General features: G+C 69.5%; 105 protein-coding genes, 1 other RNA gene and 1 riboswitch (2 of these 107 running past the window's edge). Of the genes, 57 read left to right on the top strand and 49 right to left on the bottom strand.

Translation table 11 applies throughout. The annotated features are described in order from the left end of the window. The 3 genes in view from ABTV91_RS17075 to ABTV91_RS17065 are tightly spaced (each overlapping or abutting the next) and all read right to left on the bottom strand, a layout consistent with a single transcriptional unit that may run on beyond the window. Positions 1-504, bottom strand: the 5' portion of a protein-coding gene (locus ABTV91_RS17075; protein ID WP_433852501.1) for a metal-dependent hydrolase. Its footprint begins 39 nt before the window's first position; 504 of the gene's 543 nt are visible here — the first part of the coding sequence; the start codon lies at positions 502-504; its stop codon lies off the left edge, out of view. After that, a complete protein-coding gene (locus tag ABTV91_RS17070) occupies positions 504-878 on the bottom strand; it encodes a YraN family protein (protein ID WP_433852500.1) in 375 nt (124 codons plus the stop codon). The genes ABTV91_RS17075 and ABTV91_RS17070 overlap by 1 nt, the downstream gene beginning before the upstream one ends. After that, a complete protein-coding gene (locus ABTV91_RS17065) occupies positions 868-2,595 on the bottom strand; it encodes a penicillin-binding protein activator (RefSeq protein WP_433852499.1) in 1,728 nt (575 codons plus the stop codon). Before ABTV91_RS17065 ends, ABTV91_RS17070 begins: the two co-directional genes overlap by 11 nt. 81 nt (positions 2,596-2,676) lie before the next feature. On the opposite strand from ABTV91_RS17065, the gene rsmI reads away from it, so the two are divergent. The 3 genes from rsmI to ABTV91_RS17050 all read left to right on the top strand — a co-directional run bounded on the left by rsmI (position 2,677) and on the right by ABTV91_RS17050 (position 5,190). Continuing rightward, on the top strand, positions 2,677-3,501 hold the full coding sequence (gene rsmI / locus ABTV91_RS17060; RefSeq protein ID WP_433852498.1) for a 16S rRNA (cytidine(1402)-2'-O)-methyltransferase: 825 nt from the start codon (positions 2,677-2,679) through the stop codon (positions 3,499-3,501). Positions 3,502-3,681: 180 nt separating this feature from the next. After that, positions 3,682-4,033: RNase P RNA component class A (gene rnpB / locus ABTV91_RS17055), an RNA gene on the top strand. A gap of 200 nt (positions 4,034-4,233) precedes the next feature. Next, positions 4,234-5,190, top strand: a complete 957-nt coding sequence (locus ABTV91_RS17050; RefSeq protein WP_433852497.1) for an IS1595 family transposase — start codon at positions 4,234-4,236, stop codon at positions 5,188-5,190. Positions 5,191-5,590: 400 nt separating this feature from the next. On the opposite strand, the gene ABTV91_RS17045 is transcribed toward ABTV91_RS17050, so the two are convergent. After that, entirely contained in the window at positions 5,591-6,349 is a 759-nt protein-coding gene (locus tag ABTV91_RS17045) for an NRDE family protein (RefSeq protein ID WP_433852496.1), read from the bottom strand. 332 nt (positions 6,350-6,681) lie between these two features. Between ABTV91_RS17045 and mraZ the strand changes: the two genes are divergently transcribed. The 14 genes from mraZ (at position 6,682) to lpxC (ending at position 23,072) form a co-directional block, all read left to right on the top strand. Then, on the top strand, positions 6,682-7,128 hold the full coding sequence (gene mraZ, locus ABTV91_RS17040; RefSeq protein ID WP_433852495.1) for a division/cell wall cluster transcriptional repressor MraZ: 447 nt from the start codon (positions 6,682-6,684) through the stop codon (positions 7,126-7,128). A 14-nt stretch (positions 7,129-7,142) separates the two neighbouring features. Continuing rightward, on the top strand, positions 7,143-8,225 hold the full coding sequence (gene rsmH, locus ABTV91_RS17035) for a 16S rRNA (cytosine(1402)-N(4))-methyltransferase RsmH (RefSeq protein ID WP_433854216.1): 1,083 nt from the start codon (positions 7,143-7,145) through the stop codon (positions 8,223-8,225). Then, positions 8,222-8,485 (top strand): cell division protein FtsL, encoded by a 264-nt coding sequence (gene ftsL / locus ABTV91_RS17030; RefSeq protein ID WP_054667605.1) that lies wholly within the window; start codon positions 8,222-8,224, stop codon positions 8,483-8,485. The genes rsmH and ftsL overlap by 4 nt, the downstream gene beginning before the upstream one ends. Continuing rightward, positions 8,482-10,341, top strand: coding sequence for a peptidoglycan D,D-transpeptidase FtsI family protein (locus tag ABTV91_RS17025; RefSeq protein WP_433852494.1), 1,860 nt, complete (start codon positions 8,482-8,484; stop codon positions 10,339-10,341). The genes ftsL and ABTV91_RS17025 overlap by 4 nt, the downstream gene beginning before the upstream one ends. A gap of 8 nt (positions 10,342-10,349) precedes the next feature. Beyond that, the gene (locus ABTV91_RS17020; protein ID WP_433854215.1) at positions 10,350-11,840 is read left to right on the top strand and encodes a UDP-N-acetylmuramoyl-L-alanyl-D-glutamate--2,6-diaminopimelate ligase; all 1,491 of its coding nucleotides are present in this window, start codon (positions 10,350-10,352) and stop codon (positions 11,838-11,840) included. Continuing rightward, positions 11,837-13,219: a UDP-N-acetylmuramoyl-tripeptide--D-alanyl-D-alanine ligase gene (locus ABTV91_RS17015; RefSeq protein WP_433852493.1), complete on the top strand. Its 1,383-nt coding sequence runs from the start codon at positions 11,837-11,839 to the stop codon at positions 13,217-13,219. Before ABTV91_RS17020 ends, ABTV91_RS17015 begins: the two co-directional genes overlap by 4 nt. After that, positions 13,209-14,294 carry a phospho-N-acetylmuramoyl-pentapeptide-transferase gene (gene mraY / locus ABTV91_RS17010; RefSeq protein ID WP_433852492.1) on the top strand — a complete coding sequence of 362 codons (1,086 nt, stop codon included), beginning with the start codon at positions 13,209-13,211 and terminating at the stop codon, positions 14,292-14,294. Before ABTV91_RS17015 ends, mraY begins: the two co-directional genes overlap by 11 nt. Then, positions 14,294-15,601: a putative lipid II flippase FtsW gene (gene ftsW / locus ABTV91_RS17005; RefSeq protein WP_433852491.1), complete on the top strand. Its 1,308-nt coding sequence runs from the start codon at positions 14,294-14,296 to the stop codon at positions 15,599-15,601. The genes mraY and ftsW overlap by 1 nt, the downstream gene beginning before the upstream one ends. Further along, positions 15,601-16,857 carry an undecaprenyldiphospho-muramoylpentapeptide beta-N-acetylglucosaminyltransferase gene (gene murG / locus ABTV91_RS17000; RefSeq protein ID WP_433852490.1) on the top strand — a complete coding sequence of 419 codons (1,257 nt, stop codon included), beginning with the start codon at positions 15,601-15,603 and terminating at the stop codon, positions 16,855-16,857. The genes ftsW and murG overlap by 1 nt, the downstream gene beginning before the upstream one ends. Beyond that, positions 16,854-18,290: a UDP-N-acetylmuramate--L-alanine ligase gene (murC, locus tag ABTV91_RS16995; RefSeq protein WP_433852489.1), complete on the top strand. Its 1,437-nt coding sequence runs from the start codon at positions 16,854-16,856 to the stop codon at positions 18,288-18,290. The genes murG and murC overlap by 4 nt, the downstream gene beginning before the upstream one ends. A 100-nt stretch (positions 18,291-18,390) precedes the next feature. Next, on the top strand, positions 18,391-19,119 hold the full coding sequence (locus tag ABTV91_RS16990; RefSeq protein WP_433852488.1) for a cell division protein FtsQ/DivIB: 729 nt from the start codon (positions 18,391-18,393) through the stop codon (positions 19,117-19,119). Further along, complete coding sequence (gene ftsA, locus ABTV91_RS16985; protein ID WP_054667596.1) at positions 19,116-20,351, top strand: cell division protein FtsA; 1,236 nt, start codon at positions 19,116-19,118, stop codon at positions 20,349-20,351. Before ABTV91_RS16990 ends, ftsA begins: the two co-directional genes overlap by 4 nt. A gap of 177 nt (positions 20,352-20,528) precedes the next feature. Further along, a complete protein-coding gene (gene ftsZ, locus ABTV91_RS16980; protein ID WP_433852487.1) occupies positions 20,529-21,758 on the top strand; it encodes a cell division protein FtsZ in 1,230 nt (409 codons plus the stop codon). A 402-nt stretch (positions 21,759-22,160) separates the two neighbouring features. Continuing rightward, a complete protein-coding gene (gene lpxC / locus ABTV91_RS16975; protein ID WP_433852486.1) occupies positions 22,161-23,072 on the top strand; it encodes a UDP-3-O-acyl-N-acetylglucosamine deacetylase in 912 nt (303 codons plus the stop codon). 180 nt (positions 23,073-23,252) lie between these two features. Here lpxC and ABTV91_RS16970 read toward each other — a convergent pair whose 3' ends face one another. After that, positions 23,253-23,690: a DciA family protein gene (locus ABTV91_RS16970; RefSeq protein ID WP_433852485.1), complete on the bottom strand. Its 438-nt coding sequence runs from the start codon at positions 23,688-23,690 to the stop codon at positions 23,253-23,255. 12 nt (positions 23,691-23,702) lie between these two features. Between ABTV91_RS16970 and ABTV91_RS16965 the strand changes: the two genes are divergently transcribed. From ABTV91_RS16965 to ABTV91_RS16955, 3 genes are all read left to right on the top strand, one after another. Beyond that, a complete protein-coding gene (locus tag ABTV91_RS16965) occupies positions 23,703-24,653 on the top strand; it encodes a M23 family metallopeptidase (RefSeq protein ID WP_433852484.1) in 951 nt (316 codons plus the stop codon). 156 nt (positions 24,654-24,809) lie between these two features. Further along, positions 24,810-27,521, top strand: coding sequence for a preprotein translocase subunit SecA (secA, locus tag ABTV91_RS16960; protein ID WP_433852483.1), 2,712 nt, complete (start codon positions 24,810-24,812; stop codon positions 27,519-27,521). Positions 27,522-28,099: 578 nt separating this feature from the next. Continuing rightward, positions 28,100-29,053 (top strand): Nudix family hydrolase, encoded by a 954-nt coding sequence (locus ABTV91_RS16955; RefSeq protein WP_433852482.1) that lies wholly within the window; start codon positions 28,100-28,102, stop codon positions 29,051-29,053. Here ABTV91_RS16955 and ABTV91_RS16950 read toward each other — a convergent pair. Next, entirely contained in the window at positions 29,043-29,621 is a 579-nt protein-coding gene (locus ABTV91_RS16950; protein ID WP_433852481.1) for a DUF4124 domain-containing protein, read from the bottom strand. The two genes, ABTV91_RS16955 and ABTV91_RS16950, sit on opposite strands and share 11 nt — an antisense overlap. A gap of 139 nt (positions 29,622-29,760) precedes the next feature. Beyond that, complete coding sequence (metF, locus tag ABTV91_RS16945; RefSeq protein WP_433852480.1) at positions 29,761-30,591, bottom strand: methylenetetrahydrofolate reductase [NAD(P)H]; 831 nt, start codon at positions 30,589-30,591, stop codon at positions 29,761-29,763. Between the two features lie 321 nt (positions 30,592-30,912). On the opposite strand from metF, the gene ABTV91_RS16940 reads away from it, so the two are divergent. From ABTV91_RS16940 to vapC, 3 genes are all read left to right on the top strand, one after another. After that, positions 30,913-31,467 (top strand): DUF3228 family protein, encoded by a 555-nt coding sequence (locus ABTV91_RS16940; protein ID WP_433852479.1) that lies wholly within the window; start codon positions 30,913-30,915, stop codon positions 31,465-31,467. 68 nt (positions 31,468-31,535) lie between these two features. Then, complete coding sequence (locus ABTV91_RS16935; RefSeq protein WP_433852478.1) at positions 31,536-31,739, top strand: type II toxin-antitoxin system VapB family antitoxin; 204 nt, start codon at positions 31,536-31,538, stop codon at positions 31,737-31,739. After that, positions 31,726-32,127: a type II toxin-antitoxin system VapC family toxin gene (vapC, locus tag ABTV91_RS16930; RefSeq protein ID WP_433852477.1), complete on the top strand. Its 402-nt coding sequence runs from the start codon at positions 31,726-31,728 to the stop codon at positions 32,125-32,127. Before ABTV91_RS16935 ends, vapC begins: the two co-directional genes overlap by 14 nt. Positions 32,128-32,171: 44 nt before the next feature. Here vapC and ABTV91_RS16925 read toward each other — a convergent pair whose 3' ends face one another. From ABTV91_RS16925 to ahcY, 3 genes are all read right to left on the bottom strand, one after another. Continuing rightward, complete coding sequence (locus ABTV91_RS16925; protein WP_433852476.1) at positions 32,172-32,636, bottom strand: GNAT family N-acetyltransferase; 465 nt, start codon at positions 32,634-32,636, stop codon at positions 32,172-32,174. A gap of 52 nt (positions 32,637-32,688) precedes the next feature. After that, positions 32,689-33,516 carry an alpha/beta hydrolase gene (locus ABTV91_RS16920; protein ID WP_433852475.1) on the bottom strand — a complete coding sequence of 276 codons (828 nt, stop codon included), beginning with the start codon at positions 33,514-33,516 and terminating at the stop codon, positions 32,689-32,691. A gap of 151 nt (positions 33,517-33,667) precedes the next feature. Next, positions 33,668-35,113 (bottom strand): adenosylhomocysteinase, encoded by a 1,446-nt coding sequence (gene ahcY / locus ABTV91_RS16915; protein ID WP_433852474.1) that lies wholly within the window; start codon positions 35,111-35,113, stop codon positions 33,668-33,670. A gap of 33 nt (positions 35,114-35,146) precedes the next feature. After that, positions 35,147-35,252: riboswitch (S-adenosyl-L-homocysteine riboswitch) on the bottom strand. A gap of 109 nt (positions 35,253-35,361) precedes the next feature. On the opposite strand from ahcY, the gene ABTV91_RS16910 reads away from it, so the two are divergent. The 3 genes from ABTV91_RS16910 (at position 35,362) to ABTV91_RS16900 (ending at position 43,674) form a co-directional block, all read left to right on the top strand. Further along, the gene (locus tag ABTV91_RS16910; RefSeq protein ID WP_433852473.1) at positions 35,362-37,863 is read left to right on the top strand and encodes a S9 family peptidase; all 2,502 of its coding nucleotides are present in this window, start codon (positions 35,362-35,364) and stop codon (positions 37,861-37,863) included. A 177-nt stretch (positions 37,864-38,040) separates the two neighbouring features. Continuing rightward, positions 38,041-40,752 carry a phosphoenolpyruvate carboxylase gene (gene ppc / locus ABTV91_RS16905; protein WP_433852472.1) on the top strand — a complete coding sequence of 904 codons (2,712 nt, stop codon included), beginning with the start codon at positions 38,041-38,043 and terminating at the stop codon, positions 40,750-40,752. Between the two features lie 30 nt (positions 40,753-40,782). Further along, the gene (locus ABTV91_RS16900; protein ID WP_433852471.1) at positions 40,783-43,674 is read left to right on the top strand and encodes a protein kinase domain-containing protein; all 2,892 of its coding nucleotides are present in this window, start codon (positions 40,783-40,785) and stop codon (positions 43,672-43,674) included. A gap of 43 nt (positions 43,675-43,717) precedes the next feature. Here the strand turns inward: ABTV91_RS16900 and ABTV91_RS16895 are convergent, their stop codons facing one another. Next, the gene (locus ABTV91_RS16895; protein ID WP_433852470.1) at positions 43,718-44,224 is read right to left on the bottom strand and encodes an acyl-CoA thioesterase; all 507 of its coding nucleotides are present in this window, start codon (positions 44,222-44,224) and stop codon (positions 43,718-43,720) included. Positions 44,225-44,441: 217 nt separating this feature from the next. Further along, positions 44,442-45,677, bottom strand: coding sequence for a methionine adenosyltransferase (gene metK / locus ABTV91_RS16890; RefSeq protein ID WP_433852469.1), 1,236 nt, complete (start codon positions 45,675-45,677; stop codon positions 44,442-44,444). Positions 45,678-45,908: 231 nt separating this feature from the next. Here metK and ABTV91_RS16885 point away from each other — a divergent pair, with 231 nt between their 5' ends. From ABTV91_RS16885 to ABTV91_RS16850, 8 genes are all read left to right on the top strand, one after another. Further along, entirely contained in the window at positions 45,909-47,618 is a 1,710-nt protein-coding gene (locus tag ABTV91_RS16885; RefSeq protein ID WP_433852468.1) for a lysophospholipid acyltransferase family protein, read from the top strand. Continuing rightward, a complete protein-coding gene (locus ABTV91_RS16880) occupies positions 47,615-48,418 on the top strand; it encodes a UDP-2,3-diacylglucosamine diphosphatase (protein ID WP_433852467.1) in 804 nt (267 codons plus the stop codon). Before ABTV91_RS16885 ends, ABTV91_RS16880 begins: the two co-directional genes overlap by 4 nt. 73 nt (positions 48,419-48,491) lie before the next feature. Continuing rightward, positions 48,492-49,871: a TolC family protein gene (locus ABTV91_RS16875; RefSeq protein ID WP_433852466.1), complete on the top strand. Its 1,380-nt coding sequence runs from the start codon at positions 48,492-48,494 to the stop codon at positions 49,869-49,871. Further along, a complete protein-coding gene (locus ABTV91_RS16870; RefSeq protein ID WP_433852465.1) occupies positions 49,868-50,878 on the top strand; it encodes an HlyD family secretion protein in 1,011 nt (336 codons plus the stop codon). Before ABTV91_RS16875 ends, ABTV91_RS16870 begins: the two co-directional genes overlap by 4 nt. Next, positions 50,863-52,047 (top strand): ABC transporter permease, encoded by a 1,185-nt coding sequence (locus tag ABTV91_RS16865; RefSeq protein WP_433852464.1) that lies wholly within the window; start codon positions 50,863-50,865, stop codon positions 52,045-52,047. The genes ABTV91_RS16870 and ABTV91_RS16865 overlap by 16 nt, the downstream gene beginning before the upstream one ends. Then, the gene (locus ABTV91_RS16860) at positions 52,044-53,153 is read left to right on the top strand and encodes an ABC transporter permease (RefSeq protein ID WP_433852463.1); all 1,110 of its coding nucleotides are present in this window, start codon (positions 52,044-52,046) and stop codon (positions 53,151-53,153) included. Before ABTV91_RS16865 ends, ABTV91_RS16860 begins: the two co-directional genes overlap by 4 nt. Positions 53,154-53,377: 224 nt before the next feature. After that, the gene (locus ABTV91_RS16855; protein ID WP_433852462.1) at positions 53,378-54,439 is read left to right on the top strand and encodes a metal-dependent hydrolase; all 1,062 of its coding nucleotides are present in this window, start codon (positions 53,378-53,380) and stop codon (positions 54,437-54,439) included. A 147-nt stretch (positions 54,440-54,586) separates the two neighbouring features. Beyond that, entirely contained in the window at positions 54,587-55,186 is a 600-nt protein-coding gene (locus tag ABTV91_RS16850) for a nitroreductase family protein (protein ID WP_433852461.1), read from the top strand. A 330-nt stretch (positions 55,187-55,516) separates the two neighbouring features. On the opposite strand, the gene dusB is transcribed toward ABTV91_RS16850, so the two are convergent. The 3 genes from dusB to ABTV91_RS16835 all read right to left on the bottom strand — a co-directional run bounded on the left by dusB (position 55,517) and on the right by ABTV91_RS16835 (position 58,952). Continuing rightward, complete coding sequence (gene dusB, locus ABTV91_RS16845) at positions 55,517-56,506, bottom strand: tRNA dihydrouridine synthase DusB (RefSeq protein WP_433852460.1); 990 nt, start codon at positions 56,504-56,506, stop codon at positions 55,517-55,519. Between the two features lie 135 nt (positions 56,507-56,641). Further along, positions 56,642-57,595 carry a ribokinase gene (locus ABTV91_RS16840; RefSeq protein WP_433852459.1) on the bottom strand — a complete coding sequence of 318 codons (954 nt, stop codon included), beginning with the start codon at positions 57,593-57,595 and terminating at the stop codon, positions 56,642-56,644. Positions 57,596-57,653: 58 nt separating this feature from the next. After that, complete coding sequence (locus ABTV91_RS16835) at positions 57,654-58,952, bottom strand: NupC/NupG family nucleoside CNT transporter (RefSeq protein ID WP_433852458.1); 1,299 nt, start codon at positions 58,950-58,952, stop codon at positions 57,654-57,656. A 202-nt stretch (positions 58,953-59,154) separates the two neighbouring features. On the opposite strand from ABTV91_RS16835, the gene ABTV91_RS16830 reads away from it, so the two are divergent. The 4 genes from ABTV91_RS16830 to ABTV91_RS16815 all read left to right on the top strand — a co-directional run bounded on the left by ABTV91_RS16830 (position 59,155) and on the right by ABTV91_RS16815 (position 63,809). Then, positions 59,155-60,126 (top strand): potassium channel beta subunit family protein, encoded by a 972-nt coding sequence (locus ABTV91_RS16830; RefSeq protein ID WP_433852457.1) that lies wholly within the window; start codon positions 59,155-59,157, stop codon positions 60,124-60,126. Between the two features lie 138 nt (positions 60,127-60,264). After that, the gene (gene hemP / locus ABTV91_RS16825; protein ID WP_433852456.1) at positions 60,265-60,462 is read left to right on the top strand and encodes a hemin uptake protein HemP; all 198 of its coding nucleotides are present in this window, start codon (positions 60,265-60,267) and stop codon (positions 60,460-60,462) included. Positions 60,463-60,607: 145 nt separating this feature from the next. Further along, positions 60,608-62,791 (top strand): TonB-dependent hemoglobin/transferrin/lactoferrin family receptor, encoded by a 2,184-nt coding sequence (locus ABTV91_RS16820; protein WP_433852455.1) that lies wholly within the window; start codon positions 60,608-60,610, stop codon positions 62,789-62,791. Positions 62,792-62,867: 76 nt separating this feature from the next. After that, positions 62,868-63,809 (top strand): DUF6607 family protein, encoded by a 942-nt coding sequence (locus ABTV91_RS16815; protein ID WP_433852454.1) that lies wholly within the window; start codon positions 62,868-62,870, stop codon positions 63,807-63,809. 148 nt (positions 63,810-63,957) lie between these two features. On the opposite strand, the gene ABTV91_RS16810 is transcribed toward ABTV91_RS16815, so the two are convergent. Continuing rightward, positions 63,958-64,311 (bottom strand): DMT family protein, encoded by a 354-nt coding sequence (locus ABTV91_RS16810; RefSeq protein WP_433852453.1) that lies wholly within the window; start codon positions 64,309-64,311, stop codon positions 63,958-63,960. A gap of 138 nt (positions 64,312-64,449) precedes the next feature. Here ABTV91_RS16810 and ABTV91_RS16805 point away from each other — a divergent pair, with 138 nt between their 5' ends. The 11 genes from ABTV91_RS16805 to ABTV91_RS16755 all read left to right on the top strand — a co-directional run bounded on the left by ABTV91_RS16805 (position 64,450) and on the right by ABTV91_RS16755 (position 73,120). Further along, complete coding sequence (locus ABTV91_RS16805) at positions 64,450-65,163, top strand: response regulator transcription factor (RefSeq protein ID WP_057505422.1); 714 nt, start codon at positions 64,450-64,452, stop codon at positions 65,161-65,163. A gap of 95 nt (positions 65,164-65,258) precedes the next feature. After that, positions 65,259-66,578: a sensor histidine kinase gene (locus ABTV91_RS16800; protein WP_433852452.1), complete on the top strand. Its 1,320-nt coding sequence runs from the start codon at positions 65,259-65,261 to the stop codon at positions 66,576-66,578. A 223-nt stretch (positions 66,579-66,801) separates the two neighbouring features. Beyond that, positions 66,802-67,182, top strand: coding sequence for a diacylglycerol kinase (locus ABTV91_RS16795; RefSeq protein ID WP_433852451.1), 381 nt, complete (start codon positions 66,802-66,804; stop codon positions 67,180-67,182). Positions 67,183-67,234: 52 nt separating this feature from the next. After that, complete coding sequence (locus ABTV91_RS16790; protein WP_433852450.1) at positions 67,235-67,984, top strand: TerC family protein; 750 nt, start codon at positions 67,235-67,237, stop codon at positions 67,982-67,984. A 132-nt stretch (positions 67,985-68,116) separates the two neighbouring features. Further along, complete coding sequence (locus ABTV91_RS16785) at positions 68,117-68,746, top strand: LemA family protein (RefSeq protein WP_433852449.1); 630 nt, start codon at positions 68,117-68,119, stop codon at positions 68,744-68,746. Between the two features lie 4 nt (positions 68,747-68,750). Beyond that, positions 68,751-69,635, top strand: a complete 885-nt coding sequence (locus ABTV91_RS16780) for a TPM domain-containing protein (protein WP_433852448.1) — start codon at positions 68,751-68,753, stop codon at positions 69,633-69,635. Beyond that, complete coding sequence (locus ABTV91_RS16775; RefSeq protein WP_433852447.1) at positions 69,635-70,126, top strand: TPM domain-containing protein; 492 nt, start codon at positions 69,635-69,637, stop codon at positions 70,124-70,126. The genes ABTV91_RS16780 and ABTV91_RS16775 overlap by 1 nt, the downstream gene beginning before the upstream one ends. A gap of 64 nt (positions 70,127-70,190) precedes the next feature. After that, positions 70,191-71,096: a prolipoprotein diacylglyceryl transferase gene (lgt, locus tag ABTV91_RS16770; RefSeq protein ID WP_433852446.1), complete on the top strand. Its 906-nt coding sequence runs from the start codon at positions 70,191-70,193 to the stop codon at positions 71,094-71,096. A 28-nt stretch (positions 71,097-71,124) separates the two neighbouring features. Continuing rightward, positions 71,125-71,919, top strand: a complete 795-nt coding sequence (locus tag ABTV91_RS16765; protein WP_433852445.1) for a thymidylate synthase — start codon at positions 71,125-71,127, stop codon at positions 71,917-71,919. Positions 71,920-72,008: 89 nt separating this feature from the next. Beyond that, a complete protein-coding gene (locus tag ABTV91_RS16760) occupies positions 72,009-72,563 on the top strand; it encodes a dihydrofolate reductase (RefSeq protein ID WP_433852444.1) in 555 nt (184 codons plus the stop codon). Positions 72,564-72,736: 173 nt separating this feature from the next. Further along, the gene (locus ABTV91_RS16755) at positions 72,737-73,120 is read left to right on the top strand and encodes a VOC family protein (protein ID WP_433852443.1); all 384 of its coding nucleotides are present in this window, start codon (positions 72,737-72,739) and stop codon (positions 73,118-73,120) included. 4 nt (positions 73,121-73,124) lie between these two features. Here ABTV91_RS16755 and ABTV91_RS16750 read toward each other — a convergent pair whose 3' ends face one another. From ABTV91_RS16750 to ABTV91_RS16710, 9 genes are all read right to left on the bottom strand, one after another. Further along, complete coding sequence (locus tag ABTV91_RS16750; protein WP_433852442.1) at positions 73,125-74,147, bottom strand: symmetrical bis(5'-nucleosyl)-tetraphosphatase; 1,023 nt, start codon at positions 74,145-74,147, stop codon at positions 73,125-73,127. Then, a complete protein-coding gene (gene apaG / locus ABTV91_RS16745) occupies positions 74,147-74,530 on the bottom strand; it encodes a Co2+/Mg2+ efflux protein ApaG (protein WP_153193194.1) in 384 nt (127 codons plus the stop codon). The genes ABTV91_RS16750 and apaG overlap by 1 nt, the downstream gene beginning before the upstream one ends. Positions 74,531-74,566: 36 nt before the next feature. Next, positions 74,567-75,379 (bottom strand): 16S rRNA (adenine(1518)-N(6)/adenine(1519)-N(6))-dimethyltransferase RsmA, encoded by an 813-nt coding sequence (rsmA, locus tag ABTV91_RS16740; RefSeq protein ID WP_433852441.1) that lies wholly within the window; start codon positions 75,377-75,379, stop codon positions 74,567-74,569. Positions 75,380-75,527: 148 nt separating this feature from the next. Further along, the gene (gene pdxA, locus ABTV91_RS16735; protein ID WP_433852440.1) at positions 75,528-76,514 is read right to left on the bottom strand and encodes a 4-hydroxythreonine-4-phosphate dehydrogenase PdxA; all 987 of its coding nucleotides are present in this window, start codon (positions 76,512-76,514) and stop codon (positions 75,528-75,530) included. A gap of 4 nt (positions 76,515-76,518) precedes the next feature. Continuing rightward, a complete protein-coding gene (locus ABTV91_RS16730; RefSeq protein ID WP_433852439.1) occupies positions 76,519-77,871 on the bottom strand; it encodes a peptidylprolyl isomerase in 1,353 nt (450 codons plus the stop codon). Continuing rightward, on the bottom strand, positions 77,868-80,243 hold the full coding sequence (gene lptD / locus ABTV91_RS16725) for an LPS-assembly protein LptD (protein WP_433854214.1): 2,376 nt from the start codon (positions 80,241-80,243) through the stop codon (positions 77,868-77,870). The genes ABTV91_RS16730 and lptD overlap by 4 nt, the downstream gene beginning before the upstream one ends. Positions 80,244-80,402: 159 nt before the next feature. Then, positions 80,403-81,320: a histone deacetylase family protein gene (locus ABTV91_RS16720; protein WP_433852438.1), complete on the bottom strand. Its 918-nt coding sequence runs from the start codon at positions 81,318-81,320 to the stop codon at positions 80,403-80,405. A 130-nt stretch (positions 81,321-81,450) separates the two neighbouring features. Further along, on the bottom strand, positions 81,451-82,005 hold the full coding sequence (locus ABTV91_RS16715) for a cob(I)yrinic acid a,c-diamide adenosyltransferase (RefSeq protein ID WP_433852437.1): 555 nt from the start codon (positions 82,003-82,005) through the stop codon (positions 81,451-81,453). Between the two features lie 13 nt (positions 82,006-82,018). Next, the gene (locus ABTV91_RS16710; RefSeq protein WP_433852436.1) at positions 82,019-82,600 is read right to left on the bottom strand and encodes a hypothetical protein; all 582 of its coding nucleotides are present in this window, start codon (positions 82,598-82,600) and stop codon (positions 82,019-82,021) included. Between the two features lie 117 nt (positions 82,601-82,717). On the opposite strand from ABTV91_RS16710, the gene ubiH reads away from it, so the two are divergent. Further along, the gene (ubiH, locus tag ABTV91_RS16705; RefSeq protein ID WP_433852435.1) at positions 82,718-83,929 is read left to right on the top strand and encodes a 2-octaprenyl-6-methoxyphenyl hydroxylase; all 1,212 of its coding nucleotides are present in this window, start codon (positions 82,718-82,720) and stop codon (positions 83,927-83,929) included. Continuing rightward, entirely contained in the window at positions 83,926-85,104 is a 1,179-nt protein-coding gene (locus ABTV91_RS16700; protein WP_433852434.1) for a UbiH/UbiF family hydroxylase, read from the top strand. The genes ubiH and ABTV91_RS16700 overlap by 4 nt, the downstream gene beginning before the upstream one ends. 359 nt (positions 85,105-85,463) lie before the next feature. Here the strand turns inward: ABTV91_RS16700 and ABTV91_RS16695 are convergent, their stop codons facing one another. The 7 genes from ABTV91_RS16695 to ABTV91_RS16665 form a co-directional block, all read right to left on the bottom strand. Beyond that, positions 85,464-85,868, bottom strand: coding sequence for an EF-hand domain-containing protein (locus ABTV91_RS16695; protein WP_433852433.1), 405 nt, complete (start codon positions 85,866-85,868; stop codon positions 85,464-85,466). A 51-nt stretch (positions 85,869-85,919) separates the two neighbouring features. Beyond that, entirely contained in the window at positions 85,920-86,234 is a 315-nt protein-coding gene (locus ABTV91_RS16690; protein ID WP_433852432.1) for a hypothetical protein, read from the bottom strand. A gap of 125 nt (positions 86,235-86,359) precedes the next feature. Continuing rightward, positions 86,360-87,082, bottom strand: a complete 723-nt coding sequence (locus tag ABTV91_RS16685; protein WP_433852431.1) for a hypothetical protein — start codon at positions 87,080-87,082, stop codon at positions 86,360-86,362. Positions 87,083-87,163: 81 nt separating this feature from the next. Further along, positions 87,164-88,078, bottom strand: coding sequence for an SMP-30/gluconolactonase/LRE family protein (locus ABTV91_RS16680; RefSeq protein WP_433852430.1), 915 nt, complete (start codon positions 88,076-88,078; stop codon positions 87,164-87,166). Between the two features lie 147 nt (positions 88,079-88,225). Next, complete coding sequence (gene rlmM / locus ABTV91_RS16675; protein ID WP_433852429.1) at positions 88,226-89,275, bottom strand: 23S rRNA (cytidine(2498)-2'-O)-methyltransferase RlmM; 1,050 nt, start codon at positions 89,273-89,275, stop codon at positions 88,226-88,228. Between the two features lie 252 nt (positions 89,276-89,527). Next, a complete protein-coding gene (locus ABTV91_RS16670) occupies positions 89,528-90,088 on the bottom strand; it encodes a nucleoside deaminase (protein ID WP_433852428.1) in 561 nt (186 codons plus the stop codon). A 174-nt stretch (positions 90,089-90,262) separates the two neighbouring features. Next, a complete protein-coding gene (locus tag ABTV91_RS16665) occupies positions 90,263-92,014 on the bottom strand; it encodes a glutamine--tRNA ligase/YqeY domain fusion protein (RefSeq protein WP_433852427.1) in 1,752 nt (583 codons plus the stop codon). Positions 92,015-92,111: 97 nt separating this feature from the next. Between ABTV91_RS16665 and ABTV91_RS16660 the strand changes: the two genes are divergently transcribed. From ABTV91_RS16660 to ABTV91_RS16645, 4 genes are read left to right on the top strand one after another with little or no spacing between them, the layout of a single operon-like run. After that, positions 92,112-92,780, top strand: a complete 669-nt coding sequence (locus ABTV91_RS16660) for a glutathione S-transferase (RefSeq protein WP_433852426.1) — start codon at positions 92,112-92,114, stop codon at positions 92,778-92,780. Between the two features lie 26 nt (positions 92,781-92,806). After that, the gene (locus tag ABTV91_RS16655) at positions 92,807-93,073 is read left to right on the top strand and encodes a DUF2007 domain-containing protein (protein ID WP_433852425.1); all 267 of its coding nucleotides are present in this window, start codon (positions 92,807-92,809) and stop codon (positions 93,071-93,073) included. Between the two features lie 31 nt (positions 93,074-93,104). Further along, positions 93,105-93,755 carry a peptide-methionine (S)-S-oxide reductase MsrA gene (gene msrA / locus ABTV91_RS16650; RefSeq protein ID WP_433854213.1) on the top strand — a complete coding sequence of 217 codons (651 nt, stop codon included), beginning with the start codon at positions 93,105-93,107 and terminating at the stop codon, positions 93,753-93,755. Between the two features lies 1 nt (position 93,756). Continuing rightward, positions 93,757-94,269, top strand: a complete 513-nt coding sequence (locus ABTV91_RS16645; RefSeq protein WP_433852424.1) for a flavodoxin family protein — start codon at positions 93,757-93,759, stop codon at positions 94,267-94,269. Between the two features lie 372 nt (positions 94,270-94,641). On the opposite strand, the gene ABTV91_RS16640 is transcribed toward ABTV91_RS16645, so the two are convergent. From ABTV91_RS16640 to ahpC, 5 genes are all read right to left on the bottom strand, one after another. Then, complete coding sequence (locus ABTV91_RS16640; protein ID WP_433852423.1) at positions 94,642-95,601, bottom strand: transaldolase; 960 nt, start codon at positions 95,599-95,601, stop codon at positions 94,642-94,644. 35 nt (positions 95,602-95,636) lie between these two features. Continuing rightward, positions 95,637-96,062, bottom strand: a complete 426-nt coding sequence (gene rnk / locus ABTV91_RS16635; protein ID WP_433852422.1) for a nucleoside diphosphate kinase regulator — start codon at positions 96,060-96,062, stop codon at positions 95,637-95,639. A 195-nt stretch (positions 96,063-96,257) separates the two neighbouring features. Next, complete coding sequence (locus tag ABTV91_RS16630; protein ID WP_433852421.1) at positions 96,258-97,163, bottom strand: LysR substrate-binding domain-containing protein; 906 nt, start codon at positions 97,161-97,163, stop codon at positions 96,258-96,260. Positions 97,164-97,465: 302 nt separating this feature from the next. Next, positions 97,466-99,058: an alkyl hydroperoxide reductase subunit F gene (gene ahpF / locus ABTV91_RS16625; protein WP_433852420.1), complete on the bottom strand. Its 1,593-nt coding sequence runs from the start codon at positions 99,056-99,058 to the stop codon at positions 97,466-97,468. A 292-nt stretch (positions 99,059-99,350) separates the two neighbouring features. Beyond that, entirely contained in the window at positions 99,351-99,914 is a 564-nt protein-coding gene (gene ahpC, locus ABTV91_RS16620; RefSeq protein ID WP_153192478.1) for an alkyl hydroperoxide reductase subunit C, read from the bottom strand. 304 nt (positions 99,915-100,218) lie between these two features. Between ahpC and prmC the strand changes: the two genes are divergently transcribed. Beyond that, a complete protein-coding gene (prmC, locus tag ABTV91_RS16615; protein ID WP_433852419.1) occupies positions 100,219-101,067 on the top strand; it encodes a peptide chain release factor N(5)-glutamine methyltransferase in 849 nt (282 codons plus the stop codon). A 251-nt stretch (positions 101,068-101,318) separates the two neighbouring features. After that, positions 101,319-101,540 (top strand): SymE family type I addiction module toxin, encoded by a 222-nt coding sequence (locus tag ABTV91_RS16610; protein WP_433852418.1) that lies wholly within the window; start codon positions 101,319-101,321, stop codon positions 101,538-101,540. Positions 101,541-101,658: 118 nt separating this feature from the next. On the opposite strand, the gene ABTV91_RS16605 is transcribed toward ABTV91_RS16610, so the two are convergent. The 12 genes from ABTV91_RS16605 to ABTV91_RS16550 all read right to left on the bottom strand — a co-directional run. Further along, a complete protein-coding gene (locus ABTV91_RS16605; protein ID WP_433852417.1) occupies positions 101,659-102,471 on the bottom strand; it encodes a DUF4062 domain-containing protein in 813 nt (270 codons plus the stop codon). Positions 102,472-102,553: 82 nt separating this feature from the next. Beyond that, positions 102,554-103,732, bottom strand: a complete 1,179-nt coding sequence (locus ABTV91_RS16600) for a hypothetical protein (protein WP_433852416.1) — start codon at positions 103,730-103,732, stop codon at positions 102,554-102,556. 69 nt (positions 103,733-103,801) lie between these two features. After that, on the bottom strand, positions 103,802-104,428 hold the full coding sequence (locus tag ABTV91_RS16595; RefSeq protein ID WP_433852415.1) for a hypothetical protein: 627 nt from the start codon (positions 104,426-104,428) through the stop codon (positions 103,802-103,804). Positions 104,429-104,816: 388 nt separating this feature from the next. Beyond that, complete coding sequence (locus ABTV91_RS16590; protein WP_433852414.1) at positions 104,817-105,206, bottom strand: hypothetical protein; 390 nt, start codon at positions 105,204-105,206, stop codon at positions 104,817-104,819. Further along, positions 105,199-105,483, bottom strand: coding sequence for a hypothetical protein (locus ABTV91_RS16585; RefSeq protein WP_433852413.1), 285 nt, complete (start codon positions 105,481-105,483; stop codon positions 105,199-105,201). The genes ABTV91_RS16590 and ABTV91_RS16585 overlap by 8 nt, the downstream gene beginning before the upstream one ends. A 75-nt stretch (positions 105,484-105,558) precedes the next feature. Beyond that, entirely contained in the window at positions 105,559-105,828 is a 270-nt protein-coding gene (locus ABTV91_RS16580; protein ID WP_433852412.1) for a hypothetical protein, read from the bottom strand. Positions 105,829-105,860: 32 nt separating this feature from the next. Then, positions 105,861-106,223, bottom strand: coding sequence for a hypothetical protein (locus ABTV91_RS16575; RefSeq protein WP_433852411.1), 363 nt, complete (start codon positions 106,221-106,223; stop codon positions 105,861-105,863). A gap of 665 nt (positions 106,224-106,888) precedes the next feature. Beyond that, entirely contained in the window at positions 106,889-108,238 is a 1,350-nt protein-coding gene (gene gdhA / locus ABTV91_RS16570) for an NADP-specific glutamate dehydrogenase (protein ID WP_433852410.1), read from the bottom strand. A 75-nt stretch (positions 108,239-108,313) separates the two neighbouring features. Continuing rightward, entirely contained in the window at positions 108,314-109,375 is a 1,062-nt protein-coding gene (leuB, locus tag ABTV91_RS16565; protein ID WP_433852409.1) for a 3-isopropylmalate dehydrogenase, read from the bottom strand. 171 nt (positions 109,376-109,546) lie between these two features. After that, complete coding sequence (leuD, locus tag ABTV91_RS16560) at positions 109,547-110,125, bottom strand: 3-isopropylmalate dehydratase small subunit (protein WP_433852408.1); 579 nt, start codon at positions 110,123-110,125, stop codon at positions 109,547-109,549. Further along, a complete protein-coding gene (gene leuC / locus ABTV91_RS16555; RefSeq protein WP_433852407.1) occupies positions 110,125-111,543 on the bottom strand; it encodes a 3-isopropylmalate dehydratase large subunit in 1,419 nt (472 codons plus the stop codon). Before leuC ends, leuD begins: the two co-directional genes overlap by 1 nt. Before the next feature lie 38 nt (positions 111,544-111,581). Next, a protein-coding gene (locus ABTV91_RS16550; RefSeq protein ID WP_433852406.1) for a 2-isopropylmalate synthase crosses the window boundary here: on the bottom strand, positions 111,582-111,953 show its final stretch. The gene runs 1,182 nt beyond the window's last position; only the last 372 of its 1,554 coding nucleotides appear in the window; its start codon lies beyond the right edge, outside the window; its stop codon occupies positions 111,582-111,584.

The raw sequence follows: 111,953 nt of genomic DNA, 5'->3' as shown, positions 1-111,953 counted from the left end.
CAGGCGCCAGCCCAGCACGGCCAGTGCCAGCGGCAGCCACACCCAGCGCAGTTCGGACAGCACGGTCTGCAGGCCGCGCGCGCTGAAGAAGGCGTTGGCGAAGGGCGAAACGCGGATGGGCCGCCACGGCGCGAACAGGCGCGTGTCGCTCCACGGCCACCACAGCGCCACGCCGAGGCCGCCGGAAGTCAGCGCGTCGAGCAGCGGATGCGAAAGCGCGCAGGCGAAGACGAAGGCCGCGGCCTGCGCCCGTCCCGCATGCAGCGGCCGGTACAGCAGCAGGGCCAGCGCAGCCAGCACGCCGGCGAACAGCAGCGAGTGGCTGGCGCCGCGGTGGCCGAAGGCATCGGCGTAGGGCACGTTCAGGGCGAAGGCCAGCACGTCGGCGTCGGGCAGCATCGCGGCGGCGATGCCGGCGCCGAGCAGGCGCGTGGACACGCGGCCGCGTTCGCTGGCGCACCACAGGGCCAGCGGGACGGCGGCGTGGGTGAAGACGCTGGGCATCAGCAGTCGTCGGCGCGGAAGGCGTCGCGCAGCCAGTGCAGCCGCGGCGGCTCGCCGCTGGCCTCGACCACGTCGAAGCGGCAGGGCGCCTGCGCGTGGGCGGGGTGCGCCGACAGATAGAGCTGCGCGGCCAGCAGCAGTCGGCGGCGCTTGCCGGCATCGACCGAGGCGGCGCCGCCGCCGAATACGCTGCTGCGGCGGTAACGCACTTCCACGAAAACCAGGCTGGCTGCGGCCGGGTCGAACATCACCAGGTCCAGTTCGCCGCCGCGGTAGCGGACGTTGCCGGCCAGCCAGCGCAGGCCGGCGTCTTCCAGATGGCGGCGCGCGGCGGCTTCCACCGCCGCGCCGCGTGCGGCCTTGTCAGCGGCCATCACCGATCGGCACCGGCTGGCCACCGCTGAAGGTGGACCATGCCGGCGTGCGCAGTACGTTGCCGAAGCCGTCCAGGTGCAGCGTGCCGGTGGCGCCGGCCAGGCCGCCCTGGGTGCTGTTGGCCAGCTTTTCCAGGTAGGCGGTGATCTTCCAGGCGTCGAAGCCGAACGCGAACAGGCGTGCGGCGCCGCCGCGCGCGGTCGGCAGGGTCGAGGCCAGTTCGCTGGCCGCGGGCAGCCCCGCCGCGCCGCGCACGGTCCAGGCCTCGCTCGGGAAGGCGATGCCGTCCAGCGCCATGTCCTCGCCGGCCTTGCCGGTGCCGGACACCAGCTGCGAGGTGCCCACGCGCGTGGCGCCGCCGATGCCCGCCAGCGCCAGCTGCGGTGCCAGCGCACGCGCCTGCGAGCCCTTGACCGCCAGGAACACCGCATCGACCGCGCCGGCCTGGCGCAGGCGTGCGCTCACGTCGCCCGGGGCGTCGCCGACGCTGAGGCTGGCGGCGACCTTGCCGCCGCGCTCGGCGAAGCGCTCGCGGAAGGCGGCGGTGGCGCGGCGGCCGGTGTCGTCGTTGCTGCCGATCACCAGTACGTTGCCGCGCTCGCGCGCCAGCAGGTACTCGGCGGCCATGATGCCGTCGTCTTCCGGCGCCAGCGAGAAGCCGGCGCTGCCGGCCGGCGGGGTGTCCTTGCCGCGGTTGAGCGCGAGCAGCGGCACCTGCAGCGGCTCGCGGCCGAACAGCGCATCGACCTCGTCGCGGCCCAGCGGGCCGACCACGAAATCGGCGCCGCCGGCCACGGCCTTGTCGTAGGCGGCGATGGCGCCGGCCGGGGTGCCGCGGGTGTCGATGAAGTCGACCTGCGGACGGCGGCGGTACTCGGCGTAATAACCGGCGAGCAGGCCGTCGCGCACCGGCGCGGCGGCGGTGGCGAGGGTGCCGGACAAGGGCAGCAGCACCGCCATCTTCACCGGCGGCCGGTAGCCGTCCGCCTCGGCCGGCGGACGCTTGCCGGTATCCAGCTGCCAGGCGGCGTCGCGGTCGAACGGGCGCGGCAGCGGCAGGCCGCGGCCGATCAGGGCGCGGCCTGCGTGGTTGTAGAGCGGGTCGCCGGCCGGCAGCGCGGCGCTGCGGCTGGCGAGGGCGGCATCGTCCAGCCCGGCCAGCAGGCGGGTGATGGCGCGCTGGTTGTCGGTGCGGGCGCTGCCGGACAGCAGCACGCCGGCGCGGGCGCGGGCGCCGGCCGCGGCGAAGGCATCGCCGCCGGCTTCCAGCGCCTGGCCGCGGGCCAGGTGCCAGCGCGCCTGCTGCGCGGCGGGCAGCAGGTCCGGTTGCAGCGTGCCCTGCGCCTGCAGCACGGCCGCCGGCTGCTTGTCGGCCAGCGCCAGTTCCGCGGCCAGCAGCGCATGGCGCTGGCGGCTGGCGCCGGCCAGCTGGCGCACCTGCACCTGCGGCAGCAGCATGCGCGCGCGCGCATCGTCGCCGGCCTCGTGCCAGGCGAAGGCGGCATCGGCCAGCAACTGCGACCTGGTCGCGCCGCGCACCAGCGCGGCTTCGGCTTCCAGCTGCTGCGCGGCTTCGCGCGGCTTGCCCTGTTCGAGCAGGGCGATGGCGGCCTGCTGTCCGGGCGAAGCGGTCGGCGCCACGCCGGTGGTGGCGCAGCCGGCGAACAGCAGGAACGACAGGGACAGGACGGTGATCCGTGCGGCGGGCTTGTTCATTCGGGATCCGTTCAACGGCATGCGGCGGCGCCGGGTGGGGGACACGGTAGGATTCTAACCTTGCCCATGGAAAAGCCGATGATGCCCGCTGCCCCCGCCACCCTGTACGTCGTCGCCACGCCGATCGGCAACCTGTCCGACCTGAGCCCGCGCGCGCAGGAGGTGCTGCGCTCGGTGGCGGCGATCTGCGCCGAGGACACGCGCCATACCGGCCAGCTGCTGTCGCACTTCGGCATCAGCAGGCCGCTGGTGGCGCTGCACGACCACAACGAGGAGGCGATGGCCGAACGCGTGGTGTCGCGCCTGCTCGGCGGCGAATCGATGGCGGTGGTCAGCGATGCCGGCACGCCGCTGGTCAGCGACCCGGGCTTCCGCCTGGTGCGCGCCGCGCGCGCGGCCGGGGTGAAGGTGAGCCCGGTGCCCGGCGCCTGCGCCGCGATCGCCGCGCTGAGCGTGGCCGGCCTGCCCAGCGACCGTTTCGTATTCGAGGGCTTCCTGCCGGCCAAGGCCGCCGCGCGTCGCGAACGCCTGCAGCGGCTGGCCGGCGAGACCGGCACGCTGGTGTTCTACGAATCCTCGCACCGCATCGCCGACTCGCTGGCGGACATGGCCGCCGCGTTCGGCGACGACCGCCCGGCGGTGGTCGCGCGCGAACTGACCAAACTGTTCGAAACCGTGCTCGACGGAACCCTGGCGCAGTTGCGCGCGGCGGTCGATGCCGACGACAACCAGCGCAAGGGCGAGTTCGTGGTGATGGTGCAGGGCGCCGCCGACGATGAGGACGCCAAGGTCGCCGAAGGCCGCCGACTGTACGCCCGGCTCAACGAACACCTGCCGCCGTCCACCGCCGCCAAGCTCGCGGCCGAGCTGAGCGGCGCGCCGCGCAAGGCGCTGTACGGCGGTTGAGGCCAGGCCATGAATCGGGTGGGAGCGCGGCATGGGCGCAGATGAAGCGCCGCCTTCTGCCCGGGGGTGAGGCACCAGCCGCGGCGACAGGCGACGCGCACGCCGGAACCTGAAGCCTGTCCGGCGAACTTTCGCGGTAATGCCCGCAGCGCCGGCGCCAGCACGTACAATGCGCGCGGCGGAGTCGGCCGGACAGTCGCGTCGTTCCTTCGGGAGCGCCGAGGAAAGTCCGGGCTCCACAGGGCAAGGTGCCAGGTAACGCCTGGGCGGCGCGAGCCGACGGAAAGTGCAACAGAAAGATACCGCCTACGTCTCTTTCGGGAGGCCGGTAAGGGTGAAATGGTGCGGTAAGAGCGCACCGCGAGTCCGGCAACGGACCGGCACGGCAAACCCCACCTGGAGCAAGACCAAATAGGGACCTAATGGCGTGGCCCGCGTCGGGTCCGGGTAGGTTGCTCGAGCGCCACGGCGACGTGGCGCCTAGAAGAATGACTGTCCACGACAGAACCCGGCTTACAGGCCGGCTCCGCCGCTTTTCCCGCCCGGCGGGCGGGAAAAGCCCCAGTGTTTTGTACCGCGGAGGCGGTACAAAACATTGGGCCCCAGGCCCTTTGCCTTCCAGAACCCCGCGCCTGTCGGCGCGCCCCCTTTACTAAACCTGATTAGCGTCGAATCTCAGCCAGTGATCCGACCGGGGCTTACATCGGTAGGCCTCTGAGCGAGGGTGGTGTCATGGCGATGAATCGAGTGCAGTTCCAGTCGGGGTTGTCCTTGCCCCGCTTCCTACAGCGTTACGGGAGCGAGGCGCAGTGTATCCAAGCCTTGGTGCAGGCGCGTTGGCCGCAGGGATTTGTCTGTCCCCGTTGCCAGCACGCCGGCGCCAGCCGCTTCCAGCGCGGCGTCCAATGGCTGTGGCAGTGCCCGAAGTGCCGGGCGCAGACCAGCCTGACGGCCGGCACGTTGCTGGCCGGCACCAAGCTGCCACTGCGCACCTGGTGGCTGGCTATCTACCTGATTTGCCAAGCTAAAAATGGCGTATCAGCCTTGGAACTGATGCGTTGCCTGGGCGTGTGCTATCGCACCGCCTGGCGGATGAAGCACAAGCTGATGGCCGCCATGGCCCAAGGCGAAGCCGGTCGCCAGCTCCGTGAGCTGGTCCAGTTCGATGATGCCTATCTGGGTGGGGAGCATCCGCGTGGCCGCGGTGCCGGGCAATGGACCAACAAAGTGCCCTTCATCGCCGCAGTCGAGCTGCATCAGGGTCGCCCCCGGCATGTGCGCTTCGACCTGGTCGGCAGTTTCTGCCGCCAGGCGGTGCATCGCTGGGCGCAGCAGGCGCTGTGCCCGGGGACCCATGTGGTCAGCGATGGATTGAGTGCCTTCACCGCAGTGCAATGGGCCGGGATGAGCCATGAGCCTATTGTCGTGGGGACCGGGCGGCGATCGGTGCAGCAGCCACGGCTGCTCTGGATCAATACCGTGCTGGGCAATCTCAAGACGGCCCTGAGCGGTACTCACCATGCAGTGAAATTTGGCAAGTACGCACTGCGCTACCTGCGCGCCCACCAGTACCGCTTCAACCGGCGTTTTGACCTGGCCGGCATGACGGGTCAATTGGCCCAGGCCTTGGTCCGCGCTCAGCCGCTCTCCGAACCACGGATCCGAGAGCCGGCTGAGATTCGACGCTAATCAGGTTTACTAAAGGGGGCTGTTCTCCAGAGGGATGGCTTGGCTCGCTTCGCGTCGCGCTTTGGGGAAGGCCTGCATGGGCTTCCGGGTCGGCCGTTTTCGCGGGTCGGATGTCCTTGCCTTCCATGGCCCTGCGCCTGTCGGTGTGCGCCCTTTGCTAAAAGGGCTCTGCTCCAGAGGGATGGCTTGGCTCGCTTCGCATCGCGCATTGGGGGAGGCCTGCATGGGCGTCCGGGTCGGTCGTTTTCGCGGGTCGGATGTCTTTGCCTTCCATGCCCCTGCGCCTGTCGGCGCGCGTCCTTTGCTAAAAGGGCTCTGCTCCAGAGGGATGGCTTGGCTCGCTTCGCATCGCGCGTTGGGGGAGGCCTGCACGGGCTTCCAGGTCGGCCGTTTCTGCGGGTCAGATATCTATGCGGGTGTGGCCCAGGAAGACGCCCTGCGGGCCGAAACGGCGTTCGGCGATGAAGCCGCGCCCGTCGTGGCCGATCGCCACCAGGGTGCTGGCGCGGGTGCCGTAATCCTCGCCGCGGATGAAGGCGGCCGACAGGTGGCGTTCCAGCGGCAGCGCGATGCCGGTCGCCGGCAGGTCGGCGTCGGCCGGCCGCCATTCGTCGGCCAGGGCCGTCCACAGGTCGTCCAGCGGCGGATCGTCCTGCGCCAGCCAGTCTTCCAGGGCGGCCATCAGCCGGCGCGTCTTCGGCCAGGGCGCGTCGAGGGCACCGTTGGACATGCCGTGCATGCCCGGTGCCAGTGTTTGCCGGGCAAAGGGGCGATTGCCCAGGTAATGGCAGCCGTCGGCATCGGCCAGCAGCAGGTTGAACGGCGCGTAGTCGGCGGCGCCGGCCGCCAGCCGTTCGATCCGGTCCGCCGCGGTGGCCCCGGCGCCAGCCAGGTAGTCCGCGACCAGGGCCCCGCGCGAGGGCCCGCCGCTGGCGGCGGTCGGGTCGCGCACGTTGGTGATCACCGCGGCACGGCCGTTGCCGTCGATCCCCATCCAGGTGCCGCCCGAACGCAGGTCGCGGCCGGCGATCACGCCGTCCTGCGGCGGCGGCCAGCGGTCCAGCGCGGCGGTGGGGCGGGCATGGAACTCGTCGCGGTTTCCCGCCATGAACAGGCGCCAGCGGGGGTGGGACTTCCAGGCAAGAGCGACCAGGCACATGCCCGCCAGTGTGCCGCGTTGCGCGGACGCCGGCCATCGGTGCCTGAATGGCGGTCGCGCCGGGCTGGCGTTTTCACACGCCCTCTACACGACTGAATTTCATTGAAATCTCAAAATTTGAGACGAAACAGCAACTTGTGGATAAAGCTTGAACAAGTCTCTAAAGATCAGTGCAAGCCATTGATGTGAATGACGATTTTGCCCGCGAAAAGTTGTTGACAACCCTTCGCCCGCTGCTAAGGTGGTCATCCGAGGGAAAACCGGGTTTTTTGTGGTTTTCCGTGGTTCAATGACCGCCCAGGCGACATCAGGCACTGACAGGTAGAGACGGCGTGTTTCAAGGCGAGACGGCCATCACGGTTGACGACAAGGGACGCATGGCGGTGCCCACCGCCTACCGCGACCTGGTCGCGCGTGCGAGCGGCAACCGCCTGGTGCTGACCTACAACCCGTTCGAGGCCGGTTGCCTGTGGCTGTACGCCGAGAAGGAATGGGAGCGGGTGCGCGACGACGTGATGGCCAAGCCCAACACCCAGCGCGTGGTGCGCACCCTGCAGCAGAAACTTGTCGGCTCGGCCGCCCATCTGGAACTGGATGGCAATGGCCGCATCAGCCTGCCGTCCAGCCACCGCAACGCGGTCGGCATCGAGAAGAAGGCGGTGCTGATGGGCATGGGCGACAAGTTCGAACTATGGAGCGAGCAAGCGCATCGCGCACTGATCCAGCAGACGCTGTCTGACGAGGATCTGGGCGATGGGCTGCTCGATCTGAAGTTGTGAGCCGGGGTGCCCGGGTGCGCGGTCAAGCGCAGGCCGGTCACCCTCCGGTGTCGCAGCCGCCGGCGGCCCACCTGCCGGTGCTGTACACCCAGGTCCTGCAGGGCCTGAGGGTGATCGAGGACGGTACCTATCTGGACGGCACGTTCGGCCGTGGCGGCCACGCCGGCGGCGTGCTGCGCCAGCTCGGCCCGGAAGGGCGCCTGCTCGTCATGGACAAGGACCCGGAAGCCATCGCCGTGGCCCAGCGCGATTTCGCGCCGGACCCGCGCGTGGCGATCTACCGCGGCAGCTTCGCCGACCTGCTGGCCTGGGGCGAAACCGCCGCCGGCCTGGACGGCGTGCTGTTCGACCTGGGCGTGTCCTCGCCGCAGCTGGACGTGGCCGAGCGCGGTTTCAGCTTCGGCAAGGACGGCCCGCTGGACATGCGCATGGACCCGGACTCGGGCGAAAGCGCTGCCCAGTGGCTCAACCGCGCCGAGGAGCGCGAGATCGCCGACGTGCTGTGGACCTACGGCGAGGAGCGCCAGAGCCGCCGCATCGCCCGTGCCATCGTTGCCCGCCGCGCCAGCCAGCCGTTCGCGCGCACCGCCGAACTGGCCGAGCTGATCGCCTCGGTGATGCCGCGCGGCAAGGACAAGATCCACCCGGCCACGCGCAGCTTCCAGGCCATCCGCATCCACATCAACCGCGAGCTGGCCGACCTCGAGGCCGGGCTGGACGCGGCGATGGCGCGGCTCAAGCCGGGCGGCCGGCTGGCGGTGATCAGCTTCCATTCGCTGGAAGACCGCATCGTCAAGCAGTTCATGAACCGCCACGCCAAGGCGCCGCCGGCCAACCGCCGCCTGCCCGAGGCGGTCGCGTTCGTGCCGACGCTGGACCTGGTCGGCGGCGCCATCAAGGCCGAGGACGACGAACTGGCGGTCAACCCGCGTTCGCGCAGCGCGGTGCTGCGGGTGGCAGAGAAGCGGCCGGGACCGGGGACCGGGGACCGGGGACCCGGGAGAGCGGTGCATGCAAGCGGGGACGTACCGGCGAGCGATCTTCGGGTCCCGGGTCCCGGGTCCCCGGTCCCGGCCTCCCAAGGAAGCGCCCCATGAGCCGCCTGCTGCTGGTCGTGCTGCTGGCCTGCACCATCGCCTCGGCGATCGGCGTGGTGTTCATGCGCCACCGCCATCGCCAGCTGTTCGTCGAGCTGTCGCGGCTGGAACACGCGCGCGACGAGCTCAACATCGAGTTCGGCCGGCTGCAGCTGGAACAGGCCACGCTGGCGCAGGCCACGCGCGTGGACCAGGAAGCGCGCGGCCGCCTGGGCATGAAGTTCCCGGAAGCCGGCGACATCGTGGTGGTGAGGCCATGAACGCGCCCCGCCGCAACCGCAACCGCAGCCAGTTCAACCTGCGCAACCGCATGCTGATGGTCGGCGCGGGCCTGGGCCTGTGCGCGGTGACCCTGGTCGGCCGTGCCGCCTACGTGCAGCTGGTCAACAGCGATTTCTACCAGCGCCAGGGCGAGGCGCGCTATCTGCGCGAAGTGCCCATCGCCACCTCACGCGGCATGATCACCGACCGCAACGGCGAACCGGTGGCGGTGTCCACGCCGGTGGCCTCGATCTGGGTCAACCCGCAGGAACTGCTGCGCGCGCCGGGCCGCATTCCCGAACTGGCGCAGGCGCTGTCGCTGCCGGTGGACGAGCTGACCGCCAAGCTCACCCAGAAGGCCGACAAGGAATTCATGTACCTGCGCCGCCGGATGAACCCGGACGTGGCCGAGCAGATCGTCGCGCTCAAGATCCCCGGCGTGTTCGCGCAGCGTGAGTTCCGCCGCTATTACCCGCAGGGCGAGGCGATGGCCCACGTGCTGGGCTTCACCAACATCGACGACCACGGCCAGGAAGGCCTGGAGCTGGCCTTCGACGAATGGCTGCGCGGCAAGCCCGGCGCCAAGAAGGTGATCCGCGACCGCAAGGGCGCGATCGTGGAGAGCATCGACCTGGTGCGTCCGGCCGAACCCGGCAAGGACCTGACCCTGAGCATCGACCGCCGCATCCAGTTCCTGGCCATGCGCGAGCTGCGCAACGCGGTGGTCGAGAACAAGGCCGCCGGCGGTTCGGTGGTGATCATGGACGTGGCCACCGGCGAGATCCTGGCCATGGCCAACCTGCCGACCTACAACCCGAACGCGATCAGCGGCGCCACCCCGGACACGCGCCGCAACCGCGCCGTGACCGACCTGGTCGAGCCGGGTTCGACGATGAAGCCGCTGACCATCGCCACCGCGCTGCAGAACCACGTGGTCACCCCGGACACCATCATCGACACCAATCCGGGCTACCTGACGCTGGGCCGCTACACCATCCGCGACGTGCCGCGGAACAACGGCGTGCTCAACGTCACCGGCGTGATCACCCGCAGCTCCAACATCGGCGCGGCCAAGATCGTGGCGCGCCTGCCGGACCAGACCTTCTACGATTCGGTGCGCGCCTTCGGCTACGGCGTGGCGCCGCACAGCGGCTTCCCGGGCGAATCGGTGGGCGTGGTGCCGTCGCCGGGCAGCCCGGGCTGGTACGGCACCACCAAGACCACGATGTCCTACGGCTACGGCCTGGCGGTGACGCCGCTGCAGATCGCGCAGGCGTACTCGGCGCTGGCCAACGGCGGCCGCGTGATCCAGCCGACCTTCGTCAAGGGCCAGCACAACGAAGCGCGCCAGGTGATCGACCCGGAGGTCGCGCGTGAAGTGGTGCGCATGATGGAGACGGTGGTGACCCAGGGCGGCGCCAAGCAGGCGGCGATCCTGGGCTACCACGTCGCCGGCAAGACCGGCACGGCGCGCAAGAACGGCCCCAGCGGCTACGAGCGCGGCCACTACAACCTGCTGTTCGCCGGCGTGGTGCCGGCCACCAACCCGCGCTTCGCCGCGGTGATCGTGGTCAACGACCCGCGCGGCGCGCTGCAGTACGGCGGCCTGGTGTCGGCGCCGGTGTTCCACCACGTGATGGAGGGCACCCTGCGCCTGATGGACGTGCCGCCGGACGACATCCAGTCGTGGCTGGCGGCGCAGGCCGCCGGCAAGGTCGGCGGCAACCCGGTCAACAACCCGGCGGTGCTGCCGGTGCCGCAGGACGCGGCCGAACCCAATATCGACGCCGAATTCGATGCCGCCATGCCGACCGCCATCGCGCCACAGCCGGCCGCGCCGGAGGTGCGCCAGTGAACCGCACGATGAAGCTGTCGCAGCTGCTGCCGGACCTGGCGCTGGCGCACGATCCGCAGATCGGCGGGCTGGTGCTGGATTCGCGCCAGGTGCGCGCCGGCGACGCCTTCGTCGCCATCGCCGGTTTCGGCGCGCATGGGCTGGGCTTCGTCGCGCAGGCGAAAGCCGCCGGCGCCAGCGCCATCCTGTTCGATCCGCCGGCACCCGAGCAGCTGCCGGCACCGGCCGACGCCATCGCCGTGCCCGGGCTGCGCCAGCGCATGGGCGCGATGGCCGACCAGTTCCACGGCCATCCCTCGCGCGCGATGACGATGGTCGGCGTGACCGGCACCAACGGCAAGACCTCGACCGTGCAGCTGCTGGCCCAGGCCTGGCACCTGCTGGGCATCCGCAGCGGCAGCATCGGCACGCTCGGCGTCGGCCTGTACGGCGACGTGGTGCCGACCGGCTTCACCACGCCGCTGGTACTGCAGATGCATGAAGTGCTCGCGCAGCTGCGCGATGCGGGCGCGCAGGCGGTGGCGATGGAAGTCAGCTCGCACGCGCTGGACCAGGGCCGCGTCGATGCCGTGCACTACGACGTGGCGGTGTTCACCAATCTCACCCGCGATCATCTCGATTACCACGGCGACATGGCCAGCTACGGCGCGGCCAAGGCGCGCCTGTTCCACCGCGACGGCCTGAAGGCGGCGGTGGTCAACCTGGACGATGCCTTCGGCCGCGAGCTGATCGGCACCCTGGCCGCGGGCGTGCAGGCCATCGGCCTGAGCTCTGCCGGCCAGGCCGACGCCACCGTGCGCGCCGAGGCCCTGGTGCTGGACGGACAGGGCATCGGCTTCGAGCTGGTGATCGGCGCCGAGCGCCATGCGCTGCGCTCGCCGCTGCTGGGCCGCTTCAATGTCGACAACCTGCTGGCCGTGGCTGGCGCGCTGCATGCGCTGGGCCAGCCGGCGGCGACCATCGCCGGGGTGCTGGGCCGGCTGCAGCCGATCCGCGGCCGCATGAACCGCCTGGGCGGGCACGGCGAGCCGACCGTGGTCATCGATTACGCGCATACGCCCGACGCGCTGGAGCAGGCGCTGCGCAGCCTGCACGGCCACCTCGACGGCCGCCTGCTGTGCGTGTTCGGCTGCGGCGGCGAGCGCGATACCGGCAAGCGCCCGCAGATGGCGGCCATCGCCGAGAAACATGCCGACGTGGTGTTCGTCACCGACGACAACCCGCGCGGCGAGGATGGCGACACGATCGTCGCCGACATCATGGCCGGCTTCGCCGCGCCGGCGCGGGTGAACGTGCAGCGCGACCGCGCGCGCGCCATCGGCGCGGCCGTCGCCCAGGCCGGCCCCGGCGACATCGTGCTGGTCGCCGGCAAGGGCCATGAGCCCTATCAGGAGATCGCAGGCATCAAGCATCCGTTCGACGACACCGAGGTCGCCTCGCGAGCGCTGGCCAGCCGGCAGGCAGGCGCGCGGGCCGTGGCAAACGGAGGATCGGCATGAAGCGCACCCCGCTGTCGCTGATCGCGCACTGGGCCGGCGGCGAGCTGCATGGCGAGGATGCGAGCATCGATGCCATCGGCAACGACACCCGCACGCTGGCGCCGGGCAGCCTGTACGTGGCCCTGCGCGGCGAGCGCTTCGACGGCCACGACTTCGCCGCCGGCGCCGTGGAGAACGGCGCCAGCGCGCTGCTGGTCGAGCGCCTGCTGCCGCTGGACGTGCCGCAGGTGGTGGTCGCCGACGCCGAGCGGGCGCTGGCGAAGATCGCCACCGCGATGCAGCAGGGCCGCGCCACGCGCGTGTTCGCCATCACCGGCAGCAACGGCAAGACCAGCGTCAAGACGCTGCTGCTGGCGATCCTGCAGCACGTGGCGATGGTCGAGGGCCGCCAGGTCTACGCCACGCCCGGCAACCGCAACAACGAGATCGGCATGCCGCTGGCGGTGATCGACGCGCCGGAAGACGCCGACTTCGCCATCTACGAGATGGGCACCGGCAAGCCGGGCGACATCGCCTACCTCACCGCCATCGCCGCGCCGGACGTGGCCCTGGTCAACAACGTCGCGCCGGCGCACCTGGAGCGCATGGGCAGCCTGCTGGAGATCGCCAACACCAAGGCGGCGGTCTACGACGACCTGCGCGCCGGCGGCGTGGCCGTGGTCAACGCCGACGACGCGTTCGCCCCGTTCTTCGCCGACCGTGCCGGTACGCACCGGGTGATCCGCTTCGGCCTGGAGGCCAGCGCCGACGTCACCGCCACCGGCATCGCGCTGGCCGAAGCCGGCTCGCGCTTCCGCCTGCGCACGCCGCAGGGCGAGGCCGAGGTGGCGCTGCAGCTGCCCGGCCGCCACAACGTGCTCAACGCGCTGGCCGCCGCGTCGCTGGCGCTGGCCGCCGGCATCGCCCTGCCGCACGTCGCCGAAGGCCTGGCGCAGGCGCGCCCGGTCGCCGGCCGCCAGGTCGCGCACCTGCTGCCCAGCGGCGCGTTGCTGGTGGACGACAGCTACAACGCCAATCCCGGCTCGCTGGCCGCGGCGATCGCCGCGCTGGCCGCGGGCCGGGAAGAGGGCTGGCTGGTGCTGGGCGACATGCGCGAACTCGGCCCCGACGCGCAGGCGCTGCACGCGCAGGCCGGCGTGCGTGCGCGCGAAGTCGGCCTGAAGCGCCTTTACACGCTGGGGCCGCTGAGCCAGGCCGCGGCACAGGCCTTCGGCGAAGGCGCGCGGCACTTCGACAGCCACGCCGCGCTCGCCGCCGCGCTGGATACCGACCTTCATGCTGGCGTGCGTTGCCTGGTCAAGGGCTCGCGCGGCAGCGCCATGGACAAGATCGTGACCGCGCTGCTGGGGCGCGGCGAGGACACACCGCATGTTGCTTGAACTGGCCCGTTGGTTGCAGCAGCTGGACGACCTGTTCCGGCTGTTCAACTACCTCACCTTCCGCGGCATCCTCGCGGCGCTGACCGCGCTCGGCCTGTCGCTGTGGCTGGGGCCGGCGGCGATCCGCCGCCTGGCCCAGCTCAAGGGCGGCCAGCCGATCCGCAAGGACGGCCCGCAGTCGCACTTCTCCAAGGCCGGCACGCCGACCATGGGCGGCGGCCTGATCCTGCTGTCGGTGCTGCTCGCGGTGCTGCTGTGGGGCGACCTGCGCAACCGCTACGTATGGCTGGTGATGGCGGTGATGCTGTGCTTCGGCGCCATCGGCTGGTACGACGACTGGATCAAGATCGCCCGGCGCGACCCCAACGGCCTGAAGTCGCGCTGGAAGTACCTGCTGCAGTCGATCTTCGGCCTCGGCGCCGGCCTGTTCCTGTTCCATACCGCCGACGTGCCGGCGGCGCTGACCCTGTACATCCCGATGTTCAAGGCCATCGCGCTGCCGCTGGCCGGGATCAGCTTCGTGGCCATCGCCTACTTCTGGATCGTCGGTTTCTCCAACGCGGTCAACCTGACCGACGGCCTGGACGGCCTGGCGATCATGCCGACCGTGCTGGTCGCCTGCGCGCTGGGCGTGTTCGCCTACGCCTCGGGCAACGCGGTGTTCTCCAGCTACCTGCAGATCCCGCAGATTCCCGGCGCGGGCGAGCTGGTGATCATCTGCGCGGCGATCGCCGGTGCCGGCCTCGGTTTCCTGTGGTTCAACACCTATCCGGCGATGGTGTTCATGGGCGACGTCGGCGCGCTGGCGCTGGGCGCGGTACTGGGCACCATCGCCGTGATCGTGCGCCAGGAGCTGGTGCTGGTGGTGATGGGCGGCGTGTTCGTGATCGAGACGCTGTCGGTGATGATCCAGGTGGCCAGCTTCAAGCTGACCGGCAAGCGCGTGTTCCGCATGGCGCCGATCCACCACCACTTCGAACTCAAGGGCTGGCCCGAGCCGCGCGTGATCGTGCGTTTCTGGATCATCTCGGTGGTGCTCGTGCTGATCGGCCTGGCGACGTTGAAGGTGCGCTGATGGACGATACCGCGCGCCAGGCGACCCGGCTCGAAGCGATCGGCGGCCACTACGACAAGTGGTTGCTGGGCGCGGCCGTGGCGCTGGCGTCGCTGGGCATCGTGATGGTGGCGTCCAGCTCCATCGCGCTCACCCAGAGCCCGTTCTACTACCTGACCCGCCACCTGGTGTTCATCGGCATCGGCCTGGTGCTGGCGGTGGTGGCCATGCGCGTGGAGCTGCGCGAGGTGGAGAAGTACAACCACCTGCTGCTGCTGGGCTGCTTCGCGCTGCTGGTGGTGGTGTTCGTGCCCGGCCTGGGCAGCACCGTCAACGGCGCGCGCCGCTGGATCAACCTGGGCTTCTCCAAGTTCCAGACGGTGGAAGCGGTGAAGGTGCTGTACATCGTCTGGTTGTCCAGCTACCTGGTGCGCTTCCGCGACGAGGTCAACGCCACCTGGCAGGCGATGCTCAAGCCGGTGGGCGTGGTCGGCGTGCTGGTCGTGCTGCTGCTGCTGCAGCCGGACTTCGGTTCGTCGATGCTGCTGCTGGGCATCACCACCTGCATGCTGGTGCTGGGCGGCGCGCAGCTCAAGCGCATCATCCTGCCGGTGCTGCTGATGCTGCCGGCGCTGGTGCTGCTGGTGATCTTCGAGCCGTACCGCATGCGCCGCGTCACCTCGTTCATGGACCCGTGGGAAGACCAGCTGGGTTCGGGCTACCAGCTGTCCAACGCGCTGATGGCGATCGGCCGCGGCGAATGGACCGGCGTGGGCCTGGGCGCGTCCATCCAGAAGCTCAACTACCTGCCCGAGTCGCATACCGACTTCATCTTCTCGGTGATCGCCGAGGAGCTCGGCTTCGCCGGCGTGTGCACCATCGTCGCGCTGTACGCGCTGCTGGTCGGGCGCGCGTTCTGGCTGGGCATGCGCTGCATCGAGATGCGCCGCCACTTCTCCGGCTACATCGCCTTCGGCATCGGCCTGTGGATCGGCCTGCAGACCTTCGTCTCGATCGGCGTGAACCTGGGCATGTTGCCGACCAAGGGCCTGACCCTGCCGCTGATCTCCTCCGGCGGCTCCAGCGTGATGATGACCTGCGTGGCCATCGGCGTGCTGCTGCGCGTGTCGTGGGAGTACAACCGCGCGGTGCGCCGCCAGGAAGTGCGCGAGGACGCCGACGTGGCCGACGCGCCGGCCGCCGACGCCGCGCAGCCGGTCGAGCCGGCCACCGCCACCGCGATCGCCGCGGCCATGCAGACCAGCGCCGCGCGCGGCACCAGCCGCATGCAGCAGCGGGTCGAACCCACGTTCGGGAGGATTGCGTGATGGCCGATCCTGCGCAGAAGCCGGCACATGCGCGCCCGGTGCTGATCATGGCCGGCGGCACCGGCGGGCACATCTTCCCGGGGCTGGCCGTCGCCAGGGTGCTGCGCGAGCGCGGCATCCCGGTGACCTGGCTCGGCGCCGACGGCGCGATGGAAACCCGGCTGGTGCCGCAGCACGGCATCCACATCGACACGCTGGCCATCTCCGGCCTGCGCGGCAAGGGCAAGCTGGCGCTGCTGGGCGCGCCGCTGCGGGTGCTGCGCGCGATCCGCGCCGCCGGTTTCATCCTGCGCGAGCGCAACCCGCGCGCGGTGGTGGCCTTCGGCGGCTTCGCCTCCGGTCCCGGCGGCATGGCCGCGCGCCTGCACGGTTTCCCGCTGCTGGTGCACGAACAGAACCGCGCCCCGGGCATGACCAACCGCATCCTGTCGCGCTTCGCGCGGCGCCTGCTCACCGGTTTTCCGGGCAGCTTCGCCGACGCCCGTGAAGAGGCGGTCGGCAATCCGGTACGCGCCGAGATCGCCGCGCTGCCGGCGCCGGAGCAGCGCCTGGCCGGGCGCGACGGCCCGATGCGGCTGCTGGTGCTGGGCGGCAGCCAGGGCGCGCGCCCGCTCAATACCGCCGTGCCGAAGGCGCTGGCCGCGCTGGGCGCGGGCGTCGCCATCGAGGTCTGGCACCAGTGCGGCGAGAAGCTGCACGGCGAGGCGCAGCAGGCCTACCGCGACGCCGGCGTCGACGGCCGCGTCGACGCCTTCATCCAGGACATGGCCGCGGCCTACGCCTGGGCCGACCTGGTGGTGTGCCGTTCCGGCGCCTCCACCCTGGCCGAACTGTGCGCGGTGGGCATCGGCAGCGTGCTGGTGCCGTTCGCCGCGGCGGTGGACGACCACCAGACCCGCAACGCCGAATACCTGGTCGAGCGCGGCGCCGCCGAGCTGCTGAAGCAGGACGACGCGCTGGCCACCAACCTGGAAGGCGTGCTGCGCGCGCTCGCCCACACGCCCGCCCGCCGCCTGCAGATGGCGCAGGCCGCGCGTGCGCTGGCCAAGGTCGACGCGGCCGAACGCATCGCAGACATCATCCTGGAAGAAGCCGGGACCGGGGACCCGGGACCAGGGACCCGGGAACAGCAAAGACAGGAATCCATGCATACGAACGACAACGGGCAAGCGCGCGTCGCCGCTGCTTCTTCGCCTTTCCCCGGTCCCGGATCCCGGGTCCCGGGTCCCGCTGCCTCCAGCGGAGGCGCCCCATGATCCGCCGCCTCCACGACACCACGGACCTGGTCCGCGCCTTCCCGCGCGTGCATTTCGTCGGCATCGGCGGCACCGGCATGAGCGGCATCGCCGAGGTGATGCTGACCTTGGGCTATGAGGTCTCCGGCTCGGACAACGCCGACAACGCCGCCACCCGCCGCCTGGCGCGGCTGGGCGCGCGGGTGATGCGCGGGCATTCGGCCGCCAACGTGCTCGGCACCGACTGCGTGGTGGTGTCCAGCGCGATCCGCGAGGACAACCCCGAGCTGATGGAGGCGCGCAGCCAGCGCATCCCGATCATGCCGCGCGCGGCGATGCTGGCCGAGCTGATGCGCTTCCGCCGCGGCATCGCCGTGGCCGGCACGCACGGCAAGACCACCACCACCTCGCTGACCGCCGCGGTGCTCAGCGAAGGCGGGCTGGACCCGACCTTCGTGATCGGCGGGCAGCTGCTGGCCGCCGGCGCCAACGCCAAGCTCGGCGGCGGGCAGTGGCTGGTGGCCGAGGCCGACGAGAGCGACGGCAGCTTCCTGCGCCTGAACCCGCTGGTCGCGGTGATCACCAACATCGACGCCGACCACCTGGAGAACTACGGCAACGACTTCGCCCGCGTGCAGGCGGCGTTCGCCGAGTTCCTGCAGCGCCTGCCGTTCTACGGCCTGGCGGTGCTGTGCATCGACGACCCGGAAGTGGCCGCGCTGGCCACGCAGACCCCGCGCCACGTCATGACCTACGGCATGAACGGCAACGCCGACGTGCGCGCCGAGGACGTGGAGCAGGACGGCGCGCGCATGCGCTTCACCCTGCGCCTGCCCGAGGGCAGCAGCGTGCCGGTGACGCTGGCGCTACCGGGCCGCCACAACGTGCTCAACGCGCTTGCCGCCGCCGCCATCGGCTGGCAGCTGGGCGTGGCGCCGGAAACGATCGCCGCCGCGCTGGAGAAGTTCGAAGGCGTGGGCCGCCGCTTCAACGACCTGGGCGTGGTCACCACCGCCAAGGGCGCGAAGGTGCGGCTCATCGACGACTACGGTCACCACCCGCGCGAACTGGCCGCGGTGTTCGCCGCGGCCCGCGGCGGCTGGCCGGCGCAGCGGCTGGTGGTGGCGTTCCAGCCGCACCGCTACAGCCGCACCCGCGACCAGTTCGACGCGTTCGCCGCGGTGCTGTCGGAAGTGGACGCGCTGGTGCTCAGCGAGGTCTACCCGGCCGGCGAGGCACCGATTCCCGGCGCCGACTCGAAGTCGCTGGCCCGCGCCATCCGCGCGCGCGGCCGCAGCGAACCGGTCGTGGTCGGCCACGCCCACGACCTGGTGTCGGTCCTGCCGGACGTGCTGCGCGACGGCGACCTGCTGCTGATGATGGGCGCCGGCGACATCGGCCACGTCGCCCAGCAGATCGCCACCGGCGGGTTCCAGGAGGCGCGGGACGAATGACGGCCTGCCTGCTTCCGCCGGCGCGTACCCCGACCATGGCCGATGCCGGCCTTGGCGCGGTGCCGTCGCGTGGAACCGCACCGGCCGGCGGGAGGCGCGCATGAGCGCGCTGCTGCGCATCCTCGCCTGGCTGCTGGCCATCGCCCTGGTGGCGCTGCCGGTGGTGGCCGTGCTCAACGGCTGGGTCGGCGCCGAGCGCTGGCCGCTGGCCAAGCTGCGCGTGCACGGCGAGTTCAAGCGCGTGCCCGGCGAGGACCTGCGCAGGGCGCTGCTGCCGTACGCGCGCGCCGGCTACTTCGCGGTGAGGCTGCAGGACGCGCAGCACGCGGTGGAGCAGCTGCCGTGGGTGGAAAGCGCGCGGGTGCGCAAGCAGTGGCCGGACGTGCTGGAAGTCAGCGTGGTCGAGCACCGCCCGTTCGCGCGCTGGGGCAAGGACCGGCTGCTGTCCGAGCAGGGCCGCCTGTTCGCCACCCCGCACGGGCTGGAGAACGCGCCGCTGCCCGAGCTCGACGGCCCGGACAGCAAGACCGCCGAGGTGGTCGAGCTCTACAACGATTCGCGCGCGCTGTTCGCCCCGGTGGGCGTGGACGTGCGCGCGGTGGCGATGGACGCGCGCGGCAGCTGGTCGCTGGCGCTGGACAACGGCACCGAGGTCATCGTCGGCCGCGACGACGCGCGCTCGCGGCTGGGCCGCTTCGTGCGCGTGCTGCCGCAGCTCACGCGCACCCAGGTGCCGATCGTGCGCGCCGACCTCCGCTACACCAACGGTTTCACGCTGAGCTGGGGAACCCCGCCGCCGGCAGCAAAGCAGACGCAGGACAGGACATGAATCGCAAGGGTGACAAATCGCTGATCGTCGGCCTCGACATCGGCACCTCCAAGGTGGTGGCGCTGGTGGGCGAGTACTCGCCGGGCAGCCCGATCGAGGTGATCGGCATCGGCTCGCACGAATCGCGCGGACTCAAGCGCGGCGTGGTGGTGGACATCGAGTCGACGGTGCAGTCGATCCAGCGCGCCATCGAGGAAGCCGAGCTGATGGCCGGTTGCGAGATCCGCTCGGTCTACGCCTCGATCTCCGGCAACCACGTGCAGTGCCGCAACTCGCAGGGCATCACCCCGATCCGCGAGGGCGAGGTGACTTGGGGCGACCTGGACCGCGTGCTGGAGGCGGCCAAGGCGGTGGCGATCCCGGCCGACCAGAAGATTCTGCACGCGATCCCGCGCGAGTACGTGCTGGACGATTCGCAGGAAGGCATCCGCAACCCGGTCGGCATGACCGGCGTGCGCCTGGAGGTGCACGCGCACCTAGTGGTGTGCGCGCAGTCGGCCGCGGCCAACATCAGCAAGTGCGTGCAGCGCTGCGGCCTGCAGGTGGACGACCTGGTGCTGTCCTCGCTGGCCTCGTCGGTGGCGGTGCTGACCGCCGACGAGCGCGAGCTGGGCGTGGTGATGGTGGACATCGGCGCCGGCACCACCGACATCGCGGTGTTCGTGCAGGGCGCGATCTGCCACACCGCCTCGCTGCCGATCGCCGGCGACCACGTCACCAACGACATCGCGCACATGCTGCGCACGCCGACCCCGGAAGCCGAGCAGATCAAGGTGCGCTACGCCTGCGCGCTGGCGCAGCTGGCCACCGCCGAGGAGAGCATCCAGGTGCCGTCGGTCGGCGACCGCCCGCCGCGGCGCATGCCGCGCGCCTCGCTGGCGCAGGCGGTGCAGGGCCGCTACGAGGAAATCTTCGAGATGGTGCAGGCCGAACTGCGCCGCTCCGGCTTCGAGGAGATGGTGCGCGCCGGCATGGTGCTCACCGGTGGCGCCTCGAAGATGGAAGGCGTGGTCGAACTGGCCGAGGAAATGCTGCAGATGCCGGTGCGCGTGGGCATTCCGCAGCACGTCACCGGCCTGGGCGAGGTGGTCGGCAACCCGGTGCACGCCACCGGCGTGGGCCTGCTGCTGATGGGCAGCCAGATCGAGCATCCGCGGCGTCCGTCGCTGCCGACCGGGCGCGCCGGCACGCTGTTCAACAAATTGAAGAACTGGTTCCGCGGCGAATTCTGACGCGGAGCAGGCGGTAGCGCCGGCAGGCGGCCGGCGATTGAAGCAGTGCGGTACCCCCGGAGTGGCGCAGGCCACGAAGGATTCCAACGACAACTGCCGCAACGGCGGCGCGGTACGGCAAGGGCAGGACGCCTGCGCGGCCACGCCAACGGAAGCGGTTATAACGAGGACATGGACATGGCACATTTCGAACTGATCGAGAAGATGGCACCCAATGCGGTGATCAAGGTGGTGGGCGTGGGCGGTGGCGGCGGCAACGCCGTGGCGCACATGGTCAACTCCAGCGTGGACGGCGTTGAATTCATCACCGCCAACACCGACTCGCAGGCCATCAAGAACTGCGGCGCCAAGCTGCAGCTGCAGCTGGGCACCAACGTCACCAAGGGCCTGGGCGCCGGCGCCAACCCGGAAGTCGGCCGCCAGGCCGCGCTGGAAGACCGCGAGCGCATCATGGACGCCCTGCAGGGCGCGGACATGGTGTTCATCACCGCCGGCATGGGCGGCGGCACCGGTACCGGCGCCGCGCCGGTGGTGGCGCAGCTGGCCAAGGAAATGGGCATCCTGACCGTGGCCGTGGTCACCAAGCCGTTCCCGTTCGAAGGCCGCCGCCGCATGCAGGTGGCGCTGAAGGGCATCGAGGAACTGAGCCAGCACGTCGACTCGCTGATCACTATTCCCAACGAGAAGCTGATCACCGTGCTCGGCCGCAACGCCACCATGGTGCAGGCGTTCCGCGCCGCCAACGACGTGCTGCAGGGCGCGGTGCAGGGCATCGCCGACCTGATCGTGCGCCCGGGCCTGATCAACGTCGACTTCGCCGACGTGCGCACCGTGATGTCGGAAATGGGGCTGGCCATGATGGGTACCGGCACCGCCCGCGGCGACGACCGCGCCCAGGCCGCCGCCGAGGCCGCCATCCAGAACCCGCTGCTGGACGACGTGAACCTGGCCGGCGCCAACGGCATCCTGGTCAACATCACCGCCGGCCCGGACTTCACCATGAGCGAGTTCGACGAGATCGGCCGCACCATCGACGGCTTCGCCTCGGAAGACGCCACCGTCGTGGTCGGCACCGTGCTCGACCCGGACATGCAGGACGAAGTGCGCGTGACCGTGGTCGCCACCGGCCTGAACCGCGCCGCCGCCAAGAGCGCGCAGCGCCCGGGCGAGCGCGCGCCGATCAAGCTGGTGCGCAACGCCACCACCGGCCAGGCCGAGTTCGGCGGCGACTACGAGAGCCCGGCCGATGCCGTGGCCAAGGCCGTGGGCAGCTCGCTGGGCATGGGCCTGCGCCGCCCGAGTTCGGACACCGTGGCCGCCTCGGCCCCGGCGGCCGCACCGGCCGCCGCGGAACTGCCGAGCGACTACCTGGACATCCCGGCGTTCCTGCGTCGTCAGGCCGACTGATGCCGCCCTTGGCGGAACAGTCTGCCTTGCGGACGGGCCGGCCTGGCCATCCATGGCCAGGCGCTACGCTGCGCGCGAAGCGGTGCTTCGCAAGCGCGCAGCTCGCCCTGCGCCGTCAGGCCGACTGACCGCGCGGCCCCTGTTCCGCTGGACGCCCTGATTAGCGGGGCGCTGGCGGTGGACGGCGGGCCGGCCAGTCGAAGGTCGTTGTAGACGCCGGGGTTGTCCTCCCCGGTGGCAGCATCCATGTCCTTGCTGCCGGGCCAGGATCGGCCCGGCGGCATCTTCGCCTCCCCGGAGGAGGCGGGGCCGGCGCCGCGCGCCAGGGCTGGATGTTGATGCGTGTTATTCTTGTTTGGCTATGGCCGCGCTCCGGGCGGGCCCCTCCTGAACCTACTTCCGATGATCCAGCAGCGCACCCTCAAGAACACGATCCGCGCCACCGGCGTCGGCCTGCACAGCGGCGACAAGGTCTACATGACCCTGCGCCCGGCCCCGGTCGACCATGGCATCGTGTTCCGGCGCGTGGACCTGGACCCGGTGGTGGAAGTGCCGGCGCGCGCCGACCTGGTCACCGAAGTGACCCTGTGCACCGGCCTGACCTGCGAAGGCGCCAAGATCCAGACCGTCGAACACCTGATGTCGGCCATGGCCGGCCTCGGCGTGGACAACGCCATCGTCGAACTGTCCTCGGCCGAACTGCCGATCATGGACGGCTCCTCGGGCCCGTTCGTGTTCCTGCTGCAGTCGGCGGGCATCGCCGAGCAGCCGGCGCCCAAGCGTTTCCTGCGCATCCTCAAGACCGTGGAAGTGCGCGACGGCGACAAGATCGCCCGCTTCGAACCGCACGAAGGCTACCGGCTGGGCTTCACCATCCAGTTCGACCACCCGATGATCCCGGCCAGGCAGTCGCGCGTGGAGATCGACTTCTCCACCGCCGCCTACATCAAGGAAATCTCCCGCGCGCGCACGTTCGGTTTCATGCGCGACCTGGAATACATGCGCGAGCGCAACCTGGGGCTGGGCGGCTCGATGGACAACGCCATCGTGCTGGACGAGTTCCGCGTGCTCAACGACGACGGCCTGCGTTACGCCGACGAGTTCGTGCGCCACAAGATCCTCGATGCGATCGGCGACCTGTACCTGGCTGGCGGCCCGGTGCTGGGCGCCTACGAGGGCTACAAATCCGGCCATGCGCTCAACAACAAGCTGGTCCGCGCGCTGCTGGCCGACGCCAGCGCCTGGGAGTGGGCGAGCTTCGATTCCCCGGCCACCGCCGACCCCATCACCTACGGGGCGCCTGCCTACGCCTGAATGGGCGGTTCGCGGATAGGCGTAGACAAAATGTGAATCCAGGCGCCACTTCGGCCTGAATTTAACCTTTTTTTAACAAAACACTAACTCCTGCACTGCAAGTCGCGGCTAGGATTCCTGCCGGCTTGGTGCTGGGAGTCCTTCGGGATGCCCGGACGCGGTGGAGGAACTCCTCCGCATTCAGGAACGGGTGCCCTTTACATCCGCCAGACAAGCCAGGGCGTCGCGCAGGCCTTTGTGCGTGGCGGCCGTTACTGCGTGAGTGCTGCGCTGGTCGTTGCGCACCGGGGAGGGTGCAGGCGCGGTTGCAGTCTTGACGGTCACCCGGGTGGCCGCCAGCCCGATGGATCGGGCCGCGTCGAGCAGCTGGCCTTCGGCAAGCCTGACCTTGGCATGCCAGACCGGCGATTCGACGAGAAAAACGAGGTGTTCGCCGTCCACATTGGCCAGCCGGCAACGGTTCGCCAAGGCAGGCGGCAGATGGGGGCGCAACTGCCGGTCCAGCGCGTCGAGCCACAGGGCTCGCCGCAACGGGTTTCCCGCTTTGTCCGCCATGACCGCTTCCAGCGCCTGTTTCGGCGCGGTGCGGGAACGAACGCTGGATTTCGGCTCAGACATAAGAATTCTTCGATGGCATTCAAAAAGATCGTAATCAAAACACGGGGGCAGCAGGCGAAAACGCCGTTGGCGCGCCTGCAGGTGTTTTTCGAGGATAGGCCAAAGGCACTGCTGGGCACCGTGATGGGGCTGGGCTGCCTGGTGGGCGTGGGGCTCACCCTGGGTACCGGCGCGGCGGGCGACGCGGCGCTGCGCGCCCAGGTCGAGCGCCAGGAACGCGAGCTGGTCAGGGTGCAGGCCGACGCGCAGACGCAGGTCAACGCGCTGGCCGCGCGGCTGGGCGAGCTGCAGGCCCAGGCCACGCGCCTGAACGCGCTGGGCGAGCGCCTGACCCAGATGGGCAAGCTCGAGGACGGCGAGTTCGACTTCAACGAGACGCCCGGCCTGGGTGACGGCGATGCCGGCCCGGCCCAGGACATCCCGCTCAGCGCCGTCAACAGCGACTTACAGGTGCTGGAGCAGCGCTTCGCTGCTTCAGGCCGCCAGCTGTCGGTGCTCGAGTCGCTGCTGTTCGACCACCAGTTGGAGCAGAACGCCGTGCCCTCGCGCATGCCGATCCGCAACAGCTACGTGACCTCCGGTTTCGGCACCCGCGCCGACCCGTTCGGCCGCGGCGCCGCGACCCACAAGGGCATGGACTTCCACGCCCGCGTCGGCGATCCGGTGATGGCGGTGGCCGACGGCGTGGTCAGCTTCGCCGGGGTCAAGGGCGGCTACGGCAACGTGGTCGAGGTCGACCACGGCAACGGCTACAAGACCCTGTACGCGCACAACTCGCGCCTGACCGTGCGCGAGGGCAACCTGGTCCGCGTCGGCCAGGAAGTGGCCAAGGCCGGCTCCACCGGGCGTTCCACCGGCGCGCACGTGCATTTCGAGGTGTGGCAGGACGGCCGCGTGGTCAACCCGCGCAAGTTCCTCGGCGATGGCCGCGCCACGCCGGTCGGCCGTGTCGGGCGGGGCTGATCGCCGCCGGCGGGCGCTTGAATCGCCAGGCGCCCGCCCCAAGCTACAATAGGCGTTGCCATCGACAGGGCGCATTGCGCCCTGTTTCGTTTGTGCCCGGCTGGTCCCGCTTGGGGTGGGGCCGCGCACGGCATTCCATTCAAACCGGTTCCTTCAATGATCAACAGCCTGCTTACCCGCGTTTTTGGCAGCCGCAACGAGCGCCAGCTCCGCCAGCTCAACCGTATCGTCGCCAAGATCAATGCCTTGGAGCCGGAAATCCAGAAGCTTTCCGACGACCAGCTGAAGGCCAAGACCCCTGAGTTCCGCGAGCGCATCGCCGCCGGCGAAGCGCTGGACAAGGTGCTGCCGGAAGCCTTCGCGGTCTGCCGCGAGGCCTCGCAGCGCGTGCTGGGCATGCGCCACTACGACGTGCAGTTGATCGGTGGCATGGTGCTGCACCTGGGCAAGATCGCCGAAATGCGCACCGGCGAAGGCAAGACCCTGGTGGCGACCCTGCCGGTCTACCTCAACGCCCTGGAAGGCAAGGGCGTGCACGTGGTCACCGTCAACGACTACCTGGCCCGCCGCGACGCCGCGCAGATGGGCAAGCTGTACAACTGGCTGGGGCTGAGCGTGGGCGTGGTCTACCCGGGCATGCCGCACGGCGACAAGCGCGAGGCCTACGCCGCCGACATCACCTACGGCACCAACAACGAGTTCGGCTTCGACTACCTGCGCGACAACATGGCGCTGACCCGCGCCGACCGCCACCAGCGCGGCCTGCACTACGCCATCGTCGACGAAGTGGACTCGATCCTGATCGACGAGGCGCGCACCCCGCTGATCATCTCCGGCCCGGCCGACGATTCGCCGGAGCTGTACATCCGCGTCAACCGCGTGGTGCCGCAGCTGGTCAAGCAGGAAACCGAGGAAGGCGAGGGCGATTTCTGGGTCGACGAGAAGGGCAAGCAGGTGCACCTGTCCGAAGCGGGCATGGAGCACGCCGAGGAGCTGCTGCGCCAGGCCGGCATCATCGACGCCGACAACGACGGCGGCCTGTACGCCGCGCAGAACCTGACCGTGGTCCACCACCTCAACGCCGCCCTGCGCGCGCACGCCATCTACCAGCGCGACGTGGACTACATCGTGCGCGACGGCGAAGTGGTGATCGTGGACGAATTCACCGGCCGCACCCTGGCCGGCCGCCGCTGGTCCGACGGCCTGCACCAGGCGGTGGAAGCGAAGGAAGGCGTGCCGGTGCAGCGCGAGAACCAGACGCTGGCCAGCATCACCTTCCAGAACCTGTTCCGCATGTACAAGAAGCTGTCCGGCATGACCGGTACGGCCGATACGGAAGCCTACGAGTTCCAGAGCATCTACGGCCTGGAAGTGGTGGTGATCCCGACCAACAAGCCCACCATCCGCAAGGACCACCCGGACCAGGTGTTCCTCAACCGCAAGGGCAAGTTCAACGCGGTGCTGGCCGACATCGAGGAATGCGCCAAGCGCGGCCAGCCGGTGCTGGTCGGCACCACCTCGATCGAAACCTCGGAAATGCTGTCCGAGCACCTGCGCAAGGCCGGCGTGCAGCACGAAGTGCTCAACGCCAAGCAGCACGACCGCGAAGCGACCATCGTCGCCAACGCCGGCCGCCCGGGCTCGGTGACCATCGCCACCAACATGGCCGGCCGCGGTACCGACATCGTGCTGGGCGGCTCGCTGGAAACCGAGCTGCACGAGCTGGGCGAAGACGCCAGCGCCGAGCAGAAGGCCGCGCTCAAGGCCGCCTGGCAGGAGCGCCACGACGCGGTCAAGGCCGCCGGCGGCCTGCACATCGTCGGCACCGAACGCCACGAATCGCGCCGCATCGACAACCAGCTGCGCGGCCGTTCCGGCCGCCAGGGCGACCCGGGTTCCTCGCGCTTCTACCTGTCGCTGGAAGACAACCTGATGCGCATCTTCGCCTCGGACTGGGTGCAGAAGGCGATGCGCCTGATGGGCATGAAGGAAGACGACGTCATCGAGGACCGCCTGGTCAGCCGCCAGATCGAGAAGGCGCAGCGCAAGGTCGAGGCGCACAACTTCGACATCCGCAAGAACCTGCTGGACTTCGACGACGTCAACAACGACCAGCGCAAGGTGATCTACGCCCAGCGCGACGAGCTGCTGGACGCCGAGTCGGTCAAGGACAACATCGACGGCATCCGCGGCGACGTGATCTACGACGTGGTCACCCGTTTCGTGCCGCCGAACTCGGTGGACGAGCAGTGGGACCTGCCGGGCCTGCAGGCCACGCTGGAATCGGACCTGGGCGTGCAGATGGACCTGGTCGGCCTGTTCAAGCAGCACGAGGAACTGGATGCCGAAGGCATCGCCCAGGCCGTGGCCGAGCACCTGGACCAGCACTTCGTGCAGAAGGAAGCGGCGGTCGGCGCCGAGACCATGCGCGCGCTGGAGAAGCACGTGATGCTGACCGTGCTCGACCAGAGCTGGAAGGAGCACCTGGCGCGCATGGACTACCTGCGCCAGGGCATCTACCTGCGCGGCTACGCGCAGAAGCAGCCCAAGCAGGAATACAAGAAGGAAGCCTTCGAGCTGTTCTCGGAGATGCTGGAGAACGTCAAGCGCGAAGTGATCCAACTGCTCTCGCGCGTGCGCATCCGCAGCGAGGAGGAAGTGGCGGCGATGGAAGCGCTGGAGCGCCAGCAGGCCGAGGCGCGCCTGCAGATGTCGCAGTTCCAGCACCAGGACAACGGCGGTTACGGCGCCGACGAGGAAGCGGCTGACGTGCAGGCCGCGCTCGCCGAGCCCAAGGTCGGCCGCAACGACCCGTGCCCCTGCGGCAGCGGCAAGAAGTACAAGCATTGCCACGGTCAACTCAACTGAAAGTTGAGTTGACCGTGGTGTAGCCCGCTTTGCGGGCTACACCCCCAAGTCCGCCGTGCGGACTTGGGGCCCCGCGTTCCTTTCTCCCGATCCCCGCGGCTGTCGCCGCGCCCCCTTACCAAGGGGGCTTTCCCCCGGACGGATTCGGTAGTGCCGGCCGTTGGCCGCGGCACGCCATCGCTGCGCGCTGTCGCTCCACGATTTGCGCCGCAAACCGCGGCCCCGTTCTTTTCTTCTTCCCCGGACCGGCGCAGCGCACCGGGCGTCCGGCTGGCCTGCGGTGCGGTGCCGCCTAGGCAGGCCACCCTCACCCCCGCGCCTTGGCCGGCCCCGGCATCCGGCCCGCTCTTCGGGCCGGCGTCGCCGTTCGCGCTTCGCGTCGTGGTGCGCGCTGACCCAAGGGGCTTGCCTCCAGACGCGATCCCGATGGGTGCCGACAGTCGATCGGCACTGCCGTGCACCGCTGGACCGTAGGTGTGGGGCTCGCCCCACACGGGGCCTTGTCGATGGCGCCCGCGCCGGAAAGGCACGAGCGCAGGCGATTGCGCCGGCCCTCGGGTTTTCGGCATTCTCGGCGCATGACATCTCCGTTGCGTTCCATCCATGTCGTGGCCGCCGTCATCACCGACGCGCGCGGCCGCATCCTGCTCAACCGCCGCACCGGCAACAGCGACATGGCCGGGCTGTGGGAGTTTCCCGGCGGCAAGCGCGAGCCGGGCGAGACGTCCGAACAGGCACTGGTGCGCGAGCTGCACGAGGAGCTTGGCATCGAGGCCGAGATCGGCGACTGGGTGATGGAGGTGCCGCAGCTGTATCCGGACAAGCGCCTGCGCCTGGAAGTGCGGCTGGTGCCGCGCTGGAAGGGGACGGCCCGCGGCCGCGAGGGGCAGGCCATCACCTGGGTGACGCCGGACAAGCTCTGCCGTTATTCGATGCCGCCGGCGGACCTGCCGGTGGTCGCCGCGCTGCGCCAGGCCGACCGCTACCTGGTCACGCCCGAGCCGGTGGCCGGCGCCGCGGCCTGGCTGGACGGGCTGGCCGCCGCGGTCGAGGGCGGCATCCGCCGCGTGCAACTGCGCACGCCGCAGGCCGGCGAACGCGTGGCGCTGGCGCGCGATGCGGTGGAGCGCGTCGGCCGCCAGGCCGAGCTGCTGCTCAACCGCGACATCGCGCTGGCGAAGGAACTGGGCGTGGGCGTGCACCTGGGCAGCGAACAGCTGCTGCAGCTGGACCGGCGCCCGGTGTCCGACAGCGTGCTGGTGGGCGCGTCCTGCCACGACCTGGCGCAGCTGCAGGCGGCGCAGCGGCTGGGCTGCGACTTCGCCGTGCTCGGCCCGGTACGTGCCACCGCCAGCCATCCCGGCGCCGCGCCACTGGGGTGGGAGGCGTTCGAACGGCTGCGCGAGCAGGTATCGCTGCCGATCTACGCCATCGGCGGCGTGGCCGCGCAGGACATCGCCACCGCGCGCGGCCATGGCGCGCAGGGCGTGGCGGCGATCCGCGCGCTGTGGCCGGAACCGGTCACAGGCTGATCCAGAAACAGTTGTACTGCCGGCGCAGTTTCAGCAGCGTGCGCGACGGCGTGGCGCTGCGGCCCAGGGTCTGTTCCAGCCGCAGCGCGACCGGGCGCGGGCGCAGCGCCGGGACGTTGCTGATCATGATCGGGCCGAAGGCGCCGGTGCCGGCGTCCTCGGTTTCCACCGGCTCCAGCGCCGGATCGTCCGGGAATACCGGCGCGATATCCACCAGCGGCCGCTGCACGATCGCATCCAGCCGGTCCATCACCCGCGTGGCCGCGGCGCTGGACAGCCCGTTCCAGAAATAGATGCCGGACAGCCGGTTGGCGTCGCGCGCGTCCGCCGCCGAACGGATCTGCGCCACCACCTCGCTGAGCCGGCGCGCGCAGGTATCGCGGTACAGGCCGCCGGTGCCCGCGGCACGCGCCTCGGGCAGCAGGCGCACGCTTGCGCCCATCGCCGCGCAGGACCTGTCGCCGTATACCGTCCGGCCCTGCGCGTCGGTGCAGCGGTTGACATGCTGCGCCTGCGCGGTGCTGGCACACAGTGCGGCGGAGAGGACGAGAAGCGGCAGGCATCGCATCGGCCAAGCGTAACCGGTGGAGCACATGCTGGCGCGTGATGGCGCCTGCGCTGTTCCCCGCGCGACGGCCTGTCCATGTGTGGAGATCCAGAGGGGCAAGCAGCGCGCGGGCCGGCGTGCGCTGCCGCGCGGGCGCGGATCAGCCGCGGCCGATCCGCTGCAGCACCGCGCTGGTCGGCTTGGCCAGGTTGAGCGTGTAGAAGTGCAGCGAGGGCGCGCCGCCGGCGATCAGGCGTTCGCACAGCGCCGCGACCACGTCGGCGCCGAACGCGCGCACCGACTCGGCATCGTCGCCGTAGGCCTGCATGCGCTTGGCGATCCAGCGCGGGATTTCCGCGCCGCACTGCTCGGAGAAGCGGCGCAGCTGGCTGAAGTTGGAGATCGGCATCACTCCCGGGATGATCGGTACCTCCACGCCCAGGCGCCTGGCCGCATCGACGAAATGGAAGTAGGCGTCGGCGTTGTAGAAATACTGGGTAATGGCGGCATCGGCGCCGGCATCGATCTTGGTCTTGAAGTGGCGCAGGTCGGCCAGCGCGTCGTTGGCCTGCGGGTGCGTTTCCGGGTAGGCGCCGACCTCGATGCGGAACGCGTCGCCATGTTCGGCGCGGATGAAGGCGATCAGCTCAGAGGCGTAGCGCAGGTCGCCGGGAAAGCCCATGCCCGAGGGCAGGTCGCCGCGCAGGGCGACGATGCGCTGCACGCCGATGGCGCGGTACAGCTTGAGCAGTTCGCGGATCTCCTCGCGGGTGCCGCCCACGCAGGACAGGTGAGGTGCGGCCTGCAGGCCGTGGTGCTGGTTGAGGTGGCGCACCGTCTCGGAGGTGTAGCTCAACGTCGAGCCGCCGGCGCCGAAGGTGCAGGACACGTATTCCGGCGCGTAGGTCTTGAGCCTGCTCGCGGTACGGTCCAGCTGCGCGCGCTGGTCGTCGGTCTTGGGCGGGTAGAACTCGAAGCTGAGCGCGGTCATGGCGGGCTGTGGGATGGGTTCGGACTGAATTATATCTCTCCATCAAGATGGATGTGCAATCGTTTCGAGTGTGACGGGGTGCCAGGCGCGCGCGCCAGCCCGGCTTGCGGCATGCGGTGAGCCGGATATCCAGCAATCGCGACGGCCTGCGCTTGGCGCGGGGTGGGCAGAGATCACGATCAGCCGCGCGTTCCGCGTCTGGGGCGTGTGGGATGACGCAGAACGGGTGCTTCCGTATCCGGCACTTTGCGGGCCTGTGACCTGCATGCCCAGTCATGGCGCGATGGCCGACAATGGCCGGGTTTCCCGAACGACCCGGCCATGTCCATCTTCCTCACCCCCTTCGCCCGCACCCGCCTGTTCCCGCGCACGCCGCGCCCGAACACGATCCGCGACTGCACGCCCGAGCAGTTCGAGCAGCACCTCAACGAACACGAACCGCTGAAGGTGCTCGACGGCTACGCGCCGTTCTGCAAGCTGCACGTGCACCGCAACTGGACGTCCACGCGCTGCCTGACCGTGCCGGTCACCGACGGCAACCGCCATCTGCTGCGCTCGGCCTACGAGGCGCGCACGCGCGAGGAACTGCCGGTGCTGGTGCGCTGGTTCGAGGGCGTGGAGCCGCCGGTGGCCGATTACCTGGTCGTCATCCTCTACAGCCGCGAGCAGCTGGCGAAGGAGGGATCGCCCATCGACGCCGACTGGGGCGTGGTCGGTTGCCTGTACACCGCCGAGCCGGCGGAAATCCCGATGGCGCCGATCACGATGATGCGCAACGCGCTGGGCGTGGAGGAAGGCGGCTCGGGCGTGCCCATCGACCGCGACACCTACCGCCGCGCGGTGGAGTTCTGGGAAGCGAACGCGAACTGGCGCTGAGCGGCCCAGGCTTGCCATCCGGGCCGCCTGGGATAGAATGTGTACGAATTACCGAGTAATTACACATCATGCGTACCAATATCGTCATCGACGACCAGCTCATGCAGGACACCCTCAAGGCTACCGGCTTGCGCACCAAGCGCGAGGCCGTGGAACTGGGATTGCGGACGTTGCTTCGCCTCCGGCAGCAGGCCGAGATCCGCCACCTGCGCGGGGGGCTGGCCTGGGAGGGTGATCTGGAGCGGATGAGAACCGACCGTGATCCTCGTTGATTCAAGTGTCTGGATCGATTACTTCCGGGGCGTGAAGAATCCCCAGACCGACACGCTGGACGGTTTGCTCGCATCAGAGCCGGTGGCGGTAGGCGACCTGATGCTGGCCGAAGTCCTGCAGGGCTTCGGTTCGGAGCGCGACTTCAACCGGGCAAAGGCTGTTTTGACGAATCTGGAGCAGGTCCACATAGGCGGCACCGAACTGGCAGTGCAGGCCGCCCGTAACTTCCGCACGCTTCGTGGTCTCGGTGTGACGGTGCGCAAGACCATCGACGTCCTCATTGCTACGCGCTGCATCGAGGACGACCTGTTACTGCTCCACAGCGACCGTGATTTCGATGCCTTCGAGCAGCATCTGGGATTGCGAGTGTTCGGCGCCGGCGGATAGAGAGGCGTGCGCATGCACGTTCCCCAAGGTATCGGACTGCGGTCTCAGGGGCCTTCGCGGTAATCGATGGCCAGGCGCAGCATGTCGCGGTGCTGGATGCCGTGCTCGATGATCGCCTCGTCGTAGTGGCGCAGGAAGAAGTCGCGCTCCACCTGGAACACGCGGAAGCCGTGCCGCTGGTAGAAGGCCAGCTGGTAGCCGAAGGTACCGGTGCCGACTTCCAGCCGCTCCGCACCTTCGCGCCGATAGGTATCGATCACGTGGGCCAGCAGCCGCGCGCCGATGCCGCGCTGCTGCCGTGCCGGATCGACGGCGATGTTCATCAGTTCGTGGCGGCCCGGCCCCAGCGGCACGACCGCGCAGACGCCGGCGATGCCGCCGTCCAGCAGCGCGGCGAAGCAGCGCGTGGCGGGCAGGTAGGCGCGCACCTTCCGCTCCGAGGGATCGGCCAGCAGGAGCAGCGCCATCGGCGCTTCGGCGGAGGGTATTTCGCGGATGGATGCGGACATGCGCGTCGTGGGTCTACTGGCGCGGCGGGTTCCGGTGGCGTTCCAGGATGGATCAGCGGTTGTCGCCGCTGGAGGCCGGCACTGCCGGATACATGCGCTCGATCGCCATCGCTTCCAGCGCGTTGTAGATCGTGTCGTGGCGCAGGTCCGGGCGCGGCATGGCCTGCCATTGCAGGCCGGGCAGGGCGGCGCGTTCCAAGGTATCCGACAGCGCCTGCGCATGCGGGCCGATGTTGTCCTCGTCGCCCCAGGCCAGCAGTACACGGCCCTTCAACCCGGGCATGCCCCGCAGCCGCTCGCCGGCGCCGCGGGCGAGCGCCGCGTCGTTCCACCACAGGCTCGGGCTGAAGGCGATCCAGGTGTCGAACAGCTGCGGCTGCTCGAACAGGGTTTCGACGATGAACAACCCGGCCAGCGATTCGCCGATGATGCCGCGCGCCTCCGTGGTGCGGTAACGGCGTTCGATCTCGGGCACCAGCTCCTCGGCGATGAAGGCGCGGAAGGCGGCCGACCCGCCGACCACCGGCGCGATGCGGCGGTCGCTGTCCACGTCGGTCGGGCTGGTCATGTCGCGGCGGCGCTGGGTGTTCTCGATGCCGACCACCAGCAGCGGCGCGATGCGGCCGGCGCGGATGCCGGCATCGACCGTGGCGGCCACATGCGGGAAGTCCTCGGCGATGCCGCCATCGGGCATGTACAGCACCGGATGCGCCGACGCCGCGTCGGCCGGCGGCAGGTAGACGTTGATGGTGCGCGCCTCCTGCAACCGCTGCGACTGGATGACGAAGCTTTCGTGCGCAGGCGCCCCCCGCTGCGCATTGCTGGTGCCGGGCAGCACCGCCATCAGCAGGGCCGCAATGGCCGGGAGCATCGGTTTCATCGTCGTCTTCATGGGGCGGGTGCGCAGCGTAGCAGGCGCGCATGGGAGGAACGAGAAGCGGATTCCGGCGCAGGCCTTCTTCCCGCGGCGCATGTAAAACGGGCGCCTCGCGGCGCCCGTCTGCTGTTGCACGCAATGACCGGCAGGCCGATCAGTAGCGGTAGTGCTCCGGCTTGAACGGGCCGTCCACCGGCACGCCGAGGTAGTCGGCCTGTTCCTGGGTCAGGGTGGTCAGCTTCACGCCGATCTTTTCCAGGTGCAGGCGCGCCACTTCCTCGTCCAGCTTCTTCGGCAGGCGGTAGACGTCGGCCTTGTAGCTGTCCTTGTTCGCCCACAGGTCGATCTGCGCCAGGGTCTGGTTGGCGAAGCTGTTGGACATCACGAAGCTCGGGTGGCCGGTGGCGCAGCCCAGGTTGACCAGGCGGCCTTCGGCCAGCAGGAAGATCGCATTGCCGTTCGGGAAGACGTACTTGTCCACCTGCGGCTTGATGTTGATGTGCTGCACGCCCGGGAACTTCACCAGCGCATCGACCTGGATCTCGTTGTCGAAGTGGCCGATGTTGCAGACGATGGCCTGGTCCTTCATCGCGCTCAGGTGCTCGATGCGGATGATGTCCTTGTTGCCGGTGGTGGTGACGTAGATGTCGGCGCGGCCCAGGGTGGATTCGATGGTGTTGACCTCGAAGCCTTCCATCGCCGCCTGCAGCGCGCAGATCGGGTCGATTTCGGTGACCACCACGCGCGCGCCGTAGGCGCGCAGCGAGTGCGCCGAGCCCTTGCCGACGTCGCCGTAGCCGCAGACCACCGCGACCTTGCCGGCCAGCATCACGTCCATCGCGCGCTTCAGGCCGTCGGCCAGCGATTCGCGGCAGCCGTACAGGTTGTCGAACTTGCTCTTGGTGACCGAGTCGTTGACGTTGATCGCCGGGACCAGCAGGGTGCCGGCTTCGGCCAGCTGGTACAGGCGGTGCACGCCGGTGGTGGTCTCTTCGGACACGCCCTTCCAGTCCTTGACCACGCGGGTCCAGTAGCCCGGGCGCTCGGCGTGCACGCGCTTGAGCAGGTTCTTGATGACCTGCTCTTCGTGCGAGCTCGAGGCGCTGTTCACCCAGTCGCTGCCGTTTTCCAGCTCGTAGCCCTTGTGGATCAGCAGGGTGACGTCGCCGCCGTCGTCCACCACCAGTTCCGGGCCGAGCAGGGTGCCATCGCTTGCCTTGAAGGTCAGCGCCTCCAGGGTGCAGTCCCAGTATTCCTCCAGGGTCTCGCCCTTCCACGCGAACACCGGGGTGCCGGTGGCGGCGATGGCGGCGGCGGCCTGGTCCTGGGTGGAGAAGATGTTGCACGAGGCCCAACGCACGTCGCCGCCGATGTCCTTCAGCGTTTCGATCAGCACCGCGGTCTGGATGGTCATGTGCAGCGAGCCGGTCACTCGCACGCCCTTGAGCGGCTGCGAGGCGGCGTACTTGCGGCGGATCGACATCAGGCCCGGCATCTCGTGCTCGGCGATGTCGATTTCCTTGCGGCCCCAGTCGGCCAGCGAGATGTCGCGGATCTTGTAATCGCCTTCGGTGGAGAAGGTCTTGGCAACAGCGTTCATGTAAGGCTCCGGTGTGGTGCGGGCAGGGCTCGCGTTCGCCGGGCGCCGTTGTTGCATGTGATGCCGTCCGAGCCTGGCCGCCGTGCCGGTCCGGCCCTTGCGGGGGACTTGCACGACGGTCGCAGCGCCCCTCGGACGGGCCGGCGATTATATCGCGGGCCGGCCGGGCCCAACCAAAGGCAGGGGAGCTGGCGGCCGGGGATTGTTAACGTGACCGGTCGATCCAGCCAGAGAGGTCAACCATGACGATGTTCGCTTCCCGCCGCGTCCGGCGGGCTCCGGCGGCGCTGCTGCTGTGCGCTGGCCTGCTGCTGGCCGTGCCGCCGCTGCTGGCCGCCGCCCCGGCCGCCAACGCCCCCGCCGGCGATGCCCAGGGCTACCGCCTGCCGTCGGCCGCGCTACAGGCGGTGGTGGACGCCCCGCGCGCGCCGACCCTGCGCCTGTCGCCGCGCCGCGACTTGGCGGCGATGCTGCAGACCCCGCCGCTGCCGTCCATCGCCCAGGTGGCGCAGCCGGAGCTGAAGCTGGCCGGCCTGCGCATCAACCCCAAGACCTTCTCCGACAGCCGCTTCTCCTTCGGCAGCAAGCTTTGGCTGATCTCCACCGTGGATGGCAAGGAGCAACAGATCAGCGGCCTGCCGCAGCCCTTGTCGGTGGCCTCGCTGGCCTGGTCGCCGGACCAGAAGTACCTGGCCTTCAACCAGGTCGATCCGGCCAGCGGCAGCAACGAACTGTGGCTGGTGGACGTGGCCGCCGGCAGCGCGCGCCGCGTGGCCGAGCGGCTGAACTCGGTGGTCGGCAACGGCTACGCCTGGCTGCCCGGCGGCGACGCGCTGCTGGTGATGCAGCGCCCGGCCGGGCAGGGCGCCGCGCCGGTGGGCGACGGCATCCCGACCGGGCCGGCGGTGCAGCAGACCGAAGCGGGCAAGGGCGTGCGCTCGGTGCGCACCTACCAGGACCTGCTGAAGAACGAGCACGACGCGCGCTTGTTCGAGCATTACCTGCAGGCGCAGCCGGTGCGGGTGGCGATCAACGGCGAGAGCCGGCCGCTGGGCGCGGCCGGCCTCTACCTGGGGCTGTCGTCCTCGCCGGACGGCAACTACCTGCTCAGCCAGCGCGTGGAGCGGCCGTTCTCCTACGCGGTGCCGGTGAGCCGTTTCCCGCGTCGCATCGAGGTGCTGGATGCGCAGGGCCGGGTGGCGCACACGGTGGCGAAGCTGCCGCTGGTGGAAGGCCTGCCGACCGGCAACGACGCGGTGCCGACCGGCGTGCGTTCGATCGGCTGGCGCGCCGACGCGCCGGCCACCCTGGTGTGGGCCGAGGCGCAGGACGGCGGCGATCCGGCGCGCGAGGCGGCGATCCGCGACGCGGTGCTGGTGCAGGCCGCGCCGTTCGACCGGCCGCCGGCGACGCTGGCGCGGCTGGGCTCGCGCTACGCAGGCATCACCTGGGGCCGCGGCGACGTGGCGCTGCTGGACGAATACTGGTGGAAGACCCGCCAGGTGAAGCAGTGGAAGATCGCGCCGGACCACCCGGAGCAGGCGCCGACGCTGCTGTACGCGCGTTCGGAGGACGACCGCTACGGCGATCCGGGCGAACCGCTGCTGCAGCCCGACGACGGCGGCCGCGCGCGCCTGCAGTTCACCGCCGACGGCACCGGCTTCTACCGCGTCGGCGACGGCGCCTCGCCCGAAGGCGACCGCCCGTTCCTGGATCGCGTCGACCTGGCCAGCGGCAAGAGCGAGCGCCTGTTCCATTCGCAGGCGCCGTACTACGAGGCGCCGGTGGCGGTGACCGAGGGCGACGCGCCGCGCGTGCTGTACAGCCGCGAGTCCAACGACGAGCCGTCCAACCTGTATGCGCGCGCGCTCGGCGGCGATGCGGCGCCGGTCGCCCTGACCCACAACGCGCACCCGCTGCCGCAGCTGCGCGGGGTGAAGAAGGAGCAGATCCGCTACAAGCGCAACGATGGCGTCGAGCTCACCGCCGACCTGCTGCTGCCGCCCGGCTACGACCCGAAGAAGGACGGCCCGCGCCCGCTGCTGATGTGGGCCTACCCGGCCGAGTTCAAGTCGGCCGACGACGCCAGCCAGGTCATCGGCTCGCCGCACCGCTTCAACGCGATCAGCTACTGGGGCCCGCAGGCGTTCCTGGCCAAGGGCTACGTGGTGCTCAACAACCCGACCATGCCGATCGTCGGCGAGGGCGACGCCGAGCCCAACGACACCTATGTGCAGCAGCTGGTGGCCAGCGCGCAGGCGGCCGTGGACGAGGTGGTGCGCCGTGGCGTGGCCGACCGCGGCCGCATCGCCGTCGGCGGCCATTCCTATGGCGCGTTCATGACCGCCAACCTGCTCGCGCACACGCGCCTGTTCAAGGCCGGCATCGCGCGCTCGGGCGCCTACAACCGCACGCTGACCCCGTTCGGTTTCCAGGCCGAAGAGCGCAACTACTGGCAGGCGCAGGACACCTACCTGAAGATGTCGCCGTTCAACTACGCTGGCGACATCAAGGACGCGATCCTGTTCATCCATGGCGTGGACGACAACAACTCCGGCACGTTCCCGATGCAGAGCGAGCGCATGTTCGCCGCGGTCAAGGGCCTGGGCGGCAACGCGCGGCTGGTGATGCTGCCCAACGAATCGCACGCCTACCGCGCGCGCGAATCGATCATGACCATGCTCGCCGAAAGTGAGGACTGGCTGGACCGCTGGCTGGCGGCGCCGGCCAGGGACGAAAAAAGGCGCTGACATTCCGGCGTCATCGCATGACCACGACGGGGCGTTCGCGCCCCGTCGTCGTGTCTGCGCGGACAGCGCGCGGACAACATGCAGATGCAACCATTTTCTGCATTGATGCACTGCAAAAACCGTGGGATTTTTCGGTTAGGCTTGGGGCGTTCCCGCTCTTCAGGTCCCGCTTCCCGGATGAACGAGTACCGCAGCAGCGTCGTCTTCGCCACGCCCGATCTGCCCCTGCGCGACGACGTCCGTCGGCTTGGCGCGATGGTCGGCGATCTTCTTTCCGAACAGGTTTCGCCCGCGTTCCTCGATGAGGTGGAGGACGTGCGCACCGCCGCGATCGCGCGCCGCGAGAGCCAGGCGCCGCTGGCCACACTCAGCGCGCAGCTGGCCGGGCGCACGCCGCGCCAGGCCGAGGCGCTGGTGCGTGCGTTCAGCACCTACTTCCAGGTGGTGAACATCGCCGAGCGCGTGCACCGCATCCGCCGCCGCCGCGACTACCAGCGCGCCGGCACCAAGCGCCCGCAGCCCGAAGGCCTGCAGGACGCGCTGCAGCAGCTCAAGGCGCAGGGCGTGACGCTGGAAGAACTGATGCAGTGGCTGCCGCGCATCGACATCGAGCCGGTGTTCACCGCGCACCCGACCGAAGCGGTGCGCCGCGCGCTGCTGGAAAAAGAGCAGCTGATGGTGGCCAGCCTGGTGGACAACCTCGACGGCCAGCGCACGCCGGGCGAACAGGCCGCCGACACCGCGCGCCTGCGCATGGCGCTCACCGCGTCGTGGCAGACCGCCGATTCCTCGCCGGTGCGACCGAGCGTGGAGGACGAGCGCGAGCATGTGGGCTTCTACCTCACCCGCGTGCTGTACCGGGTGATGCCGGTGTTCTACGAATCGCTGGAACAGGCGCTGCTCGACACCTGGGGCCGTAGCCTGCCTCTGCCGCGGCTGGTCCGTTTCGGCACCTGGGTGGGCGGCGACATGGACGGCAACCCCAACGTCGACGCGGCCACCATCGCCGCCACGCTGAACGCGCAGCGCGACGCGGTGCTGGAGCTGTACCAGAAGGACCTGCTCAAGCTCGCCAGCCTGCTCAGCCAGTCCACCGAACTGGTGGCGGTGAGCGACGCGGTGCGCGCGCGGGTGGAGGAGTACCGCGCGCTGCTGCCGCAGGTGCAGTCGCGCCCGCGCCACGCCGACATGCCCTACCGCCTGCTCAACGACCGCATGCGCGCGCGCCTGCAGGCCACGCTCGACGACGCGCCGGGCGCCTACGCATCGCCGGAGGAACTGATCGGCGACATCCAGCTGATCCTCGACAGCCTGGACGCCAACAAGGGCCGCCACGCCGGCTGGTTCTCGGTGCGCCGCCTGCTGTGGCGCGTGCGCACCTTCGGCTTCCACCTGGCGCGGTTGGACGTGCGCCAGGAATCGAGCGTGCATGCGCGCGCGCTGGCCGAAGTGCTGGGCGGGCAGGACGCGTTCGACGCGCTGGACGGCGCCGCGCGTGCACGGCTGCTGTCGCCCTATGCCGCCGGCGAGGCCGCGCTGCCGCGTGGCGCCGACGAGACCGGGCAGCGCCTGGACAAGGTGTTCGCGGCGCTGGCCGACGCGCACCGCCGCCACGGCGCCGATGCGCTGGGCAATTACATCATCTCGATGGCGCATGACCGTGGCGACGTGCTGGCGGTGCTGGCGCTGGCGCGACGCGGCGGCCTGGTCGACGACGGCAACGCGGTGCCGCTGGACATCGCGCCGCTGTTCGAGACGGTGGACGACCTGCGCCGCGGCACCGCGACCCTGCGCGACCTGCTCGCCGACCCGGTGTACCGCGCGCACCTGGCCGCGCGCGGCGACGTGCAGATGGTGATGCTCGGTTATTCGGACAGCGGCAAGGACGGCGGCATCGCCGCCTCGCGCTGGGGCCTGCAGCAGGCGCAGGTGGAGCTGCTCGCCGTCGCCGCCGAACACGGCGTGCGCCTGACCTTCTTCCACGGCCGCGGCGGTTCGATCAGCCGCGGCGGCACCAAGACCACGCACGCGGTGGACGCCTCGCCGCGCGGCAGCATCGACGGCCGCCTGCGCGTCACCGAGCAGGGCGAGGTGATCCACCGCAAGTACGGCATCCGCGCGCTGGCGCTGCGCTCGCTGGAACAGTCGGCCGGCGCGGTGCTGCGCGCCAGCCTGCGCCCGCGCGCGCCCGAACCGCGCGAACGACAGTGGACGCCGGTGATGGACATCGTCGCGGCCGAAAGCGCGCGCCGCTACCGCGCCTTCGTCGGCGACGCGCGGTTCATGGACTACTTCCGCGCCGCCACGCCGATCGACGTGATCGAGCGCATGACCCTCGGCTCGCGGCCGTCGCGCCGGCTCGGCCAGGACGCGGCGCTGTCCAACCTGCGCGCGATCCCGTGGGTATTCGCCTGGAGCCAGGCGCGGGCGGTGATCCCCGGCTGGTTCGGCGTGGGCAGCGGCCTGCAGGCCGCCGCCGACGCGGGCAACGAGGAACGGCTGCGCGAGATGGCGCACGACTGGCCGTTCTTCGCCACCTTCATGGACGACATGGCGATGGTGCTGAGCAAGGGCGACATCCACATCGCCGAGCAGTTCTCGCGCCTGGCCGGGCCGCTGCACGAACGTTTCTTCCCGCTGATCCGCGAGGAACTGGCGCTGACCGCGCACTGGGTCAAGCGCCTGAGCGGGCAGCAGGAGCTGCTGGAGCACGATCCGCGGCTGGCGCTGTCCATCCGCCTGCGCAATCCCTACATCGACCCGATCAGCACCCTGCAGGTGGACCTGCTGCAACGCTGGCGGGAAAGCGGCCGCGAGGACGAGGCGCTGCTGCGCGCGCTGGTGGCCTGCGTGAACGGCGTGTCGCAGGGCGTGCAGAATACCGGCTGACGGCGGCACGCCGGGACGGGAACGGGGACGATGCGCGAAGGGGAGGGGAGCGGTGGCGACGCCGGGCGTTACCACCGGGTCAAGCAGATCGTGCTGCAGGCGCTGGACCTGCAGGACCGCGCGCGCGAGGAGCTGATCGCGCGCGAGGTGGGCGACGACGCGGCGATGGCCGACGAGGTGCGGGCGCTGCTCGCTGGCATGGAGGCCGACCAGACGCTGGTGGTGTCCTTGCGCTCGCCGGGAGTGGCGGCGCCCGACACGGGCCAGGACCTGAGCGGCCAGGAGACCTCGGCCGACGCCGCGCGCGACTACCGCCTGCTGCAGCGCCTGGGCGCCGGCGGCATGGGCGTGGTCTACCTGGCCGAACGCCGCCACGGCGGCTTCGTGCAGAAGGTCGCGCTGAAGCTGCTCAACCCGGTCGCCGAGGCGTCGCCGGAACTGCGCGAGCGCTTCGCCCGCGAGCGCGAGCTGCTGGCGCGGCTGGACCACCCGGGCATCGCGCGCCTGCTCGACGGCGGCATCCTCGCCGACGGCCGTCCGTTCCTGGCGATGGAATACGTCGAAGGCGAGCGGGTGGACGTCCATGCCGCGCGGCTGCCGCTGGACGGGCGCATCGCGCTGTTCGTCAAGGTGTGCGAGGCGGTGGCCGAAGCGCACCGTTGCCTGGTCATCCACCGCGACCTCAAGCCGGCCAACATCCTGGTCGACGCGCGCGGCCAGCCGCGGCTGCTGGATTTCGGCATCGCCCGCCTGATCGACGAGGACAGCGCGATGGGCGGCGACACCCGTACCGGCCAGCACGCCCTGACCCTGGCCTACGCCAGCCCCGAGCAGCTCGCCTGCCAGCCGCTCACCACCGCCACCGACGTCTATTCGCTGGGCGCGGTGCTGTACCAGCTGGTCTGTGGGCAGCTGCCGTTCGCCGACATCGACAACCCGGCCGGCCTGTACAACGCCATCGCCAATACCGACGTGCCGCCGCCCAGCCGGCGGCTGCGGCGTGATGGCGAACCGCGCGCGCAGGGTCGCGCAGTGCCGGCCGACATCGACGCGATCGTGCTCAAGGCGCTGCGCAAGGAACCGGACCTTCGCTACGCTTCGGTCGCGGCGCTGGCCGAGGACCTGCGCCGCTATCTGGCCCATCGCCCGGTCAGCGCGCGGGCCGGCGAGCGCGGCTACCGCGCGCGGCGTTTCCTGCGCCGCAACGCCTGGCCGCTGGCCGCCGCCGCGCTGGTGCTGCTGTCGGTGCTGGGCGGCCTGCTGGCCTCGGTGCTGGCGCTGCGCGAGGCGCGGGCGCAGCAGGCGCTGGCCGAAAGGCGCGGCCACGACCTGCAGCGGCTCACCGATTTCCAGCAGGCGATGCTGGAGAGCGTGGACATCGACGCGATGGGCCATGCCATGACCGACGCCCAGCAGCGCAAGGTGCTGGAGGTGCTGGCCAGGCAGGCGCCGGGGCAGCCGCTGGAGGCGCGCCTGCGCCAGGCGTTTGCGCAGGTGGGCGCGCCGAGCATCGCCCGCGATGCGCTGGACCAGCAGGTCGTCTCGCACGCGCTGGCGCGGCTGGACGCCGATTTCGCCGACGCGCCGCAGCTGGCGGCCGACATGCGCCAGTCGCTGGCGCGGGTGCTGATCGCCATCGGCCACTATCCGCACGCGGCCGACGAACTGCGGCGGGTGCTGCAGACGCGCGAAGCGGCGTTGCCGGCCAGCGACGCGCGCGTCGTGTCCGCGCGCATCGACCTGGGCCAGGCGCTGTCGCTGCAGGGCGAACTGGAACCGGCGGCGGAGGCTTTCGAGCGCGCGCTGGCGGCCACGCGCGGCCGGCCCGCGCTGGACCCGCAGCGCCGTGCCGCCCAGGCTGGCGCGGCGCGGGTGCTGGCTGCGCGCGGCGACCCGCAGGCGGCGCTGGCCCGCCAGTCCGCGCTGCGCACGGCGTGGATGGCGGCCCTGCCGGCCGACGATGAAGCCCTGCTGCTGCTGCGCGGCGATTACGCGCGCACGCTGGAGGAACTGGGGCGGCGCGACGAGGGCCGCGCCGAGCTGGAGGTGCTGCTGCCTCTGTACCGCGCCCGTTTCGGGCCGGAATCCAACCGCACGCTGGCGGCCATGGACACCCAGGCCGAACTGCAGTTCGCCTATGCCGACTACGAGCACGCCGCCGCCTTGGCGCGGCAGGTGGCCCAGGTACGCGAACGCCGCCTCGGCGCCGAACATCCTGACACGCTCAAGGCCTGGGGCACGGCCGCCACCAGCCTGGTGCGCCTGGCCGATTCGCCGGAAAGCTACGCCGAAGCCGAGGCGCTGCTCGACCACCTGCTGCGCACGCAGGGGCAGGTGCTGGGCATCGAGCATCCGGCCACGCGCCAGTTCGTCGTGGACAAGATCCGCCTGCTGTCCAAGCAGGACCGCATGCAGGAGGCGATCGCTCTGCAGCGCCGGCACCTGGCCGACTGCCTGCGCGTGCTCGGGCCCGACCATCCCGACACGCTGTTCGCGCGTGGCGGGCTGTCCAGCATGCTCAGCGACCAGCCCGGCGGACTGGACGAGGCGCGGGTCCTGGCAGGGGTGACGCTGGCCGCGATGCGTCGCCAGCTCGGGCCGGAACACCCGCTGGTCACCGCCACCCTGGACCTGACGGGGCGCATCGAGCGCAACGCGGGCAACTGGGAAGCTTCGCGCGACGCCCATGCGCAGGCCCTGGAAATCCGCGCGCGCACGCGCGGCCAGCTCGACGGCCATACCCTGGAAAGCGCGACCCGGCTGTACATCGCGCTGTACAGGCTGCACGACGAGGCCGGCATGCGCGACCTCCGCACCCGTTTCCTCGACCCGCTGCTGGCGCTGGACCCGGCCACCCTCAACGCCAGCCGGCGCAGCCACCGCAGGGCGATCCTGCTCGCGCTGGAGGGACGCTGGGAGTAGCGCGCGGCGCGGGCGCGGCGATGCGCGTCCCGCGTGCGTGCGGTCAGCGGTCCGGCGTGGAGCCGGGCGTGCTCCGGAGCAGCTCCAGGTGCCGCTGCTCCATCTCCTGCCGCAGCTGCCGGCGCAGCTGGGCGGCGGCGAAGCGGCGCTTCTCGTCGCCGGTGCGCGGCTGCAGCGGCGGTACCGGCGTCGGCCTGCCTTCGTCGTCCACCGCCACCATGGTGAAGAAACAGCTGTTGGCGTGGCGCACGCTGCCCTTGCGGATGTCCTCGGCCACCACCTTGATGCCCACTTCCATCGACGAGGTGCCGGTGTAGTTCACCGAGGCCAGGAAAGTGACCAGCTCGCCCACCGCGATCGGCTGGCGGAACGTCACCTGGTCCACCGACAGGGTGACCACGTAGTTGCCGGCATAGCGGCTGGCGCAGGCGTAGGCGACCTGGTCGAGCAGGCGCAGCACCGCGCCGCCATGCACCTTGCCGGAGAAATTCGCCATCTCCGGCGACATCAGCACGGTCATCGACAACTGGTGGGGCGTGGGGTCGGGCATGGGCGGCGCCAGGCTGGGACGGAGCCGCAGGCTACCCCAGCGCGGCAACCGGATGCACGCAGGACCCCGTAGGAGCGTCTTCAGCCGCGAAGGGGCATTCCCGGGAAACCCCCATCGCGGCTGAAGCCGCTCCTACGGGAAGCGAAGCGTGGCCCGTCAGAAACGGAAAGACCGCCCCTGCGGGCGGCCTTTCCGGTCACGCGGTGCCTGGCCGGCCTTACTTGAGCTTGGCGGCCTTGCGCAGCGCTTCGGCGCGGTCGGTCTTCTCCCACGAGAACGCCGTGGCGTTCTGGGTCTTGCCGTCGCCGTCGACGTACGAGAATTCCTTCGGCTTGCGGCCGAAGTGGCCGTAGGCGGCGGTCTGCTGGTACATCGGGTGGATCAGGTCGAGCATCTTGATGATGCCGTACGGGCGCAGGTCGAAGTGCGCGCGGATCAGCTTCTCGATCTGCGCATCCGGAATCTTGCCGGTACCGAAGGTGGTGACCGAGATCGAGGTCGGCTCGGCCACGCCGATGGCGTAGGAGACCTGCACTTCGCACTTGTCGGCCAGGCCGGCGGCGACCACATTCTTGGCGACGTAGCGGGCGGCGTAGGCGGCCGAACGGTCGACCTTGGACGGGTCCTTGCCCGAGAACGCGCCGCCGCCGTGGCGGGCCATGCCGCCGTAGGTGTCGACGATGATCTTGCGGCCGGTCAGGCCGCAGTCGCCCACCGGGCCGCCGATCACGAAGATGCCGGTCGGGTTGATGTGCACCTTGTTCTTCGGCAGCTTGTCCAGCCACGCCTTCGGCAGCACCGGCTTGAGGATGTGCTCGCGCACGGCCTCGATCAGGTCCTTCTGCTTCACGCCCGGGTCGTGCTGGGTCGACAGCACCACCGCGTCCAGGCCCTCGATCCCGCCGTCCTGGCCGTAGCGCAGGGTCACCTGGCTCTTGGCGTCCGGGCGCAGCCACGGCAGCGGCGAGTTCTTCTTCTTGCGCACCTTGGCCTGCTGCTCGACCAGGCGGTGCGAGTAATAGATCGGCGCCGGCATGAATTCCGGGGCTTCGTTGCAGGCATAGCCGAACATCAGGCCCTGGTCGCCCGCGCCCTGTTCTTCCGGCTTCTTGCTCTTCTTGTCGGTGCCGTCCACGCCGGCGGCGATGTCCGGCGACTGCTTGCCGAGCATGTTGATGATGGCGCAGGTGTGGCCGTCGAAGCCGACGTTGGAGTTGTCGTAGCCGATCGAGTTGATGACGTTGCGGGTCAGCTCCTCGATGTCGACCCACGCCGAGGTGGTCACTTCGCCGGCGACGATGGCCGCGCCGGTCTTGACCAGGGTTTCGCAGGCGACGCGCGCGCGCTTGTCCTGGGTCAGGATCGCGTCCAGCACCGCATCGGAAATCTGGTCGGCGATCTTGTCCGGATGGCCTTCGGAGACCGACTCGGAAGTGAAGAGATAGCTGGACATGAGCTTGTATCCCTGTATGCGGATGAAAAGATAGCCGCGAATGATACACGGCCGGGGCACCGCCGGAATAGTGCAGGGGCGGCTGTTGCCATCCGGTTAATAAACCGGTTCACCTGCCGCGCCGCAGCGGCAGGTGGCAGCGCGCGCGTCACGGAACTGCCGCAAAACCGCAACCGCAGTGCCGCCTGGTGGGCGCAGGCTGCCGGCCAACCGGGCCGTCGGACTACCGTCATGCACCAGATCGAACACCGCCTGCAGCAGCGTTATCCCGATTGGTTCCACGGCCCGCGCGGCCACTTGGCGCGGCCGCTGCTGCGCACGGTGGGGCGCTGGTCGCGGCTGGACCGGGTGCAGGACTTCCTGCGCCGCAACGACCGCAGCGGTCTGGACTTCGTCGCCGCGGCGCTGGACTTCCTCGGCAGCCGCTACGAAGTGGAGGCCGCCGCGCTGGCGCGCATTCCCGCCAGCGGGCGGCTGCTGGTGGTCGCCAACCACCCCTCCGGCGCGCTCGACGCGCTGGCGCTGCTGGACGCGGTGGGCCGGGTGCGGCGCGACGTGCGCATCGTCGCCAACGACCTGCTGGCCGGACTGGAACCGCTGCGCGACCTGCTGCTGCCGGTGCGCATCCTCGGCGGCCGCGCCGGACGCGCCAGCCTGCAGGCGGTGGAGCAGGCGCTGGCGGCCGGACAGTGCGTGATCGTGTTCCCGGCCGGTGAGGTCTCGCGGCTGTCGCTGCGCGGCATCCGCGACGGCCGCTGGAACCGCGGCTTCGTCCGCTTCGCCAACGCCACCCGGGCGCCGGTGCTGCCGGTGCGGGTACAGGCGCGCAACTCGGCGCTGTTCTACGGCGCATCGACCCTGTTCAAGCCGGCCGGCACCGCCCTGTTGGCGCGCGAGATGTTCGCCCGCGGCGGGCGCCCGCTGCGGCTGCAGGTGGGGCAGGCGATGCAGCTGGACCCGGCGCTGGACCCGGCGCTGCAGCTGCAGGCGGTGCGGCGCGCGCTGTACACGCTGGGCCGCGATGCCGTGCTGGCCGACGCCGTCAGCGGCGGGCCGGAACCGCTGGCCGCGCCGGTCGCGGTGGAGCGGGTGCAGGCCGACATCGAGGCCGCCGAGCTGCTCGGCCAGACCGGCGACGGCAAGCAGATCCGGCTGGCGCGCTGCGCCGCCGGCTCGCCGTTGCTGCTGGAACTGGGCCGGCTGCGCGAGCTGACCTTCCGCCGGGTCGGCGAAGGCACCGGCCGCAGCCGCGACCTGGACGACCACGACCCGCTGTACCAGCACATCGTGGTCTGGGACGCGGCGCAGCGGCGCATCGCCGGCGCCTACCGCATCATGCGCGGCGCCCAGGCGCTGGCGCGCAGCGGGCTGGCCGGGCTCTACACCGCCGGCCTGTTCCGCTATTCGGACGACGCCATCACCCGCATCGCCGAGGGCATGGAGCTGGGCCGCAGCTTCGTCGTGCCCGATTACTGGGGCAGCCGCAGCCTGGACTACCTGTGGCAGGGCATCGGCGCCTATCTGCGCTGCCAGCCGGGCATCCGCTACCTGTTCGGCGCGGTGTCGATCAGCGCGGCGCTGCCGCGCGAGGCGCGCGAGCAGCTGGTCGCGTACTACCAGCGCTACTACGGCGGCGGCCATGGACTGGCCGAATCGAACCGGCCGTTCCAGTACTTCGCCGCGCCGCCGTGCTTCGGCGACCTGGACGCCGAGGCCGCTTTCGAGGTGCTCAAGGCCAACCTGGCCGCGCTGGGCGCCGGCGTGCCGACGCTCTACCGCCAGTACACCGACCTGTGCGAACCCGGCGGCGCGCGCTTCCTGGCGTTCGGCGTGGACCCGGATTTCAGCGATTCCATCGACGGCCTGATCGAAGTGGACCTGCAGGCGATCCGGCCGAAGAAACGCAAACGCTACCTGCACGACGCCGGGGCCGCGGCATGAGCGCGCCGGCGCAGCTGCTGCCGCACCGGCGCGCGGTGTTCATCTCGGACACGCACCTGGGCGCGCGCCACTGCCATGCCGCCGAACTGGCGCGCTTTTTGTCCACGCTGCGCTGCGAACGGTTGTACCTGGTCGGCGACATCGTCGACCTGTGGTGGCTGGCGCAGCGGCGCGCCAGCTGGACGCCGGCGCACAACGAGGTGATCGAAGCACTGCATGCGCTGCGCCGCGCCGGCACCGACATCGTCTACATCCCCGGCAACCACGACGCGCCGCTGCGCCGCACCTGCGGGTTGATGCTGCCGGCCATGCAGGTGCGCCGCCGCGCCATCCACGTCACCGCCGACGGCCGCCGGCTGCTGGTGGTGCATGGCGACGACTACGACGGTGCAACGCATTTCGGCGGCCTGCAGGAACGCTTCGGCGACTGGCTGTACTACCGCATCCTCACCGGCAACCGCCTGCTCAACGCGCTGCGCCGGCGCTTGGGCCTGCGCTACTGGTCGCTGGCCGAGTTCCTCAAGCGGCGCAGCGCGGCGGCCGAACGCTACATCGAACGCTTCGTGCAGGCGGGGCTGGACGACGTGCGCCGCCGCGGCCTGAACGGCATCGTCTGCGGCCATATCCACCGCGCCGCGCTGGTCGAGCGCGACGGGCGGGTGTACGCCAACGACGGCGACTGGGTCGAAAGCCTGACCGCGCTGGCCGAGGACCCGGACGGCACGCTGCGCCTGCTCGACCACGCCGGCCGCAGCCTGGCATGGCTGCCGCCGCGGCCCACGCTGGCGCGCGCCGCCTGAGGCCCGCGCGCATGCTTATTCCTCACGGCGCCGGCGCTATGCTGGCGCGGGTGAGGGGAAAGGAGCATCCGCAGTGGCAGGCAAGCAGCCGACAACGAGGGGACGGGCGTGGCTGCTGGCGGCCTGCCTTTTCCAGGTGGGGAGCGCCGCCGCCGACGACGCGCCGGTACTGAGTTTCGAGCAGGCGCGCGAACGGCTGGAGCAGGTATCCGACGCGCTCGCCGCGGCCCAGGCCGGGGTGCGCAACAAGCAGGACCTGCAGGACGCCAGCCGCTACCTGCGGCTGCCGGAAATCACCGGCGACGTGCGCCGCATGCAGTTCCAGAAGACCCTGGAGCTGCCGCTGGGCTCGCTGGCGCCGGTGGCCGAGGCGTTCGGCATCGAATCGCCGCTGCGCTTCGTCGAGCGCGACTGGCGTACCCGCCCGATCGTCACCGCCAGCGTGCCGCTGTACAGCGGCGGGCTGATCCCGGCGGCGCAGCAGGCGGCGCAGGCGGCCACGGCGCAGGCGCAGGCCGAGCGCGAGGCGCAGCGCCAGTCGCTGGCATTGCAGCTGGTGCAGGCCTATTTCGGCCAGCAGCTGGCCGAACAGGCGGTGCAGGTGCGGCGCGAAGTGCGCGACGGCCTGCAGCGGCACCTGGACGATGCGCTCAAGCTCGAACGCGAGGGCTTCGCCAGCCGCGCCCAGCGCCTGCAGGCCAACGTCGCCCGCGACAAGGCCGAGCGCGATTACCAGAAGGCGGTCAACGACCTGGCCACGCTGCAGCAGGCGCTGGCCACGCTGCTGCGCAGCGGCGGCGCGGTCGGCACGGCCTCGCCGCTGTTCGTGATCGACGCGCCGCTGGGCGCGCGCGAGGAGTTCGAACGCAGCGCGCTGCAGCGCCACCCGCAGATCGAACGCCTGCGCGCGCTCGCCGCGCAGGCCGAACAGGGCCTGCGCGTGCAGCAGGCCAAACTCAAGCCGCAGGTCTACCTGTTCGGCCAGTACGACCTGCACCGCCGCGACGCACTGCTGACCGACGCCGACTGGGCGTTCGGCATCGGCCTGCGCTACACCTTCCTGTCGCCGAACGCGCGGCCGCTGCAGGTCAGCGCCGCGCGCGCGCAGCTGGACCAGGCGCGCTCGGGCGTGAGCGAGGCCGGGAACCAGCTGCGGCTGGGCGTGGCCAAGGCCTGGAACGAGCTGGATACCGCACGCACCCAGTTCCGCCTGCTGGACAGCAGCATCGCCCAGGCCGAGGAAAACCTGCGCCTGCAGGAGCTGTCCTTCCGTGAAGGCCAGGCGACCTCGCTGGACGTGATCGACGCGCGCCTGGCGCTGGGCGGGGCGCGGGTGGAGCGGGCGCAGGCCGCCTACCAGTTCGACGTGGCGCTGGCGCAGCTGCTGGAAGTGAGCGGGCAGATGGAACGGTTCGACGACTACCGCCGGCGGGCGGACAAGGTGCTGGAATGAACGATTCCCTGGGACAGGGCGCGGGTCCACGGCATCGCCGCGCCTTCGCCATCGGTGGCGGCCTGTTGCTGGCGCTGGTCGCGCTCGGCCTGTGGCTGGGCCTGCGCACGCCGGCCGACCAGGTGCAGGGCATGGCCGACGCCGACAACGTCAACGTCGCCGCCAAGGTCACCGCGCGGCTGCAGACGCTGCACGTGCGCGAGGGCGAGCGGGTCGCGGCCGGGCAGGTGCTGTTCGAGCTGGACAGCCCGGAAGTCGCGGCCAAGGAGCGCCAGGCCGATGCCGTGGTGGCCGCCGCGCAGGCGGTGGCGGAGAAGGCCGAGGAGGGCGCGCGCAGCGAGGACATCCGCGCCGCCGAGGCCAACTGGAAGCGCGCCGTGGCCGGCGCCGAGCTGGCTACGGCCACCTTCCGCCGCGTGGACAACCTGTTCCGCGAAGGCGTGGTGACGCGGCAGAAGCGCGACGAGGCGCAGGCGCAGGCGCGCAGCTCGGAGGAGCTGGCGCGTGCGGCAAAGGCGCAGTACGACCAGGCGCTGGCCGGCGCGCGCCGCCAGGACAAGGCCGCCTCGCTGGCGCAGGTGCGCCAGGCCGAAGGCGCCAGGGCCGAGGTCGAGGCCGCGCGCCAGGAGACGGTGGGCCGCGCGCCGCTGGCCGGCGAGGTAGGCAAGCGCCTGTCCGACATCGGCGAGCTGGTGCCGGCCGGCTACCCGGTGTTCACCCTGGTGGACATCGACCATATGTGGGTGGCGCTGACCCTGCGCGAGGACCAGCTGCATGGGCTCACGCCGGGCGCGACGCTGCAGGGCACGATTCCCGCGCTGGGTGGGCGCCGCGCCGCCTTCGAGGTGTACTTCATCAGCCCGGCCGGCGACTACGCCACCTGGCGCAGCACGCGCCAGTCGTCCGGCTACGACGTGCGCAGCTTCGAGGTGCGGGCGCGGCCGCGACAGCCCATCGACGGCTTCCGCCCGGGCATGAGCGTGCTGTTCGCATGGCCGCAGGGCTGACAGCGGGCACGCGCGTCGCGTTCTGCGCTTCGCTGCGGCGCGAACTGCGCCACTGGCGCCACGACCGCTGGGAACTGGCGCTGGTCACGCTGATGCCGCTGCTGCTGATGGCGCTGATGATGTGGCTGTTCTCCGCCTCGGTGCTGCGCCAGGTGCCGGTGGCGCTGGTGGACCTGGACGGCAGCCCGGACAGCCGCGCGCTGGCGCGTGCCATCGACGCCAGCCCGGGCGTGGCCATCGCCCGCCAGCCGGCGTCGCTGCCGCAGGCGCAGGCGCAGCTGCGCGCGCTGGAGGTGTTCGCCATCGTGCTGGTGCCGCGTGACATGAGCCGGCGCGCGCTGCGCGGCGAGGCCGCGCCGGTCTACGCGTTCTACAACGCCACCTACATGGCCACCGGCCAGTCGGCCGCGCGCGACATCGCCGATGCGGTCGGTGCCTTCAACGCGCGCATGCTGCGCGAGCGGATCGGCCGCCAGGTGGGGCCGGCGCGCCTGCGCGCGGCGCCGGTGACGGTGCAGGCCACGGTGCTGCACAACCCGGCGCGCAGCTACGAACTGTTCCTGCTGCCGCTGATCTTCCCCGCGGTGCTGTCGCTGCTGGCGGCGTTGGCCGCCGGCGGCGCGGTCGGGCGCGAACGCCGCGACGGCCTGCTGCCCGCATGGCTGGGCGAACGCCCCTGGGCGGCCATCGCCGGCAAGCTGGCGCCCTACGTGGCGCTGTTCTCGCTGTATGGCGCGCTCGGCGTGCTGTACGTGGCGTACGTGCGCGGCGATGGCGTGGCCGGCAGCCTGTGGCTGCTGGTGCTGGCGCAGCCGCTGTTCTACCTGGCCTGTTGCTGCTTCGCGCTGCTGTTCATCGCCGTCACCCGCGACATGGGCACCGGCCTGTCGCTGGTGGGGTTGAGCATCGGCACCGCGCTGGCGTTTTCCGGCGCCACCTTCCCGGTGATCGAGGCGCCGCTGTTCACCCGCGTGTGGAACGCGCTGCTGCCGCTCACCGCCTATGTGCAGGTGCAGATGCAGCAGCTGTTCATGGGCGCGCCGTGGACGCTGTCGCTGCGGCCGCTGGGCGTGCTGCTGCTGATGGCGGCGGCGGCTGGCGGTCTCGGCGCGCTGCTGCTGGCGCGGGCCGCGCGCCGGCCCGCCGACGCGCCGCCGGTGCCGGCATGAGGCGCATCGCCGCCACCTTCCGTGCGACGTTGCAGGCGGTGTTCGCCGATTCCTCGGCGCGCGCGGTGATGATCGGCGCGATCCTGCTGTACTCGTTCTTCTACCCGGCCGCTTACCGCCACCAGGTGGCCAGCGACCTGCCCATCGCCGTGGTCGATGCCGACCGCAGCGCCACCAGCCGCGACCTGGTCCGGCATATCGACGCGCTGCGCGCGGTGCGGGTGGTGACGCAGCCGATGGATCTGGCGCGGGCGCGCGCGCAGCTGGAAGCCGGGCAGGTCGATGGCATCGTGCTGATCCCGGCGCGGCTGGAGCGCGACATCCTGCGCGGCGGCAGCGGCCAACTGGTGCTGCTGGGCAATGGCGCCTACCTGAGCCGCGCCAGCGCCATCCTCAACGGGCTGGCCGAGGGCATCACCGCTTTCGCACGCACGCAGGCGGTGCGCCAGGCCGCCTTCATGGGACCGCCGCAGGCCGCGCCGCTCGAACTGGTGCAGCGGCCGCTGTACAACACCCGCGAGGGCTATGGCAGCAGCGTGGTGCCGGGCGTGGCCGAACTGATCGTGCACCAGACCCTGCTGCTGGGCATCGGCGTGCTGCTGGGCAGCCGCCGCGCGCAGCTGGGCCGGCGCCTGCATTTCGCTCCGCCGGTGCTGCTGGGCATGGCCGCGGCGTTCGCGCTGGTCGCGGTGTGCGGGCTGCTCTACTACGCCGGCTTCACCGCCTGGGCGCAGGACTACCCGCGCGGCGGCAACGTGCCGGGCCTGCTGCTGGCGGTGCTGCTGTTCGCGCTGGCGACGGTGCCGTTCGGGCTGTTCGTCGGCAGCTTCTTCAATACCCGCGAGCGCGCGTTCCAGTACGTCACCGCGGTCTCGATCCCGCTGTTCTTCCTGTCCAACCTGTCGTGGCCGGCGCTGGCCTCGCCGCCGGCGCTGGTGGCGCTGGCGAAGCTGCTGCCGACCACGCCCGGCATCAACGCCATCGTGCGCACCCAGCAGATGGGTGCGCAGCTGCCCGAGATCGGCGGCGAACTGCTCAACCTGCTGCTGCTGGCGCTGCTGTACGCCGCGCTGGCGCTGTGGCGGTTCCGCCCACCGCAACCGTAGGAGCGGCTTCAGCCGCGACGGGCTTTCCCATGACTGTTCCCGCGGACCGCGGGCTTCATTCCGTTGGGAAGGCCTCTCGCGGCTGAAGCCGCTCCTACGCGGTGGGCGGGGCGGTTGGTGGGCTGGAAGGCTGCGTGCGTCGAGTGCCTGGGAGTCGTCGGGGCGTCTCCTTCGGCTGAAGCCGCCTCTGCGGGAGGAAGGCAGTCCAACGGCATAATGCGGCCATGGATTCCCTCAGCCAGATCGTTCTCGGCGGCGCGGTCGCCGCCGCCATCGCGCCTGCCGGCCATCGCCGCGCGGCCCTGCTCGCCGGCGCTGCCTTGGGCACGCTGCCCGACCTGGACGGGCTGCTGATCGTCGCCTTCACCCGCGACCCGGTCAGCCTGATGACCGTGCACCGCAGTTTCAGCCATTCGCTGTTCGTGCTGCCGCTGCTGGGCACGCTGATCTGGTGGCTGTACCGGCGCTTCGGCCACGGCCGGGTGGCGGCGGCGCCCACGCGCTGGTGGTGGGCGATGGTGCTGGCGCTGGTCACCCACCCGCTGCTGGACGCCTTCACCGTCTACGGCACGCAGCTGTGGTGGCCGCTGATGCCGCACCCGACGATGTGGTCGAGCGTGTTCATCATCGACCCGCTGTATACGGTGTGGCTGGCGCTGGGCTGCGTGGTGGCGTGGTTCGCGCGCGCGCGGCCGCTGGCGCAGCGCGCGCTGGTGGCCGGGCTGGCGCTGAGCTGCGGCTACCTGGGCTGGTCGCTGCTGGCCAAGGGCATGGTCGAGCGCGAGGCCGACCGCGCGCTGGCGGCGATGGGGCTGGCCGACGCGCCGCGCTTTTCGGTGCCGATGCCGTTCAACACGCTGCTGTGGCGGGTGGTGGCGATGACCCCGCAGGGCTATGTGGTCGGCGACCGCTCGCTGTGGGCCGACCACGGGCCGATGCGCTTCACCGGCCATCCCTCCAACGTGCAGGCGCTGCGGCAGGCCGCGCCGATCCCGGCGGTGGCGCGGCTGCAGTGGTTCAACCGCGGCTTCATGCGCGCGCAGGTGCAGGACGGGCAGCTGGTGCTCAGCGACCTGCGCATGGGCCTGGAGCCGGACTACAACTTCAGCTTCGCCGTGGCCCGGCAGGACGGCGAGGGTTGGGCGGCGATGCCGCCGCGGCAGCTGCGCCCGGTGTACCGCGACGCTGGTGGCCGCGCGCTGCTGGAGCAGCGGCTGGCCAGGGTATGGCGCCGGATATGGAACGATGACGGCACGATGCCAGCGGAGGTGATGGCTGGCGGATAGGACGGATTCCGGGCAGGAAGGACGATTGTTTGAAATTCGGAACAAATAGTGATTTCTTTGATATTTGTTCCGAATTTGTCGGTAATTACACTGGCGCCCAATCCACGAACGGCCGCCTCGCCGGCATTCCTTCCTTCCGGAGTCATCATGAACAGCCAAGCCATTGCCCTGTACAAGAAGCGCCGTTCCCAATACGCGCTCGGTCGCAACCTGCCCGTCGGCCAGGACGAGGCCACCGACCTGATCAAGCATGCCGTGCGCGAAGCGCCGTCGGCCTTCAACTCGCAGCCGACCCGCGCGCTGATCCTGCACGGGGCGCAGAGCGTGAAGTTCTGGGAGCTGGTCAAGGACGCGCTCCGCCCGATCGTGCCGGCCAACGCCTTCGCCGCCACCGAGGGCAAGCTGGACAGCTTCGCCGCCGGCGCCGGCACCGTGCTGTTCTTCAACGACGTGGACGTGACCCGCGGCCTGCAGGACCAGTTCCCGCTGTATGCCGACAACTTCCCGGTGTGGGCCGAACACGCCAACGGCATCGCCCAGTTCGCGGTGTGGACGGCGCTGGCCGAGGCCGGCATCGGCGCCAGCCTGCAGCACTACAACCCGCTGGTGGACGAAGCGGTGCGCCGCGAGTGGGGCATCGCCGACAACTGGCAGCTGCGCGCGCAGATGCCGTTCGGTTCCAACGAAGCCCCCTTCGGCGAGAAGAACTACATGGAAGACGAGGCCCGCTTCAAGGTCTTCGCCTGACCCTTCCGGCGCGCTCCTCCCCCCGCGCCGATCCAGGCCCGCCAGCGCTGCTGGCGGGCCTTTTTGTTGCAGCCCCGCGGGTTCGTGGCCGTGCCGAGTACAGGCTTGGGGTCGAGCGTCCCAGCTGCGGATCGAGGACGTAGGTGCGGGGCTTGCCCCGCACGGAAGCCATGCCGGAACGCCCCATGCGGGGCAAGCTCCGCATCTACGGAATCGGAAAGCCTTTCCGGCAATGCCCGCTGCGGGCCAAGCCCTGCATCAACGGCATCTCTTTTGCGCCGGGGCCTGGGCTGGCACGTGCCGCGCCGGATCGCCCTGCGCAGGTATTGGTCAGGCGGCGGCCAGCGGCTGCCCGGCGATCAGGCCGTCGAAGTAATCGCGGGTCAGGCGCGACTGCGCCTCGGCGCTCTCGGCGGCGTTGACCACGGCGCGGAAGGCGGCGTTCTCCGGCCGGTCCTTCGCGTACCAGCCCAGGTGCTTGCGGGCGATGCGCACGCCCTGCGGTTCGCCGTAGAAGGCATGCAGGTCGGCGAGGTGGCCGAGCAGGATGTCGCGTATCTCCTGCAGCGTCGGCGGCGGCAGTTCCTCGCCGGTGGCCAGGTAATGGGCGATCTCGCGGAAGATCCACGGCCGGCCCTGCGCGGCGCGGCCGACCATCACCGCATCGCATCCGGTATGGGCCAGCACCTGCGCGGCCTTTCGCGGCGAATCGACGTCGCCGTTGGCCAGCACCGGGATGTCGAGCATCGCCTTGATCGCGGCGATGGTGTCGTACTCGGCGGTGCCGGTGTAGTGCTGGTCGCGGGTGCGGCCGTGGATGGCCAGCGCGGCGATGCCGCTGTCCTGCGCGATGCGGGCGATGGCCGGCGCGTTGCGCACTTCCGCGCACCAGCCGGTGCGGATCTTCAGCGTCACCGGCACGTCCACCGCGCCCACCACCGCCTCCAGGATGCGCGCCACCAGCGCCTCGTCGCGCATCAGCGCCGAGCCGGCCCAGGCGTTGCACACCTTCTTGGCCGGGCAGCCCATGTTGATGTCGATGATCTGCGCGCCGTGGTCGACGTTGTAGCGCGCCGCCTCGGCCAGCTGCCGCGGCTCGGTGCCGGCGATCTGCACGCTGATCGGCGCAGGCTCGCCGGCGTGGTCCATGCGGTGGATGGATTTGCGGGTATTCCAGAAGCGCGGGTCGGAGATGGTCATCTCCGAGGCGGCCAGGCCCGCGCCCAGCCGCTTGCACAGCTGCCGGAACGGCTTGTCGGTGACGCCGGCCATGGGCGCGAGCACCACGTTGGGCGCGATGGTGTAGGGGCCGATCTGCATGCGGCGCATTGTAGTGCCGTGGCAGCGCTGTTCGCGCACCCCGTAGGAGCGGCTTCAGCCGCGAAGGGGCTCTACCGGTGAAGCCCCTTCGCGGCTGAAGCCGCTCCTACCGGGAGGGGGCTGCCGGGCGGCCGCTCAGCCGGCGTCGGCCGGCGTCATGCGCGGCATCGCCGCGGCGGCGCCCTCGCTCTCGGTGGAGCGGGCGGCGTACTGGTTGGCGAAGCGCACGTGCTTGATGAAGGCCGCGTCCGGCGCCTGCGCCAGCGAGGCGGCCAGCGCGCCGTTGAAGGCATCGCCGGCGCCGGTGGTGTCCACCACCTGCACCGATTCGGCGGCCACGCGGTAGTAGGGCTGGCTGTCGCCGCGCAGGCGTTCCTCGTCGTGCGAGACGAACACGCCGACCGCGCCGAGGGTGACCACCACGGTGTTGCCCGACAGCTTGCGGCACAGCGCGTGCAGGCTGGCGCCGTCCAGCGCGGCCACGTCGTCGGCCTCCACGCGCTCGCCGACATGGCGGCCGAGCAGGGCGGCGAACTCGGTTTCGTTCGGGGTCAGCACGTCGGCCAGCTTGAGCAGGCCGATGGTCGAGGGCGCGTTGGCCGGGGCGGCGTTGAGCACGGTCAGCACGCCGGCCTCGCGGGCGATGCCCAGCGCCGCCTCGATCGACTCCACCGGCGATTCCAGCTGCGCCAGCAGCACCCGGGCGCCGCCGATCAACGCGGCGTTGGCGGCCATGAACTCCGTGCTCAGCGAGGCGTTGGCGCCCGGGCCGATGACGATGGAGTTGCGGCCGCGGCTGTCCACGTAGATGCCGGCGGTGCCGGTGGGTTCGCTGCTGGCCTCGGCGGCCAGCGCGATGCCGTCGGCGGCCGCCAGCTGGCGCGCCAGCGCGCCGCCGGTATCCCCGCCCAGCGCGCAGACGAAGGTGATGTCGGCGCCGGCGCGGCGCGCCGCCACCGCCTGGTTGAAGCCCTTGCCGCCGGGGCCGGTGCTGTAGCGCCCGGCAATGGTCGCCCCCGGCGCGGGCAGGGCATCGCAGCGCCAGACGTGGTCGACATTGAAGGAACCGGCAACGACAACAGAACTCATGGAATCTACTTCTCTACAGATGGCCGTGGGGCAGCCGGAAGGGGAAACGCGCCGCGGCTCAGCCGAAGTGGCTGAGCACGCCGGCGATGGTCGCCGTCATCAGCGTGGCGATGGTGCCGCCCAGCACCGCGCGCAGGCCGAATTTGGCCAGGTCGTGGCGGCGGTCCGGGGCCAGCCCGCCGATGCCGCCGATCTGGATGGCGATCGAGCTGAAGTTGGCGAAACCGCACAGCGCGTAGGTGGCGATCAGGCGGCCCTCGTCGCTCAGCGCGACGCCGGCGACATTGCCCTTGATGATCTCCGACAGCTGCAGGTAGGCGACGAACTCGTTGATCACCACCTTCTGGCCGATCAGCGAACCCACCGTGGTGGCGTCGGCCCACGGCGTGCCGATCACCCAGGCGATCGGCGCCAGCACGTAGCCGAAGATGGTGGCCAGGTTGGTCGGCTTGCCGATGGCCTGGGCCAGGCCGGTGACCTCGCCCAGCCAGGTCAGCGGCGCGTTGAGCAGGGCGATCAGGGCGATGAAGGCCAGCAGCATCGCGCCGATGTTCAGCGCCAGCTTCAGGCCGTCGCCGGCGCCGGCGGCGGCCGCGTCGATGATGTTGGAGGAGGTCTTCTCCACCTCCATCTTCACCGTGCCGCGGGTCAGCGGGGTGTCGGTCTCGGGCACCAGCAGCTTGGAGATCACCAGCGTGGCCGGTGCGGCCATGATCGAGGCGGCCAGCAGGTGCTTGGCGTAGAACGCCTGCGCCACCGGGTCGCCGCCGCCGAGCATGCCGACGTAGGCCGCCAGCACGCCGCCGGCGATGTGCGCCATGCCGCCGATCATCATCGTGATCAGCTCGGACTGGGTCATCTTCGGGATGTACGGGCGCACGGTCAGCGGCGCTTCGGTCTGGCCGATGAAGACGCTGGCGCAAACGCTGGTGGTCTCCGCGCCGGACACGCGCATCACCTTGGTGATCGCCCAGGCCATGACCTTGACCACCGCCTGCATCACGCCCAGGTGGTAGAGCACGCCCATCAGCGCCGAGAAGAAGATGATGGTCGGCAGCACCTGGAAGGCGAAGATGAAGCCGTACTTCGGCACGTCCATCAGGCTGCCGAAGATGAAGCCGGAGCCTTCGTTGACGTAGCTCAGGATCTTGACGAAGCCCTGGCCCAGCCAGTCGAACACGTCGCGCCCGCCGGGCACCAGCAGCACCAGCGCGGCGAAGGCGATCTGCAGGGTGATGCCGGTGGCGACCAGCTTCCAGTCCACCGCCTTCTTGTTGTTGGAAAACAGCCAGGTGATGCCGATCAGCACCACCAGGCCGAACAGGCCGAAGCCGATCCTGCCCAAACCTTCGACCATGAGTATTCCCCGGGCCAGCCCGCAAAAGCGGCAAGCCTAGTGCAGCGGCCGGTGGCGGGCAACAATTCCGGTGCCGGCCGGGGGCAACGGCGGCGAACGCGCCGGTATCGGCAAGGTTTCCGGGGCCTGGCCTGACCGCGCCGGGCGCTACACTGGCGCCCCGTCCGCGCCGCCGGCGCGGGCCGCGTTCCAGGAGTCCGCCATGCACTACCGCCGCCTCGGGTCGTCCGGCCTGCAGCTTTCCGCCCTGTCCTTCGGGGCCTGGGTCACCTTCGGCAGCCAGATCGCCCGTGGCGAGGCCCGCAACCTGATCGCCGCCGCCTGGGACAACGGGGTCAACTTCTTCGACAACGCCGAGGTCTACGCGCAGGGGCGCGCCGAGCAGGTGATGGGCGACGTGATCGCCGACCTGCGCCTGCCGCGCGACGGCTACTGCGTGTCCAGCAAAGTGTTCTTCGGCGCGGTCGACGCGCCCAACCCGCTGCAGCGCGGGCTTTCGCGCAAGCACGTGCACGACGCCTGCCACGCCGCGCTCAGGCGCCTGCGCGTGGATTACCTGGACCTCTATTACTGCCACCGCCCCGACCCGGACGCGCCGATCGCCGAAACCGTGCAGGCGATGGACGTGCTGATCCGCCAGGGCAAGGTGCTGTACTGGGGCACGTCGGAATGGTCCGCCGCGCAGATCGCCGAGGCGGTGGCGTTCGCCCGTGGCAACGGCCTGCATGCGCCGACCATGGAGCAGCCGCAGTACAACCTGCTGCACCGCGAGCGGGTGGAACGGGAATACGCGCCGCTCTACGCCGACGCCGGCCTGGGCACCACCATCTGGTCGCCGCTGGCCTCGGGCCTGCTGACCGGCAAGTACAACGACGGCATCGGCGCCGACAGCCGCCTGGCGCAGACCACGATGGACTGGCTGAAGGACGCGGTGCTGGGCACGCCGGAACAGGACCGGCTGGGCAAGGTGCGGCGCTTCACCGCGCTGGCCACGGAACTGGGCGAGTCGCCGGCGCAGCTGGCCATCGCCTGGTGCCTGCGCAACCCGCACGTGTCCAGCGTGATCCTCGGCGCCAGCCGGGTATCGCAGCTGGAAGAGAACCTGCGCGCGCTGGAGGTGCTGGAGCGCGTGGGCGAGGACGCCTGGCGCCGGATCGAGGCCGCGTTCGCCTGAGCCATCGCCGGACGGCAGCGGCGTTCCCCGTCGGCTGCGCGGCGAACGGAAAGGGCGCGCGAAAAGTGGCGCGCCCCCTCTTGCGTAGCGGATGAGAATCATTATCATCAATTCCGTCCCCGCCACGGAATCGCCACGATGTTCGCCCAACCTGTCCTGCTCCGCCCCCGCACGCTGCACCTGCCGCAACGTTCCGCCCCGCAGCAGCTGGCCGCCGACGGCACCATCGACAGCGGCGCCCTGCTCAAGGGCCAGCGTGAAATCCTGATCCGCCATGGCGACCGCGTTTACCGCCTGCGCCATACCAGCAACGACAAGTTGATCCTCACCAAGTAAGCCCCGGCCGCATTCGCCGCCAGCCGGCGCGCCGCTGCGCGTCATGCCCGCCTGAATCGCAACGCTCTCTCCCCCTCGGCCGCGGCCGGGCCGCAGCTGCGGCCGGCCGTTCCGCCGGGGGTCAACCTTTCGATTCCAGGTACCCATGATCCGTCCTGCTGCCTTGAGCGCCGCCCTGTGGGCGGTGCTGTCCCCCGCCCGCGCCGAAACCGCGGCACCGGCCGATGCCCACCAGTTCGACCGCGTCCAGGTCACCGCCACCCGTACCGGGCGCGCGGTCGGCGACGTCGCCGCCACGGTCGACGTGATCGACCGCGAGCAGCTGGACCGGCAGCTCGCCCATGACATCGGCGACCTAGTCCGCTACGAACCGGGCATCTCGGTGACCCGCAGCGTGGCCCGCTTCGGCCTGGGCGGCTTCCGCATCCGCGGGCTGGACGGCAACCGCGTGCTGATCCAGACCGATGGCATCGCCATGCCCCGCAGTTTCGCCATCGGCAGCTTCGCCAGCGCCAACCGCGATTTCACCGACCTGGAAACGCTCAAGCGCGTGGAAATCGTGCGCGGGCCGGCCAGTTCGCTGTACGGCTCCGATGCGCTGGGCGGCGTGGTCGCCTTCGTCACCAAGGACCCGGCCGACTACCTTGAGGACGGCGAAAAAAGCCATGTCGGCCTGAAGTTCGGTTACGACGGCGACTGGCAGGGCCTGCTCGCCGGCGCGACCGTGGCCTTCGGCGACGGGCGCTGGAGCGGCATGGTCAATGCCAATCACCGCCAGGGTCAGGAAACCGGCAACAAGGGCCGGGTGCGCAGCCTCGACAACACCCGTACCGCGCCCAACCCACAGGATCGTGACGGCCGCAGCGTACTGTCCAAGCTGGTCTTCGCGCCGGACGAAAACCAGCGCTTCCGCCTGACCGTGGAGGGCAACGAGGACGTGACCGATACCGACGTGTACTCGGCGATCGACCACGCCACCACCACCGGCATGAAGGCGCACGACCGACAGACCCGCGCCCGCGTGTCCTTCGCCCACGAAATGGACGCGCTCGACGCCGCGTTCGCCGACAGCCTGCGCTGGCAGCTGTACCGGCAGGACAGCGAGACCACCCAGGTCACCGACGAAGACCGCGCCAACCGCAGCCGGCGCCATCGGGAGTTCAACTTCGACCAGCGCGTGTACGGCGCGCAGGCGCAGTTCGACAAGCGCCTGGCGACGGGGGCGGTCGAGCACGCGCTGACCTGGGGCTTCGACGGCGCATGGACCGAGATCCGGCAGAAGCGCGACGGCTACCAGGTGCTGGCCAACGGCGGCACCAGCAGCACGATCCTGCCCGACGCGTTCCCGGTGCGCGATTTCCCGATCAGCAGGACCACCGAGCTGGGCCTGTACGCACAGGACGAAATACGTTTCGCCGGCGGCAACGTATCGCTGGTGCCGGGCGTGCGCGTGGATCATTACCGGCTCGAGCCGCAGGTGGACACGATTTTCAGCGAGGACAATCCCGGTGTCGCGCTGGCCTCGCTGCGCAAGACCAGCGTGTCGCCGAAGCTGGGCATGGTGTGGCGCCTGGACGACCGCTGGTCGTTGTTCGCCGGCTACGCGCGCGGCTTCCGCTCGCCGCCGTACAACGACGTCAACCTGGGTTTCACCAACGTGATGTTCGGCTACACCGCCATCCCCAACCCGGACCTCAAGCCGGAAACCAGCAATGGCCTGGAACTGGGCCTGCGCTACCTGGGGCCGGTGCTGTGGGCCAGCCTCGGCGGCTACTGGAACGACTATCGCGACTTCATCGAGTCGCAGCGTTATGTCGGCACCAACGCGCAGGGGCTGATGGTGTTCCAGTCGCAGAACATCGCCGATGCGCGCATCCACGGCGCGGAGCTGAAGGCCGGCGCCGACCTGGGCGGGTTGAGCGACCGCCTGGCCGGCTGGTCGCTGCGCGGCGCGGCGGCTTGGTCGCGCGGGCAGAACCGCAGCGAAGGCGTGCCGCTGGACTCGGTGGACCCGCTGCGCGGCACCCTCGGGCTGGCGTACGACCGCGACGACTGGGGCGCGGAGCTGGCCGGCAGCTTCGCCCGCCGCAAGCACCGCGTCGCCAGCGCGGACGCGTTCCGCCCCGCCGGCTACGGCGTGTTCGACCTGATGGCGCATTGGCGTTTCGCGCCGGGCGCCACGGTCAACGTCGGCGTGTTCAACCTGGCCGACCGCCACTACATCGACTGGTCCAGCCTGGCCGCGACGCTGTCGGCCTCCAGCCGCGTGATCGACCGCTACGGCAACCCCGGCCGCACGCTGTCGGCCAGCCTGTCGCTGGCCTGGTGAGCGGCCCCGCATCCTTTCCTCCCCCGATGGAGCGCCAGCGGCCAGGGACGGCCTTCCTTGCACGAGAGAACCCACGATGAAACCGCATTGCGCCAGCCTGCTGCTGTTGTGCGCCACCACCGGCGCCCACGCCGCGCCCGCCGATCCCGCCGATCCCGCCCGCGACCACGACACCATCCTGCGCATGCGAGGCGAATACACGGTGGATTTCGCCTTCGACGAAACCGTACTGCTCCAGCCCGGCTACGAGCGCGCGCCGGCGATGCGCAGCGGCGGCAACGAACTGGTGGTGGTGGTCGAGGACACCCCCACCCGCATCGTGCTGCAGCACCTGCTGGTGGACCCGAAAAGCGGCCACGTCACCAAGCACTGGCGGCAGGACTGGAGCTACGAGGCGCCGACCCGCTTCGAGTTCAGCGCCGACCAGACCTGGCGGGTGCGCGCGATCCCGGCGTCCGTCACCCGCGGCGCCTGGACCCAGTGCGTCTACGAGGTCAGCGACGCGCCGCGCTACTGCGGCACCGGCCGCTGGAGCTACGACAACGATGTGCCGAGCTGGACCAGCGACCCGGGCTGGCGCCCGCTGCCGCGCCGCGAGTACACCCGGCGCAGCGATTACAACGCGCTGGCGATGGTCAACCGGCACACGCTGACGCCCGGCGGCTGGACCCACGAGCAGTTCAATACCAAGGTGCGGCGCGAGGCCGGCGGCGCGCAGCACGAGATCGCGCGCGAGTTCGGTTTCAACGATTACGTCCGCACGAAGGACGTGGACTTCAGCCCGGCCCGCGACTACTGGAACGCCACCGCCGGCTACTGGGCGCAGGTGCGCCGGCACTGGGACGGATTCCTCGGGCAGGCGCCGGGCGTGCGCCTGAAAACCAGGGTGGACGGCATGGCGATGATCATCCCGCTGTTCACCCAGGCCGCGGACGTGCAGGCCGGCAAGCGGGTCAAGGACCGGCAGATCGACGAGGTGTTCGCCGCCTGGGTCGAGAAGGCGCCGGACGAAGGTTGAGGCGGGGGCTGCTCTTGCGCCTGGGCGACAGGGGAGTGCCGGGGTGCGGGCGCCGGCATTGAAGCCGCTCCTCGGCGCGCGGCCCACGGCCCGCATCCGGCGCGTTCCCGACGCCGGGGGAGAGGCCAGGGAGCCGGCGCCGGCCGGGCTATTCCTTGAACATCAGCAGCGCGGCGAGCACGATCAGCGCGAACGCCGCCCAGTGGTTCCATTTCAGCGGCTGGCCCAGGTACACCGCCGAGAACCCGGCGAACACCAGCAGGGTGATCACCTCCTGCATGCCCTTGAGCTGCGGCGCCGAATAGACGGCCGCGCCCAGGCGGTTGCCCGGCACCTGCAGGCAGTACTCGAAGAAGGCGATGCCCCAGCTGACCAGGATCACCGCCAGCAGCGGCGCCGAGCGGTATTTCAGGTGCCCGTACCAGGCGAAGGTCATGAACACGTTGCTGGCCACGAGCAGCAGCACGGGGTAGAGGTAGGCGGAAAGGGGCGGGGTGGGCATGGACGGGTCCGGCGGAAGGCGCGCATAGCATAGGGCCAAGGCCCGCTCGGCCCGCCGCCGCGGCGGGCGCCGTTTTCTTCACATGGGATGCACTGCGGGTGCGGCATCTTTCACAAAGCTGAAGAACGAGGAGGCTCCATGCGACAGACAAAGGAATCGTCCGGACTGGTGCTCGTCATCGAGGACAACCGCAACATCTCCGAGATGATCGGCGAGTACCTGGAAGGCAAGGGATTCGAGGTGGATTACGCCTGCGACGGCCTTGACGGCTATCGGCTGGCGGCGGAAAACAGCTACGACGTGGTGGTGCTGGACCTGATGCTGCCGCGTCTTGACGGCATCGAGGTCTGCCGCCGCCTGCGCAACGAGGCGCGCAAGTCCACGCCGGTGCTGATGCTGACCGCGCGCGACACGCTGGACGACAAGCTCACCGGCCTGGGTTTCGGCGCCGACGACTACCTGACCAAGCCGTTCGCCATCCAGGAACTGGAAGCGCGGCTGCGCGCGCTGATCCGCCGCGAGCGCCGCCAGGTCGGCGCCGAGGTGCTCAAGGTCGCCGACCTGGTGCTGGACCCGGTCAGCATGCGCGCCACCCGCGCCGGCACCGAGCTGCAGCTCTCGCCCATCGGCCTGCGCCTGCTGACCATCCTGATGCGCGAATCGCCGCGGGTGGTGACCCGCCAGGAGATCGAGCGCGAGATCTGGGGCAACGGCCTGCCGGACTCGGACACCCTGCGCAGCCACCTGTACAACCTGCGCAAGATCATCGACAAGCCGTTCGACCGGCCGCTGCTGCACACCGTGCAGAGCGCGGGCTACCGCATCGCCGACATCGCCCAGCCGATGGGCTGAGCATGCCGGCGAACGCACTCCGTCGCGAAGGGAAGGGCCGCGCCGCGGCCCGGTTCCCCTTCCCTTAACCGCACAGGACCACCGCCGGGGCTGCGATGCTGCACGGGTTGCCGCGCAAGATCAGGACCGCTTTCATGCTGCAGGCGCTGCTGGCCGGCCTTGCGGTGCTGCTGGGCGGCTACCTGGTGTTGCTGGTGGTCAAGTTCGGCCTGGTCAACGCCCTGCTCAAGGAAGAGGCGGCGCATTTCTGGGAGCTGCACGCCGCCTCGGCGGCGCAGCCGCCGCCCAATACCAGCAACATCCGCGGTTACCTGCTGGAAACCGGGCAATCGCCGCTGAGCCTGCCGGCCGACCTGCGCGCGCTGGCGCCCGGCTTCCACGAGATCGGCGATGCCGACCAGCTGGTGCTGGTGGACGAGAAGCCCGACGGCCGGCTCTACCTGGTGTTCCTGCGCTCGCAGGCCCAGCGCCTGGCGTTCTGGTTCGGCGTGGTGCCCGTGCTGCTGATCCTGCTGGCGGTCTACGGCGCCTCGTGGCTGACCTACCACGTCTCGCACCGCGTGGTGTCGCCGGTGACCTGGCTGGCGCGGCGCGTGTCGCAATGGGACCCGCTGTATCCGGACGCCAGCGAACTGGCGCCGGAACGGCTGCCGCCCGACGTGCAGGGCGAGGTGCGGCAGCTGGCCGACGCGCTGCACACCATGGCCGGCCGCATCGGCGACCACGTCGCGCGCGAGCGCAACTTCACCCGCGACGCCAGCCACGAACTGCGCACGCCGCTGACCGTGATCCGCATGGCCAGCGACATGGCGCTGGGCGCGCAGGAACTGAGCCCGGGGCTGCAGCGCAGCCTGCAGCGCATCCAGCGCGCCGGCCGCGACATGGAGGCGCTGATCGACGCGCTGCTGATCCTCGCCCGCGAGGCCAACATCGAACCGCAGGCCGAATGGGTCGAGGTCGCCGACGTGGTCCGCTACGAGGCGGCCAACGCCCGCGGCAGCCTGGCCGGACGCCCGGTCGAACTGGAAGTCCACGTGCTCGCGGCGTGCCCGCTGCGGGCGCCGCCGCAGGTGCTGCACGTGGTGGTCGGCAACCTGCTGCGCAATGCCTGCAACTACACCGACGCCGGTCGCGTCGACGCCTATGTGGAGGCCGACCGGGTGGTGGTGCGCGATACCGGCATCGGCATGTCGCAGGAGGCGCTGGCGCGGATCTTCGAGCCGTTCTTCCGGGTCGAGCCGGAGCGGCGCCAGGGCCACGGCCTGGGCATGCCCATCGTGCACCGCCTGTGCGAGCGTTTCGGCTGGCGCATCGAGCTGGACAGCGCGCCGGGGCAGGGCACGACGGCGACCGTGCGGTTCTCGCTGGGCGCCCGCCGAAGCGACGAAGACCCCGGCCAGGCCACGCCCGGCTGAGTGCCCCGTGGGGGCGTCCAGTCCCCGCCGCGCCCCTGAATGGCTTCGCGCGCGCCCCTGCCATGCACCTGCGGGCGAGAGCGCGCGCGAGGCGGCGACAGGGCGCCGACAGGACGCCTGTGGCAGAATCCCGCGCTGTTCATCGTCACGGCCGCCCGCATGGTTCCCTCCCGTTCCCGCCCTGTTCCGGCCGCCCGTGCCGGGTCGATCGAGGGCCGCGTCCATGGCTGACGAGGTCGGCAACCTGCCGCGCGGTCCGGCGCGGGTGCTCAAGGCGGCGATCTGGTCCTGGCAGGGCCTGACCGCGGCGTGGAAACACGAATCCTCGTTCCGGCTGGAGGTCTACCTGTTTGTGCTGCTGGCCCCGCCCGCGCTGTGGCTGGGGCAGACGCCGGTGGAGCGCGTGCTGCTGGTCGGCTCGATGCTGCTGGTGATGGCCATGGAGCTGGCCAATTCCGCCATCGAGGCGGTGATCGAGCGCTACGGCCCGGAATTCCACGTGCTGGCCGGGCGCGCCAAGGACATGGGCTCGGCGGCGGTGTTCGTGCTGATGATGAATGTTCTGCTGTGCTGGGGCCTGATCCTGGTGCCCCGGCTTTTCTGAAACCACCGGCCGCGCGGTGGCGGTGTACGGTCTTTGCTGAAGGATTGCCTGCATGTCTTTTGAGTTCCTTGCCGACCCGAACGTATGGGTCACCCTGTTCATGCTCAGCGCGCTGGAAATCGTGCTCGGCATCGACAACCTGGTGTTCATCTCCATCGCCGTCGGCCGCCTGCCCGAGCACCGGCGCCCGCTGGCGCGCCGCGTCGGCATCGCCGTGGCCTGCATCACCCGCATCCTGCTGCTGGTCTCGCTGGCCTACCTGGCGCACATGGAGAGCAACCTGTTCACCGTGGCCGGCATGGGCATCTCGATCCGCGACCTGGTGCTGATCGTCGGCGGCCTGTTCCTGCTCTACAAGGGCGTCAAGGAGATCCGCGAACTGGTCAGCGGCGGCGAGGACCAGGACCCCACCACCACCCGCGCCTCGGCCAGCTTCGGCATGGTGATCGCGCAGATCGCCGTCATCGACATCGTGTTCTCGCTGGACTCGGTGATCACCGCCGTCGGCATCGCCGACCACATCCCGGTGATGGTCTGCGCCGTGCTGCTGGCGGTGGCGGTGATGCTGCTGGCGGCCAACCCGCTGGGCCGCTTCATCGACGCCAACCCGACCGTGAAGCTGCTGGCGCTGGCCTTCATCCTGCTGGTCGGCGCGGTGCTGGTGCTCGACGGCCTGGACCTGCACGTACCCAAGCCCTACATCTACGCGGCGATGGGCTTCTCGGTGCTGGTGGAGTGGCTGAACCTGCTGATGCGCCGCAACGCCAAGGCGCACCACGTCCCCGGCGCGGACAACTGGTAAGCCGTGACCTGCCGCCGGCGCCAATGCCGGCGGTGGCGACCTGACGGGCCGGCCCATGCCGGCCCTTGTCGTATGCACACACTGAACACCGGGGGTGGCATGCTGCGGGCTCCAGTCGCCCAGGGGCCCGCCATGCGCCAGTTCTTCCGTCTGATGTTGCTCGCCCTCGTGGCGGGTTCGGTTTCCGGCTGCGGCTACAACGCCATCCAGCAGAAGGACGAGGCGGTCAAGGCCGGCTGGTCCGAGGTGGTCAACCAGTACAAGCGCCGCGCCGACCTGATTCCCAACCTGGTCAATACCGTGCAGGGCTACGCCCAGCAGGAGCGGCAGGTGCTGACCGAGGTGACCAACGCGCGCTCGCGGGTCGGGCAGATCAACGTCAATGCCGACGACGCCGCCTCGCTGCAGCAGTTCCAGCAGGCGCAGGGCGAACTGGGCAGCGCGCTGTCGCGGCTGCTGGTGGTCAGCGAGAACTACCCGACGCTGAAGTCGGACCAGAACTTCCGCGACCTGCAGGCGCAGCTGGAAGGCACCGAGAACCGCATCACCGTCGCGCGCGGCCGCTACATCCAGCTGGTGCAGGACTACAACACCTACATCCGCTCGTTCCCGCAGGTCATCACCGCCAAGCTGTTCGGCTACCAGGCCAAGCCCAACTTCACCGTCGAGAACGAGGCGCAGATCGCGCAGCCGCCGGCGGTGGATTTCGGCACCCGCCCGGCGCCGCAGCCGCAGAACCCGCCGCCCGCGCCGGCGCAGTGAGTCGATGACGCGCCTGCCGTACCTGTTGCTGCTGGCCCTGCTCTGCTTCGGCGGGGCAGGGGCGGCCATGGCGCAGCCGCTGGCGCCGATCCCGCCGCTGGATTCGCCGGTGGTGGACACCACCGGCACCCTGGATGCCGCGCAGCGGCAGGCGCTGGTGCAGCAGGCGCTGGCCCTGCAGCAGCGCAAGGGCAGCCAGCTGCAGGTGCTGGTCGTGCCCAGCACGCAGCCGGAAGACATCGCCCAGTACGCCACCCGCGTGTTCGAGCAGTGGCGCATCGGCCGCAAGGGCGTGGACGACGGCGTGCTGCTGCTGGTGGCGAAGAACGACCGCCGCGTGCGCATCGAGCCGGGTTACGGGCTGGAAGGCGCGATTCCCGATGCCGTCGCCAACCGGGTGATCCAGGAATACCTGGTGCCGCGGTTCCGCCAGGACGATTACGCCGGCGGCATCGCCGATGCCACGGCCGTGCTGGTCCGGCTGGTCGACGGCGAGGCGTTGCCGGCGCCGGTGGCCAGCAACCGCGGGTCCGGCGATGGCGAAGCCACGTTCGGCATCGCGCTGTTCATCGGCGGCTTCGCCGCGCTGCTGGCGCGGCTGCTGTTCGCACGCCGTTCGCGGCCGCTGAAGGGCCTGCTGGCGGCGCTGCTCGGCGGCGGCGCGGGCTGGCTGCTGCTGTCGCTGGCCGGCGGCGGCGTCGCCGCGGCGGTGGGGTTCTTCCTGTCGCTTGGCGGGCTGTCGCCCGGCGGTTTCGCGCGCGGCGGCGGTTTCGGCAGCGGGGGCTTCGGGGGCGGCGGATTTGGCGGCGGAGGCGGCTTCGGCGGAGGCGGCGGCTGGTCCGGTGGCGGCGGGCGTTCGGGAGGCGGCGGCGCCTCGGGGAGCTGGTGATGCGCTGGTTGCGCCATTTCTTTTCGCCGTCGGCCCAGGCGCGGTTTCCGCCTGCCAGCCTGGACCGCATCGCCCGCGCCATCGCCGAGGGCGAGCGCCGGCACGCGGGGCAGGTGATGTTCGCGGTCGAATCCGACCTGCCGCTGGCGGCGCTGTGGCGCGGCGTATCGCCGCGCGAACGCGCCGAGCATGCCTTCGCCTTGCTGCGCACCTGGGACACGCAGGCCAACAACGGCGTGCTGGTCTACCTGCTGCTGGCCGACCACGCCATCGAGATCGTCGCCGACCGCGGCCTGCACGGACGCGTCGATGCGGCGCAGTGGCGCCGGGTCTGCGAGGACTTCGCCCGGCTCCGGCGCGACGGCGACCTGGAGGCGGCGGTACTGGCCATCGTGGCGGAGGTTTCGACGCTGCTGGCCGCGCACTTCCCCGCCGTTGCCGGGCAGGCGCGCGACAACGAGCTGCCCGACCGCCCGCGGCTGCTGGAGTGAAGCGGCGGTTGAGCCCTGCGGGCGCTGCCCCGAGAATAGGGACTCGTCCGCCGGACCTGCCTGCATGATCTATCTCCACGACATAGACCCGATCGCCTTTTCCCTCGGGCCGATCAAGGTGCACTGGTACGGCGTCATGTACCTGCTGGGCTTCGCCGCCGCGTGGTGGCTGGGGCGGCGCCGCATCCGCGCCGGACGCCTGCCGGGCGTGGACATGAACGGTTTTTCCGACCTGCTGTTCTACGCCATGCTCGGCGTGGTGCTGGGCGGGCGCATCGGCTACATGCTGTTCTACGCGACCGCCGATTTCCTGCACAACCCGCTGATCCTGCTGCGCGTGTGGGAAGGCGGAATGAGCTTCCACGGCGGCCTGCTCGGGGTCATGGCCGCCGGCTGGTGGTGGACGCGCAAACACGCGCTGCACTATTTCGACACCCTCGATTTCGTCGCGCCGCTGGTGCCGCTGGGGCTGGGCTTCGGACGGCTCGGCAATTTCGTCGGCGGCGAGTTGTGGGGCAAGTTCACCCACGCCGGCTGGGGCGTGGTGTTCCCGCATGCGCCGCTCAAGGACGTGCCCGCCGGCCTGCCGACCATGGAGCAGCTGATGTCGGCCGCGCAGATCAGGCAGGACTACGCCGCCGGCCTGCTCAGCCAGTACGCGCGCCATCCCTCGCAGCTGTACGAGGCGGTGCTGGAGGGGCTGGTGATGTTCGTCGTGCTGTGGGCGTATTCGATGAAGCCGCGCCCGCGTTACGCGGTGTCCGGCCTGTTCGCGCTGATGTACGGCAGCTTCCGCTTCCTGGTCGAATTCGTGCGCATGCCCGACAACGGCATCTACCTGGCCTTCGGCTGGTTCACCCGCGGCCAGCTGCTGAGCCTGCCGCTGATCGCGCTGGGACTGGCGCTGCTGGCGATGTCGCGCCGCGCGCCGACGCTGCAGCCGGTGCTGCCGGTGGGAGGCAAGGCGTGAGCATGAAGCCCTTCGCCGGAGGCAGAAAGTGAAGCAATACCTGGACCTGCTGCGGCACGTGCTCGAGCACGGCACGGAAAAGGCCGACCGCACCGGCACCGGCACGCGCAGCGTGTTCGGCTGGCAGATGCGCTTCGACCTCAACCAGGGGTTCCCGCTGGTCACCACCAAGAAGCTGCACCTGCGCTCGATCATCCACGAGCTGCTGTGGTTCCTGAAGGGCGACACCAACATCGGTTACCTGAAGGACAACCAGGTGCGGATCTGGGACGAGTGGGCCGACGCCAATGGCGACCTCGGCCCGGTCTACGGCAGGCAGTGGCGCAGCTGGGCCACCGCCGACGGCCGCGAGATCGACCAGATGCAGTGGCTGGTGGACGAGATCCGGCGCAATCCGGATTCGCGGCGGCTGGTGGTCAGCGCCTGGAACGTGGGCGAGCTGTCGCAGATGGCGTTGATGCCCTGCCACAACCTGTTCCAGTTCTATGTCGCCGACGGCAGGCTCAGCTGCCAGCTGTACCAGCGCAGCGGCGACATCTTCCTCGGCGTGCCGTTCAACATCGCCAGCTATGCGCTGCTGACCCACATGGTGGCGCAGGCCACCGGCCTGGGCGTGGGCGATTTCGTGCATACCCTGGGCGACGCGCACCTGTACTCCAACCACTTCGAGCAGGCCCGCGAACAGCTTTCGCGCCAGCCGCGCGCACTGCCGACGTTGTGGCTGAACCCTGAGGTGACCGACCTGTTCGGCTTCGCCTACGACGACATCCGCATCGACGGCTACGACCCGCTGCCCGCGATCAAGGCGCCGGTGGCGGTATGACGGGGGGCCGGGACCCGGGACCCGGGACCGGGGACCCGGGAAAAGCAGCGGAGAGCTGCCTTTCTGCTTCCTGCGTCGGAACGGCAGTCATGGAGCAAACCGACGCGAGAGTCGCTTCTCCCGGGTCCCCGGTCCCGGGTCCCGGGTCCCGGCTTTCGCTCATCGCCGCGCTGGACCGCAATCGCGGCATCGGCCGCGACAACGGCATGCCGTGGCACCTGCCGGACGACTTCCGGCACTTCAAGGCGCTCACGCTGGCCAAGCCGATCCTGATGGGGCGCCGGACCGCCGAATCGCTCGGCCGTGCGCTGCCGGGGCGGACCAACCTGGTGCTCACCCGCAGCGGCCAGGTGCCGTTCGCGGGCATGCGGGCGGTGGCCTCGCTGGACGAAGCCAGGGACGTCGCGGCCGGCGAGGGCGCCGAAGAACTGTGCGTGATCGGCGGCGGCGAGATCTACCGGCTGCTGATCGACCAGGCCACGGACCTGCACCTGACCTGGGTGGATGCCGAGGTCGCGGCCGACACGTATTTCCCCGAGGTGGACCCCGCGCTGTGGCAGGAAGTGGACAGCCAGCCGCATCCGGCCGACGATCGCCACGCCTTCGCCTTCCGCTTCGTCCACTACGTGCGGCGCTCCCCGTAGCTGCGGGGCTTGCCCCGCAGGACGCATTCCCGGAGAAGCCCAGCGCGGCAAGCCCCGCTCCACGGCTTCCCGGTAGCCGTCCCGCGGCCGTTTCGGCCGTTGTGCGGGAGATGCGGTCGTGCCGGGCACGCCGCCGGCCAGGCGTAGATACCTTCCAACCCGGGGAGACGAGTGTGGGCGCGTTGTTCGATCGGATCGATACCTTCATCCTGCGGGTGGCCGATTACCAGGCCGCCGCTGCCTGGTACGCCGCCAATCTCGGCCTGGAGGCCGCGTTCGTGGATGCGGGCGAGTGCCTGGCGGTGCTGCCGCTGGCGGAGGGCGCGAGCCTGACCCTGTGGCAGCGCAAGGCCGGTGAACCGGCCGCGGATCCGCACGTGCAGGGCGCGTTCCCGATCTTCGCGACGCGCGATGCGGCAGCGGCCCTGGAGGCGTTGAAGCGGCGCGGCGTGCGCGTCGGCGAACTGCAGTGCGGCGACGGTGTGGTGTATTTCCGGTTCCAGGACGCGGACGGGAACTGCCTGGAAGCCTGCCAGGTCCTGGCGCCCGGCGCCTGAGCGGCTACGGCGCGGGCGTGGCGCCGCCGTTGTTGCCCGGCGTGCCGCCCGGACTGCCATTGTTGCCGCCGTTGCCGCCATTGTTGCCGGGGCGGTGCCGGCGTGGCCGGCGCCGCTCGCGGCGTTCGCCCTGCGCTTCGCCGCGCGGTTCCGGGCGACGTTCGGACGGCGGCCGCCGCGGCGGATGCGCGCCGGGCACCGGCGCCGGCACGTCGCGGCCGGGCACCTGCACCACGCGCAGTTCGTCGCTGTCCAGCCGCAGCGCGGTGAGCCTGCCGCCCCACACCGCGCCGGTGTCGATGGCGTGCACGCCCTGGGTGATGGTCAGGCCCAGCGCCGACCAGTGGCCGCAGACCATCTTCAGTTCGCGCTCGACCCGGCCCGGGACCTCGAACCACGGGTACATGCCCTGCTGCTGGGTGCCGGGCGTGCCCTTGTCTTCCATGCCGATGCGGCCGCGCGGCGTGCAGTAGCGCATGCGGGTGAAGATGTTGATGATCGCGCGCGCGCGGTCGTAGCCGGCCAGGTTCGGCGCCCAGCTGGGGCCGTCGCCGTACATGTTGCGCAGCAGCTTGCGGTAGCCGTTGCCATGCAACTGCTGCTCGACCTCGCGCGCGTGCTTCTCGGCCATCGCCACGGTCCACTTCGGCGCGAGGCCGGCATGGAACATCATCCAGCCCAGCTCGCGGTCCACGTGCACCAGCTTCTGCTGGCGCAGCCAGTCCAGCAGCACGTCGCGGTCCTCGGCGAGCACCACGCGCTGCAGGTCCGGGTTGACCTTGCGCTGTTCCTCGGGGCTGCGCGCGCCGACGGCCAGCAGCGAGAGGTCGTGGTTGCCCAGCACCACCGTGCAGTGTTCGCGCAGCGAATGCACCAGGCGCAGGGTTTCCAGCGACTGCCCGCCGCGGTTGACCAGGTCGCCGCAGAACCACAGCCGGTCGGCGGCCGGGTCGAAGTTGATCTTCTCCAGCAGCCGCTGGGTGACGTCGTAGCAGCCCTGCAGGTCGCCGATCGCCCAGGTCGCCATCAGTGCAGGGTCCTGGGAATGGACAGCACGAACGGCGCGACCGGCGCGGCGAATTCGGTACCGTCGTCGGCCAGCATGTCGTAGTGGCCCTGCATGGTGCCGCGCTCGGTGCCGAGCATGACCCCGGAGGTGTAGCGGAACTCCTCGCCCGGGCGCAGCCGCGGCTGCTCGCCGACCACGCCGTCGCCGTCCACGTGCTCGGTGCGGCCGTTGCCGTCGGTGATGCGCCAGTGGCGGCTGATCAGCCGCGCCGGCACGGTGCCGCGGTTGTGGATGCGGATCGTGTAGGCGAACGCGTAGCGCCCGTCCTCGGGGGCCGACTGTTCGTCGACGAAACGAGGCGATACCTCGATCTCGATCGCGTAGTGGCGGGAATCGTCCATGCGGGCAAGTGTAAGCAAAAGCGGGTGGAGCGGACGTCAGGCGACGGTGACGTTGGTCAGGGCGATGAAATCGGCCACGTCCAGTTGTTCGGCGCGCGCGTCGCTGCGCACGCCGGCGGCGGCGAAGCCGGCTTCATCGACGATGCCGTTCAGGGCGTTGCGCAGGGTCTTGCGGCGCTGGCCGAAGGCGGCCTTGACCAGGTTGGCGAAGTGCTGCGGATCGACGATGCCGACCGTGGCCGGGTCGCGCGGCACCAGCCGCACCACGGCCGAGTCCACCTTCGGCGGCGGCCGGAACGCGCCCGGCGGCACCACGAACAGCGAGGTGACCTGGCACCAGGCCTGCAGCATCACGCTCAGGCGGCCGTAGACCTTGCTGCCCGGCGCGGCGGCCATGCGGTCCACCACTTCCTTCTGCAGCATGAAGGTCATGTCCGAGATCGCCGCGGCGTGCTCCAGCGCGTGGAACAGGATCGGCGAGGAGATGTTGTAGGGCAGGTTGCCGACCAGCCGGATCGGCGAGCCGGCGGCCAGTTCGGTGAAATCGACCTGCAGCACGTCGCGGTGGACGATGGTCAGCTCGCCCAGCGGCGCGGCCGCGGCGGTGAGCGGCGCGATCAGGTCGCGGTCGAACTCGATCACCGTCAGTTGCGGATGGCGGCGCAGCAGCGGGAAGGTGATGGCGCCCTGGCCCGGGCCGATCTCGACCAGCCGGTCGCCGGGCTTCGGGTTGACCGCCAGCACGATCTTCTCGACGTAGTGCGCGTCGGCCAGGAAGTGCTGGCCCAGCTGCTTCTTCGCCGGCGCGGTGAAACCGACGCCGGCGCGCGGGGAATGGGAGGAATTCATCGGGCGATTCTAGAGCGTGTCGTGTGCTTTGGCGTGCGGTCCGGCGCGATCGGGCCGCTGCGCGGCAGGACGAGGGCCGCAGGCAAGGCGCATGCATTCGGCGGACGCAACGCCGCGCCGCGGTGATCCGGACGCGCCGGGACGCGCTTCAAGGCGCATGGCATGCCCCGCGTTGCGCGGCCAGCCGCGCGCACAGCGCGGTGGCGGCCTGCAGGCTGGAAGGGTCGGCCGTGCCCTTGCCGGCCAGGTCCAGCGCGGTGCCGTGGTCGACCGCCACGCGCGGGTAGGGCAGGCCCAGGGTGATGTTCACCGCCTGCTCGAAGCCGCTGTACTTGAGCACCGGCAGCCCCTGGTCGTGGTACATCGCCAGCACCGCGTCGAAGCCGCGCAGCTTGCCCGGCAGGAACGCGGTGTCGGCCGGCAGCGGGCCGACCAGGTCCACGCCTTCGCCGCGCAGTCGTTCCAGCAGCGGGATGACGACATCCAGTTCCTCGCGGCCCAGGTGCCCGTCCTCGCCGGCGTGCGGGTTCAGGCCGAGCACGGCGATGCGCGGCCGCGCCAGTCCGAAGTCGCGGCGCAGCGCGGCGTCGGTGATGGCGATGACCCTGCGCAGGCCGTCGGCGGTGATCGCGTCGGGCACCTCGCGCAGCGGCAGGTGGGTGGTGGCCAGCGCCACGCGCATCAGGTCGTTGGCCAGCATCATCACCACCTCGACGCCGGCCTGGTGGGCCAGCAGTTCGGTGGTGCCGCTGTAGGCGATGCCGCCTTGGTTGATCACCGCCTTGTGCACCGGGCCGGTGACCACGCCGTCGAGTCCGCCGTCCAGGCAGGCGCGGCCGGCGCCGAGCAGGGCGTCGATCACCGCGCGTGCGTTGGCGGCGTCGGGCTGGCCGAAGCGGGACGGGGCGGCGTTGCGGATCGGGCGCAGGCGCAGGTCGCCCGGCGCGCGCGCCTGCGCTTCTTCGGGCAGCAGGTTCAGCGGCAGGCCGAGCGCGGCCGCGGCGGCGCGCAGCACGTCGGGGTCGGCGAACGCCAACAGCCGGCAATCGCTGCGCGGCTGTTGGACGAGGCGGATGCAGAGTTCCGGGCCGACCCCGGAAGGCTCGCCCGGGACCAGAGCGAGCTGGGGAATCATCGGATCAGGGCTTGGCGGGGTCGGCCGCCGGCTCGGCGGTGCCCTCGGCGCGGTCGCCGGTGCGGAAGCTGACGTAGGCGTCGCCGCGCAGTTCCTGCAGGAAACGGTTGTATTCGTCGTCCAGCTTGCGGCGGCCGATCTGGTCGCGGATCTGCGCGCGCTTGTTGTCGTCGGTCACGTCGGTCTGGCGCGTGGCCACGCGCTGCACGATGTGCCAGCCGGCGTCGGTGCGGAACGCCGCGGTGACGCCGCCGTCCTGCACGCTCTCGACCTGGCGGCCGAAGTCCGGGCCGAACGCATCGGCCGGGAACCAGCCCAGGTCGCCGCCCTGGCCGCGGCTGTTGGCGTCGTCGGACGCTTCCTTGGCCACGGCCTGGAAGTCGGCGCCGCCGGCGATGCGCGCGCGCAGGGTCTCGATCTTCGCCTTGGCCGCCGCGTCGTCCACCTGGTCGGTCACGCGCACCAGGATGTGGCGGGCGTGGAACTCGGTGACGGTGTGGGTGCCGGCGGCAGCATTGTCGCTGTCGCGCACCTCCACCAGCTTCAGCAGCTGGAAGCCGCTCGGGCCGCGGATCGGGCCGAGCACGTCGCCGGCCTTCATTTCCTTGATCTGCATGGAGAACGCGTTGGGGATCTCGTCCAGGCTGCGCCAGCCCAGGTCGCCGCCTTCCAGCGCGTTGGGGCTGTCGGAGTAGCGCACCGCGGCGGCGGAGAAGTCCAGTTCGCCCTTGCCGATCAGGTTCTTGATGCCGTCGATCTTGCTCTGGCCGGTGGCGATCTGCTCGGCGCTGGCGCCGTCCGGCAGCGCCACCAGGATGTGCGCCAGGTGGTATTGCATGCCGCCGGCGTTCTGCTGCGCCAGGGCCGCGTCGACCTCGCCCTCGCTGACGCTGATGCGGCTCTGCGCGAAGCTCTGGCGCAGGCGCTGGGTGACGATCTCCTCGCGCACCGAGTTGCGGAAATCCTCGAAGCCGATGCCGTCCTGGGCCAGGCGCTGGCGCAGGCCGTCCAGGTCGGTGCCGTTCTGCTGGGCGATGCTGGCCAAGGCGTGGTTCAGTTCCTCGCCGCTGACGCGGATGCCGCTGCTCTCGGCGCGGGCCACCTGCAGCTTGACCAGCACCAGGCGCTCGAGCACCTGGCGTTCGAGCACGCCCTGCGGCGGCAGCTGGTGCTCGCGGCCGGCGTACTGCGACTTGATGTTGTTGACCGCGCGCTGCAGTTCGCTCTGCAGGATCACGTCCTCGTCGACGACGGCGGCGATGCGGTCCAGCGGCTGCGTCTGCTGCGCGGCGGCCGGTGCGGACACGCCGGCAAGCGCCAGCAGGGTGGCGAGGACTGCAGGTAGGGTCTTGGTCATGGAATCAGGTTCGGATCGTAGTCGTCGTCGTTCGCCTCGATGTTGCTGGGCGGAACGAGGTACAGGTCGTCTCGGTTGTAGCCGAGAATAGCACGGCGCAAGGTGCGGTCCGTGTCCTGCCCGACCGAGCTCAGGCCCTTGAGCACGAACTCGACCTGGAAGGAATTGTTCATCTCGCCCTCGCGGTTGCGCACGTAGCGGCGGGCCAGGGCGCGCACCGCCAGGCAGCAGCTGTCCCACTGCACGCCGCCGATGATCTCCAGCGGCTTGTGGTCGAGCATCGAGTAGTAATAGCGGCCGACGATGCTCCAGCGCGGGTTGATCGGGTACAGGAAGGACAGGTCGGCCTGCTTGAGCTGGTCGGTGTTGTTGCTGGGGTTGCGGCGGTAGCGGTAGGTCAGGTTGACCACGCCGTCCTCGGGCAGCAGGTAGCGCGCGCGCACGCTGGCCAGGTCTTCCTTGCGGTACTTCGGGTTCCACTGGTAGGTGCTGCCCAGGGTCCAGCGGTCGTTGATCGCCCAGTTCACGTCGGCGACCCACGCCGACTTGCCCTGCTGGACGATGGCGTCGCTGCTGCCCAGGGTGACCCGCGAATCCTCGAAATAGGTGATCTGGCCGATGCTGGCCGACAGCTTCTCGCGGCCGTCGTCCTGGCGGATCAGGCGCGTGGTCAGGGCCGTGGTCAGCTGGTTGGCGTCGTTCTGGCGGTCGGCGCCGGTGAAACGCGAGTCGCGGAACAGCTGGCCCCAGCTGAAGGTGAAGGCGCGGGTATCGAACAGCGGCAGGTCGCCCTGGTCCCGGTACGGGGTGTTCAGGTAGAACAGCCGCGGCTCCAGGGTATGCAGGTAGGACCTGCCGCCGATCTCGGTTTCGCGGTCGAAGAACAGGCCCATGTCCAGGCTGGCGATGGGCAGGCTGCGGTGCGGCGCGGTGTTGCCGCGCAGCTGTTCGGGCGTGGCGGTGGCCGGGTCGATGCCGGCGGCGATCAGCTGGTTGCGGCGGATGCCGTCGGCCAGGCCGCGCTCCAGTTCGTAGGCGGTGTAGCGCCAGGCCAGGGTCGGGGTGACGTACCACGCCGCGCCGGCCAGCGGCATCGACACGTAGGGCTTGATGTCCAAGCGCGAGCCGCCGTAGACCCGGGTCAGGCTGCCATCGCGCACATACTCGCCCTCGGCATCGATGGTCTTGCCGCGGATGTCGTCGTGGGTGAACCGCACCGCTTCGGCATAGACGCCGGTCTCCAGCCAGCGGCCGAAGCTGTCGTCCCAGGTGCCGAACAGGCGCGGCTGGCGGCTGTAGGGCAGGGCGGCCTCGGTCAGGGTGTAGTCGGTCAGCTGCCAGTGGTCGGCCATCAGGCCGGCAGTCCAGGTGCGGCCGGTGCCGTACAGGCCGGCGGTGCTCTGCAGGTTGGAGGCGGTCACGCCGAGCAGGCGGTTGGCGAAGTCCTCCATGTAGCGTTCGTCGCTGACCCAGGCCAGGTTCGCGCGCGCCTGCCAGTGCCGGTCGACGTTGTGGTAGCCGTTGTAGGCGACCTTGCCGCGCTCCTTGTCGCGCAGCGAGTCGTGCGGCATCCACTCGGTGTCCAGCTGCCCGCGGCCGCCGCCGTAGAGGTAGCGGAACTCGTTGTTGAGCATCAGCCCGCGGCGGCTCATCCAGCGCGGGGTCAGGGTGTCGTCGTAGTTCGGCGCCAGGTTGAAATAGATCGGCTGCGCGTAGTCGAAGCCGTTGCGCCCGGACAGGCTCAGCTTGGGATAGAGCAGGCCGGTCATGCGCCGGTCGTCGATCGGGAACTTGAACCAGGGCATGTACATCACCGGCAGCTTGCCGACGCGCAGCACCGCGTTGCGGGCGGTGCCGAAGCCCTCCTCGTTGTCCACCTCGATCTGCGGCGCGACCAGCTTCCACACCGGTTGCGACGGATCGCAGGTGGTATAGGTGGAGCGGTGCATCTGCCCGACCGAACCCTGCAGGTCGATGGAGTCGGCGCTGCCGTTGCCGCGCCGCGAGACCAGCTGGTAGCGGATGTCGCTGATCTTGTGGCTGTCCGTTTCCTGGTTGCCCTCGGCGCGCTTGGCGGTCAGGCGGATCGAGGAGTCGGAGTAGCGCACGTTGCCGTCGGCGATGTAATTGCCGGTTTCCGTGTCGAAGCGCAGGTTGTCGGTGCCCATGAACTGGTCGCCGCGCTTGAGCGCCACGTTGCCCTCGTACTGCGGGATCGTGCTGGTGCCGGTGAGCTGGTCGCCCTCGATGTCGGTCGGCAGCTGGTCGCGGGTGGCGGCCGCGACCGGGTCGGCCTTGGGCGCTTCGTCGAAGGCCGGCAGCACGTCGGTGGCCGGGCACAGGTTCCAGTTCACCGGCTTCTCGCTGGCCATCGCCGACAGGCAGAGGGCGACGCTCAGGGGCAGGGGAAGCAGGCGGAGGGCTCGGCGCACGCGGATCGGATTCAGGGAAAACGGCCGCTAGCTTGCCGCATCGACTGCATGGGGGCAATGAAGGACCCGCACGGGCGGGGGCCGGGGTTCATGCGCCCGTCACCGGGCCAGCAGGCCCTGCACGTGGGCCACGCTGCATTCGGCCAGCGCCTGCAGGTCGTAGCCGCCCTCGAGCAGGGACACCAGCCGGCCGTCGGCGTGGCGCTCGGCCAGCGCGGCCAGTTCGCCGGCCAGCCAGCCGAAATCCTCGGTCTCCACCATCAGGTCGGCCTGCGGGTCGCGCATGTGCGCGTCGAAACCGGCCGAGACCAGCAACAGCTGCGGGCGGAAGGCGTCCACCTGCGGCAGCAGGTCGTCGGCCCAGGTGTTGCGGAAGCGGAAGCCGCCGCTGCCCGGCGGCAGCAGGATGTTGCAGACGTTGCCCACGCCGCGCTCGCGCATGCTGCCCGAATGGGGGAACAGCCCGGATTCGTGGCTGCTGTAGTAGGCCACGCGCGGGTCGGTCTCGAAGATCGCCTGGGTGCCGTTGCCGTGGTGGACGTCGAAATCGACGATGGCGATGCGCTCCAGCCCGTGCACGTCGCGGGCGTAGGCCGCGGCCACGGCGATGTTGTTGAACAGGCAGAAGCCCATCGCGGTGTCGGCGGTGGCGTGGTGGCCGGGCGGCCGCACCGCGCAGAACGCGCGCCGGTCGGGGCCGCGCATCACCGCATCGACCGCGGCCACGCCGGCGCCGGCGGCATGCAGCGCGGCGCTGGCCGAGCCGGGCGAAGTGAAGGTGTCCAGGTCGATCCGCCGCAGCGGCGCGGTCTGCGCCTGCAGCATGTCGTCGATCAGCTCGCGCCCGTGCACCCGCGCCAGCTCGCCGAGCTTGGCCGGCGGGGCCTGGCGCCAGTCCAGCTGCGCCGGGAATGCCTGGTGCAGCGCGTCCAGCACCGCGCGCAGCCGCTCGGGCGATTCGGGGTGGTCGGGGCCGGGGTCGTGGCCCAGGCAGGCCGGGTGGGTGAATACGAGCATGCCCGGCAATGTAACCGACCGCCATGCTTCGTAGCTGCCGGCCTTGGCCGGCAGAGTCGCTCAGGAACGAGTGGAGAGGAACGAGGAACGAGTAAAAGCAGGAGCGCGGCTCTCACTCGTTCCTGACTGATCAGGCGCGCCGGCGCTCGTGGTTCCAAAGCACTTCGCCGTGGCCGTCGGCGCGGGCCAGCACCCGCGCCAGCACGAACAGCAGGTCGGACAGGCGGTTCAGGTAGCGCACCGCCTCGCCGCGCACGGCTTCGACCCGGGCCAGGGCGACGGTCTCGCGCTCGGCGCGGCGCACGATGGTGCGGGCCAGGTGGCAGCGCGCCGCCGCCTCGCCGCCGGCCGGCAGGATGAAATCCTTCAGCGGCGGCAGGTCGTCGTTGTAGCGGTCCAGGTGCCGTTCCAGCGCGTCGATGTCGGCGGCCTGTATCGCGGCGTGGCCGGGGATGCACAGCTCGCCGCCGAGGTCGAACAGCTGGTGCTGGATCGTGGTCAGCAGCGCGCGCACGTCCTCCGGCAGGGCCACCGCCAGCAGCACGCCGATGGTCGAGTTGGCCTCGTCGACGGTGCCGTAGGCATTGACCCGCAGCGAGTCCTTGCCGGTGCGGCTGCCGTCGCCCAGGCCGGTGCTGCCGTCGTCGCCGGTACGGGTGTAGATCTTGGAAAGGCGGTTGCCCATCGTGCGGCGCCGGTCAGTGCGCGACGCGGTCGGCGGCCGACTGGCGCGCGAACGCCTCGGCCGCGGCCTGCGCCAGCGCCGCCACGCCGGTGTACATGGCCGCGGTGCGCATGTACGGCAGCAGCCAGTCGGTGTAGTTCTTGAACCAGCCGGCGACGGTCGGCTCGGCGACGACGCTGCTGGTCCAGTAGAAGCCGCCCTGCGCGAACAGGTGGCAGACCACCACCGCGCCGACCAGGGTCGCGGCGAACAGGCCCAGCGCGCGCCAGCTGGCGCCCGTGTAGGAACGGCGCAGCAGCATGCCGCCGGCCCACATGGCGAAGTAGGCCGGGACCAGCGCCCAGTAGCCGGCCGAAACGCAGTAGTGGCTCCAGAAGTCCATGCCCTGGCTGCTGATCACCGTCCAGTCCACGGCCACCGCCAGCGCCATCAGCAGCGGGAATGCCCAGCGGGTCCAGCTGCGCAGGTAGAAGCCGCCGATGAAGAACACCGCCCAGGACGCGTCCGGGATCGGCGCGAAATGGTTGATGCGGGTGCCGACCATCAGCAGCACGAGCAGGGACAGGACGAAGGTGCGTTGGACGTTGGCGGTCATGGTGATGAGGGATCTGGCGGAATCAGGCCGCCATTCTAGCCGCAGTCGCGCCGAGGACGCGGTTGCGGCGCCGCATCGCGCCGGCGGACGGGGTGGCCGAGCCCTTATCATGTCGGCATGAACGACCTGCATGATGTGGTGATCGTCGGTGGCGGACTGGTGGGTGCCAGCCTGGCCATCGCGCTGGACCGGCTGGGGCTGGACGTGGGACTGGTGGAAGCGACCCCGGCCGGCGAGCTGCCGGCGGTGTTCGACCAGCGCAACCTCAGCTTCGCCGCGGCCACGGTCAACGCGCTCACCGCGCTGGGCGTGATGCAGCGCCTGGAAGGCGCGCCGGGCCCGATCCGCCGCATCCACGTCAGCCGCGCCGGCGATTTCGGCCGCGTGGTGATGGACGCCGGTGACTACGGGCGCGACGCCTTCGGCCAGGTGGTGGTGGCGCGCGACTTCGGCCGTGCGCTGGAAGCACGGCTGGGTGATCTGTCGCGGCTGACCCGCTACCGCCCGGCGAAGTTCGTGGGGCTGGGCGGATGCGCCGACGGCCGCCGCGAGGTGCTGATCGCCGACGCGGCCGGCGAGCGCCGCCTGCGCGCGCGGCTGGTGGTCGGCGCCGACGGCACCCGCAGCGCGGTGCGGCAGGCGCTGGGCATCGAGGCCAGCGAGCACGACTACCTGCAGACCCTGTTCGTGGCGCGGGTGCGTAGCGCGCGGGCGCCGGACGGCACCGCCTGGGAGCGCTTCACCGATACCGGCCCGACCGCGCTGCTGCCGCGCGGCGACCGCCACTACGGCCTGGTCCATGGCGTGGCCCGCGACGAAGCCGAGGCGGTGGCCGCGCTGGACGACACCGCCTGGCTGGCGCGGCTGCAGGACGTGCTGGGCTGGCGCGCCGGGCGGCTGCTGGAAAGCGGCCCGCGCAGCGCCTACCCGCTGGTCCAGGTGCTGGCGCAGCGGCTGGTCGGCGAGCGCGCGCTGCTGCTGGGCAACGCCGCGCAGACCATCCATCCGCTGGGCGCGCAGGGCTTCAACCTGGGCCTGCGCGATGCGCTGACCCTGGCCGAACTGATCGGCGACGCCGCGCAGGACCCGGGTTCCGACGACCTGCTGCAGGCCTACGTGCAGCGCCGCGGCCCCGACCGCGAGCAGACCCTGGCCTTCTCCGACGGCCTGGCGCGCCTGACCGGCAACGCGGCGCCGCTGCTGCGGCCGCTGCGCAGCCTGGGCCTGGTGGCCGCCGCGCAGGCCGCGCCGCTGCAGTCCTTCCTGGTCGGCGGGGCGATGGGATTCCGCGGGCAGGTGCCCGAACTGTGCAGGAGCCAGGTGCGATGAGCCGGCGTGGAGGATTGGACGCGGTGGTGGTCGGCGGCGGCGTGGTCGGCACCGCCTGCGCGCTGGCGCTGGCGGGCGAAGGCCTGCAGGTGGCCCTGGTGGAAGGGCGCGAGCCGTCGCCGTGGTCGGCGCAGCGGCCTGACCTGCGTGTGTTCGCCTTCGCCCATGACAACGCGGCGCTGCTGGAAACGCTGGGCGTGTGGCCGCAGGTGGCGCAGGCGCGGGCGCATCCCTACCTGCGCATGCGGGTGTGGGACGCGGCCGGTGGCGGCGAGCTGGCCTTCGACGCCGACGCGCTGGGCCGCCGCGAGCTGGGCTGGATCGTCGAGAATGGCCTGCTGGTGGACCGGCTGTGGTCGGCGCTGCCGGCGGCCGGCGTGCAGCTGCATTGCCCGGCGCGGGTCGAGTCGATGGAGCAGGACGAAGGCGGCGTGCGCCTGCGGTTGGATGATGGCCGGCGCGTAGACGCGGCCGTGGCCATCGCCGCCGACGGTGGCGAATCCACGCTGCGCGCGCTGGCCGGGCTGGCCGTGTCGCGCCACGACTACGGCCAGCGCGGCGTGGTCGGCTACGTCGACAGCGAGCGCCCGAACGAGGCCACCGCCTGGCAGCGCTTCCTCGATACCGGCCCGCTGGCGGTGCTGCCGGTGGACCGGCACCGCAGTTCCATCGTCTGGACCCTGCCCGATGCCGAGGCCGACCGCGTGCTGGCGCTGGACGACGAGGCCTTCGGCCGCGAACTGAGCAATGCCTTCGAAGGTCGCCTGGGCGCGATGCGCCCGGCCTCGCCGCGCGCGGCGTTCCCGCTGCGCCGGCAACTGGCCAGCGACTACGTCGCCGGCCGCGTACTGGTGCTGGGCGACGCCGCGCACGTGGTGCATCCACTGGCCGGGCAGGGCGTCAACCTCGGCCTGCGCGACGTGGCCGCGCTGCGCGACCTGGTGCGTGATGCGCGCCAGCGGCGCGCGGACTGGACCGCACCGCACCGGCTGCGGCGCTGGGCGCGGGTGCGGCGCAGCGACAACACGGTGGCCGCCTACGGTTTCGACGCGATCAACAAGGTGTTCTCCAACGACGAGATGCACCTGACCCTGGCGCGCGGCGCGCTGCTCGGCCTGGCCGGGCGCATGCCGCCGCTGCTGTCGCTGTTCTGGAAGCGCGCTTCGGGTGTGTGACGGCGCCGGAACACCGGCGCCCGCGATACGCGTAGGAACGACTTCAGTCGCGATGGCTTCTGAACGCTTCACAGGGCCTGAAAGCCATCGCGACTGAAGTCGTTCCTACGGGTGCAGCGCGTGGCCGACGTCGCATCAACGCGGCACGCTCAGGCGTGCCAGCTCCGGGGCCGCGCACCGCAGCGCACCGTGCACGATGGGGCGGCTTGCGCCCGTGCTTCATGCATCCACGGTCGCGGCCGCTGGATCAGTAGCGCGGCACGCTGCTGTCCACGTCCTGCGCCCAGGCGTCGATGCCGCCGGCGACGTTGTAGACGCGGGTAAAGCCCCGAGCGCGGGCGGGTGGGCGCAGGTGAGGGTCAGCGGACCAGCCAGCCGGCCAGCTGTTCGCGTGCGAGCTTGCCGCGTCGTGCGGTATCGAGCGCGTTGAACTCGTCGGCCAGCGCCGGGTTGGCCTGCGCCTCGTCGCGGCTGAGGAAACCGTCGCCATCCACGTCGAGCGCGTCGAAATCGATGCGGTAGTTGCCGGTCACGCTGTCCGGCTGGATCGAGCGCACGATCACCGTGGCCTGGCCGGCTTCGCCCGGCAGACGGACCTGGTGCGTGACCGCGCCGCTGGCCAGCGACTGGCTGCGCACGGCGACCGGCGCCGACGGCAGCGGCGCGGTGACAGCGGTATCGCGCGGCGCGTGCTGCGCGCGCGTGGGTGCGGCCGGCAGCACGCACAGCAGCAGGAAGAGGGTGGACAGGCTGGGACGGATCACGGGCAGGCCTCGCATGCGGACGACGGGATTCGCCTGCCGGCCCGCCCGGCCTCACTTCTTCATCCAGCCCTCCAGCTGCGCCCTGCTCAGGCGGCCGCTGCGGTGGGTGTCGAGCGCATCGAACTCGCGTTCGAGCGTGGGATTGGCCTTGGCTTCCTCGCGGCTGATGAAGCCGTCGTGGTTGCGGTCCAGCGTGGCGAAGTCGATATGGTAGTCGCCGCGGATCGAATCGGGTTCTTCCGAGGTGACCGTGACCGGCGTGCCCTTGTCGGTGAGCGTGGTCCGGCCGGTTTCCTGCGCCAGCGCCGGAACACTGGCGGCGGCGCACAGCAGCAGGGCGGGAAACAGGGAGCGGGAGAGGTTCATGGGTGGACTCCGGAAAGGAAACACGCGCCCGATGCTTGGCCCGCCGCTGTTAAACCAGCCGCAAGAATGCATGCAGGCCGGCTGAATGTTGCCGCCGGTTCAGCGCCGCGCCGTCCGCGCGTTGCTCAGCCCGGAATGAACGGAAACGCCAGTTTCAGCAGGCCCTTCAGGCCACCCTCGACGGTGGAGCTGACCGCCTTGGCGCCCAGGCTGTTCAGGGCGCGGCGCACGTCGTCCCAGCGCAGCTGGGCGACGTCCTTCTTCAGCAGGTCGGCCACTTCCTCCGAGGTCGGCGCCAGCTTCTTCAGCGCCGCCACCGTCGCCTGCGGATCGGGCTGCAGGTAGCCCCAGCGCTCGGCGATCTTCAGCAGGGTGTCGAAGCGCACCGCCACCACCTCGCGGTTGCGCTCGTATACCGGCAGCGCGCCGACCTCGAGGATCGCCTGCTCGAAGCGCTGCGCGTCGTCCGGGTGTTCGATGCGGATGGCCAGGAAGCCTTCCTTGCGGCTGCGCTCGCTCACGTGCTTCGCCCCCGAGCGCAGGTTGGCCTCGGTCAGCACGGTGGCGACGATGCGCTGCAGGGCGTCGTCAGCCTCCTCGGGCACCAGCGCCCGCCAGCGGGCATAGCCGTCGCGGCGCAGGCCCTTGACCTTGGCCGGCGTCACCCGCAGCTGCAGCGCCACGCTGGCGTTGGAATCGCCGCGGTCGATGGCGCCGTCGCGTTCGAGCAGCACGAAGATCAGCAGTTCCAGGTCGCGCTTGGTCAGCGACTGGAAGCCCTGCAGCAGGGTCAACCGCAGGAATTCGTTGCCGAAGCCGGCCGGGTCTTTCAGTTCGATGGCGTGCATGCGTGTCCTCCCAAGGGTCACAGCATGCCCGATCGCGGTTGCGCGGATTGAGACGCCGCGCGCCGGGCCGGCGATCCGGCCTCAGTGCCCGTATTCACGTCCCGGACGGTCAGTGCGGAAGGTCTCCACGGCGCCGCGGTCCTGCAGCGTCACGAACACCTGCCGGCCATCGGCGCCGCCGAAGGCCACGTTGGTCGGCTTGCGGCCCTTGAGCGGCACCTCGCGCAGCAGTTCGCCGTCGGGCGAGACGATGGCGACGACGCCCGCATCGTAGCGGGCGATGTACAGGTTGCCGTCGGCGTCGCAGCGCATGCCGTCCATGCCGTGCGCGTCGAAGCGGATCAGCAGGCGCTTGTTCGACAGCGCGCCGTCGGCATCGCGGTCGTACACCCAGACGTTGCGCTGCACGCTCTCGTTGACGTACAGGCGGCGCCCGTCCGGGCTGACCTCGATGCCGTTGGTCGTGCCCATGCCCGATTCCAGCCGCTGCGCGCTGCCGTCGCGGTCGATGCGCCACAGCTGGCCGTTGTCCGGGTTGGCCCAGTCCGGATCGCTCGCGTACAGCGTTCCGTCCGGCGCCAGCGCGATGTCGTTGGGCTGGTGCGCACCGTCCAGGCGCGCGAACACCGACACCGCGCGCGTGGCCGGATCGACGCGCAGCACGGCATGGCCCTTGTAGTCGGCCACGAACATCGCGCCATCGGCGCCGAAACGGATGCCGTTGCCGACGCTGCCTTCGGGCAGGGTGACGAACAGTGCGGCCCTGCCGTCCGCATCGACGCGGCCGATGGTGCCCTCGTGGCCGAAGTTGACCACGTACAGCGCGCCGTCCGGGCCGGTGGCCGGGCCTTCGATGCCGGCGGTGAACACACCGTCGCCGACATGGTCGTGGGCGAGGAAGTCAGGCGCGGCGATGGCATTGCCGCACAGGGCCAGGCACAGCGTGGCGGCGGCAGGACGCAACAGGACGTGACGGGCGATGGCGGCGCTCTCCATGCGGGGAAGGCCCGCAGTGTGCCAGAGCCGCGCCGTGGGAATGGCCGCTGGTTGCGAGAGCAACGACGTACCGCCGCAGGTGCGGGGCTTGCCCCGCACGCGGCCTTCCCGGCAATGCGCCGTGCGGGGCGAGCCCCGTACCTGCGATCAACCGCGCGCCGGCATCGCCAGCACGGTGATCTCCTCGCGGTCGTGATAGAGCTGCTTGGCGCGCACGTCCAGCGGCCTGCCGGCCTGCTCGGCGAACAGGTCCAGGCACAGGCGGGTCTCGTCCCAGCGCTTCTTCATCGGCAGTTTGAGGTTGAAGATGGCGTGCCGGCACCAGCCTTCGCGCAGCCAGGTGGCCATGCGCTCGGCCACCTTGCGCGGCTGTTCGACCATGTCGCAGACCATCCAGTCCAGCGCGGTCTCCGGCTTCCAGTGGAAGCCATCGGCGCGCAGGTGCTCGACCAGGCCGGTGTCGAGCACGTGCTGGCGCAGCGGGCCGTTGTCGATGCTGGTGACGCGCAGGTGCTGGCGGGTCAGCACCCAGGTCCAGCCGCCGGGTGCGGCGCCGAGGTCGGCCGCGCGCATGCCGGGCTTGACCAGCGCCTCGCGTTCCTCGGGCGTGAGCAGGGTCAGCAGCGCCTCGTCCAGCTTCAGCGCCGAGCGCGAGGGCGCTTCGGGCAGCAGTTTCAGGCGCGGGATGCCCAGCGCCCACGGCGCGCTGTCGCGGGTGTCGGCGGCGCCGAGGAAGGCATGGGTGCCGTCGACGAACACCACGTGCAGCCGCGGCAGCCTGCCGTTGTCCTTGTCGGTGAGCAGGCCGGCCTTGCGCAGCGCCGGGCGCAGCGCGTTGCCGAAACTGCGCGCCAGCCCGGCCAGCGGCTTGCCCGCGTCCGAATCGGGGTGTTCCACCCACAGCTCGCCGAAGCGCGGCTGGCCCTGCAGCGCGGCGATGATCGGGCTGATGCGGTCGCTTGGGTCCAGTTGCGGCAATTCCGCCAGCAGGCGCAGCTTCTGCCGGGCGAAGATCAGCCCGCGCCAGGGCAGGGCGCGGTCGAGCGCGGCGGCTTCGTCAGTGACGAACACCACGTAGCCGTCGTTGCGCTGCGTGCGCGCATAGCCGGCGATGCCGGCATGGCCGGCGCGCTCGGTCAGTTCGGCGGCCAGTTCCGGCTCGAAGCCCTGGCGGCAGTAGCACAGCAGGCCGGTCATATGAGTTCCTTGAAATGAAGCCAAGCGGAAGGCAGCCCTTCTCTCTTTGGGGTGAAGGCGTGTGGCCTGCGAGCCATAGGCTCGCACACGACTGAACGCCCGGCGCGCTGCGCCGGGCCGGGGCGCGGAGCGAGGTGCCCCGGAGGGGCGGATGAGGGTTCGGGCGAAGCCTGGTGCAATTTGGCATCAGAAGGGCTTCGCCCCGTACCCTCACCCCCAACCCCTCTCCCCAAGGGAGAGGGGCATAAAAGCTCAGTATCGCGCGCCGTCGCTCTGGCCATAGTGGCGCAGCACCGCGCGGGCGGCGTCGCGGTGCAGGCCCTGCACGACCTCGATGCCGCGCCGGTTCAGTTCGCCGACCCAGTCGGCCGGCAGCGGGCCTTCGTCGAACGGGGTCAGCTCTTCGACGTCGGCGGCGCTGGCGCCGATCAGCAGGCGGTCGATGCCCGCCCAGATCGTCGCGCCGTAGCACTGGCAGCACGGCTGCGAGGAGGTGGCCAGGGTCACCGGCGACAGCGCGTCGTTCAGGCGCGGGGTCTGCAGACGCTGCTGCGCCAGCATGTAGGCCATGTTCTCGGCATGCGCCAGCGAAGTGCAGTGCGGCACCACGCGGTTGACCGCGGCGGCGATGACACGATCGTCCGGCCCGAACACCACCGCGCCGAACGGACCGCCGGTCTGCGCGTCCACGTTCAACCGCGACAGCTCGATCGCCAGCGCGACCTTGGCGTCGTCGCCCGGGTAGGCGCGGCGGGTGTCGACGACTTCGTGGATCCAGGCCGGCAGGGTCAGGTGGACTTGCGCGTACAGCATGCGGGGCGGTGCCTCATGAGCGTTGAACAGGGGAATGCGGCGGCCAGTCTAGCCCGGCGCGCCGGTGCGGACCGTGCAGGGCACAGCCGCGCGGCCCGGCCCGCAGGGCGGGCACGGGCGTGGCGTCTTGCGATGGAACGGGCGGCAGCGGGCTTCATGCCCGCCGCCCTGCGGTCAGCCGGCCCAGGTGTCGCGCAGGGTCACGCTGCGGTTGAACACCGGCTTGTCCGCGCAGTGGTCGCGGCGGTCGGCGACGAAGTAGCCGGTGCGCTCGAACTGGAACGACTGCTCCGGCACGGCGCTGGCCGCGGCCGGCTCCACGTAGCCGGTGACCACCCTGCGCGATTCCGGGTTCAGGTAATCGCGGTAGGTCTTGCCTTCGGCTTCGTCGTCCGGGTTCGGCACCGAGAACAGGCGGTCGTACAGGCGGATTTCGGCCTCCACCGCATGCTTGGCGCTGACCCAGTGGATGGTGCCCTTGACCTTGCGGTTGGCGCCCTCCATGCCCGGGCGCGATTCCGGGTCCAGCCAGCCGCGCAGCTCGACGATCTCGCCGGCCTCGTTCTTCACCACCTCGTCGACGCGGGCGATGCCGGCGCCGCGCAGGCGCACTTCGCCGCCCGGCACCAGGCGCTTCCAGCCCTTGGGCGGGACTTCGGCGAAATCCTCGCGCTCGATCCACAGTTCGCGCGAGAACGGCACCTGGCGCTCGCCGAAGGATTCGTCCTTGGGGTGGTTGCTGAAGGTCAGCGTTTCCTCGTGGCCTTCGGGCAGGTTGGCCAGCACGAACTTCAGCGGCTCGATCACCGCCATGCGGCGCGGCGCGGCGCTGTCCAGGTCCTCGCGCAGCGCGCCTTCCAGCACGCTGAAATCGATCAGCGAGTTCTGCTTGGAAATGCCCACGCGCTCGGCGAACAGGCGCATCGCCGACGGCGTGTAGCCGCGGCGGCGCAGGCCCTGCAGGGTCGGCATGCGCGGGTCGTCCCAGCCGTCCACCAGCTGCTCGGTGACCAGCGCCATCAGCTTGCGCTTGCTCATCACCGTGTAGTTGATGTTCAGCCGCGAGAACTCGATCTGGCGCGGCTTGGCCGCCTCGCGCGGCAGGCCCTTGTCGGCCAGCGGCTGGGTCAGCGCGTCGTCGTGGGCGAAGTCGACGTTGTCCACGCACCAGTCGTACAACGGGCGGTGGTCCTCGAACTCCAGCGTGCACAGCGAATGGGTGATGCCTTCCAGCGCGTCGCCCAGCGCGTGCGCGTAGTCGTACATCGGGTAGATCGGCCAGGCGTTGCCGGTGTTCTGGTGCTCGACGTGCTTGATGCGGTAGAGCGCCGGGTCGCGCAGGTTGATGTTGCCGCTGGCCATGTCGATCTTGGCGCGCAGGGTGCGGGCGCCGTCGGCGAACTCGCCGGCGCGCATGCGCGCGAACAGGTCCAGGTTCTCCTCGACGCTGCGCTCGCGGTACGGCGAGGGGCGGCCCGGCTCGGTCAGGGTGCCGCGGTAGGCGCGCACTTCCTCGGCCGACAGGTCGCAGACATAGGCCTTGCCCTCGCGGATCAGCTTCTGCGCGCCCAGGTAGTAGGCCTCGAAATAGTCCGAGGCGTGGCGCAGCTCGTGCCATTCGAAGCCCAGCCAGCGCACGTCGTCCTGGATCGCCGCCACGTATTCCGGGTCTTCCTTGGCCGGGTTGGTGTCGTCGAAGCGCAGGTTGCACACGCCGCCGAACTCACCGGCGATGCCGAAGTTCAGGCAGATCGACTTGGCGTGGCCGATGTGCAGGTAGCCGTTGGGCTCGGGCGGGAAGCGGGTCTTGATCGCGGTGTGCTTGCCGCTGGCCAGGTCCTCGCGGACGATCTGGCGGATGAAGTCCCTTTTCTCGGCAGGGGCGTTCTCCGGCGTGGTATCGGCAGCAGGCGTGTTCTCGGACATGGGGGCGCAGCGTATTGAAAGAACGCAAGTTTAGCCGAGCCCGGCGCCGGCTGCCGGACCGGCGCTATGCTGGACGCCCCGCCCGCAGGTTGCGCCCATGAACCGCCCCGTCCTGGTGATCGGCAACAGGAACTACTCCTCCTGGTCCCTGCGCCCCTGGCTGCTGCTGCGCCAGTTCGGCGTCGAGTTCGACGAGGTGCGGCTGGCGCTGGACGCGCCGGACTTCGCCGCCCAGGCCCTGCGCCATTCGCCCACCGGCAAGGTGCCGGCCCTGCGCGATGGCGCGCTGGCGGTCTGGGACTCGCTGGCGATCTGCGAATACGCCAACGAGCGCTGGCTGGACGGCAACGGCTGGCCGGCCGACCTGCACCGGCGCGCGCTGGCCCGCGCCGCGGCGGCGGAAATGCACTCCGGCTTCATCGCGCTGCGCACCCAGCTGCCGATGAACAGCCGCCGCCGGCCCGATGCCTACCGCTGGGACGCCGCCGCGCAGCGCGACATCGACCGCGTGCAGGCGCTGTGGCGGGGGCTGCGCCGCGACCACGGCGCCGGCGGCGATTTCCTGTTCGGCGGATTCGGCATCGTCGATGCCATGTTCGCGCCGGTCGCGATCCGCTTCGATGGCTATGGCGTGACGGTGGACGACACCGCCGCGGCCTACATGCAGGCGCTGTTCGCCCTGCCGGCACTGCGGCAGTGGCGCCAGGCGGCCGAACAGGAAAGCGAGCGCGTGGCCGCCACCGACGCGCTGTGCCGCCCGGCCTGACGCCGGCCGTTTTCACGGAGAACGCCATGCAACTGATCTACCAGACAAGCAACCTGTTCGACGCCCACCTGGTCAGGCACGCGCTGGAGGACGCCGGCATCCCCGCCTTCGTGTTCGGCGAATCGCTGCTGGGCGCTGGCGGCGAACTGCCGCTGTTCGGCCTGCTGCGGGTCTGCGTGCCGGACGCGGCCAAACCGGAGGCCGACGACATCGTGGCCGCGCTGGGCTTGGACGACGACGCGGCCGGCCCCATCTGTGACGATGAGCAAGCGCCGGGACTGCTGCCGGCCTGAGGAGCGGATCATGCTGGGTATCGGACAAGGGCTGCTGGGCATCGGCGCGTTCAAGCAGCGCCTGCCGCGGCCGGAAGAAGCGTTGCCGGGGCGCGAGGCGCCGCTGCCGCTGCACAACGTGCATTACGTCAACGGCCAGCCGCTGCGCGGCGATTTCGCCGGCCTGCAGGTGCTGGACGTGGGGCTGGGCTGCTTCTGGGGCGCCGAACGCAAGTTCTGGCAGTTGCCGGGCGTGGTGACCACGGCGGTCGGCTACCAAGGCGGCGTCACCCCCAACCCGACCTACGAGGAAGTCTGTTCCGGGCTCACCGGCCATACCGAGGTGGTGCGCGTGGTGTTCGACCCGGCGCAGGTCGCGCTGGACGCGGTGCTGCGCACCTTCTGGGAAAGCCACGATCCCACCCAGGGCATGCGCCAGGGCAACGATACCGGCACCCAGTACCGCTCGGCGCTGTACTGCCATACGCAGGCGCAGTTCGATGCCGCCATCGCCAGCCGCGATGCCTACCAGCAGCAGTTGAATGCCGCCGGCTACGGCGACATCACCACCGAGATCCTGTTCCCGGCGCCGCCGTTCTATTACGCCGAGGACTACCACCAGCAGTACCTGGCCAAGAACCCGAACGGCTACTGCGGCATCGGCGGCACCGGCGTGAGCTGCCCGATCGGGCTGGACGCCTGAGGTGACCGGCGCCGCGCCACGGCGGTTGCTGGTGGTGTGGCACGGCTTCACCGGCGCCACCCGGGCGATGGCCGAAGCGGTCGCCTCCGCCGCGCGCGGGAACGCCGGCGACGCGCTGGACGTGCGCCTGCTGCGCGCGGCCGAGGCCGGCGCCGACGACGTGCTGGCCGCCGATGCGGTGGTGTTCGCCACGCCGGAGACGCTGGCCTCGATCAGCGGCGCGATGAAGGACTTCTTCGACCGCAGCTACTACCCGCTGCTGGGCCGCTGCGAGGGAAAACCGTATGCGCTGGTGGTCTGCGCCGGCTCGGACGGACAGCCGACCATCGCCCAGCTGCGCCGCATCGCCACCGGTCTGCGCCTGCGCGAAGTAGCCGAACCGGTGCTGGTCTCCACCCACGCACAGACGCCGGAGGCGATCGCCGCGCGGAAAGTGCTGCCGGAAACGGAGCTGGCGCGCGGCCGCGACCTGGGCGCGCTGCTGGCGGCGGGATTGGAACTGGGGATTTTCTGAAGCCGGCGACGTAGATGCGGGGCTTGCCCCGCATGCGCACTCGCGGCCAGACATCCGCGGGGCCATCGCCGGAACGCCTGTAGGAGCGCACCTTGGTGCGCGATGGGGCTTTGCCGGTGAAGCCTGCCGCGCACCAAGGTGCGCTCCTGCGAAGGTCAGCCTGCCAGCTCGTCGGCGACGCGCTGTAGGCTGGGCTGGAGCTCAGGATTCTGAAGCCCCCAGCGTCGTAGATGCGCGGGCTTGCCCCGCATGCGCCTTCGCGGCCAGACATCCGCCGGGCCATCGCCGGAACGCCTGTAGGAGCGCACCTTGGTGCGCGATGGGGCTTTGCCGGTGAAGCCTGCCGCGCACCAAGGTGCGCTCCTACGAAGATCAGGCAGCCAGTTCGTCGGCAATGCGCTGGCGCAGCGCCTGCAGGTCTTTGGCGAAGGCGTCGATGCCGGTAGCCAGCTTCTCCGTCGCCATCGGGTCGGCGGCCATGTCGGCATCGAACTTCGCTTCATCGATCGCCGCGACGTTGACTTCCTCGGCCGGCTGCGGCGAGAGCTTGCGCGGCAGCTCGCCCATATCGGTGTCGAGCTTTTCCAGCAGGTCCGGCGAGATGGTCAGGCGGTCGCAGCCGGCCAGCGCCTCGATCTGCGCGGTCGAGCGGAACGAAGCGCCCATCACCACCGTCGGCGAACCGCGGCGCTTGAACTCGGCGTATACGCCGCGCACGAACTTCACGCCCGGGTCTTCGTCGATGCTGGCCGGCGCCTGGCCGTTGGCTACGTACCAGTCCAGGATGCGGCCGACGAACGGCGAGATCAGGAACGCGCCGGCTTCCGAGCAGGCCAGCGCCTGGGTCGGGTTGAAGATCAGGGTCAGGTTGCAGTCGATGCCCTCGGCCTGCAGCACGCGCGTGGCTTCCACGCCGGCCCAGGTGGCGGCGATCTTGATCAGCACCTTGTCGCGCGGCACGCCGGCCGCTTCGTACATGGCGATGAACTGGCGCGCCTTGGCAATGGTGGCGGCGGTGTCGTGGGCCTGGTCGGCATCGACCTCGGTGGAGACGCGGCCCGGCACCAGTTCGGCCAGCATCGTGCCCACGCCGATGGTCAGGCGGTCGACCACGGCCTTGGCGACCTCGGCGCGGTCGCCGGGTTGGGCGCGGCCCCATTCCAGCTCGCGCTCGATCAGCCCGGCGTAGACCGGCAGGTCGAGCGCCTTCTTCACCAGCGTCGGGTTGGTGGTGCAGTCGACCGGGCGCAGGCGCTTGATGGCCTCGTAGTCGCCGGTGTCGGCGACGACGACGGACAGGTCACGCAGCTGGGCGAGCTTGGATCGGGTCATTGCGGAATTCCTGGTACGGGGCCGGCGCGCGGCGCTCAGCGGTGGAAATCGCCCGCGGCTTCGGGCTGGTAGTGGACGGCGGTCACGCGCAGGCGCAGCTGGCGGCCACCGGGGGCGGTCCAGTCGATGGTCTGGCCGACGGCCAGGCCCAGCAGGGCACTGCCGACCGGCGCGAGCACCGAGACGCGGCCCTTGTCGAAATCCGCCTCGTGCGGATAGACCAGGGTCAGGGAATGCTGTTCGTCGTGCAGTTCGTCCACGCAGTCCACGCGCGAGTGCATGGTGACGATGCCTGCGGGGATTTCCTCCGGCGGCAGCACCTGCGCGCGTTCGAGCTCCTGGGACAGGGCGACGGCGGCCGGGTGCCGGCTCAGGGCCGGGGAATCGAGCATGGCCTCGAGGCGGGCCATGTCGCGGCTGGAGACGATGATCGATGGGGGCAGGCCGCTGTTGGTCGGCATGGAAAAACTCCTGCAATTGTTGAGAGACAAGCAAAAGGCGGCGCCAAGCCGGCACCGCCCGGGCCTATTGTGCTGGGAATGTGGAACGGATGCGACCCACCCCGATCATGGGGGCGGGGCGGCGGGGATGCAATGCGCCGGTGGCCCCGGTTCAGGCGTCCGTACGCGCCCCCGGCGCAGCGGGGGCAAGGCGCGTTACAAGGCCAGCAGATCCGGCGGCAGGCGCTGGAAAATGCCCGCCAGCTGCTGCAGGAAATCGCCCATGGCCGAGCTGCGGCGCCAGACCATGGCAATGCGCCGGCTGGGCGCGTCCTCGCCGGTGAAGCTGAGCAGGCGGATGTTTTCCGAGCGCGCGACCGGCGGTTTCACCGCCAGCATCGGCAGCAGGGTGACGCCGACATTGGCCGCCACCATCTGCCGCAGCGTTTCCAGGCTGGTGGCCTGGAATTCGGATTTCTCCAGCGCGCCGGCCAGGTGGCAGACGTCCAGCGCCTGGTCGCGCAGGCAGTGGCCGTCCTGCAGCAGCAGCAGGCGCTGGTCGGCCAGGTCGCCCATGCCCAGCGTCGCGTGCGCGGCCAGCGGGTGGCTTTCCGGCGCGGCCAGCACGAACGGTTCCTCGAACAGGAATTCGGCGTGCAGCTGTTCGTCGTGCAGCGGCAGCGCCAGCAGCGCGGCGTCGAGCTGGCCGTTGCGCAGCTGGGTCAGCAGCACGTCGCTCTTTTCCTCCACCAGCAGCAGTTCCAGCTGCGGGAAACGCTCGCGGATCGCCGGCACCACGTGCGGCAGCAGGTACGGCCCCAGCGTGGGGAAGATGCCCAGCCGCACCGTGCCGGCCTCGGGGTCGCGGCTGCGGCGCGCGGCCTCCTTCATCTGCTCGACCTCGGCGACGATGCCGCGCGCACGCGCCGCCGCCTCGCGCCCGGCCGGGGTCAGCATCACCTTGCGCGGCGCGCGCTCCACCAGCGGCACGCCCAGCTCTTCCTCCAGCTTCCTGATCTGGGTGGAGAGCGTGGGCTGGCTGACGAAGCAGGCCGCCGCGGCCCGGCCGAAGTGCTTGTGCTCGGCCAGCGCCACCAGGTACTTGAGGTCACGCAGGTTCATTTCGGCCTCGGAACGTTTTTTCCTTCTCCCCGGGAGACGGCTTGGCAGGATAGCCAGGCTGCACGGCGAAGCCGCCCGGAGGGTGCGGCACAGGGATGTGCCGCATGCAGGTGCCCCGTAGGGGCGGATGAGGGTACGGGCGAAGCTGCGTGCAGCCTGATATTGCGGGGCTTCGCCCTTGCCCTCACCCCAACCCCCGCTTCGCGCCCCGGCCCTTGCGCTGGCGCAAGGGCGTTCGAGGGGCAGCGAACCAAGGGTTCGCAAGCTGCCCCTCTCACCCCCGAGGGAGAGGGGCTCAAGCGTCAGGCGGTTTCGGCCGCCACCGCCACCGGCTGCGGCGCCGACGTGCGGATCAGGTGGTCGAAGGCGCTCAGCGCGGCGGTGGAGCCGGCGCCCATGGCGATGATGATCTGCTTGTACGGCACCGTGGTGCAGTCGCCGGCGGCGAACACGCCCGGCACGCTGGTCTGGCCGCGTTCGTCGATGACGATCTCGCCGCGCCCACTCAGGTCCACCGTGCCGCGCAGCCACTCGGTGTTCGGCAGCAGGCCGATCTGCACGAAAATGCCTTCCAGTTCCACCCGGTGCGAATCGCCGCCGACGCGGTCGGTGTAGACCAGGCCGGTCACCTTCTGGCCATCGCCCAGCACCTCGGTGGTCTGCGCGTTGAGCACCACCTTCACGTTGGGCAGGCTGTTGAGCTTGGCCTGCAGCACCTGGTCGGCGCGCAGCTTGCTGTCGAACTCGAACACGGTGACATGGCTGACGATGCCGGCCAGGTCGATGGCCGCCTCGATGCCGGAATTGCCGCCACCGATCACCGCCACGCGCTTGCCCTTGAACAGCGGGCCGTCGCAGTGCGGGCAATAGGCCACGCCCTTGTTGCGGTATTCGTTCTCGCCCGGGACGTTCATCTGCCGCCAGCGCGCGCCGGTGGAAAGAATCACCGACTTCGACTTCAGCGACGCACCGTTCTCCAGCTGCACTTCCACCAGGCCATCGGCACCGGCCGGCACCAGCCGGGTGGCGCGCTGCAGGTTCATGATGTCCACCTCGTACTCGCGCACGTGCTGTTCCAGCGCCGCGGCCAGCTTCGGGCCTTCGGTGTGCTGCACCGAAATGAAGTTTTCGATGGCCAGCGTATCCAGCACCTGGCCGCCGAAGCGCTCGGCCGCCACGCCGGTGCGGATGCCCTTGCGCGCGGCGTAGATCGCCGCCGCCGCGCCGGCCGGGCCACCGCCCACCACCAGCACGTCGAACGGGTCCTTGGCGTTGATCTTCTGCGCATCGCGCGCCGCCGCGCCGGTGTCCAGCCTGGCGACGATCTGCTCCAGCGTCATGCGCCCGGAATCGAACATCTCCCCGCCCTGGAACACCATCGGCACCGCCATCACCTGGCGCTGTTCCACTTCCTGCTGGAACGCGCCGCCCTCGATCACCGTGGTGCTGATCTTCGGGTTGAGGATGGCCATCAGCGCCAGCGCCTGCACCACGTCCGGGCAGTTGTGGCAGGTCAGCGACATGTACACCTCGAAGGCGAACTCGCCGTCCACCGCCTTGATGCTGTCGATCACCTCCTGCGCCACCTTCGGCGGGTGGCCGCCGGTCCACAGCAGCGCCAGCACCAGCGATTCGAACTCGTGGCCCAGCGGCAGGCCGGCGAAGCGCACGCCGTGGCTCTCGCCTTCGCGGGCGATCACGAACGAGGGCCTGCGCGCATCGGTGCCCGAGGCGTCCAGGGTGATCTTGCCGTTGCCGGCGGCGACGATGTCGTCCAGCAGGCCGCGCATCTCGCCGCTGGCGGCGCTGTTGTCGAGCGAGGCCACCAGGCGCAGCGGCTGGCGCAGCAGGCCCATGTACTGCTGCAACTGGGTCTTGAGGGTGTCGTCGAGCACGGCGCAACTCCTTGTTCGAGGCAAAACGGGGGGAGGGCGCGGTTGCGGCAGGCAACGCGCCGGGAAAGTAGGGGTGAACCGGAGCCGCGTCTGGCGGGCGACGAGCGGGCTGGCTCGACGCGGCTTCGGTTCACCTCCACACCACGGGGTGGAGGAACCGTAGGAGCGCACCTTGGTGCGCGATGAAGCACTACCGGGAAATCCCATCGCGCACCAAGGTGCGCTCCTACAGGGGAGCAGAGGGAGTGAGGCTCTATCTCGTTCCTCACTCCTCTCCACTCGTTTCTCGCTTTTAGATCTTGCCGACCAGGTCCAGCGACGGGGTCAGGGTCTTTTCGCCTTCCTTCCACTTGGCCGGGCACACTTCGTTCGGGTGCGCGGCGGTGAACTGGGCGGCCTTCAGCTTGCGCAGGGTCTCGGACACGTCACGGGCGATCTCGTTGGAGTGGATCTCCATGGTCTTGATCACGCCTTCCGGGTTGATCACGAAGGTGCCGCGCAGGGCCAGGCCTTCTTCCGGAATGTGCACGCCGAAGGCGTTGGTCAGCTGGTGGGTCGGGTCGCCGATCAGCGGGAACTTGGCCTTGCCCACGGCCGGCGAGGTCTCGTGCCACACCTTGTGCGAGAAGTGGGTGTCGGTGGTGACGATGTAGACCTCGGTGCCCGCCTTCTGGAACTCGGCGTAATGCTCGGCCGCGTCCTCGATCTCGGTCGGGCAATTGAAGGTGAAGGCCGCCGGCATGAAGATCAGTACCGACCACTTGCCCTTCAGGCTTTCCTCGGTGACTTCGATGAACTTGCCGTTGTGGAAGGCGTTGACCTTGAACGGCTGGACCTGGGTGTTGATAAGGGACATGGAACTTCCTCTTGGTTGAAGGGACGGGTGGTGAACCGTGGAGCACAGGCTAATAGGCAGTGCCTAATAAAACAAATGAATTGAATGCATCGAATCAATAGATATTGGCTATTGATTCAGCCCGCCGGGCAGGCCCTGACCCCCGATATCGGGCGCTTTTCCGGCTTTCCAAGCCGCCGCGCCCGCCAAACTGAACGGGCAGGCATAGGCAGGCTCGATCCCGGCCGGCGCCACCGCGGTAGGCAGCGACAGGCCGGGTGACTATCCTCCCGGTCCCGGAAACGTCCCGCGAAGAGGTAGTGAAGTGTCCAGCCCGAAGGTTGCCGAGCTGTTGCGGGAAGGCGCTGCCACGCTGCCCGGCGAGGACGCCCGGCACGAGGCCGAACAGCTGCTGTTGCACGTACTGGGCGTGGACCGCGCCTGGCTGTTCGCCCACGCCACCGACCCGGTGGACGACGACGCCCGCCAGCGCTTCGAACTGCTGCTGCAGCGCCGCGCCCAAGGCCACCCGCTGGCTTACCTCACCGGCCGCCGCGGCTTCTGGACCCTGGACCTGCAGGTCAACACCGCCACCCTGATCCCGCGCCCGGAGACCGAGCTGCTGGTGGAACAGGCGCTGGCGCGGCTGACGCCCGACCACATGGCGCGCGTCGCCGACCTGGGCACCGGCAGCGGCGCCATCGCCCTGTCCATCGCCAGCGAACGCCCGCTGGCCACGGTGATGGCCACCGACCTGCTCGGCCCCACCCTGGCGGTGGCGGTGAAGAACGCCCAGGCCCACGGCCTGGACAATGTCTGGTTCCGCCGCGGCCACTGGTACGCCGCGCTGGGCGCGGACCGCTTCGACCTGATCGTCAGCAACCCGCCCTACATCGCCGCCGGCGACCCGCACCTGCAGCAGGGCGACCTGCGCTTCGAACCGCCCCCGGCCCTGGCCTCCGGCGCCGACGGCCTGGACGCCATCCGCGAAATCATCGCCGGCGCCCCCGACCACCTCGTCCCCGGCGGCTGGCTGCTGCTCGAACACGGCTGGGACCAGGGCCCGGCCATCCGCGCGCTGCTGGAGCAGGGCGGCTTCGACGAAGTGGCAACCGTGCAGGACCTGGAGCAGCGGGATCGGGTAACCCTGGGGCGGCTGCGGGGGATTGCCTGACGTTGACCTCGCCTGGGTGCGGTGATCAGATCGCCACAGGTGCTCAACACACCTTTACTAGGCGGTCGCCGCGCCCGAAAGCCATGCGGCTTTATTTATGCCATGGTTAACGCCTATGGCCGGGCGGCGCGCAGCTATACAACACCCGAAAGGGAAAATCTGCGGGCGGACCTAGTACCGTGTTGAAGCACCCGGCCGCCTCTCTCAACAGGAGGCAAAGTTGATCATTCAACGAATACTAGGAGATCGTCATGATCGAACAGACCGAACCCCGGTTTACGTCGCGCATCCTGAAAGTCGGCTGCCAGTACTACGAGAGCCGAGCCAAGGAAAAGGACCGCCGCTTCAAGACCCGGCAGGTGCCCTACCTGCGACTGTGCGGCGATTGGCTGGAGGCCGCAGGCCTCAAAGTCGGCCAGAACGCGCGGGTGATAGTCACTCGACGCGGCATAGTGATTGCTGCTGAGGAATAGCTTGCTTCATGCCGTGGGCGACAACGCCGCCCACGGCATCTGTTGCATATAAGCCCAAGGCCAAACGCTTGAGTTAAGCCGCGCCACGAAGTGGCGTCGGCTTGAATGAATTGTTAGATCACTCAGCCTGAACCAGCACAGGCTTTATCTTTAGGACAGCAGCAACATCCTCGAGGCGGCGCTTGGAGAACACCCAACCTTTGCCCCCCGTCCGGAGTGAAATCCACTTGCCATTAAATGATTTAAGTTCATCAATGTACTCTGTGGTGTCGCCTCGAACTGCGAATGCTTTTTCTGTGTAATCCTCAAGCCATATTTCGTCTTTTGCCTTTGGTTTGGCTTTTGCGACGGGTCTCTTGATGTCACTATCTGCGTTTGATGCTTTGGCTTCACGAACCGTCTTTGCGTCGACTTTCGGGGTGACAGAGATGTCCCGCATGACAATCGTTAGGTGACGAAGAAGAACTTGTTTAAGCTCGGGAATGGAAGAATATTCAGATTGAATTCCTTTATCCCGTATCGAAGCCTTAAATTGCTTTAATTTCTCAATCTGGGCTGTATCAATGCGATCGAGGTCTACTTGTTGCTTTGAGTAATAGAGCATTACAGGCTTGTTTTGCTTTAAGAACCACCGAATCTCTTCGACTGTTCCACTTTCCTCGACGCCAGTGGGCGATCCCAGCCTTGTCCAGAAGGCCCCGATCAACATGTCGCAGTCGCGAACCACTTGCCTGTTGATTATTTCTTGTGGGCGATCACCCATTGCAGGTGCGCTGTGCGATTCCCACATTACGGGCAGGAGAACATAGCCAGTAGATTGCGAATTAAGCGAGTTCCACTCATGAAGGGTTTCTGCAATGGCTTGCCGTTCACCTGTAACATCAGATGGAGATGCGATTAGAACGCAAAGAACCGTAGCGGAATAGGGCACGACACTGCTCCATAAGTGATCTAACGCCTGAACTAAGCCGCGCCGTGAAGCAGCGTCGGCTTGAGCGAATTATTAGAACCCGCTAGCTGGAACCGCTCAGCCTGACGTTTAGGTTTGGCATGTAGATAGCAACAGGGTTGTCATCACTGCGGCCCTTCTCACCGCCTGAATAGCTTCTTATATGTTCTACAAGTTCGCGCCGGGCTGACTCCACCTTTTCTATGATTGTATAAATATCGGACATGTCTATCGAGATAGTCCTGCCCTGCGAAACATCGAAGGGAATTTTATCGCCTCGCCTAATTATCTGTATTGTTGGCAGCTTCGTCATGTGACGTATTCCAAGCTCGTAGAAGGCGTTCGGATTGCCGAATGAGAGGTCGGCAACGCAGTACTTGCTAAAAGCCAGATGCTCGAATATCTGCTGAGTGATGAGGCCGGATTTCTCAATCTTGTCGGCTCGTATCACCTTCACTTCGAACTCGCTAAAAGCGGGCTCAATTAGGTGCTTCAGAAGCAGATCTGCGTGCTTCCTCACCTCCGAGCCATCGTCCCCGATTGGCGTGATATAAAAGCAGACGTTCGCACTGCCAAGTGCTTTTCCTGTGGAGATATCCTGTGGGTTCTCTACCTCTCCAATCACCGGATCTGCACTAGGGCTCAGCAGCGCATTTGCTGACGACTTCGGTGCAGAGTCGAGTCTGATCAAGCGCTTTCCGTCACCGTGCTCTGACATGATTCCAGCGAATCGTGCATTCGCAAGAATTACGTCTTTCGCTTCTTCGGCGCGCTCCCGTGGTACGTCGTACCTGTTCTCCAAGATGTTGAGTAGAAAATCATCTTGAGGTAGAAGCTTGCCATTGTATTCGGAGTAAAACTTGCTAAAGACGGTAGGGACCGTTATGGCCTTGACAATCCCCTCAATTCTTTCTTCCGGATAATTTGGCGCGAGGATCTTCCTCGCTGTCTCCGATAGCGAGTACTTGTCTCCAGATTTGATTAGTAGATCGTAAGCCTGAGCGCTCCAGATCGCGTATTTAGTGTTGTTGCTTCTTGCACCAAGGCCGGCAGCGGTCGCAAGCTCATCCCAAGTCGCAGGTTGTCCCGCGTACATCTCGTGGATAGGCCTGGCTACATTGATACATTCTTCGATTGGCTTTTTTGGTAGATCCGCAGCAGACACTTGTTTGCGGCCCGCTGCAGGCCCCGGCCTCTTCGTGGCCTTCGCTGATTTCGTGGCCTTCTTCGGTTTGGTTGCCATGCCCCCTCCCAAGGGTTCTAACGCCTGAATTAAGCCGCGCCACGAAGTGGCGTCGGCTCGAATGAATTGTTAGCTATCATTGCGGATGGATCTGATTGGCCCAATCGGAGTCATTGCTTTTGCAAGGGCATTAAGGGCAGCGAGCCTTGAACGATAGCACCCCCCAAATCTGATCACGCCATCTTCAATGACGTAAGAGCGGATGGTGCCATCCGGATGAGCGGCGATTTCACTTATACCAATTTCAAATGCCTCCGGTACAAGGTCGTTGCATGATTCAATTTCTTCGATGGTGCGACCAATGGAAATTACAAGAATCGTGTTCTTGTCTGATCGGCTCTTGGCTGAGATTGCCGTGGAGTAGTATTTCCCGTCCTGTGATTCATTAACGAAATTCTCAATTACCTTTATGATGCGAGGTCGGATTGCAGCTTTGTATATTTCATCTAGAGCGGTCTTTGCGGCCCATGTGCCAAGAAAAACACCAACAGCAGCAAGGCCGCCTAGCTCTGTGAGGAATGCCTGAGGAGTGGAGCGCGCACTTATCTCAAAATGATCATCTTCATCGGTGTCGTCAAATATTGATGCCAATTCCTCCATCTCTTCGGAAAGAGGGATCGCAACTGATCTTACGAAATGTCCTTGCCCTAGGATGAGTATTGATTGATCAATGGAGATCCGATGATCTTTGGTCATGATGGCTAACACCTGAAAGGCGCGCCGCGAAGCGGCGTCGGCTTGAATGAATTATTAGGCCGTCGCCCGGGATCACCAGACATTGGCCGATTCATCAACGTACAGCGGAAAACTGTGCGCCACACACCATTGACTCAGCTGTGCATGGAGTGAAGGCCACATATCTTTGGCCCACTCTGAGGCTTTACTTGGCCACTGAGCAAGGGGCGGGAGAAAAACCGAGGCAACTTCCATAGGCATTTCAAGGGAAAATGACCCGTCAGAGTACGTGCACACCAATTCCTCTTTCCAGCACGCTTGGAATTCGAATTGTGGAGTCATGAAGTTTTGTGCAGGCTAACACTGGACTTAAGGCGCGCCGCGACGCGGCGTCGGCTTGAAGGACTTGTTAGACCTCAGCACGCTCGAACCTCTGCTCTATAAGCCGCATTTGCGTAGCGATATCGCTGGCGCGCTCCCTATGGGTTTTGCGCTCTTTATTGGCAAAGAACAAGCAGGCCAAGCCGACAAGGCCGGTCGCCGCAGTCACTGCCCAGGCAACGACTAGCGCGTTTGGTGCATTTTGCGTTGAGACCGCACCCGTCCAGATGGAGATAACTGTTGCCAATGACGCGCCGACAAAGACGGAGCCGACAGTATGAAAGAGCCAAGGCTCCGTGGTGAGTTGTTCGATCTTTGAACGGAGCACATCCCACTCATTACATGGAACGGGCAGGGCCTGTACGGACTTTGGAAGAAGTATTTCGAAGCCTGTAGAAGCCTTGATGTTGTCAGACATTGGGCTTCTCCTGCGTTTCGGCAGGCTTCTGGAGTGCTCCGGAGATTAGGGCGTTTACCAGAACGGTATGGCCGCAGTTCGAGCAGGAAACTGGGACGACAGGAATAAGTGGGCCACCGACAATAAGGCCGCCGCCACTGAACTCGCTCAGCTGGAAGATCTTGCCTTGAACCTCCCAAGGCCCCTTGTTGCACATAGGACAAGCACGATTTCCCCACTTCTCATTCAAGAACTTGATGAGCTTGTCGGAAGCGGCTTTCTCTTCTTCTGTGGTCAACGCAAGTTTCTCCTGAGATCTAACGCCTGAAAGTCGAACCGCGAAGCGACGTCGGCTTGAATGAATTGTTAGCCATCACTTGGCAGTGGGTACGGCGTTCTTGGCAGCTTTCTTTACCGCCTTTTTGACCTTCGCGGTCTTGCCTTGTCCCTCGATGAGCTTTGCAAAAGCGGCCCAGGTCATGCGCTTTTTATTGACGGAATTCCCCCGAGGCAGCCACTCAATGTTGCCTTTGCTTATCAGCAACGTACCAAGCTTGCCGGCGCTGCTGCTCTTAACCACAACTTCAAGATCTTTGTGGGCGACAACCTTGGTGTGAATCTTCGCGCTTACTTCATGTGCCATGTAAAGTCCCCCTGTGATGGCTAACGCTGGAGTTAAGCGGCGGCGAAGCCGTCCGCCTTGAACGAATTGTTAGGCCCGCTGACCTTGCTGCAAGCCAAGACGGCATGATGAGGGAGCCAACAATCACTGCGCTCTGTGCCGATCTCGTGACCGTTGGAGCACAGTAAGTTGAAACCGTCCAAACCATCGAGACCGCAGCACCCATTGAGCCTTGCGCTGTCCGGATGGTGCTGAGTGCGCTGAAGATCTTTGAGATTGACCAGAAAGTCACCGTCACACTCAGGCTCAAACTCTCCGTCCGAGACCACAAAGTAACCGGTGGAGAATAGATCCTCTCCGTCCTTCAGGTTGAGGGAAACGCCAACAGGAAGCGGCGCCAGATCGCTGGCGATCACGATGCCGCACGTTGAGCAGTGAAAGGAGGTAATCAAGGGCCTAACGCCATAGTTAATCCGCGCTGCAAAGCGGCGTCGGCTTGAATGAATTGTTAGGAGTCATTGCCGAGCGTCCTCCTACCGAAATTTGCGGCTAAGGAACAGCCACATAAATACGCCCCAAAGGATGCCCGCAATCGGGAAGACGACAAACCAAGTTGCCCAAGTTTTAGGGACTCCCCTCGCGCCACCCATTAGCCACTGGATCAGGATGAATAGGGTGGCCGCGCCCAGGCCCCAACCAAGGACTCCTCTGAAAACAACAAATCTCAAGATGCCCTTGCTGCGGATGTGCTGCCATTTCTCGGTGCTTTCGGCTCGCATTGTCATTCCTTGACCCCTAACGCCTATTCGGCCGCCTAATCGCGGCGTTGCCCCAAGTGTCCCGCTTTCTGGGGCTAATGTGAAGATGTGGTGATGCCAGAGATATCAGTAGCTTGGAAGGAGTGAGGGGTGTGGTGTGCCTCCGAGGCCGACGGTAAACACCGCGCGTTTGCGGCCATATCGGTTACACCCCGAGATCTTCCGCATAACGCAAGCGCCTAAACCCTTGACGGGATGAGTTGCTTGGACCGGGTGCCGGCAGTGTCCCTTCCTCCAGACGGAAGAAGGGACGAATGAACTCTTCAATACAACCCCTGCGCCAACATCGCATCCGCCACCTTCACGAACCCCGCGATATTCGCGCCATCCACGTAGTTGACGCTGCCGTCGGCGCGCTTGCCGTGCTGCACGCAGTTGGCGTGGATCTCCTTCATGATCACGTGCAGGCGTTCGTCCACGTCGGCGTGGCGCCAGGACAGGCGCAATGCGTTCTGGCTCATTTCCAGGCCGGAGGTGGCGACGCCGCCGGCGTTGCTGGCCTTGCCGGGGGCGTAGAGGGTGCCGGCCTGCAGGAAGACGTCCACCGCTTCCAGGGTGGAGGGCATGTTGGCGCCTTCGGCCACGCACAGGGCGCCGTTGTGCACGAGGGTGCGGGCGTCGGTCTCGTCCAGTTCGTTCTGGGTGGCGCAGGGCAGGGCGATGTCGGCGGGGATGTGCCAGGGGCGGCGGCCTTCGAGGAACTCGAAGCGTTTGTCGCCGGCCAGTTCGGACAGGCGGCCGCGGCGTTCGTTCTTCAGCGCCATCACGTCCTGCATGGCCTGTTCGTCGAAGCCGTCGCGGGCGTAGAGGGTGCCGCCGGAGTCGGAGAAGGTGAGTACCTTGCCGCCGAGTTCGGCGGCCTTGAGCGCGGCGAACTGGGCGACGTTGCCGGAGCCGGAGATCAGCACCCTGGCGCCATGGGTTTCGCGGCGAGCGTGGTGCAGCATCTGTTCGACGAAGTAGACGGTGCCGTAGCCGGTGGCTTCCGGGCGCATCAGGCTGCCGCCGTAGGCCAGGCCCTTGCCGGTGAATACGCAGGCGGCGTCGTTGCTGAGTTTCTTCATCATGCCGGCCATGAAGCCGACCTCGCGCGCGCCCACGCCGATGTCGCCGGCCGGTACGTCGGTGTCCGGGCCGAGGTGGCGGTACAGCTCCAGCATCAGCGCCTGGCAGAAGCGCATCACCTCGCCCTCGCTCTTGCCCTTGGGGTCGAAGTCCGCGCCGCCCTTGCCGCCGCCCATGGGCAGGGTGGTCAGGGCGTTCTTGAAGGTCTGCTCGAAGGCCAGGAACTTCAGGATCGACAGGTTCACCGAGGGGTGGAAGCGCATGCCGCCCTTGAACGGGCCGATGGCCGAGCTGTGCTGCACGCGGAAGGCGCGGTTGACGTGGGTGCGGCCGCTGTCGTCGGCCCAGGCCACGCGGAACTGGATGACCCGTTCCGGTTCCACCAGCCGCTCGAGCAGGCCATGCCGCGCGTACTGCGGGTGCTGCTGCAGGAACGGCCAGAGACTGTGGGTGACTTCCTTGACCGCCTGCAGGAACTCGGGCTGGTAAGGGTCGCGGTTGGCGACGTAGGCCAGGAACTCATCGGGACTACGGTGGTTCAAGGGCATTCCTCCTGAAGGTGGGGAAGGGACAGCAAAAGGACAGCCGGAACGAAAACGCGGCCCGTAGGCCGCGTCATGGAGTCATTGCAGGCGGGCGAGAACCGCCTGCGCCGCCTGGGATGTGGAAAGCGCTCGCCCCTGCGCGGCGAGGTCGGCGGTGAACAGGCCGTCGTCCAGCGCGGCGGCCACCGCCTGTTCGACGGCGGCGGCTTCGTCCTCCAGCCCCAGCGAGTGGCGCAGCAGCATGGCCGCGCTGAGGATGGTGGCGTAGGGGTTGGCGATGCCCTTGCCGGCGATGTCCGGCGCCGAGCCGTGGATGGGCTCGAAGATGCCGACCTTGCCCTGCTCGCCCAGCGAGGCGGAAGGGAGCAGGCCCAGCGAACCGGCCAGCATCGAGGCCTCGTCGGTGAGGATGTCGCCGAACATGTTCTCGGTGACGATCACGTCGTAGGCGCGCGGCTTGGCGATCAGGTGCATGGCCATGGAATCGACCAGCTGGTGTTCAAGTTCCACGTCCGGGAATTCCTCGCGGCCGATGCGCGCGGCGACGTCGCGCCACAGCCGCGAGGTCTCCAGCACGTTGGCCTTGTCCACCGAGGTCAGCTTGCCGCGGCGCTGCTGCGCCAGGCGGAAGGCGCTGCGCAGCACGCGCTCGATCTCGGCCACGGTGTAGCGGCACAGGTCGCTGGCGCTGTCGGCGTCGCGGGTCTTGTCGCCGAAGTAGATGCCGCCGGTGAGCTCGCGCACGACCACGAAGTCGACGTCGGCGAGCAGCTCGGGCTTGATCGGCGAGGCGTGCAGCGCGGCCGGGTGGGTGCGCACCGGGCGCAGGTTGGCGAACAGGCCCAGCGCCTTGCGGATGGCCAGCAGGCCCTGTTCCGGGCGCACCTTGGCGTTGGGGTCGGACCACTTGGGCCCGCCGACCGCGCCGAGCAGCACGGCGTCGGCCTTGCTGCAGGCTTCGAGCGTGGCGGCCGGCAGCGGTTCGCCATGGTTGTCGATGGCGATGCCGCCGATGTCGTGTTCGGCGAAAGTGAAGTCATGGCCGAAGCGCGCGGCGATGGCCTTGAGCACGTCCACCGCGGCGACGGTGATCTCGGGGCCGATGCCGTCACCCGGCAGTATGACGATGTTGGCTTGCATGGGGATGTTCCGGTTGTTTGTTTTGTCGTCTGAAGCCCCTCTCCCTCCGGGAGAGGGGTTGGGGTGAGGGTAAGGGGCGAAGCCCTTGCCGTGTTTGGATGCGCGAGGCTTCGCCCGTACCCTCATCCGGCGCTACGCGCCACCTTCTCCCGGAGGGAGAAGGGAAAAGCGTCACGCTGCCCGTTGGCTCTCGTACCGCTCGATCTCCGGCACCCGCCCCAGCAGCCAGCCCAGCTGATCCACGCCTTCCAGCAGGCAGGTCTGCGAGAAGCCGTCCAGCGGGAAGGAATACACCTTGCCGGCGGGGGTGCGCAGTTCGCGCGCGGCCACGTCGATGGTCAGTTCGTCGTCCGGGCGCTGCATCAGTTCCTGCACGTCGGCTTCGTCCAGCACGATCGGCAGCAGGCCGTTCTTCAGCGCATTGCCGCGGAAGATGTCGGCGATCTCGCTGCTGACGATGGCGCGCAGGCCCAGGTCGGTCAGCGCCCACGGCGCGTGCTCGCGCGAGGAGCCGCAGCCGAAGTTGCGCCCGGCCAGCAGGATCGAGCGGCCGGCGTTCTGCGGCTGGTTGAAGGCGAATTCCGGGTTGGGCGAACCGTCGGCCTGCCAGCGCCAGTCGTTGAAGGCGTTCCTGCCCAGGCCGGCGCGTTCGGTGGTGGACAGGAACCGCGCCGGGATGATCTGGTCGGTGTCGATGTTGGTCTGGCGCAGCACCACGCTGCGCGAGCTCAGGGTACGGAAACCGGCCATCACGCCACCTCCTTCTTGAACAGCTCGCGCACGTCGGCGACCTTGCCGTTCACCGCCGCCCAGGCCGCGCTCATCGGCGAGGCCAGCAGGGTGCGCGAGCCGGGGCCCTGGCGGCCCTCGAAATTGCGGTTGCTGGTGCTCACCGCCAACTGGCCCGGTGCGACCAGGTCGCCGTTCATGGCGATGCACATCGAGCAGCCGGGTTCGCGCCATTCGGCGCCGGCGGCACGCACGATCTCGTGGATGCCTTCGGCCTCGGCGTCGCGCTTGACGATCTCCGAGCCCGGCACCACCAGCATGCGCACGCCGGCGGCGACGCGCCGGCCGCGCAGTACTTGCGCCACCTCGCGCATGTCGCTCAGGCGGCCGTTGGTGCAGGAGCCGACGAACACCACGTCCACCGGCGTGCCGGCCAGCGCGTGGCCGGCTTCGAATTTCATGTAGTCCAGGCCCTTCTGCGCGGCGGCGTCGTTGGCGGCCGGGATCGGCGCGTCCACCGCGATGGCGGTGCCCGGGTGCGTGCCCCAGGTCAGGGTGGGGCGAATGTCGGCGGCGTCGATGCGCACTTCGACGTCGAAGCGCGCGCCCTCGTCGCTGCGCAGCGTCTTCCAGTAGGCGATGGCGGTGTCGAAATCGGCGCCCCTGGGGACGCGCGGGGTCTTCGCCACCCAGTCAAAAGTGACCTGGTCCGGCGCCACCATGCCGGCGCGGGCGCCGGCCTCGATGGACATGTTGCACAGGGTCATGCGCTGTTCCATGTCCATCGCGCGGATCGCCGAGCCACGGAATTCCAGCACGTGGCCGGTACCGCCGTTGACGCCGATCACGCCGATGATGTGCAGCACCACGTCCTTGGCGCCGACGCCCGGGGCCAGTTCGCCGTCGACGGTGATCGCCATGGTTTTTGCTTTGCGCTGCAGCAGGCATTGCGTGGCCAGCACGTGGCCGACTTCGCTGGTGCCGATGCCGAAGGCCAACGCGCCGAACGCGCCGTGGGTGGAGGTGTGGCTGTCGCCGCAGACGATGGTCATGCCCGGCTGGGTGAAGCCCTGTTCCGGTGCGATCACGTGCACGATGCCGCGGTTGCTCGAGGCCATGTCGAACAGTTCGATGCCGTACTCGGCGCAGTTTTTCGCCAGCATCTCCACCTGCGCCTCGGAGGCCTTGCTGGCGTACGGCAGCCTGCCGTCGGCGCCGGCCGGCAGGGTCGGCGTGGAGTGGTCCATCGTCGCCTTGGTGCGGTCCGGGCGGCGCGGCTTCAGGCCGCGTTCGCGCAGTTCGGTGAAGGCCTGCGGCGAGGTGACTTCGTGGATCAGGTGCAGGTCGATGTACAGCACGGCCGGCGCGCTGTCGCTTTCGGGGACGACGACGTGCGCGTCCCACAGCTTGTCATACAGGGTCTTGGGTGCGGAGCTCATTGCGTCTTGTTCCGTTGCCTATGCGGGGGCCGTCGCGCTCAGGCGCTGACGGCTTCCTGGGCCTTGCTGCCTTCGCGCTGGCGCAGCAGGCGGTTGGTGACGTCCAGCCAGGCCAGCGCGCTGGCCTCGATGATGTCACGGCTGGTGCCGGTGCCCTCGTAGATGTTGCCCTCGTGGCGCACGCCCAGGTTGGCCTCGCCGCGCGCGTCGGCGCCGATGCCGACGCTGTGCACGTGGTAGCTGTCCAGGGTCAGCTGCACGCCGGTGGCGGCCGACAGCGCCGAGAACAGCGCATCCACCGGGCCGTCGCCCTGCGCGGTTTCGGCCACGCGGTTGCCATCCGGGTCGGACAGCTCGACCAGCGCGTTGGCGCGGCTGCCGACGTCGCTGATGGTCATCGACGCCAGGCG

It is taken from the genome of Stenotrophomonas nitritireducens, from assembly GCF_050984405.1.
Lineage (GTDB): Bacteria > Pseudomonadota > Gammaproteobacteria > Xanthomonadales > Xanthomonadaceae > Stenotrophomonas > Stenotrophomonas nitritireducens_B.
The sequence above is the reverse complement of the archived record's forward strand: the minus strand, read 5'-3'. Positions and strand labels throughout refer to the sequence as shown.

What these genes read in the sequence shown, in the direction of transcription:
- lpxC (WP_433852486.1), top strand. Translation starts at nt 22,161, where the DNA reads ATGATCCAGCAGCGCACCCTCAAGAACACGATCCGCGCCACCGGCGTC.
- ftsL (WP_054667605.1), top strand. Translation starts at nt 8,222, where the DNA reads ATGAGCCGCCTGCTGCTGGTCGTGCTGCTGGCCTGCACCATCGCCTCG.
- ABTV91_RS17065 (WP_433852499.1), bottom strand. Translation starts at nt 2,595, where the DNA reads ATGAACAAGCCCGCCGCACGGATCACCGTCCTGTCCCTGTCGTTCCTG.
- ABTV91_RS17045 (WP_433852496.1), bottom strand. Translation starts at nt 6,349, where the DNA reads ATGTGCCTGGTCGCTCTTGCCTGGAAGTCCCACCCCCGCTGGCGCCTG.
- ABTV91_RS16865 (WP_433852464.1), top strand. Translation starts at nt 50,863, where the DNA reads ATGGCCGCAGGGCTGACAGCGGGCACGCGCGTCGCGTTCTGCGCTTCG.
- ABTV91_RS16965 (WP_433852484.1), top strand. Translation starts at nt 23,703, where the DNA reads ATGGCATTCAAAAAGATCGTAATCAAAACACGGGGGCAGCAGGCGAAA.
- ABTV91_RS16970 (WP_433852485.1), bottom strand. Translation starts at nt 23,690, where the DNA reads ATGTCTGAGCCGAAATCCAGCGTTCGTTCCCGCACCGCGCCGAAACAG.
- ABTV91_RS16810 (WP_433852453.1), bottom strand. Translation starts at nt 64,311, where the DNA reads ATGCCCACCCCGCCCCTTTCCGCCTACCTCTACCCCGTGCTGCTGCTC.
- pdxA (WP_433852440.1), bottom strand. Translation starts at nt 76,514, where the DNA reads ATGATTCCCCAGCTCGCTCTGGTCCCGGGCGAGCCTTCCGGGGTCGGC.
- ABTV91_RS16990 (WP_433852488.1), top strand. Translation starts at nt 18,391, where the DNA reads ATGAGCGCGCTGCTGCGCATCCTCGCCTGGCTGCTGGCCATCGCCCTG.
- ABTV91_RS16940 (WP_433852479.1), top strand. Translation starts at nt 30,913, where the DNA reads ATGTCCATCTTCCTCACCCCCTTCGCCCGCACCCGCCTGTTCCCGCGC.
- murC (WP_433852489.1), top strand. Translation starts at nt 16,854, where the DNA reads ATGATCCGCCGCCTCCACGACACCACGGACCTGGTCCGCGCCTTCCCG.
- ABTV91_RS16955 (WP_433852482.1), top strand. Translation starts at nt 28,100, where the DNA reads ATGACATCTCCGTTGCGTTCCATCCATGTCGTGGCCGCCGTCATCACC.
- ABTV91_RS16835 (WP_433852458.1), bottom strand. Translation starts at nt 58,952, where the DNA reads ATGGTCGAAGGTTTGGGCAGGATCGGCTTCGGCCTGTTCGGCCTGGTG.
- ABTV91_RS16780 (WP_433852448.1), top strand. Translation starts at nt 68,751, where the DNA reads ATGACGCGCCTGCCGTACCTGTTGCTGCTGGCCCTGCTCTGCTTCGGC.
- ABTV91_RS16760 (WP_433852444.1), top strand. Translation starts at nt 72,009, where the DNA reads ATGGAGCAAACCGACGCGAGAGTCGCTTCTCCCGGGTCCCCGGTCCCG.
- ABTV91_RS16925 (WP_433852476.1), bottom strand. Translation starts at nt 32,636, where the DNA reads ATGTCCGCATCCATCCGCGAAATACCCTCCGCCGAAGCGCCGATGGCG.
- ABTV91_RS16805 (WP_057505422.1), top strand. Translation starts at nt 64,450, where the DNA reads ATGCGACAGACAAAGGAATCGTCCGGACTGGTGCTCGTCATCGAGGAC.
- ABTV91_RS16665 (WP_433852427.1), bottom strand. Translation starts at nt 92,014, where the DNA reads ATGTCCGAGAACACGCCTGCTGCCGATACCACGCCGGAGAACGCCCCT.
- ABTV91_RS16685 (WP_433852431.1), bottom strand. Translation starts at nt 87,082, where the DNA reads ATGCACGCCATCGAACTGAAAGACCCGGCCGGCTTCGGCAACGAATTC.
- lgt (WP_433852446.1), top strand. Translation starts at nt 70,191, where the DNA reads ATGATCTATCTCCACGACATAGACCCGATCGCCTTTTCCCTCGGGCCG.
- ABTV91_RS16595 (WP_433852415.1), bottom strand. Translation starts at nt 104,428, where the DNA reads ATGACCAAAGATCATCGGATCTCCATTGATCAATCAATACTCATCCTA.
- ABTV91_RS16920 (WP_433852475.1), bottom strand. Translation starts at nt 33,516, where the DNA reads ATGAAACCGATGCTCCCGGCCATTGCGGCCCTGCTGATGGCGGTGCTG.
- ABTV91_RS16785 (WP_433852449.1), top strand. Translation starts at nt 68,117, where the DNA reads ATGCGCCAGTTCTTCCGTCTGATGTTGCTCGCCCTCGTGGCGGGTTCG.
- leuD (WP_433852408.1), bottom strand. Translation starts at nt 110,125, where the DNA reads ATGGCCGGTTTCCGTACCCTGAGCTCGCGCAGCGTGGTGCTGCGCCAG.
- ABTV91_RS16895 (WP_433852470.1), bottom strand. Translation starts at nt 44,224, where the DNA reads ATGCCCGACCCCACGCCCCACCAGTTGTCGATGACCGTGCTGATGTCG.
- ftsW (WP_433852491.1), top strand. Translation starts at nt 14,294, where the DNA reads ATGGACGATACCGCGCGCCAGGCGACCCGGCTCGAAGCGATCGGCGGC.
- ABTV91_RS16720 (WP_433852438.1), bottom strand. Translation starts at nt 81,320, where the DNA reads ATGCTCGTATTCACCCACCCGGCCTGCCTGGGCCACGACCCCGGCCCC.
- ABTV91_RS16750 (WP_433852442.1), bottom strand. Translation starts at nt 74,147, where the DNA reads ATGGCGACCTGGGCGATCGGCGACCTGCAGGGCTGCTACGACGTCACC.
- gdhA (WP_433852410.1), bottom strand. Translation starts at nt 108,238, where the DNA reads ATGCCCTTGAACCACCGTAGTCCCGATGAGTTCCTGGCCTACGTCGCC.
- leuC (WP_433852407.1), bottom strand. Translation starts at nt 111,543, where the DNA reads ATGAGCTCCGCACCCAAGACCCTGTATGACAAGCTGTGGGACGCGCAC.
- ABTV91_RS16795 (WP_433852451.1), top strand. Translation starts at nt 66,802, where the DNA reads ATGGCTGACGAGGTCGGCAACCTGCCGCGCGGTCCGGCGCGGGTGCTC.
- dusB (WP_433852460.1), bottom strand. Translation starts at nt 56,506, where the DNA reads ATGCAGATCGGCCCCTACACCATCGCGCCCAACGTGGTGCTCGCGCCC.
- ABTV91_RS16790 (WP_433852450.1), top strand. Translation starts at nt 67,235, where the DNA reads ATGTCTTTTGAGTTCCTTGCCGACCCGAACGTATGGGTCACCCTGTTC.
- ahcY (WP_433852474.1), bottom strand. Translation starts at nt 35,113, where the DNA reads ATGAACGCTGTTGCCAAGACCTTCTCCACCGAAGGCGATTACAAGATC.
- ABTV91_RS16855 (WP_433852462.1), top strand. Translation starts at nt 53,378, where the DNA reads ATGGATTCCCTCAGCCAGATCGTTCTCGGCGGCGCGGTCGCCGCCGCC.
- ABTV91_RS17020 (WP_433854215.1), top strand. Translation starts at nt 10,350, where the DNA reads ATGAAGCTGTCGCAGCTGCTGCCGGACCTGGCGCTGGCGCACGATCCG.
- ABTV91_RS16870 (WP_433852465.1), top strand. Translation starts at nt 49,868, where the DNA reads ATGAACGATTCCCTGGGACAGGGCGCGGGTCCACGGCATCGCCGCGCC.
- lptD (WP_433854214.1), bottom strand. Translation starts at nt 80,243, where the DNA reads ATGGCCAGCGAGAAGCCGGTGAACTGGAACCTGTGCCCGGCCACCGAC.
- ABTV91_RS16715 (WP_433852437.1), bottom strand. Translation starts at nt 82,005, where the DNA reads ATGGGCAACCGCCTTTCCAAGATCTACACCCGTACCGGCGACGACGGC.
- ABTV91_RS16610 (WP_433852418.1), top strand. Translation starts at nt 101,319, where the DNA reads ATGATCGAACAGACCGAACCCCGGTTTACGTCGCGCATCCTGAAAGTC.
- murG (WP_433852490.1), top strand. Translation starts at nt 15,601, where the DNA reads ATGGCCGATCCTGCGCAGAAGCCGGCACATGCGCGCCCGGTGCTGATC.
- rsmA (WP_433852441.1), bottom strand. Translation starts at nt 75,379, where the DNA reads ATGAATTCCTCCCATTCCCCGCGCGCCGGCGTCGGTTTCACCGCGCCG.
- metK (WP_433852469.1), bottom strand. Translation starts at nt 45,677, where the DNA reads ATGTCCAGCTATCTCTTCACTTCCGAGTCGGTCTCCGAAGGCCATCCG.
- ABTV91_RS16840 (WP_433852459.1), bottom strand. Translation starts at nt 57,595, where the DNA reads ATGAGTTCTGTTGTCGTTGCCGGTTCCTTCAATGTCGACCACGTCTGG.
- ABTV91_RS16850 (WP_433852461.1), top strand. Translation starts at nt 54,587, where the DNA reads ATGAACAGCCAAGCCATTGCCCTGTACAAGAAGCGCCGTTCCCAATAC.
- hemP (WP_433852456.1), top strand. Translation starts at nt 60,265, where the DNA reads ATGTTCGCCCAACCTGTCCTGCTCCGCCCCCGCACGCTGCACCTGCCG.
- ABTV91_RS16800 (WP_433852452.1), top strand. Translation starts at nt 65,259, where the DNA reads ATGCTGCACGGGTTGCCGCGCAAGATCAGGACCGCTTTCATGCTGCAG.
- ABTV91_RS16600 (WP_433852416.1), bottom strand. Translation starts at nt 103,732, where the DNA reads ATGGCAACCAAACCGAAGAAGGCCACGAAATCAGCGAAGGCCACGAAG.
- rsmI (WP_433852498.1), top strand. Translation starts at nt 2,677, where the DNA reads ATGCCCGCTGCCCCCGCCACCCTGTACGTCGTCGCCACGCCGATCGGC.
- ABTV91_RS16775 (WP_433852447.1), top strand. Translation starts at nt 69,635, where the DNA reads ATGCGCTGGTTGCGCCATTTCTTTTCGCCGTCGGCCCAGGCGCGGTTT.
- ftsZ (WP_433852487.1), top strand. Translation starts at nt 20,529, where the DNA reads ATGGCACATTTCGAACTGATCGAGAAGATGGCACCCAATGCGGTGATC.
- rnk (WP_433852422.1), bottom strand. Translation starts at nt 96,062, where the DNA reads ATGCCGACCAACAGCGGCCTGCCCCCATCGATCATCGTCTCCAGCCGC.
- ABTV91_RS16730 (WP_433852439.1), bottom strand. Translation starts at nt 77,871, where the DNA reads ATGACCAAGACCCTACCTGCAGTCCTCGCCACCCTGCTGGCGCTTGCC.
- ABTV91_RS16910 (WP_433852473.1), top strand. Translation starts at nt 35,362, where the DNA reads ATGTTCGCTTCCCGCCGCGTCCGGCGGGCTCCGGCGGCGCTGCTGCTG.
- ABTV91_RS16680 (WP_433852430.1), bottom strand. Translation starts at nt 88,078, where the DNA reads ATGGAGAGCGCCGCCATCGCCCGTCACGTCCTGTTGCGTCCTGCCGCC.
- secA (WP_433852483.1), top strand. Translation starts at nt 24,810, where the DNA reads ATGATCAACAGCCTGCTTACCCGCGTTTTTGGCAGCCGCAACGAGCGC.
- ABTV91_RS16660 (WP_433852426.1), top strand. Translation starts at nt 92,112, where the DNA reads ATGAACCGCCCCGTCCTGGTGATCGGCAACAGGAACTACTCCTCCTGG.
- ABTV91_RS16950 (WP_433852481.1), bottom strand. Translation starts at nt 29,621, where the DNA reads ATGCGATGCCTGCCGCTTCTCGTCCTCTCCGCCGCACTGTGTGCCAGC.
- ABTV91_RS16885 (WP_433852468.1), top strand. Translation starts at nt 45,909, where the DNA reads ATGCACCAGATCGAACACCGCCTGCAGCAGCGTTATCCCGATTGGTTC.
- ftsA (WP_054667596.1), top strand. Translation starts at nt 19,116, where the DNA reads ATGAATCGCAAGGGTGACAAATCGCTGATCGTCGGCCTCGACATCGGC.
- ABTV91_RS16700 (WP_433852434.1), top strand. Translation starts at nt 83,926, where the DNA reads ATGAGCCGGCGTGGAGGATTGGACGCGGTGGTGGTCGGCGGCGGCGTG.
- ubiH (WP_433852435.1), top strand. Translation starts at nt 82,718, where the DNA reads ATGAACGACCTGCATGATGTGGTGATCGTCGGTGGCGGACTGGTGGGT.
- ABTV91_RS17025 (WP_433852494.1), top strand. Translation starts at nt 8,482, where the DNA reads ATGAACGCGCCCCGCCGCAACCGCAACCGCAGCCAGTTCAACCTGCGC.
- leuB (WP_433852409.1), bottom strand. Translation starts at nt 109,375, where the DNA reads ATGCAAGCCAACATCGTCATACTGCCGGGTGACGGCATCGGCCCCGAG.
- ABTV91_RS16690 (WP_433852432.1), bottom strand. Translation starts at nt 86,234, where the DNA reads ATGAACCTCTCCCGCTCCCTGTTTCCCGCCCTGCTGCTGTGCGCCGCC.
- apaG (WP_153193194.1), bottom strand. Translation starts at nt 74,530, where the DNA reads ATGGACGATTCCCGCCACTACGCGATCGAGATCGAGGTATCGCCTCGT.
- mraY (WP_433852492.1), top strand. Translation starts at nt 13,209, where the DNA reads ATGTTGCTTGAACTGGCCCGTTGGTTGCAGCAGCTGGACGACCTGTTC.
- ABTV91_RS16820 (WP_433852455.1), top strand. Translation starts at nt 60,608, where the DNA reads ATGATCCGTCCTGCTGCCTTGAGCGCCGCCCTGTGGGCGGTGCTGTCC.
- ABTV91_RS16900 (WP_433852471.1), top strand. Translation starts at nt 40,783, where the DNA reads ATGCGCGAAGGGGAGGGGAGCGGTGGCGACGCCGGGCGTTACCACCGG.
- ABTV91_RS16830 (WP_433852457.1), top strand. Translation starts at nt 59,155, where the DNA reads ATGCACTACCGCCGCCTCGGGTCGTCCGGCCTGCAGCTTTCCGCCCTG.
- ABTV91_RS16880 (WP_433852467.1), top strand. Translation starts at nt 47,615, where the DNA reads ATGAGCGCGCCGGCGCAGCTGCTGCCGCACCGGCGCGCGGTGTTCATC.
- ABTV91_RS17015 (WP_433852493.1), top strand. Translation starts at nt 11,837, where the DNA reads ATGAAGCGCACCCCGCTGTCGCTGATCGCGCACTGGGCCGGCGGCGAG.
- rlmM (WP_433852429.1), bottom strand. Translation starts at nt 89,275, where the DNA reads ATGACCGGCCTGCTGTGCTACTGCCGCCAGGGCTTCGAGCCGGAACTG.
- ABTV91_RS16710 (WP_433852436.1), bottom strand. Translation starts at nt 82,600, where the DNA reads ATGACCGCCAACGTCCAACGCACCTTCGTCCTGTCCCTGCTCGTGCTG.
- ABTV91_RS16640 (WP_433852423.1), bottom strand. Translation starts at nt 95,601, where the DNA reads ATGACCCGATCCAAGCTCGCCCAGCTGCGTGACCTGTCCGTCGTCGTC.
- ahpC (WP_153192478.1), bottom strand. Translation starts at nt 99,914, where the DNA reads ATGTCCCTTATCAACACCCAGGTCCAGCCGTTCAAGGTCAACGCCTTC.
- ABTV91_RS17070 (WP_433852500.1), bottom strand. Translation starts at nt 878, where the DNA reads ATGGCCGCTGACAAGGCCGCACGCGGCGCGGCGGTGGAAGCCGCCGCG.
- ABTV91_RS17050 (WP_433852497.1), top strand. Translation starts at nt 4,234, where the DNA reads ATGGCGATGAATCGAGTGCAGTTCCAGTCGGGGTTGTCCTTGCCCCGC.
- metF (WP_433852480.1), bottom strand. Translation starts at nt 30,591, where the DNA reads ATGACCGCGCTCAGCTTCGAGTTCTACCCGCCCAAGACCGACGACCAG.
- ABTV91_RS16860 (WP_433852463.1), top strand. Translation starts at nt 52,044, where the DNA reads ATGAGGCGCATCGCCGCCACCTTCCGTGCGACGTTGCAGGCGGTGTTC.
- ABTV91_RS16655 (WP_433852425.1), top strand. Translation starts at nt 92,807, where the DNA reads ATGCAACTGATCTACCAGACAAGCAACCTGTTCGACGCCCACCTGGTC.
- ABTV91_RS16670 (WP_433852428.1), bottom strand. Translation starts at nt 90,088, where the DNA reads ATGCTGTACGCGCAAGTCCACCTGACCCTGCCGGCCTGGATCCACGAA.
- ABTV91_RS16935 (WP_433852478.1), top strand. Translation starts at nt 31,536, where the DNA reads ATGCGTACCAATATCGTCATCGACGACCAGCTCATGCAGGACACCCTC.
- ABTV91_RS16590 (WP_433852414.1), bottom strand. Translation starts at nt 105,206, where the DNA reads ATGTCTGACAACATCAAGGCTTCTACAGGCTTCGAAATACTTCTTCCA.
- ABTV91_RS16815 (WP_433852454.1), top strand. Translation starts at nt 62,868, where the DNA reads ATGAAACCGCATTGCGCCAGCCTGCTGCTGTTGTGCGCCACCACCGGC.
- ABTV91_RS16630 (WP_433852421.1), bottom strand. Translation starts at nt 97,163, where the DNA reads ATGAACCTGCGTGACCTCAAGTACCTGGTGGCGCTGGCCGAGCACAAG.
- ABTV91_RS16580 (WP_433852412.1), bottom strand. Translation starts at nt 105,828, where the DNA reads ATGGCACATGAAGTAAGCGCGAAGATTCACACCAAGGTTGTCGCCCAC.
- ppc (WP_433852472.1), top strand. Translation starts at nt 38,041, where the DNA reads ATGAACGAGTACCGCAGCAGCGTCGTCTTCGCCACGCCCGATCTGCCC.